The sequence below is a fragment of the Enterobacter oligotrophicus genome (assembly GCF_009176645.1).
GTDB lineage: Bacteria > Pseudomonadota > Gammaproteobacteria > Enterobacterales > Enterobacteriaceae > Enterobacter > Enterobacter oligotrophicus.
In genome coordinates, this window is sequence record NZ_AP019007.1 from 2,109,380 (window position 1) to 2,224,722 (window position 115,343).

Annotated in this window: 93 protein-coding genes, 2 rRNA genes and 1 pseudogene (2 of these 96 running past the window's edge); 33 read left to right on the forward strand and 63 right to left on the reverse strand. The window is 55.8% G+C overall.

The window, feature by feature from the left end; translation table 11 throughout:
- Positions 1-980, forward strand: partial view of a gluconate transporter gene (gene gntT / locus EoCCA6_RS10230; RefSeq protein WP_152082557.1) — the 3' portion only. Its footprint begins 337 nt before the window's first position; only the last 980 of its 1,317 coding nucleotides appear in the window; its start codon lies beyond the left edge, outside the window; the stop codon is at positions 978-980.
- A gap of 111 nt (positions 981-1,091) precedes the next feature.
- Here the strand turns inward: gntT and malQ are convergent, their stop codons facing one another.
- On the reverse strand, positions 1,092-3,170 hold the full coding sequence (malQ, locus tag EoCCA6_RS10235; RefSeq protein WP_152082558.1) for a 4-alpha-glucanotransferase: 2,079 nt from the start codon (positions 3,168-3,170) through the stop codon (positions 1,092-1,094).
- Between the two features lie 9 nt (positions 3,171-3,179).
- The gene (gene malP / locus EoCCA6_RS10240; protein ID WP_152082559.1) at positions 3,180-5,573 is read right to left on the reverse strand and encodes a maltodextrin phosphorylase; all 2,394 of its coding nucleotides are present in this window, start codon (positions 5,571-5,573) and stop codon (positions 3,180-3,182) included.
- A 574-nt stretch (positions 5,574-6,147) separates the two neighbouring features.
- Between malP and malT the strand changes: the two genes are divergently transcribed.
- Positions 6,148-8,853: an HTH-type transcriptional regulator MalT gene (gene malT / locus EoCCA6_RS10245; RefSeq protein ID WP_152082560.1), complete on the forward strand. Its 2,706-nt coding sequence runs from the start codon at positions 6,148-6,150 to the stop codon at positions 8,851-8,853.
- A gap of 97 nt (positions 8,854-8,950) precedes the next feature.
- Here the strand turns inward: malT and EoCCA6_RS10250 are convergent, their stop codons facing one another.
- From EoCCA6_RS10250 to glpE, 3 genes are read right to left on the reverse strand one after another with little or no spacing between them, the layout of a single operon-like run.
- Positions 8,951-9,709, reverse strand: a complete 759-nt coding sequence (locus EoCCA6_RS10250; protein ID WP_008503060.1) for a DeoR/GlpR family transcriptional regulator — start codon at positions 9,707-9,709, stop codon at positions 8,951-8,953.
- A 16-nt stretch (positions 9,710-9,725) separates the two neighbouring features.
- A complete protein-coding gene (glpG, locus tag EoCCA6_RS10255) occupies positions 9,726-10,556 on the reverse strand; it encodes a rhomboid family intramembrane serine protease GlpG (RefSeq protein ID WP_152082561.1) in 831 nt (276 codons plus the stop codon).
- Between the two features lie 47 nt (positions 10,557-10,603).
- Positions 10,604-10,936, reverse strand: coding sequence for a thiosulfate sulfurtransferase GlpE (glpE, locus tag EoCCA6_RS10260; RefSeq protein WP_014885552.1), 333 nt, complete (start codon positions 10,934-10,936; stop codon positions 10,604-10,606).
- A gap of 250 nt (positions 10,937-11,186) precedes the next feature.
- Here glpE and glpD point away from each other — a divergent pair, with 250 nt between their 5' ends.
- Positions 11,187-12,695 carry a glycerol-3-phosphate dehydrogenase gene (gene glpD, locus EoCCA6_RS10270; RefSeq protein ID WP_152082563.1) on the forward strand — a complete coding sequence of 503 codons (1,509 nt, stop codon included), beginning with the start codon at positions 11,187-11,189 and terminating at the stop codon, positions 12,693-12,695.
- 87 nt (positions 12,696-12,782) lie between these two features.
- Here the strand turns inward: glpD and glgP are convergent, their stop codons facing one another.
- The 6 genes from glgP to asd all read right to left on the reverse strand — a co-directional run bounded on the left by glgP (position 12,783) and on the right by asd (position 23,486).
- Positions 12,783-15,230 (reverse strand): glycogen phosphorylase, encoded by a 2,448-nt coding sequence (glgP, locus tag EoCCA6_RS10275; protein WP_152082564.1) that lies wholly within the window; start codon positions 15,228-15,230, stop codon positions 12,783-12,785.
- 18 nt (positions 15,231-15,248) lie between these two features.
- The gene (glgA, locus tag EoCCA6_RS10280) at positions 15,249-16,682 is read right to left on the reverse strand and encodes a glycogen synthase GlgA (RefSeq protein WP_152082565.1); all 1,434 of its coding nucleotides are present in this window, start codon (positions 16,680-16,682) and stop codon (positions 15,249-15,251) included.
- Positions 16,682-17,977 (reverse strand): glucose-1-phosphate adenylyltransferase, encoded by a 1,296-nt coding sequence (glgC, locus tag EoCCA6_RS10285; protein ID WP_152082566.1) that lies wholly within the window; start codon positions 17,975-17,977, stop codon positions 16,682-16,684. The genes glgA and glgC overlap by 1 nt, the downstream gene beginning before the upstream one ends.
- Before the next feature lie 17 nt (positions 17,978-17,994).
- On the reverse strand, positions 17,995-19,968 hold the full coding sequence (glgX, locus tag EoCCA6_RS10290) for a glycogen debranching protein GlgX (RefSeq protein WP_152082567.1): 1,974 nt from the start codon (positions 19,966-19,968) through the stop codon (positions 17,995-17,997).
- Positions 19,965-22,151, reverse strand: a complete 2,187-nt coding sequence (gene glgB, locus EoCCA6_RS10295; RefSeq protein WP_152082568.1) for a 1,4-alpha-glucan branching enzyme — start codon at positions 22,149-22,151, stop codon at positions 19,965-19,967. The genes glgX and glgB overlap by 4 nt, the downstream gene beginning before the upstream one ends.
- A 231-nt stretch (positions 22,152-22,382) precedes the next feature.
- Entirely contained in the window at positions 22,383-23,486 is a 1,104-nt protein-coding gene (asd, locus tag EoCCA6_RS10300) for an aspartate-semialdehyde dehydrogenase (RefSeq protein WP_152082569.1), read from the reverse strand.
- Positions 23,487-23,663: 177 nt separating this feature from the next.
- Here asd and yhgN point away from each other — a divergent pair, with 177 nt between their 5' ends.
- Positions 23,664-24,257 carry an NAAT family transporter YhgN gene (gene yhgN / locus EoCCA6_RS10305; protein WP_003861574.1) on the forward strand — a complete coding sequence of 198 codons (594 nt, stop codon included), beginning with the start codon at positions 23,664-23,666 and terminating at the stop codon, positions 24,255-24,257.
- A 321-nt stretch (positions 24,258-24,578) separates the two neighbouring features.
- Here yhgN and gntU read toward each other — a convergent pair whose 3' ends face one another.
- The 5 genes from gntU to EoCCA6_RS10330 form a co-directional block, all read right to left on the reverse strand.
- Entirely contained in the window at positions 24,579-25,919 is a 1,341-nt protein-coding gene (gntU, locus tag EoCCA6_RS10310) for a gluconate transporter (RefSeq protein WP_152082570.1), read from the reverse strand.
- 3 nt (positions 25,920-25,922) lie between these two features.
- Positions 25,923-26,450, reverse strand: a complete 528-nt coding sequence (gene gntK / locus EoCCA6_RS10315) for a gluconokinase (RefSeq protein ID WP_152082571.1) — start codon at positions 26,448-26,450, stop codon at positions 25,923-25,925.
- 126 nt (positions 26,451-26,576) lie between these two features.
- Positions 26,577-27,572, reverse strand: a complete 996-nt coding sequence (gntR, locus tag EoCCA6_RS10320) for a gluconate operon transcriptional repressor GntR (RefSeq protein ID WP_152082572.1) — start codon at positions 27,570-27,572, stop codon at positions 26,577-26,579.
- Between the two features lie 91 nt (positions 27,573-27,663).
- Positions 27,664-28,359 carry a pirin family protein gene (locus EoCCA6_RS10325; RefSeq protein WP_152082573.1) on the reverse strand — a complete coding sequence of 232 codons (696 nt, stop codon included), beginning with the start codon at positions 28,357-28,359 and terminating at the stop codon, positions 27,664-27,666.
- A 123-nt stretch (positions 28,360-28,482) separates the two neighbouring features.
- The gene (locus EoCCA6_RS10330; RefSeq protein WP_152082574.1) at positions 28,483-29,520 is read right to left on the reverse strand and encodes an oxidoreductase; all 1,038 of its coding nucleotides are present in this window, start codon (positions 29,518-29,520) and stop codon (positions 28,483-28,485) included.
- A gap of 308 nt (positions 29,521-29,828) precedes the next feature.
- Here EoCCA6_RS10330 and yhhY point away from each other — a divergent pair, with 308 nt between their 5' ends.
- Positions 29,829-30,317, forward strand: a complete 489-nt coding sequence (gene yhhY, locus EoCCA6_RS10335) for an N-acetyltransferase (RefSeq protein WP_152082575.1) — start codon at positions 29,829-29,831, stop codon at positions 30,315-30,317.
- An 87-nt stretch (positions 30,318-30,404) separates the two neighbouring features.
- Here yhhY and ggt read toward each other — a convergent pair whose 3' ends face one another.
- Positions 30,405-32,150: a gamma-glutamyltransferase gene (ggt, locus tag EoCCA6_RS10340; RefSeq protein ID WP_174779596.1), complete on the reverse strand. Its 1,746-nt coding sequence runs from the start codon at positions 32,148-32,150 to the stop codon at positions 30,405-30,407.
- A 123-nt stretch (positions 32,151-32,273) separates the two neighbouring features.
- Here ggt and EoCCA6_RS10345 point away from each other — a divergent pair, with 123 nt between their 5' ends.
- Entirely contained in the window at positions 32,274-32,654 is a 381-nt protein-coding gene (locus tag EoCCA6_RS10345; protein WP_152082576.1) for a DUF2756 family protein, read from the forward strand.
- Here the strand turns inward: EoCCA6_RS10345 and ugpQ are convergent.
- The 10 genes from ugpQ to livK form a co-directional block, all read right to left on the reverse strand.
- Positions 32,635-33,384: a glycerophosphodiester phosphodiesterase gene (gene ugpQ / locus EoCCA6_RS10350; protein WP_152082577.1), complete on the reverse strand. Its 750-nt coding sequence runs from the start codon at positions 33,382-33,384 to the stop codon at positions 32,635-32,637. The genes EoCCA6_RS10345 and ugpQ overlap by 20 nt on opposite strands.
- Entirely contained in the window at positions 33,381-34,451 is a 1,071-nt protein-coding gene (locus tag EoCCA6_RS10355; RefSeq protein ID WP_152082578.1) for a sn-glycerol-3-phosphate import ATP-binding protein UgpC, read from the reverse strand. Before EoCCA6_RS10355 ends, ugpQ begins: the two co-directional genes overlap by 4 nt.
- A gap of 1 nt (position 34,452) precedes the next feature.
- Positions 34,453-35,298 (reverse strand): sn-glycerol-3-phosphate ABC transporter permease UgpE, encoded by an 846-nt coding sequence (gene ugpE / locus EoCCA6_RS10360; protein ID WP_152082579.1) that lies wholly within the window; start codon positions 35,296-35,298, stop codon positions 34,453-34,455.
- Positions 35,295-36,182 (reverse strand): sn-glycerol-3-phosphate ABC transporter permease UgpA, encoded by an 888-nt coding sequence (gene ugpA / locus EoCCA6_RS10365; RefSeq protein WP_023618241.1) that lies wholly within the window; start codon positions 36,180-36,182, stop codon positions 35,295-35,297. The genes ugpE and ugpA overlap by 4 nt, the downstream gene beginning before the upstream one ends.
- Positions 36,183-36,288: 106 nt before the next feature.
- Complete coding sequence (gene ugpB / locus EoCCA6_RS10370; protein WP_152082580.1) at positions 36,289-37,605, reverse strand: sn-glycerol-3-phosphate ABC transporter substrate-binding protein UgpB; 1,317 nt, start codon at positions 37,603-37,605, stop codon at positions 36,289-36,291.
- Positions 37,606-37,852: 247 nt separating this feature from the next.
- Entirely contained in the window at positions 37,853-38,566 is a 714-nt protein-coding gene (gene livF / locus EoCCA6_RS10375) for a high-affinity branched-chain amino acid ABC transporter ATP-binding protein LivF (protein ID WP_152082581.1), read from the reverse strand.
- Position 38,567: 1 nt separating this feature from the next.
- Positions 38,568-39,332, reverse strand: coding sequence for a high-affinity branched-chain amino acid ABC transporter ATP-binding protein LivG (livG, locus tag EoCCA6_RS10380; RefSeq protein ID WP_152082582.1), 765 nt, complete (start codon positions 39,330-39,332; stop codon positions 38,568-38,570).
- A complete protein-coding gene (livM, locus tag EoCCA6_RS10385; protein ID WP_152082583.1) occupies positions 39,329-40,606 on the reverse strand; it encodes a branched chain amino acid ABC transporter permease LivM in 1,278 nt (425 codons plus the stop codon). The genes livG and livM overlap by 4 nt, the downstream gene beginning before the upstream one ends.
- Entirely contained in the window at positions 40,603-41,529 is a 927-nt protein-coding gene (livH, locus tag EoCCA6_RS10390; RefSeq protein WP_040078237.1) for a high-affinity branched-chain amino acid ABC transporter permease LivH, read from the reverse strand. The genes livM and livH overlap by 4 nt, the downstream gene beginning before the upstream one ends.
- Before the next feature lie 46 nt (positions 41,530-41,575).
- Entirely contained in the window at positions 41,576-42,685 is a 1,110-nt protein-coding gene (gene livK, locus EoCCA6_RS10395; RefSeq protein ID WP_152082584.1) for a high-affinity branched-chain amino acid ABC transporter substrate-binding protein LivK, read from the reverse strand.
- Between the two features lie 424 nt (positions 42,686-43,109).
- Here livK and panM point away from each other — a divergent pair, with 424 nt between their 5' ends.
- A complete protein-coding gene (gene panM, locus EoCCA6_RS10405) occupies positions 43,110-43,499 on the forward strand; it encodes an aspartate 1-decarboxylase autocleavage activator PanM (protein WP_152082585.1) in 390 nt (129 codons plus the stop codon).
- 90 nt (positions 43,500-43,589) lie between these two features.
- On the opposite strand, the gene livJ is transcribed toward panM, so the two are convergent.
- From livJ to ftsY, 6 genes are all read right to left on the reverse strand, one after another.
- Positions 43,590-44,690: a branched chain amino acid ABC transporter substrate-binding protein LivJ gene (gene livJ / locus EoCCA6_RS10410; RefSeq protein WP_152082586.1), complete on the reverse strand. Its 1,101-nt coding sequence runs from the start codon at positions 44,688-44,690 to the stop codon at positions 43,590-43,592.
- A 197-nt stretch (positions 44,691-44,887) separates the two neighbouring features.
- Positions 44,888-46,153, reverse strand: a complete 1,266-nt coding sequence (locus tag EoCCA6_RS10415; protein ID WP_152082587.1) for a 4-aminobutyrate--2-oxoglutarate transaminase — start codon at positions 46,151-46,153, stop codon at positions 44,888-44,890.
- A gap of 136 nt (positions 46,154-46,289) precedes the next feature.
- Positions 46,290-47,147: an RNA polymerase sigma factor RpoH gene (gene rpoH, locus EoCCA6_RS10420; RefSeq protein ID WP_028015143.1), complete on the reverse strand. Its 858-nt coding sequence runs from the start codon at positions 47,145-47,147 to the stop codon at positions 46,290-46,292.
- 252 nt (positions 47,148-47,399) lie between these two features.
- Positions 47,400-48,455 carry a permease-like cell division protein FtsX gene (gene ftsX / locus EoCCA6_RS10425; protein WP_152082588.1) on the reverse strand — a complete coding sequence of 352 codons (1,056 nt, stop codon included), beginning with the start codon at positions 48,453-48,455 and terminating at the stop codon, positions 47,400-47,402.
- Complete coding sequence (gene ftsE / locus EoCCA6_RS10430) at positions 48,448-49,113, reverse strand: cell division ATP-binding protein FtsE (protein ID WP_006177946.1); 666 nt, start codon at positions 49,111-49,113, stop codon at positions 48,448-48,450. Before ftsE ends, ftsX begins: the two co-directional genes overlap by 8 nt.
- Positions 49,114-49,115: 2 nt before the next feature.
- Positions 49,116-50,576 (reverse strand): signal recognition particle-docking protein FtsY, encoded by a 1,461-nt coding sequence (ftsY, locus tag EoCCA6_RS10435; protein ID WP_152082589.1) that lies wholly within the window; start codon positions 50,574-50,576, stop codon positions 49,116-49,118.
- Positions 50,577-50,703: 127 nt separating this feature from the next.
- Here ftsY and rsmD point away from each other — a divergent pair, with 127 nt between their 5' ends.
- Entirely contained in the window at positions 50,704-51,306 is a 603-nt protein-coding gene (rsmD, locus tag EoCCA6_RS10440) for a 16S rRNA (guanine(966)-N(2))-methyltransferase (RefSeq protein WP_152082590.1), read from the forward strand.
- Positions 51,290-51,571, forward strand: a complete 282-nt coding sequence (locus EoCCA6_RS10445) for a DUF1145 family protein (protein WP_010436509.1) — start codon at positions 51,290-51,292, stop codon at positions 51,569-51,571. Before rsmD ends, EoCCA6_RS10445 begins: the two co-directional genes overlap by 17 nt.
- A gap of 82 nt (positions 51,572-51,653) precedes the next feature.
- Here the strand turns inward: EoCCA6_RS10445 and EoCCA6_RS10450 are convergent, their stop codons facing one another.
- A complete protein-coding gene (locus EoCCA6_RS10450; RefSeq protein WP_152082591.1) occupies positions 51,654-52,013 on the reverse strand; it encodes a DUF2500 domain-containing protein in 360 nt (119 codons plus the stop codon).
- Positions 52,014-52,141: 128 nt separating this feature from the next.
- Between EoCCA6_RS10450 and EoCCA6_RS10455 the strand changes: the two genes are divergently transcribed.
- Positions 52,142-52,768: a lysoplasmalogenase gene (locus EoCCA6_RS10455; protein WP_152082592.1), complete on the forward strand. Its 627-nt coding sequence runs from the start codon at positions 52,142-52,144 to the stop codon at positions 52,766-52,768.
- Between the two features lie 76 nt (positions 52,769-52,844).
- Positions 52,845-55,016, forward strand: coding sequence for a Zn(II)/Cd(II)/Pb(II) translocating P-type ATPase ZntA (zntA, locus tag EoCCA6_RS10460; protein WP_152082593.1), 2,172 nt, complete (start codon positions 52,845-52,847; stop codon positions 55,014-55,016).
- 116 nt (positions 55,017-55,132) lie between these two features.
- Here the strand turns inward: zntA and EoCCA6_RS10465 are convergent, their stop codons facing one another.
- The 4 genes from EoCCA6_RS10465 to tusA form a co-directional block, all read right to left on the reverse strand.
- Positions 55,133-56,419, reverse strand: coding sequence for a TRAP transporter large permease (locus tag EoCCA6_RS10465; protein ID WP_152082594.1), 1,287 nt, complete (start codon positions 56,417-56,419; stop codon positions 55,133-55,135).
- 10 nt (positions 56,420-56,429) lie between these two features.
- Positions 56,430-56,939 carry a TRAP transporter small permease gene (locus EoCCA6_RS10470; RefSeq protein ID WP_152082595.1) on the reverse strand — a complete coding sequence of 170 codons (510 nt, stop codon included), beginning with the start codon at positions 56,937-56,939 and terminating at the stop codon, positions 56,430-56,432.
- A 12-nt stretch (positions 56,940-56,951) separates the two neighbouring features.
- Positions 56,952-57,923 carry a TRAP transporter substrate-binding protein gene (locus EoCCA6_RS10475; RefSeq protein ID WP_152082596.1) on the reverse strand — a complete coding sequence of 324 codons (972 nt, stop codon included), beginning with the start codon at positions 57,921-57,923 and terminating at the stop codon, positions 56,952-56,954.
- Positions 57,924-58,102: 179 nt separating this feature from the next.
- The gene (gene tusA / locus EoCCA6_RS10480; protein ID WP_126545892.1) at positions 58,103-58,345 is read right to left on the reverse strand and encodes a sulfurtransferase TusA; all 243 of its coding nucleotides are present in this window, start codon (positions 58,343-58,345) and stop codon (positions 58,103-58,105) included.
- A 167-nt stretch (positions 58,346-58,512) separates the two neighbouring features.
- On the opposite strand from tusA, the gene EoCCA6_RS10485 reads away from it, so the two are divergent.
- Both EoCCA6_RS10485 and EoCCA6_RS10490 read left to right on the forward strand, forming a co-directional pair.
- Complete coding sequence (locus EoCCA6_RS10485; RefSeq protein ID WP_152082597.1) at positions 58,513-59,178, forward strand: 7-cyano-7-deazaguanine/7-aminomethyl-7-deazaguanine transporter; 666 nt, start codon at positions 58,513-58,515, stop codon at positions 59,176-59,178.
- A gap of 72 nt (positions 59,179-59,250) precedes the next feature.
- Positions 59,251-59,808 carry a DcrB family lipoprotein gene (locus EoCCA6_RS10490; RefSeq protein WP_152082598.1) on the forward strand — a complete coding sequence of 186 codons (558 nt, stop codon included), beginning with the start codon at positions 59,251-59,253 and terminating at the stop codon, positions 59,806-59,808.
- A 4-nt stretch (positions 59,809-59,812) separates the two neighbouring features.
- Here EoCCA6_RS10490 and EoCCA6_RS10495 read toward each other — a convergent pair.
- A pseudogene (locus tag EoCCA6_RS10495) lies at positions 59,813-61,074 on the reverse strand (MFS transporter).
- Positions 61,075-61,174: 100 nt separating this feature from the next.
- On the opposite strand from EoCCA6_RS10495, the gene EoCCA6_RS10500 reads away from it, so the two are divergent.
- From EoCCA6_RS10500 to EoCCA6_RS10515, 3 genes are all read left to right on the forward strand, one after another.
- Entirely contained in the window at positions 61,175-62,224 is a 1,050-nt protein-coding gene (locus tag EoCCA6_RS10500) for an AI-2E family transporter (RefSeq protein WP_152082600.1), read from the forward strand.
- Between the two features lie 192 nt (positions 62,225-62,416).
- Positions 62,417-63,010, forward strand: a complete 594-nt coding sequence (gene acpT, locus EoCCA6_RS10510; protein ID WP_152082602.1) for a 4'-phosphopantetheinyl transferase AcpT — start codon at positions 62,417-62,419, stop codon at positions 63,008-63,010.
- A gap of 93 nt (positions 63,011-63,103) precedes the next feature.
- Entirely contained in the window at positions 63,104-63,898 is a 795-nt protein-coding gene (locus EoCCA6_RS10515; protein ID WP_152082603.1) for an SDR family NAD(P)-dependent oxidoreductase, read from the forward strand.
- Positions 63,899-63,903: 5 nt separating this feature from the next.
- Here the strand turns inward: EoCCA6_RS10515 and EoCCA6_RS10520 are convergent, their stop codons facing one another.
- Entirely contained in the window at positions 63,904-64,431 is a 528-nt protein-coding gene (locus EoCCA6_RS10520; protein WP_152082604.1) for an NlpC/P60 family protein, read from the reverse strand.
- 239 nt (positions 64,432-64,670) lie between these two features.
- Between EoCCA6_RS10520 and EoCCA6_RS10525 the strand changes: the two genes are divergently transcribed.
- Positions 64,671-65,330, forward strand: a complete 660-nt coding sequence (locus EoCCA6_RS10525; RefSeq protein ID WP_152082605.1) for an HAD family hydrolase — start codon at positions 64,671-64,673, stop codon at positions 65,328-65,330.
- An 83-nt stretch (positions 65,331-65,413) separates the two neighbouring features.
- Here the strand turns inward: EoCCA6_RS10525 and EoCCA6_RS10530 are convergent, their stop codons facing one another.
- Together EoCCA6_RS10530 and EoCCA6_RS10535 are read right to left on the reverse strand one after the other, a co-directional pair.
- Complete coding sequence (locus EoCCA6_RS10530; protein WP_152082606.1) at positions 65,414-66,439, reverse strand: TerC/Alx family metal homeostasis membrane protein; 1,026 nt, start codon at positions 66,437-66,439, stop codon at positions 65,414-65,416.
- 108 nt (positions 66,440-66,547) lie between these two features.
- Entirely contained in the window at positions 66,548-67,747 is a 1,200-nt protein-coding gene (locus EoCCA6_RS10535; protein WP_152082607.1) for a BaiN/RdsA family NAD(P)/FAD-dependent oxidoreductase, read from the reverse strand.
- A 229-nt stretch (positions 67,748-67,976) separates the two neighbouring features.
- On the opposite strand from EoCCA6_RS10535, the gene pitA reads away from it, so the two are divergent.
- The 3 genes from pitA (at position 67,977) to EoCCA6_RS10550 (ending at position 70,426) form a co-directional block, all read left to right on the forward strand.
- Positions 67,977-69,476 carry an inorganic phosphate transporter PitA gene (gene pitA, locus EoCCA6_RS10540; RefSeq protein WP_152082608.1) on the forward strand — a complete coding sequence of 500 codons (1,500 nt, stop codon included), beginning with the start codon at positions 67,977-67,979 and terminating at the stop codon, positions 69,474-69,476.
- Positions 69,477-69,651: 175 nt separating this feature from the next.
- On the forward strand, positions 69,652-70,041 hold the full coding sequence (locus tag EoCCA6_RS10545) for a polymorphic toxin type 44 domain-containing protein (protein ID WP_029740249.1): 390 nt from the start codon (positions 69,652-69,654) through the stop codon (positions 70,039-70,041).
- Positions 70,019-70,426: a hypothetical protein gene (locus EoCCA6_RS10550; protein WP_152082609.1), complete on the forward strand. Its 408-nt coding sequence runs from the start codon at positions 70,019-70,021 to the stop codon at positions 70,424-70,426. Before EoCCA6_RS10545 ends, EoCCA6_RS10550 begins: the two co-directional genes overlap by 23 nt.
- A gap of 45 nt (positions 70,427-70,471) precedes the next feature.
- On the opposite strand, the gene uspB is transcribed toward EoCCA6_RS10550, so the two are convergent.
- Complete coding sequence (gene uspB / locus EoCCA6_RS10555) at positions 70,472-70,807, reverse strand: universal stress protein UspB (protein ID WP_003861224.1); 336 nt, start codon at positions 70,805-70,807, stop codon at positions 70,472-70,474.
- A 283-nt stretch (positions 70,808-71,090) separates the two neighbouring features.
- Between uspB and uspA the strand changes: the two genes are divergently transcribed.
- Positions 71,091-71,528: a universal stress protein UspA gene (gene uspA, locus EoCCA6_RS10560; protein ID WP_003861223.1), complete on the forward strand. Its 438-nt coding sequence runs from the start codon at positions 71,091-71,093 to the stop codon at positions 71,526-71,528.
- Positions 71,529-71,661: 133 nt separating this feature from the next.
- On the opposite strand, the gene rsmJ is transcribed toward uspA, so the two are convergent.
- Positions 71,662-72,414 carry a 16S rRNA (guanine(1516)-N(2))-methyltransferase RsmJ gene (rsmJ, locus tag EoCCA6_RS10565; protein ID WP_058679110.1) on the reverse strand — a complete coding sequence of 251 codons (753 nt, stop codon included), beginning with the start codon at positions 72,412-72,414 and terminating at the stop codon, positions 71,662-71,664.
- A 7-nt stretch (positions 72,415-72,421) separates the two neighbouring features.
- Positions 72,422-74,464 (reverse strand): oligopeptidase A, encoded by a 2,043-nt coding sequence (gene prlC, locus EoCCA6_RS10570; protein ID WP_152082611.1) that lies wholly within the window; start codon positions 74,462-74,464, stop codon positions 72,422-72,424.
- 214 nt (positions 74,465-74,678) lie between these two features.
- On the opposite strand from prlC, the gene EoCCA6_RS10575 reads away from it, so the two are divergent.
- The 4 genes from EoCCA6_RS10575 to EoCCA6_RS10590 all read left to right on the forward strand — a co-directional run bounded on the left by EoCCA6_RS10575 (position 74,679) and on the right by EoCCA6_RS10590 (position 80,012).
- Positions 74,679-75,521: a 23S rRNA (adenine(2030)-N(6))-methyltransferase RlmJ gene (locus tag EoCCA6_RS10575; RefSeq protein WP_152082612.1), complete on the forward strand. Its 843-nt coding sequence runs from the start codon at positions 74,679-74,681 to the stop codon at positions 75,519-75,521.
- Positions 75,522-75,592: 71 nt separating this feature from the next.
- A complete protein-coding gene (gene gorA, locus EoCCA6_RS10580) occupies positions 75,593-76,945 on the forward strand; it encodes a glutathione-disulfide reductase (RefSeq protein WP_152082613.1) in 1,353 nt (450 codons plus the stop codon).
- Positions 76,946-77,065: 120 nt separating this feature from the next.
- Positions 77,066-77,704 carry a hypothetical protein gene (locus EoCCA6_RS10585; protein WP_152082614.1) on the forward strand — a complete coding sequence of 213 codons (639 nt, stop codon included), beginning with the start codon at positions 77,066-77,068 and terminating at the stop codon, positions 77,702-77,704.
- Between the two features lie 658 nt (positions 77,705-78,362).
- Positions 78,363-80,012 (forward strand): alpha,alpha-trehalase, encoded by a 1,650-nt coding sequence (locus EoCCA6_RS10590; RefSeq protein WP_152082615.1) that lies wholly within the window; start codon positions 78,363-78,365, stop codon positions 80,010-80,012.
- A gap of 7 nt (positions 80,013-80,019) precedes the next feature.
- Here the strand turns inward: EoCCA6_RS10590 and EoCCA6_RS10595 are convergent, their stop codons facing one another.
- Entirely contained in the window at positions 80,020-81,609 is a 1,590-nt protein-coding gene (locus EoCCA6_RS10595; RefSeq protein WP_152082616.1) for an STY4199 family HEPN domain-containing protein, read from the reverse strand.
- Between the two features lie 283 nt (positions 81,610-81,892).
- On the opposite strand from EoCCA6_RS10595, the gene EoCCA6_RS10600 reads away from it, so the two are divergent.
- Positions 81,893-82,231, forward strand: a complete 339-nt coding sequence (locus tag EoCCA6_RS10600; protein ID WP_152082617.1) for a lysozyme — start codon at positions 81,893-81,895, stop codon at positions 82,229-82,231.
- Here the strand turns inward: EoCCA6_RS10600 and EoCCA6_RS10605 are convergent.
- Together EoCCA6_RS10605 and EoCCA6_RS10610 are read right to left on the reverse strand one after the other, a co-directional pair.
- Positions 82,210-82,815: a response regulator transcription factor gene (locus EoCCA6_RS10605; RefSeq protein ID WP_152082618.1), complete on the reverse strand. Its 606-nt coding sequence runs from the start codon at positions 82,813-82,815 to the stop codon at positions 82,210-82,212. The genes EoCCA6_RS10600 and EoCCA6_RS10605 overlap by 22 nt on opposite strands.
- A gap of 172 nt (positions 82,816-82,987) precedes the next feature.
- Positions 82,988-83,746, reverse strand: a complete 759-nt coding sequence (locus tag EoCCA6_RS10610) for an SDR family NAD(P)-dependent oxidoreductase (RefSeq protein ID WP_152082619.1) — start codon at positions 83,744-83,746, stop codon at positions 82,988-82,990.
- 119 nt (positions 83,747-83,865) lie between these two features.
- Here EoCCA6_RS10610 and EoCCA6_RS10615 point away from each other — a divergent pair, with 119 nt between their 5' ends.
- From EoCCA6_RS10615 to EoCCA6_RS10625, 3 genes are all read left to right on the forward strand, one after another.
- Positions 83,866-84,765: a LysR family transcriptional regulator gene (locus tag EoCCA6_RS10615; protein WP_152082620.1), complete on the forward strand. Its 900-nt coding sequence runs from the start codon at positions 83,866-83,868 to the stop codon at positions 84,763-84,765.
- A gap of 52 nt (positions 84,766-84,817) precedes the next feature.
- Entirely contained in the window at positions 84,818-85,843 is a 1,026-nt protein-coding gene (gene yhjD / locus EoCCA6_RS10620; protein WP_152082621.1) for an inner membrane protein YhjD, read from the forward strand.
- 262 nt (positions 85,844-86,105) lie between these two features.
- Positions 86,106-87,428 carry an MFS transporter gene (locus EoCCA6_RS10625; RefSeq protein WP_152082622.1) on the forward strand — a complete coding sequence of 441 codons (1,323 nt, stop codon included), beginning with the start codon at positions 86,106-86,108 and terminating at the stop codon, positions 87,426-87,428.
- Between the two features lie 89 nt (positions 87,429-87,517).
- On the opposite strand, the gene EoCCA6_RS10630 is transcribed toward EoCCA6_RS10625, so the two are convergent.
- The gene (locus EoCCA6_RS10630) at positions 87,518-89,560 is read right to left on the reverse strand and encodes an AsmA family protein (RefSeq protein WP_152082623.1); all 2,043 of its coding nucleotides are present in this window, start codon (positions 89,558-89,560) and stop codon (positions 87,518-87,520) included.
- Between the two features lie 65 nt (positions 89,561-89,625).
- Positions 89,626-90,399: a cyclic-guanylate-specific phosphodiesterase gene (gene pdeH / locus EoCCA6_RS10635; RefSeq protein WP_152082624.1), complete on the reverse strand. Its 774-nt coding sequence runs from the start codon at positions 90,397-90,399 to the stop codon at positions 89,626-89,628.
- A gap of 231 nt (positions 90,400-90,630) precedes the next feature.
- On the opposite strand from pdeH, the gene kdgK reads away from it, so the two are divergent.
- Positions 90,631-91,560 (forward strand): 2-dehydro-3-deoxygluconokinase, encoded by a 930-nt coding sequence (kdgK, locus tag EoCCA6_RS10640; protein WP_152082625.1) that lies wholly within the window; start codon positions 90,631-90,633, stop codon positions 91,558-91,560.
- A 41-nt stretch (positions 91,561-91,601) separates the two neighbouring features.
- On the opposite strand, the gene EoCCA6_RS10645 is transcribed toward kdgK, so the two are convergent.
- The 9 genes from EoCCA6_RS10645 to bcsR all read right to left on the reverse strand — a co-directional run bounded on the left by EoCCA6_RS10645 (position 91,602) and on the right by bcsR (position 107,471).
- Positions 91,602-93,095, reverse strand: a complete 1,494-nt coding sequence (locus EoCCA6_RS10645; RefSeq protein WP_152082626.1) for a M16 family metallopeptidase — start codon at positions 93,093-93,095, stop codon at positions 91,602-91,604.
- Positions 93,096-93,320: 225 nt separating this feature from the next.
- A complete protein-coding gene (locus EoCCA6_RS10650; RefSeq protein WP_152082627.1) occupies positions 93,321-94,607 on the reverse strand; it encodes a dicarboxylate/amino acid:cation symporter in 1,287 nt (428 codons plus the stop codon).
- A 159-nt stretch (positions 94,608-94,766) separates the two neighbouring features.
- Positions 94,767-96,773, reverse strand: a complete 2,007-nt coding sequence (hmsP, locus tag EoCCA6_RS10655; RefSeq protein WP_152082628.1) for a biofilm formation regulator HmsP — start codon at positions 96,771-96,773, stop codon at positions 94,767-94,769.
- A 119-nt stretch (positions 96,774-96,892) separates the two neighbouring features.
- Complete coding sequence (gene bcsC / locus EoCCA6_RS10660) at positions 96,893-100,378, reverse strand: cellulose synthase complex outer membrane protein BcsC (protein WP_152082629.1); 3,486 nt, start codon at positions 100,376-100,378, stop codon at positions 96,893-96,895.
- The gene (gene bcsZ / locus EoCCA6_RS10665; RefSeq protein WP_152084438.1) at positions 100,360-101,466 is read right to left on the reverse strand and encodes a cellulose synthase complex periplasmic endoglucanase BcsZ; all 1,107 of its coding nucleotides are present in this window, start codon (positions 101,464-101,466) and stop codon (positions 100,360-100,362) included. The genes bcsC and bcsZ overlap by 19 nt, the downstream gene beginning before the upstream one ends.
- A gap of 6 nt (positions 101,467-101,472) precedes the next feature.
- Complete coding sequence (gene bcsB / locus EoCCA6_RS10670; RefSeq protein ID WP_152082630.1) at positions 101,473-103,896, reverse strand: cellulose biosynthesis cyclic di-GMP-binding regulatory protein BcsB; 2,424 nt, start codon at positions 103,894-103,896, stop codon at positions 101,473-101,475.
- A 10-nt stretch (positions 103,897-103,906) separates the two neighbouring features.
- Positions 103,907-106,522 (reverse strand): UDP-forming cellulose synthase catalytic subunit, encoded by a 2,616-nt coding sequence (bcsA, locus tag EoCCA6_RS10675; protein WP_152082631.1) that lies wholly within the window; start codon positions 106,520-106,522, stop codon positions 103,907-103,909.
- Positions 106,519-107,271 carry a cellulose biosynthesis protein BcsQ gene (gene bcsQ, locus EoCCA6_RS10680; RefSeq protein ID WP_152082632.1) on the reverse strand — a complete coding sequence of 251 codons (753 nt, stop codon included), beginning with the start codon at positions 107,269-107,271 and terminating at the stop codon, positions 106,519-106,521. Before bcsQ ends, bcsA begins: the two co-directional genes overlap by 4 nt.
- 11 nt (positions 107,272-107,282) lie before the next feature.
- Positions 107,283-107,471, reverse strand: coding sequence for a cellulose biosynthesis protein BcsR (gene bcsR / locus EoCCA6_RS10685; protein ID WP_152082633.1), 189 nt, complete (start codon positions 107,469-107,471; stop codon positions 107,283-107,285).
- 173 nt (positions 107,472-107,644) lie between these two features.
- On the opposite strand from bcsR, the gene bcsE reads away from it, so the two are divergent.
- The 3 genes from bcsE to bcsG are packed head-to-tail and all read left to right on the forward strand — an operon-like array spanning position 107,645 to position 111,070.
- Positions 107,645-109,207, forward strand: a complete 1,563-nt coding sequence (bcsE, locus tag EoCCA6_RS10690) for a cellulose biosynthesis c-di-GMP-binding protein BcsE (RefSeq protein ID WP_152082634.1) — start codon at positions 107,645-107,647, stop codon at positions 109,205-109,207.
- Positions 109,204-109,398, forward strand: coding sequence for a cellulose biosynthesis protein BcsF (gene bcsF, locus EoCCA6_RS10695; RefSeq protein ID WP_152082635.1), 195 nt, complete (start codon positions 109,204-109,206; stop codon positions 109,396-109,398). The genes bcsE and bcsF overlap by 4 nt, the downstream gene beginning before the upstream one ends.
- Positions 109,391-111,070 (forward strand): cellulose biosynthesis protein BcsG, encoded by a 1,680-nt coding sequence (gene bcsG, locus EoCCA6_RS10700; protein ID WP_152082636.1) that lies wholly within the window; start codon positions 109,391-109,393, stop codon positions 111,068-111,070. Before bcsF ends, bcsG begins: the two co-directional genes overlap by 8 nt.
- Before the next feature lie 36 nt (positions 111,071-111,106).
- Here the strand turns inward: bcsG and birA are convergent, their stop codons facing one another.
- The 4 genes from birA to EoCCA6_RS10720 all read right to left on the reverse strand — a co-directional run.
- Positions 111,107-112,069: a bifunctional biotin--[acetyl-CoA-carboxylase] ligase/biotin operon repressor BirA gene (gene birA, locus EoCCA6_RS10705; protein ID WP_152082637.1), complete on the reverse strand. Its 963-nt coding sequence runs from the start codon at positions 112,067-112,069 to the stop codon at positions 111,107-111,109.
- A complete protein-coding gene (murB, locus tag EoCCA6_RS10710; protein WP_152082638.1) occupies positions 112,066-113,094 on the reverse strand; it encodes a UDP-N-acetylmuramate dehydrogenase in 1,029 nt (342 codons plus the stop codon). Before murB ends, birA begins: the two co-directional genes overlap by 4 nt.
- A 134-nt stretch (positions 113,095-113,228) precedes the next feature.
- Positions 113,229-113,344, reverse strand: a 5S ribosomal RNA gene (gene rrf, locus EoCCA6_RS10715).
- 70 nt (positions 113,345-113,414) lie between these two features.
- Positions 113,415-115,343: ribosomal RNA gene (locus tag EoCCA6_RS10720) — 23S ribosomal RNA — on the reverse strand; it runs 975 nt beyond the window's last position.

The window sequence follows — 115,343 nt, forward strand, 5'->3', positions numbered from 1 at the left end:
TCTACGAAGTGGGCTTTGTGCTGATGCTGCCGCTGGTATTCACCATTGCAGCTGCAGCAAATATTCCGCTGCTGTACGTCGGTGTGCCAATGGCGGCGGCGCTGTCCGTGACGCACGGCTTCCTGCCTCCGCATCCAGGCCCTACCGCAATCGCGACCATTTTCCACGCCGATATGGGTAAAACCCTGCTGTTCGGTACGATTCTGGCGATCCCAACCGTGATTCTGGCAGGCCCTGTTTATGCGCGTTTCCTGAAAGGCATTGATAAGCCAATCCCGGAAGGTCTGTACAGCGCGAAAACGTTCACTGAAGAAGAGATGCCGGGCTTTGGCGTCAGCGTCTGGACGTCACTGGTGCCGGTCATTCTGATGGCCATGCGTGCCGTAGCAGAGATGATCCTGCCGAAAGGCCATGCATTCCTGGCCGTTGCCGAGTTCCTGGGTGATCCGGTGATGGCAACGCTGATTGCCGTGCTGATTGCGATGTTCACTTTCGGCCTGAACCGTGGCCGTTCGATGGATCAGATCAACGATACGTTGACCTCTTCCATCAAAATCATTGCCATGATGCTTCTGATCATCGGCGGTGGCGGTGCGTTCAAACAGGTACTGGTCGACAGCGGCGTGGACAAATACATCGCTGCCATGATGCATGAAACCAGCGTTTCTCCGCTCCTGATGGCCTGGTCCATCGCTGCGGTTCTGCGTATTGCACTGGGTTCTGCGACCGTTGCGGCCATCACCGCAGGTGGTATTGTTGCGCCGCTGATTGCAACGACGGGCGTAAGCCCAGAGCTGATGGTTATCGCGGTTGGTTCCGGTAGCGTAATTTTCTCTCACGTAAACGACCCAGGCTTCTGGCTGTTCAAGGAGTATTTCAACCTGACGATCGGTGAAACCATCAAGTCATGGTCCGCGCTGGAAACCATTATTTCGGTGTGCGGCCTGGTCGGGGTTCTGCTGTTGAATATGGTTGTCTGATGTAAAAAAGCCGGGTGGCGGCGACGCCTTACCCGGCTTACTTAAGCAATGTAGGCCCGGTAAGCGCAGCGCCACCGGGCAATAAAAAACCCGCCGATGGCGGGTTTTTTATCACGTCTTCCCGGCTGCTTTTCGCCGCTTATCCAAATCCTTAATCAGCCTGTTCACCCCGTCATCGGCAAACATCTTCTCAAGCGTTGTGGACAATTTACGACGCCAGTTCTTGTACTGATAGCTGGTGCCCGGAATGTTCACCGGCTCTGCCATATCAATCCAGTCTTCCGGCTGTAGCCCCAGCAGGGCGCTGTTGCTGTCGGCAATGTAGCGCTGCAAGCCGCGGTTGAGCGTAGACGTCATCGACATCAGCGACGCCTTATGTCCGGCGCGTTTCGGCAGGCAACCATGTTTATGCAGCGCATCAAGCAGACCCTGTTTCGCCAGTTCGCGATCCTGATACAGTCCACGCAGGACCTCTTCATCAGGATACAGCCCCAGCGTTTTACCGAGCGTCAGGTCGCCGCTTTCCCAGTAGCCTCTGAGCGTAGGAAGATCATGCGTCGTCGCGACTGCCATTGATTGTTCCGGATACGCTTTCGGCGCGCGGAAGGTTTTCTCATGGTCGTTCTCAAAATAGAGCACTTTGTAAGAGTACACCCCGCTGTCGCGGAGTTTACTGACAATCTCAACCGGTACAGTACCGAGATCTTCGCCGATCACCATGCACTGATGACGTTTACTTTCCAGCGCCAGGATCGAGAGCAGATCGTCAACCGGGTATTGTACATACGCCCCGTGATCGGCCGTTTCACCGTACGGTATCCACCACAGACGCAGCACAGACATCACGTGGTCGATGCGCAGCGCTCCACAGTTCTGCATATTGGCGCGCAGCAGGTCGATAAACGGCTCGTACGCGCGGGCGGCCATCACGTGCGGGTCCATTGGCGGCAGGCCCCAGTTCTGACCAAGCGGGCCAAGAATATCTGGCGGCGCACCGACGGAGGCTTTCAGGCAGTAGAGTTCACGGTCACACCAGGTTTCTGCACCACCTTCTGCGACACCCACAGCCAGATCGCGGTACAGGCCAATCGGCATTTTATACCCCTGGCTCACCTGCCAGCAGGCAGCAAACTGGCTGTAGGCCAGCCACTGCAGCCACAGGTAGAAGTCCACCTCATCAGCATATTTCTTACAGAAGGCTTTCACTTCAGGCGTATCAACGGATTGATACGCTTCCGGCCACACCGGCCAGCCCCAGCGCATTTCATCCTCTTTGACCTGATACGCATGCAGCGCGTCGAACGCCGCCTGCCAGTAAAGGCTCTCGCCCTCCTGCATGACAAACTGGCGGAAGGCCGACATCTGTTCGTCATCGCGTTTCGCGAAGCCTTTCCATGCCAGACGCAGCGCCGCCATCTTCAGCGCGGTGACGGTGGCATAGTCCACCCAGTCCGCATCGCGCGCCTGCTTCAGCGCCTGCTGCGTGGTACTGAGTTTCCACCACGCCTGCGCCTCTTTGCTGTTTTTGAAATCGTCTAACGCGTTAACGTCAATGTAAATCACGTTCAGCCAGCGGCGGGACGACGGGCTGTACGGGCTGGCGCTCTCCGGGTTCGCCGGATAGAGTGCGTGGATAGGGTTGAGTCCAATAAAGGCACCGCCACGCTCGCCGATGTCTGCCAGCATCTTTTTCAGATCGCCAAAATCACCGATGCCCCAGTTACTGTCCGAACGCAGCGTGTAGAGCTGCACGCAGGCACCCCACAGCTTTTTGCCTTCGAGCAACGCCTGTGGTTCATAGCAGCGTTTTGGCGCAACAATCACCCGGCAGTGATAACGCGCATCACCCTGGGTGAGCGTCAATGAGTGGTAGCCCTCCGGCAGCTTCGCCGGAAGATGCATTGTTTTTCCGCCAGTGGCGTGTCCCTTGTGCTGCTGCCCCTCTTCGGTAGTGAGCAGCCAGCTAAACTCGCCGCGCCCTGCCACCGCCAGCGGCATTTTTTTGCCCCCAGTAAAGACCTTCACATTGGGGACAGGAGCAACCGACGCTTTCGCGTCGGGTTTGTGCATGGCATCCAGCAAACGCCTTTTGGTGTCCGCACCAATAGACTGCGGTTTGCCGTGAGCATTAATGTAACTGAGGCTGATCCCCGCCGCCTGCGCGGCACTGTCCAGACGTTTACTCTCCATCGCGCTTCCTTAGCGTTTTGCCTGCCAGATACGGGCCTGATAATCACGGATTGAGCGGTCCGAGCTGAACATGCCACAGCGGGCGGTGTTCAGGATACACGCACGGGTCCAGGCGTCCTGGTCGCGATACAGGACATCGACCTGTTTTTGCGCGTCCACATAGGCTCTGAAATCCGCCATGACCAGATACGGATCGCCGCCCTGTTTGCCCATGCTGTGCAGCATCTGGTCAAACGCGTGCTTGTCGCCGTCGCTGTATTTGCCGCTCTCCAGCTCTTTCAGCACCGCATCAAGCACTTTGTCTTTCTTACGCCATTTCACCGGGTCGTAACCTTTGGCTTTGATGGCTTTCACTTCTTCCACAGTATGGCCGAAGATAAAGATGTTCTCTTCGCCGACCTTCTCCGCGATTTCGACGTTCGCGCCGTCGAGCGTACCGACGGTCAGCGCGCCATTCAGCGCCAGCTTCATGTTGCCCGTGCCGGAAGCCTCTTTACCTGCCGTGGAAATTTGCTCAGAGATATCCGCCGCCGGGATCAGCATCTCAGCGGCAGAGACGCAGTAATCCGGCAGGAACACGACCTTCAGCTTGTCACCTACTTTCGGATCGTTGTTGATCGCAGCAGCCACTTTGTTGATGGCAAGGATAATGTTTTTCGCCAGATAGTAGCCCGGTGCCGCTTTCGCGCCGAACAGGAACACGCGTGGAACGCGGTCAGCCTGAGGGTTCTCGCGGATCTCTTTGTACAGCGCCAGAATGTGCAGCAGGTTCAGGTGCTGGCGTTTGTACTCATGCAGACGTTTAATCTGGATGTCGAAAATGGCATTCGGGTTGATCTCAATTCCGGTACGCACTTTCACAAACTCCGCCAGACGAACTTTGTTCTCCTGCTTGATGGCGCGGTACTGCTCGCGGAATTTCGCGTTGTCGGCCTGTTTTTCCAGGTTGATGAGCTGGTCCAGATCGTTGGCCCACTCTTTTTTCAGGGTTTTATCCAGCAGGCCGGCCAGCAGCGGGTTGCACTGCTTAATCCAGCGACGCGGCGTGATGCCGTTGGTCACGTTGTGGAATTTGGTCGGCCACAGCTGGTGGTATTCCGGGAAGAGATCTTTCACCACCAGATCCGAGTGCAGTGCCGCCACGCCGTTCACCGCAAAACCGCTCACCACGCACATGTTCGCCATGCGCACTTGTTTATCGTGAACCACCGCCAGCTTCGCCCAGACGGCTTTATCGCCCGGCCAGGTTTTCTCCACCAATTTTTTAAACTGGTCGTTAATCGTGTTGATGATCTGCATATGGCGCGGCAGCAGGGCTTTCACCAGTTTCTCATCCCAGCACTCCAGCGCTTCCGGCATCAGAGTGTGGTTGGTGTAGGCGAAGGTGCGGCTGGTGATCGCCCACGCGTCATCCCAGCTCAACTGATGCTCGTCGATCAGCACGCGCAGCAGTTCAGGAATCGCAATGGTCGGATGCGTGTCGTTAAGCTGGATCACTTCGAAGTCCGGCAGTTGTGCCAGCTTGCGGCCCGCCAGGTGATGACGACGCAGGATATCCGCTACAGAGCATGCGCACTGGAAATACTGCTGCATCAGACGCAGTTTTTTGCCCGCCAGATGGTTGTCGTTCGGGTAGAGAACTTTGGTCAGCTTCTCGGCGTCGATACCCTGCTGCTCGGCGCGCAGGAAATCGCCGTCGTTGAATTTGGTCAGGTTGAACGGATGGGCGTGCTTCGCCTGCCACAGGCGCAGCGGCTGTGCCACGCCGTTACGGTAGCCGAGCACCGGCAGATCCCAGGCTTCGCCGGTAAAGGTGAACGCCGGCTCCCAAAGCCCCTGCTTCGTCACTTTCCCGCCAATGTTCACCTGCACATCCAGCTGCGCGTTGTGGCGGAACCACGGGTAGGTGTTGCGGTGCCAGTCGTCCGGCGCTTCCATCTGGTGCCCATCGGCAAACGACTGACGGAACAGGCCGTACTGGTAGTTCAGGCCATAGCCAATGGCCGACTGGCCGACGGTTGCCATAGAGTCCAGGAAACAGGCCGCCAGACGCCCCAGACCACCGTTACCCAGCGCCGGGTCAATCTCTTCTTCCAGCAGATCGGTAAGGTTAATGTCGTGCTCTTTCAGCACATCGCCTACCTCCTGATACCAGCCGAGGTTTAGCAGGTTGTTGCCGGTCAGACGGCCAATCAGGAATTCCATCGAGATGTAGTTTACGTGGCGCTGGCCTTTCACCGGCTTCGCCAGAGGTTGAGCATCCAGTTGCTCTGCGAGCGCCCCGCTCACCGCCTGCCACCACTGGTGAGGCGTCATTTCGTTTGCAGCACGAAGACCAAAACGCTGCCACTGACGCGTCAGGGCAGCCTGAAATTGAGCTTTGTTGAAGGTAGGCTGTGACATAGGGAATCGGCATCCTGTAGAGAGAAAAAACACATTAGCGCTAGTGTGCCTGGCTCATTCCGCCTCTTCCTCCTCCCGTGGGGGATTAGACAGGGAGGAGTAGCGGGGATGAGCATAAAAGTGTGATCGAGGCCACTCTGCGAGTGTGCTCTGAAGGAGAAAAGATATCCCGGAAGAGTGTCAAAAAAATGAAATGCAGTTTCGTAAGAAATTAATCGGCGCAGAAATGATTACTTACGTAGAATAATATTTCTGCAAATAAGGATTTCCCTGCGTCACTATTCAGTTTGCTGAACGTTACCGAAACTTTATTAACTTTGTCGTGATTATTCCTTGCTGAAACCCGTTTCAGTGATACCGCACTAAAAGCATACAATCCAGCATCCACGCGGGATGTGAGCCATTTTTAGAAAGTTCCGCATTTATGCGGAATGTTTTGTGACAGAGTGCAAATTCACAGCCACAAAACCCAGACATAACTTGCAATAGTCGTCTTATTGGCCGACCTTATATCTATTAATTACGAAGCGCAAAAAAAATAAATTCTCTCGTTCCCCACAGTGAAGTGAAAACTATGTTGATTCCGTCTAAATTAAGTCGCCCGGTTCGTCTTGACCATACTGTGGTCCGCGAACGCCTGTTGGCTAAACTTTCCGGCGCACATAATTTCCGACTGGCGCTGGTTACGAGCCCTGCAGGTTATGGAAAAACAACGCTCATTTCACAATGGGCCGCAGGTAAAAGCGATCTTGGCTGGTACTCTCTTGATGAGGGTGATAACCAGCAAGAACGTTTTGCCAGCTATTTGATTGCTGCTATTCAGCAGGCAACCAACGGGCACTGCGTCACCAGTGAGGTGATGGTGCAAAAGCGCCAGTACGCCAGCCTGTCTTCCCTTTTCTCACAGCTATTTGTTGAACTGGCCGAATGGCATCGTCCGCTGTATGTGGTGATTGACGATTATCATCTGATCACCAATCCGGTGATCCATGAGTCGATGCGTTTCTTCCTGCGCCATCAGCCGGAAAATCTGACCCTGGTGGTCTTGTCGCGTAATCTGCCGCAGTTAGGCATTGCCAACCTGCGCGTGCGCGATCAGCTACTGGAAATCGGCAGCCAGCAGTTGGCCTTTACCCACCAGGAAGCGAAACAGTTCTTTGACTGCCGCCTGACCTCGCCGATTGAGGCGTCCGAAAGCAGCCGCCTGTGCGATGACGTTGCAGGCTGGGCAACGGCGCTGCAGTTGATTGCGTTATCCGCCCGGCAAAATAATAGCCCGACACACCAGTCGGCGCGGCGTCTGGCAGGGATCAACGCCAGCCACCTTTCGGATTATCTGGTCGATGAAGTGCTCGACAGCGTCGATCTCTCCACCCGCCATTTCCTGCTGAAAAGCTCCCTGCTGCGTTCCATGAACGATGCGCTGATTGTGCGCGTGACGGGCATTGAAAACGGTCAGCTCCAGCTTGAAGAGATTGAACGTCAGGGTCTGTTCCTGACGCGCATGGACGATCCCGGTGAATGGTTTAGCTATCACCCGCTGTTTGGCAGCTTCCTGCGCCAGCGCTGTCAGTGGGAACTTGCGACCGAGTTGCCGGATATCCACCGCGCTGCGGCCGAAAGCTGGATGGCACAAGGTTTCCCGAGTGAGGCTATCCACCATGCACTGGCCGCAGGTGATGCCAGTATGCTGCGCGATATTTTGCTCAACCACGCGTGGGGGCTGTTCAACCACAGCGAACTAACGCTGCTCGAGGAGTCGTTAAAAGCGCTACCGTGGGAAAGCCTGCTGGAGAACCCGCGTCTGGTGCTGCTGCAGGCCTGGCTGATGCAGAGCCAGCACCGCTACAGCGAAGTGAACACCCTGCTGGCGCGTGCCGAGCAGGAGATGGAGAGCGAAATGGATGCCACTCTCCACGGCGAATTCAATGCCCTGCGTGCTCAGGTCGCGATCAACGACGGCGACCCGGAAGAGGCAGAACGCCTGGCGATGGTTGCACTGGATGAATTGCCGCTGGCGAACTTCTACAGCCGCATCGTGGCGACGTCAGTACACGGCGAAGTGCTGCACTGCAAAGGTGACCTGACGCGTTCGCTCTCGCTCATGCAGCAAACCGAGCAGATGGCGCGCCGTCACGACGTCTGGCACTACGCTTTATGGAGCCTGATCCAGCAAAGCGAGATTTTATTTGCGCAGGGGTTCCTGCAAGCGGCATGGGAAAACCAGGAAAAAGCGTTCCAGCTTATTCGTGAACAACATCTGGAACAGCTGCCGATGCACGAGTTCCTGTTACGTATTCGCGCTCAGCTGCTGTGGGCGTGGTCGCGTCTGGATGAAGCAGAAAGCTGCGCCCGTCAGGGCGTGGACGTGCTCTCCGGGTTCCAGCCGCAGCAACAGCTGCAGTGTCTGGCGCTGCTGGTACAGTGCTCGCTGGCGCGTGGAGATCTGGATAACGCGCGCAATCACCTTAACCGCCTGGAAAACCTGCTCGGTAATGGTCAGTATCATAGCGACTGGGTGTCAAACGCCGATAAAGTCCGGGTGATTTACTGGCAGATGACCGGCGATAAAAAATCCGCCGCCAACTGGCTGCGCCAGACGCCAAAACCTGAATTTGCCAACAACCACTTCCTGCAAAGCCAGTGGCGGAATATTGCCCGCGTGCAGATCCTGCTGGGCGAGTTTGAGCCTGCCGAGATCGTGCTGGAAGAGTTAAACGAAAACGCCCGCAGCCTGCGCCTGATGAGCGACCTGAACCGTAACCTGCTGCTGCTGAACCAGCTCTACTGGCAGGCTGGTCGTAAAAACGATGCCCAGCGCGTGCTGCTGGAGGCGCTGCAACTGGCTAACCGCACCGGGTTTATCAGCCACTTTGTGATTGAAGGTGAAGTAATGGCGCAGCAATTGCGTCAGCTTATTCAGCTCAATACGCTACCGGAACTGGACCAGCATCGCGCCCAGCGTATTCTGCGCGAGATTAACCAGCACCATCGCCACAAATTTGCGCATTTTGATGAGAACTTTGTTGAACGTCTGCTGAATCATCCAGAAGTGCCGGAACTTATCCGCACCAGCCCGCTCACTCAGCGTGAATGGCAGGTTCTGGGGCTGATCTATTCCGGATACAGTAACGATCAGATTGCCGGGGAACTGGCGGTTGCGGCGACCACCATCAAAACGCACATTCGCAATCTGTATCAGAAGCTGGGCGTGGCGCATCGTCAGGATGCGGTGCAGCATGCGCAGCAGTTGTTGAAGATGATGGGTTATGGCGTGTAAACCCTCTCGGTCTGATGCCCTCACCCCGGCCCTCTCCCACAGGGAGAGGGAGAAAATTTTGTAGGTCGGGTAAGCGCAGCGCCACCCGACACAACCGCTAGCAGAGTTCTAACTGTAGATTGTTATCCTTAATCACCTGCATCACCCCAGCCGGCGGCATCACGTCGGTGTAGACCGCATCCACCATGCTGATGCTGCCCATGTTTACCATCGCGTTACGGCCAAACTTCGAGTGATCCACCACCAGCATCACGTGGCGTGAGTTCTCAATAATCGCCCGCTTGGTTCGCACCTCGTGGTAATCAAACTCCAGCAGCGAGCCGTCACTGTCGATGCCGCTGATCCCCAGAATGCCGAAATCGAGGCGGAACTGAGAGATAAAATCGAGCGTCGCTTCACCGATAATCCCGCCGTCGCGACTGCGTAGTTCGCCACCCGCGAGGATGATGCGGAAATCGTCTTTCTGCATCAGGGTATTGGCAACGTTCAGGTTGTTGGTGACCACACGCAGGTTCTCGTGATCCAGCAACGCATGAGCGACCGCTTCCGGCGTGGTGCCGATATCAATAAACAGCGTCGCGCCGTTCGGGATCTGGCTTGCCACTTTACGGGCGATGCGCTCTTTCTCTGCCGTCTGCGTGGCTTTACGGTCATGCCACGAGGTGTTGACCGAGCTGGACGGCAGCGCGGCACCGCCGTGGTGGCGCAGAATACGGTTTTGATCGGCGAGGTCGTTCAGATCACGACGGATGGTTTGCGGGCTGACGGCAAACTGCTCCACCAGCTCCTCGGTGCTGACGTATCCCTGTTTTTTAACCAGTTCGATAATGGCGTCATGACGTTGTGTTTGTTTCATGAAATATCCCTGGGTATTATGTTCGTTTCCGCGCATGGAGCGTGTCGGCAAAGGCCATCACCAGCCCAACAACCAGCCCGGTGACGTGCGCACCGTTGGCGATAGACATACCAAACAGATCAAACCATCCGGCAATTAGCCATATTAATGCAAAGGTTATTAATCCGCGTTGCAGATAGATGCCGCTTTCAGGGTCGCGCTCGCCTCTGAGCCAGACGTACCCCATCAGGGCGTATACCACACCAGAAAGCCCACCAAACCACGGACCGCTGAATTTATGCTGCACATAGCCGCTTAACAGGGCACTGATAATCGTAATCACGACCAGCTTACCGGTGCCCAGGCGCTTCTCCACGATACCACCGAGATACCACCACCACAGCAGGTTAAAGAGGATATGCATCACCGAGAAGTGCATCAGCGTGTGGGTGAAGTAGCGCCAGACGTCAAAATCCAGAGACGGATCGTAGGGCCACGCCAGGGCAATCATCACGCTCTGGTCGCCCACCACGTTCATCAGGATGAAGACGATAATGCAAGCGGCCATCAGCAGTAGCGTAAAAGGCCCCGCACGCTCACGCAGGGTGGCGAGGAAAGGGAAACGCTGATAATGCAAGCCACTACCGGTCTGACCGGATTGCCAGCTTGCTGCCAGATAGCGCGGATCGGCTGGATTTTCCAGAAACCGCGCCAGCTCGGCATTGACGCGATCGGCCTGGCTTTCATCTGCCAGCCAGATATCGGTTTGCGTATGTTGCTGAACGGTCAGAATGACGCCCTGCGTTGCCATATAGTCGACAAACGCCTGGGCGACGCGCGGGTTGGTAAAGGAGGTGATCATCAACATGGGCGGCGGTCGCTTATTTCCACACAAAAGGGGACAGTATAGCGGGATTAGCGCTCAAACGCGTATTCAACTTCCGCCGGAAAATGCCGGTGCCAGGCATCGAAGCCGCCATCGACGCTGTATACCGCATCGTAACCCTGCTGGAGCAGATACTGCGCCGCGCCTTTACTGCTGTTGCCGTGGTAGCACATCACCATCACCGGCGTGTCGAAATCGTTATCGCGCATAAACGCGCCCAGCGTGTCGTTGGTCAGATGGAACGCGCCCGGCGTGTGGCCCATCGCGAAACTTTGCGGATCGCGGATGTCCACCAGCACCGCCGTTCCCTGGTGCATCTTCTGATGGGCTTCTTCTACGTTAATACATTCAAACTGATCCATGGAGTTCTCTTTCTGTTGTTCTGGTTGGGTGCGCTCTGGTGCCCTCACCCCAGCCCTCTCCCACAGGGAGAGGGAGAAAAGTTAGTCGCACTATTTTACCCCGTAGTGTACGTCCTGGCGGCGGGTAAACGCCATTATGTTATCCATATCACTCTAAATTGTTTTTTTGATGTTACCAAAGGCGCGTTCCTTTGCTATTATGAGCGATATCGAACATTTCTGAGCTTTAACGAAAGTGCGTGAGGGTGTTATGGAAACCAAAGATCTGATTGTGATAGGCGGTGGCATCAACGGTGCCGGTATTGCGGTCGATGCCGCAGGACGCGGTTTATCCGTACTGATGCTGGAAGCTAACGATCTCGCCTGCGCGACATCGTCCGCCAGCTCCAAACTGATTCATGGCGGCCTGCGCTACCTGGAACACTACGAATTCCGCCTGGTCAGCGAAGCGCTGGCCGAACGTGAAGTGCTGCTGAAAATGGCCCCGCATCTGGCGATCCCGATGCGCTTCCGCCTGCCCCATCGCCCGCACCTGCGTCCGGCGTGGATGATCCGCATTGGTCTGTTTATGTACGATCATCTGGGGAAACGCACCAGCCTGCCGGGTTCGAACGGTTTGCGTTTTGGCTCAGAATCGGTCCTTAAACCTGAAATCGTGCGCGGATTCGAATATTCCGACTGCTGGGTGGACGATGCACGTCTGGTGCTGGCGAATGCGCAGATGGTCGAGAAGAAAGGCGGCGAGGTGAAAACCCGTACCCGCGCGACCGCAGCCCGTCGTGAAAACGGCCTGTGGATTGTGGAAGCGGAAGACGTGGATACCGGCGAGAAATTCACCTGGAAAGCACGTGGTCTGGTGAACGCCACCGGCCCGTGGGTGAAGCAGTTCTTCGACGACGGCATGCATTTGCCATCCCCTTACGGCATCCGCCTGATCAAAGGCAGCCACATTGTTGTGCCGCGTGTACATACCCAGAAGCAGGCCTACATTCTGCAAAACGAAGATAAGCGCATCGTGTTTGTGATCCCGTGGATGGACGAGTTTTCTATCATCGGCACCACCGACGTGGAGTACAAAGGCGATCCGAAAAACGTCGAGATCGACGAGAGCGAAGTGAATTACCTGCTGAAAGTGTATAACGCGCACTTTAAGAAACAGCTCGCACGTGATGATGTGGTCTGGACTTACTCCGGCGTGCGTCCGCTGTGCGACGACGAATCTGACTCACCGCAGGCCATCACCCGCGACTATACGCTTGATATTCATGACGTGGACGGCCAGGCACCGCTGCTGTCGGTGTTTGGTGGCAAGCTCACCACCTACCGTAAGCTGGCCGAACACGCGCTGGAGAAACTGGCACCGTATTACAAAGGCATTGGCCCGGCATGGACGAAAGGCGCGGTACTGCCTGGTGGTGACATCGGTGACAATCGCGATGATTTTGCCGCGAAACTGCGCCGCCGCTATCCGTTCATCACCGAAGGCATGGCACGCCACTACGCCCGCACTTACGGGAGTAATACCGAACTGATTCTGGGCGAGGCAAAAGGGCTTGCCGACCTGGGCGAACATTTCGGCCACGAATTATATGAAGCCGAGCTGCGTTATCTGGTTGAGCATGAGTGGGTTCGCCGCTTGGAGGATGCTATCTGGCGTCGTACCAAAGAAGGAATGTGGCTAAACGCCGAGCAGCAGTCTCGCGTGGCGCAGTGGTTGCAGCAACATGCGGGAAAGCGTGAATTGTCGTTAGCGTCGTAATTGAAAAAAAGCCGGGTGGCGGCTCCGCCTTACCGGGCCCACTCGATCCCGTAGGCCCGGTAAGCGCAGCGCCACCGGGCAATGTTTTTACAACCGCACCGGATCAATATGCCAGATGGTATCGGCATACTCTTTGATGGTTCTGTCCGACGAGAAATAGCCCATATTGGCGATGTTACGCATCGCGACACTGGTCCACTTCTCCTGCTGACGATACAGCTCGTCCACCTTGTCCTGACAATCCACATAGCTGCGATAATCCGCCAGCACCTGATAGTGATCGCCAAAGTTAATCAGCGAATCCACCAGATCGCGGTAGCGGCCCGGCTCGTCAGAATTAAACACGCCGGTGGCAATCTGCGTCAGAACCTGGCGTAACTCTTCATCGTCCTCGTAATACTCGCGTGGCGAGTAGCCCTTCTTGCGAAGCGCCTCCACCTCTTCCGTCGTATTACCGAAGATAAAGATATTATCTGCCCCAACATGCTCCAGCATCTCGACGTTCGCGCCGTCCAGCGTGCCGATGGTCAGCGCGCCGTTCAGGGCAAACTTCATGTTACTGGTGCCGGACGCTTCCGTCCCCGCCGTGGAAATCTGCTCTGAGAGATCCGCCGCCGGAATGATCAGCTGCGCCAGGCTCACGCTGTAGTTCGGGATAAACACCACCTTCAGCTTGTCGCCGATGTCCGGGTCATTGTTCACCACTTTCGCGACATCGTTGATCAGATGAATAATGTGCTTCGCCATGTAGTACGCGGACGCCGCCTTACCGGCAAAGATTTTCACTCGCGGCACCCACTCGGCCGTCGGGTCGGCTTTGATACGGTTGTAGTGAGTGATCACATGCAGCACGTTCATCAGCTGACGCTTGTACTCATGGATGCGTTTGATCTGCACATCGAACAGCGCTTTCGGGTTCGCCACCACGTTCAGGTGCAGCGCAAGATACACCGACAGCCGCTTTTTGTTCAGCAGTTTGGCTTCACGCACGGCCTTGTTCACCGTCGGGAAATCAATGTGCTGTTCAAGCTCGCTCAGCTGGCTCAAATCGGTACGCCAGGTACGACCAATGTGTTCATCCAGCACGTCAGATAACGGCTGGTTCGCCAGCGCCAGCCAGCGCCGCGGCGTGACGCCGTTGGTCACGTTGCAGAAACGCGTCGGGAAGATCTTCGCAAAATCAGCGAACAAAGACTGCACCATCAGGTTCGAGTGCAGCTCAGACACGCCGTTTACCTTGTGGCTGATCACCACCGCCAGCCAGGCCATGCGCACGCGACGACCATTTGACTCATCGATGATCGACGCGCGGCTCAGCAGGCCGGTGTCGTTCGGGTACTGCTCCTGCAGCGTCTTGAGGAAGTAATCGTTAATCTCAAAGATGATTTGCAGATGGCGCGGCAGAATTTTGCCCAGCATATCGACCGGCCAGGTCTCCAGCGCTTCACTCATCAGCGTGTGGTTGGTGTACGAGAACACCTGGCAGGTCACCTCAAAGGCGTCGTCCCAGCTGAACTTATGCTCGTCGATCAGCAGGCGCATCAGTTCCGGGATCGAGAGCACCGGATGGGTGTCGTTAAGGTGGATCGCGGTTTTTTCCGCCAGATTGGCGTAGGTTTTGTGCAGCTGGTAGTGACGGCTGAGGATATCCTGAATCGTCGCGGAGACGAGGAAATACTCCTGACGCAGGCGCAGCTCGCGGCCAGAATAGGTCGAGTCATCCGGGTACAGCACGCGGGACACGTTTTCAGAGTGGTTTTTATCTTCCACCGCCGCAAAGTAGTCGCCCTGGTTGAATTTACCGAGGTTGATCTCGCTACTGGCCTGCGCACTCCACAGGCGCAGCGTGTTGGTGGCATCGGTGTCGTAACCGGGGATGATCTGGTCATAGGCCACGGCCAGGATCTCTTCGGTTTCCACCCAACGGGATTTTTTCCCTTCCTGCTGAATACGTCCGCCAAAGCGCACTTTGTAGCGCGTGTTGTGGCGTTTGAACTCCCACGGATTGCCGTATTCCAGCCAGTAATCCGGCGACTCTTTCTGCCGCCCGTCGACGATGTTCTGTTTGAACATCCCGTAGTCGTAGCGAATACCGTAGCCACGCCCCGGCAGCGCCAGCGTCGCCAGCGAATCCAGGAAGCAGGCGGCAAGACGCCCCAGGCCGCCGTTACCGAGGCCAGGGTCGTTTTCTTCGTCAATCAGCTCTTCTAAATCCAGCCCCATCTCTTCCAGTGCGCTTTTGACGTCGTCATAAATACCGAGCGACAACAGCGCGTTGGACAAGGTGCGGCCAATCAAAAATTCCATCGACAGGTAGTACACCTGACGCGTTTCCTGCGAAAGCTGGGCGCGGTTGGAGCGTAGCCAGCGTTCAACTAAGCGGTCACGCACCGCAAACAGGGTGGCGTTCAGCCATTCGTGTTTGTTGGCGATAACCGGATCTTTCCCGATGGTGAACATCAGCTTGTAGGCGATGGAGTGCTTTAACGCCTCAACGCTGAGTGTCGGTGAAGAGTAGCTAAAAGGAGCATTCATATCAGTAACTTCGCCTCGTTACATCAAGCGTTGATAGAGATCGCGGTATGACTGCGCCGCAACGTGCCAGCTAAAGTCCATGGACATCGCCTGGCGTTGAACGTAACGCCAAAGCGACGGACGGGACCACAAGACGAAAGCACGCCGAATCGCCCGAAGCAGCGACCAGGCATTACTGTCCTCAAAGACAAACCCGCTGGCGATGCCGTCCGCCAGATTTTCCAGCGAGCTGTCAGACACCGTATCCGCCAGCCCGCCCGTGCGACGCACCAGCGGCAGGGTGCCGTATTTCAGGCCGTAGAGCTGCGTAAGCCCGCAAGGTTCGAAACGGCTCGGCACCAGAATGACGTCCGCGCCGCCCATAATGCGGTGTGAAAACGCTTCGTGATAACCAATCTGTACGCCGACCTGCCCAGGGTGCTCCGCGGCGGCCGCCAGGAAACCTTCCTGCAACACCGGGTCGCCCGCACCGAGCAGCGCCAGTTGCCCTCCCTGCTCCAGTAACCCCGGCAGGGCCTCAAGCACCAGATCCAGCCCTTTCTGGCTGGTCAGGCGGCTGACTACGGCGAACAACGGCACTTTGTCATTCACCTTCAGCCCCATCGCAATCTGCAGCTGGCGTTTATTTTCAGCTTTGTCTTCCACCGAGTCGCGGCCATAGCGTGAGGGCAGCAGAAGATCGGTTTCCGGGCTCCAGATTTTTTCATCAACGCCGTTTAAAATCCCCGACAGACGACCTTCACGGTGACGCTGTTGCAGTAACCCTTCCATGCCGTAGCCAAACTCCGGCTGGGTAATTTCACGCGCATAGGTTGGGCTGACGGCCGTAATGTGATCGGCGTAGTACAGCCCCGCTTTCAGGAACGAGATCTGCCCGTTAAACTCCAGCCCGTGCATGTTATAGAACGACCATGGCAGATCGATGTCATTCATGTGATGGGCGTAGTACATACCCTGATACGCCAGGTTGTGTACGGTAAAGACCGATTTCGCCGGGTGGCCGCGCGCCGCCAGGTAAGCCGGGGCAAGCCCGGCGTGCCAGTCATGCGCGTGCACAATATTCGGACGCCAGAATGGGTCCAGCCCGACCGCCATCTCCGCCCCCACCCAGCCCAGCAGCGCAAAGCGCAGCACGTTGTCGGTATACGCGAACAGGTTCGTATCGTGATACGGGCTTCCCGGTCGGTCGTATAAGTGCGGCGCGTCAATCAGGTAAATTCCAACGCCATTGTAATGTCCAAACAGCAGGGTGATGCGTCCGGCGAAGGTCTCACGGCGGGTCACAACCTGAGCATCAGGAATGCCGCGCCGGATATCCGGAAAGGCGGGCAACAGGACTCGGGTATCCACACCTCCGGCGATTTGCGCCGCGGGTAATGCGCCAAGAACATCCGCCAGACCGCCCGTTTTTAATAACGGGAACATCTCTGAACATACATGTAAAACCTGCATTATCGCTCCTGTTTGACCTGCAGTTTCCGCAGCATTTCCCGTGTGACCAACACGATCCCTTCTTCTGAACGGTAGAAGCGACGTGCGTCCTCCTCCGCGTTTTCTCCTATCACCATGCCCTCAGGAATGACGCAGGCACGGTCGATTACGCAACGGCGGAGACGACATGAGCGCCCCACCCAGACATCCGGCAGCAGAACCGCCGAGTCGATGTTACAGAATGAATTCACGCGCACGCGTGGGAACAGCACCGACTGCACCACGACCGAACCGGAGATAATGCACCCGCCAGAGACCAGCGAATTCAGGGTCATGCCGTGGCTGCCGGAGCGATCCTGCACAAACTTCGCGGGCGGCAGGGACTCCATATGCGTGCGAATCGGCCAGTTCTGGTCATACATATCCAGCTCCGGCGTGACGGACGCCAGGTCCAGGTTCGCCTTCCAGTACGCTTCCAGGGTGCCGACATCGCGCCAGTACGGTTCAGAATTCGGGTCAGACTGTACGCAGGACAACGGGAAGGGATGTGCATACGCCATGCCAGCTTTGGTGATTTTCGGGATAATGTCTTTACCGAAGTCGTGGCTGGAGTTTTCGTCTTTGTCGTCCTCTTCCAGCAGCGCGTAAAGGTAATCGGCATCAAAGACATAGATCCCCATGCTGGCAAGCGATTTGGTGTCATCCCCTGGCATGGTCGGTGGGTTCGCCGGTTTTTCAACGAAGTCGATAATCTTGTCATCTGCATCCACGTGCATCACGCCAAACGCTGTCGCCTCCGCAACGGGCACCGGCAGACACGCCACGGTGCAACGCGCCCCTTTTTCGACGTGGTCGATCAGCATGTGGGAGTAGTCTTGCTTGTAGATATGGTCCCCGGCGAGGATCACGATGTATTCCGCGTTATAGCGGCGAATGATGTCGAGGTTTTGCGTCACCGCATCCGCCGTGCCGCGATACCAGTTTTCACCGTGAACGCGCTGCTGCGCAGGCAGCAGGTCGACAAACTCGTTCATCTCTTCGCTGAAAAAAGACCAGCCGCGCTGAATGTGCTGCACCAGCGTGTGCGACTGATACTGAGTAATAACGCCAATGCGGCGAATGCCGGAATTCAGGCAGTTGGACAGCGCGAAGTCGATAATGCGGAACTTACCACCAAAGTGAACGGCCGGTTTGGCGCGCTTGATGGTCAAATCTTTAAGACGGGTGCCACGCCCGCCTGCGAGTATCAGGGCAACAGTTTTTAATGGTAGCTGGCGTGCCAACATTAAGGGATCGTTCTTCTCTAATCTAACCATGACTAACTCCTTTTTTATCATCTTTGGAATACGCACACTCCGTGCGCAGGCCCGTGCCAGACAGCCATAACAACCGGATTATCCGCTCCGGCAAAGGGGGGAATGGCGCGCCACTCCCCGTCAGGTAAAACAATCTCAGCGACGTCATCCGTCGCATTCAGCGTCACCAGCCACCTGTCCGAAAGCAGGATTTGCAGGCAGGGTACGCCGTGTTGCCACTCTTGCGCGCTCAACGGTTGCGCGTCTTTGTTGAGCCAGCAGACGTTGCCGTCGCCCTCTTCCCACCAGCTGTCGGCGGTGAGGGCGGGGATCTGCTGGCGAAGGTGGATCAGCGCCGCGGTAAAATGGGTTAACCCGCTGTTCGCTTCCCCCCAGTCGAGCCAGGTTAAGGTGTTGTCCTGGCAATAGGCGTTGTTGTTACCGTGCTGGCTGTGGCCGTGTTCATCGCCCGCCAGTAGCATCGGTGTCCCCTGAGACAACAAAAGCGTCGTCAGCAGCGCATGAACGCTGGCGCGTCGCCGCTCAATGATGTCCAGACTTCCGCCTAACCCTTCTATACCATGGTTAAAGCTATGGTTATTGTTAGTCCCATCGCGATTCTCTTCGCCGTTTGCTTCATTGTGTTTCTGATTGAAACAAACGCAGTCGCGCAGCGTAAAACCGTCGTGCGCCGTCACCAGATTGATGGTGGCCGACGGGCGTTTGCCGTCGCGCTTAAAGAGATCGCTCGAACCGGCAAAACGTCCGGCAAATTCCCCCAGCGACAGGCTCCTCTCAAGCCAGAAGCGGCGCATGGCATCGCGATAATGATCGTTCCACTCGGCAAACAGCGGCGGGAAATTTCCCACCTGATAACCGCCTTCGCCAATGTCCCACGGCTCGGCAATCAGCTTCACCTGTGAAAGCACCGGGCAGTTTTTGATCGCCTCAAACAGCGGTGCCTGCTGGCTGAATGCCGGTGTCCGCCCCATCACCGGTGCTAAATCGAAACGAAAACCGTCCACGTGGAAGGTTTCCACCCAGTATTTCAGGCATTCGTATGCGTAATGCGTCACCGCAGGATGGCTGAGATTGAGCGTGTTACCGCAACCGGTCCAGTTGTCGTAATCACCATCCTCCCTGATCCAATAATAGCTACGGTTATCAATTCCGCGCTGCGAGAGCGTCGGGCCGTCGAGATCGCTTTCGGCGCTGTGGTTCAACACCACGTCCAGAATGACCTCAATGCCCGCCGCATGAAGCGCTTTCACCGCATCGCGAAACTCGTCCCGCGCCTTCTCCGGGTGCACCGCATAGCGCGGGTCGAGGGCGAACATCGCCAGCGGGTTGTAGCCCCAGTAGTTACTTAGCCCCAGGCGCTGCAGGCGCGGCTCGCTGGCGAAATGCGCCACCGGCAGCAGTTCCAGCGCAGTGATCCCTAAATGCTTCAGATAGGCCACCATCGTCGGATGCCCAAGCGCCATATAGGTGCCGCGCATCTCTTTCGGGATCGACGGGTGCAGGTACGTCAGCCCTTTCACATGCGCTTCGTAGATAACCGTGTTACCCCACGGCGTGCGCGGCGGGGCATCGTCTTCCCAGTCGTAGAGATCGTTCACCACCACGCTTTTCGGTGCGACGGATGCGCTGTCACGATGATCGGGTTCACCGTAGCCAACGTGGAAAATCGGATCGTCTTTAAACTCGCCGTCCACGCGGTGCGCGCACGGGTCGATCAGCAGCTTCGCCGGGTTAAACCAGTGCCCCTGCGAAGGCTCCCACGGGCCGTGAACGCGAAAACCGTAGTGCATGCCCGGACGCCCTCCGGCCAGGTAACCGTGCCAGATATCCCCTGTACGCGCAGGCAGATCGTAGCGGTGCTCGTTGCCTTCCCCGTCAAACACACAGAGTTCTACCCGCTCCGCGTGCGCGGAAAAGAGCGTGAAATTCACCCCCTTTCCGTCAACACTCGCCCCGAGCGGTTCGGGTTTCCCTGCCGTGAGTTGCGTCATTCTCCCTCCCGCACCAGCCAGATGGTGCCGAGCGGCGGCAGCGTCAGGCTCAGGGAATTCGGACGACCGTGACTTTCGATGGCATCGCTTTGCACCAGCCCACCGTTTCCGGCGTTGCTGCCGTGGTAATGCATGGAGTCGGTATTCAGAATTTCGCGCCATTTACCGGCCTGATTAATGCCGAAACGGTAATGTTCGCGCGGAACAGGCGTGAAATTGCTGGCGACGATAATCTCATTACCGGCCTTATCACGACGCACAAAGACAAACACCGAGCGTTCATGGTCATCCACCACCAGCCACTCAAAGCCGTAAGGGTCGAAATCCAGCTCGTGCAGCGCTTTGTGGTGGCGATAGGTCAGGTTCAGGTCGCGCACCAGACGCTGTACGCCGTGGTGCCAGTTGTCGCCACCCTCCAGCAGATGCCAGTCGAGGCTGGTGTCGTGGTTCCACTCGCGCCCCTGGGCGAACTCATTGCCCATAAACAGCAGCTTCTTACCAGGGAAAGCGAACATCCAGCCGTAGTAGGCGCGCAGGTTGGCGAACTTCTGCCACGCATCACCCGGCATACGATCGAGAATAGATTTCTTGCCGTGAACCACTTCATCGTGGGACAGCGGCAGCATGAAGTTTTCGGTGTAGTTGTAGAGCAGCCCGAAGGTGAGCTTATCGTGGTGGTACTTGCGATGAACCGGATCGAGCTTCATGTAGTCGAGCGTGTCGTGCATCCAGCCGAGGTTCCACTTGTACCAGAACCCCAGGCCACCCGTTGACGGCGGACGGGAGACGCCGGGGAAATCCGTCGACTCTTCCGCCATGGTGACTGCGCCTTCCACCTGCTCACCGAGAATGCGGTTGGTGTTGCGCAGAAACTCTATCGCTTCGAGGTTTTCACGACCGCCAAATTCGTTCGGTATCCACTCCCCTTCTTTACGGCTGTAGTCGCGATAAATCATTGACGCCACCGCGTCGACACGCAGGGCATCAATGCCGAAACGTTCAATCCAGTAGAGGGCGTTCCCCACCAGGTAGTTCGTCACTTCACGGCGACCGTAGTTGTAGATCAGCGTGTTCCAGTCCTGGTGATAGCCTTCGCGCGGGTCGCTGTGCTCGTACAGCTTCGTGCCATCGAAATCGGATAAGCCGAAATCATCGGACGGGAAATGGCCCGGCACCCAGTCGAGGATCACGTTCAGCCCGGCGGCGTGCGCGGCGTTGATGAAATAGCGGAAATCATCGCGCGTGCCAAAGCGCCGCGTCGGGGCATACAGCCCGGTTGGCTGGTAGCCCCAGCTGCCGTCGAACGGATGTTCGTTAACCGGCAGCAACTCAAGATGGGTAAAGCCCATCCATTTGGCATACGGCACCAGTTGATCGGCCAGCTCGCGGTAGCTCAGCCAGAAATTGTTATCGGTGTGGCGACGCCAGGAGCCGAGATGCACCTCATAGACCGAAATCGGGGCATCGAAACGGTTGGCCTGCTTGCGCTCCTCGCTCTGGACAACTTTTTCCGGCAGGCCGCAAATCAGCGAGGCGGTATCCGGGCGCATCTGCGCTTCGAAGGCATACGGATCAGCCTTAATGCGCAGCTTGCCGTTGGCGTCGATCATTTCAAATTTATAGAGCTGACCGTTGTGCGCGCCGGGGATAAACAGCTCCCAGATGCCGGTTTCACGGCGCAGGCGCATGGGATGACGGCGACCATCCCAGTAGTTGAACTGCCCGACCACGGAGACGCGCCGGGCGTTCGGTGCCCATACGGAAAAGCGCGTGCCGGTAATGCCGTCCATCGTATCCGCATGCGCACCCAGCGTTTCATAAGGCCGCAGATGGGTTCCTTCAGACAGCAGCCAGGCATCCATCTCTTTAAGCAGAGGGCCAAAGCTGTAGGGATCGTCAATCAGATTCTGCTGGCCGTGCCAGATAACGGCGAGCTGATAGCGAAAAGGGTTTTTACGACGAGGCATTACGCCCGAGAAGAAGCCACGGGAATCGAGGCATTCCAGATTACCCACCTTGCGGCCGGTTTTAGGTTCAATCACCCAGACTTCTGTGGCATCCGGCAACAGCGCCCGGACTTCCAGTCCAGCCTCTGTACGGTGCATGCCGAGCACCGAAAAGGGGTCAGCAAAATGACCCGCAATAAGCGCATTAATCACGTCTCTATCCACACGATCGGACATGGTATTCATCCTGTTTTTTATGTCGTCCTTTTTTAGCGCCTGGGACGACTTTAATGTGACCTGAACGGGCATCCTCTCAGCCCCGTCCTAACCTCAGGTAAGAAACAAATCTTCCTTAAAGCATAGCCAACGCTCTAAATGACTCCTGATAAAAAATAAGACATACGCGTTTTACTCCATGTAGTACGCAAAAAAAGGGGGTGAAAATCACCCCCGGTATTTAACAAAATATTACGCCAGCTGGCGTAGCATGCGGCGCAGCGGCTCGGCTGCGCCCCACAAGAGCTGGTCGCCGACGGTGAAGGCGGAGAGGTACTCCGGCCCCATATTGAGCTTACGCAGACGGCCAACCGGCGTGGTCAGCGTGCCGGTAACGGCTGCCGGAGTCAGTTCACGCATGGTGATATCGCGATCGTTTGGCACCACTTTCGCCCACGGGTTGTGCGCGGCCAGCAGCTCTTCCACGGTCGGAATAGACACATCTTTTTTCAGTTTAATGGTGAAGGCCTGGCTGTGGCAGCGCAGCGCGCCGATACGCACGCACAGGCCGTCAACCGGAATGGTGTTCGCGGTCGCGAGGATTTTGTTAGTCTCGGCCTGGCCTTTCCACTCTTCGCGGGTCTGGCCGTTATCCAGCTGTTTGTCGATCCACGGGATCAGGCCACCAGCCAGCGGTACACCAAAGTTATCCACCGGCAGCTCGCCGCTGCGGGTCAACTGAGTGACTTTACGTTCGATATCGAGAATGGCGGACGCCGGGTCTGCCAGTTCGGTCGCAACGCTGTGGTGCAACTGGCCCATCTGGGTCAGCAGCTCGCGCATGTGACGCGCGCCGCCGCCGGAAGCCGCCTGATACGTCGCCACGGAAACCCACTCCACCAGATCCTGCGCGAACAGGCCGCCCAGGGACATCAGCATCAGGCTGACGGTGCAGTTGCCGCCGACAAAGGTTTTCACGCCGTTGTTCAGGCCGTCGGTTATCACGTTCTGGTTAACCGGGTCGAGAATGATGATGGCATCGTCTTTCATACGCAGCGAAGAGGCTGCGTCAATCCAGTAGCCCTGCCAGCCGCTTTCACGCAGCTTTGGATAGATTTCGTTGGTATAATCGCCGCCCTGGCACGTAACAATAATGTCGAGTGCCTTCAGCGCTTCCAGATCGTAAGCATCCTGCAACGTGCCGGTGGTGCCGCCGAATGAAGGCGCAGCCTGGCCGAGCTGGGAAGTGGAGAAGAAGACCGGGCGGATGGCGTCGAAATCGCGCTCTTCAACCATGCGTTGCATGAGTACAGAGCCGACCATACCGCGCCAGCCGATAAAACCAACGTTTTTCATAGCATTTTTTCCTGCAGAGGGTGTGTGCTGATTGTGCAAGCCAGTATTGAACTGGGATATGCTTCACATTACAAAATGCTGCCAAAGTCGCAAGCGAAATTAATCGATGATTGCCCGGCAATCAGAAAAAGCGCTAATCATCGAAATAACCACAGTAAGTATCAGGGATAATTTAAGATGAGTGAAATCATTTCCGCAGCGGTTTTATTGATCCTGATTATGGATCCACTCGGAAACCTGCCTATCTTCATGTCGGTGCTGAAGCACACCGAGCCAAAGCGCCGTCGGGCGATCATGATCCGCGAGCTGCTCATCGCCCTGCTGGTGATGTTTATCTTCCTGTTTGCCGGTGAAAAAATCCTCGCCTTCCTGAATCTGCGCGCTGAAACGGTCTCCATTTCCGGCGGGATTATCCTGTTCCTGATTGCCATCAAGATGATTTTCCCAAGCGCCGAAGGCAGCAGCAGCGGCCTGCCCGCGGGTGAGGAGCCGTTTATCGTGCCGCTGGCGATCCCACTGGTCGCCGGGCCGACGATTCTGGCAACGCTGATGCTGCTGTCGCACCAGTATCCGAATCAGATGAGCCATCTGGTGATTGCCCTGCTGATTGCCTGGGGCGGGACGTTTATCATCCTGCTGCAGTCGTCGCTGTTCCTGCGCCTGCTGGGTGAGAAAGGGGTGAACGCCCTGGAGCGTCTGATGGGGTTGATTCTGGTGATGATGGCAACGCAGATGTTCCTGGACGGGATTAGGGCGTGGATGAAAGGCTGAGGATGTAAAAAAGCCGGGTGGCGCTTGCGCTTACCCGGCCTACGGAACCTGAGGTTTTTGTAGGTCGGGTAAGGCGAAGCCGTCACCCGACAAAATACGGTCTCTGCGGCCTGATGCCCTCACCCCAGCCCTCTCCCACAGGGAGAGGGAGAAAACCGGAGTGAGTTGCAGGTCGGGTAAGGCGAAGCCGCCACCCGACAAAATACGGTCTCTGCGGCCTGATGCCCTCACCCAGCCCTCTCCCACAGGGAGAGGGAGAAAACCGGAGTGAGTTGTAGGTCGGGTAAGGCGAAGCCGCCACCCGACACACATACGGCCTCGTTAGCTCAGCAGCGTAAACGCAATCATCCCGACAATCGCACCCGTCGTGCCGAGGATGGTTTCCATCAGCGTCCAGGTTTTCAGGGTTTGCGCTTCGGTCGCGCCGGTAAATTTGCCGAACAGCCAGAAACCCGCGTCGTTAACATGCGATACCACGATCGAACCGCCCGCGATGCAGATAGAGAGCGCCGCCATCTGCGCGCCGGAGTAGTTCAGCTGTTCAATCACCGGCATTACCAGACCCACGGCGGTTAAGCACGCGACGGTCGCGGAGCCCTGAATGATACGCACCGCCGCGGCCAGCACGAAACAGGTGACTGCAATCGGCAGGCCCATTCCGGTCAGTGCTTCGCCCAGCGCCGGACCCACGCCGGAATCGACCAGCACCTGTTTGAACACGCCGCCTGCACCAATCACCAGCAGAATGATGCCCGCAGGCTGCAACGCGTGACCGCAGATCTCCATCACTTTGTCTTTCGGCATGCCCTGACGCATCGCCAGGCCGTAGATCGCCACCAGACATGCGACCAGAATCGCAGTGAACGGGTGGCCGATAAACTCAAACCATTCGTAGGCAGTAGAGCCAACCGGCACAAAACGCGCAGCGATGGTTTTCAGCCCAACGAGCACCAGCGGCAGCAGGATCAATGACAGACTAAAACCGAAGGACGGCATTTTACCTTCGCCCAGATGTGGCTCGGTGATGTCGTCCGGAATGTGCAGCTCAACGTAACGGCTGATGAAATTACCCCACAGCGGACCGGCAATGATCATCCCCGGAACGGCGGCGCACAGGCCAATCAGGATCATCCAGCCAAAGTCAGCGTGCATCTGGGAGGCCAGCAGCATCGGCGCAGGCCCCGGCAGCAGAAACGCCGCAGCCGCCGCCACACCCGCAAACAGCGGAATAACCAGCTTCACCAGGTTGGTGCCGGTATGGCGCGCCATCGAGAACGCCACGCTAATCAGCAGCACAACCGCCACTTCAAAGAACAGCGGCAGCGCACAGATCAGGCCAGCCAGACCAATCGCGTAGTGCGCACGGCTGTGCCCGAAGGATTTCAGCATCTTGACGGCAATCTGATCGACCGCGCCCGTCTCATGCAAAATCTTGCCAAACATCGCGCCCAGCGCGACCACAATCGCCAGGAAACCCAGCGTGCCTCCCATCCCTTTTTCCATGGTCGCTGCGATCTTGTCGAGCGGCATACCGGAAAAGAGACCTGCACCAATAGACACCACCATCAAAGCAACGAAGGCATGCATACGCGCCTTCATCACTAAAAACAGCAGCAGCAAAACAGAGCCAACTGCTGTTAAAACAAGCGTTAATGTACTCAAAACTTACTGCCTTTTATTAATAACCTCGATGGTGCTGGCCACAACACCTTCCAGCGGCTGATCGATATCAACCACTAATACGTCCTGCTCGTCCGCGCCCGGCTCCTGCAACGCCTCGAACTGCGTTACCAGCATCTGAGTTTTAAAGAAGTGGCCTTTACGCGCCTTCAGACGGCTTTCAATGACCTCGAAATCGCCTTTCAGGTAGATGAAAGAGAGATTCGGGTTGCCGTCACGCAGCAGGTCGCGGTAGGTTTTTTTCAGCGCGGAGCAGACGATCAGGGACACTTTGTTGGTGCGCTGCATCGCAAACGCGGCGTCATTCAGCGCCTGCAACCACGGTTTGCGGTCGTCATCGTTCAGCGGCTCGCCGGAGGCCATTTTCATGATGTTGCTGCGCGGATGGAGGAAGTCGCCATCAAGAAACGCCGCATGGAGTTGATGCGCCACTTCGCTGGCGACGGCTGATTTACCGCTACCGGAAACGCCCATCAGGACGTAAACGTGGTGATCATGATTAGTCGTGCTCAAAAGGTGTCCCTCAGTCAATTGTTACGGGTAACAGTTATCGGTAACATTGTCCTGCCGGGGCATAAGAGAAGCAATATCCAAACGTGCGCGAAGTGAATAAGTGTGAGCTACTTCAAATTTGTCGGATTAAATAGATCCACCCGGTGACAAGGTGAAACCTAAATCTAACATTTTAGGGGTAACCACCTCGCCACGAATGCGCGCCAGCAGGCGTTCTGCACCAATGCGGCCCATGCGCTCACGCGGGGTCAGGACGCTCGCCAGACGCGGCTCCATCACCTGGCCAATGTCGTGGCCGTGGAAACCGGCAATCGCCATGTCATCAGGGATCTTCAGCCCCAGACGCTGGCATTCGAACGCGGCACCGACCGCAAGGTCATCGTTGGTACAGAAAATACCGTCCAGTTGCGGATACTCGCGTCGTGCCTGACGCATCAGCTCAATCCCCGACGTGTAGGATGATGACTGCTCAACCATCACGCTGTACGGCGTTAAGTTTGCGTCGAGCATCGCCTGCTCGTATCCCTTCTGTTTGATGATAGTACGTTCATCCAGACGCGCACCCAGGTAGGCTACGTGGCGATGACCACGGGCGATGATTGCCGCCGTCATCTGACGCGCCGCTTCAAAGTTATCAAAGCCCACGGCGATATCGAGGCACGGCGACTGGCTGTCCATCAGCTCCACTACCGGAATACCGGCGACTTCAATCATTTTCAGCGTGCGCGGCGTGTGAGTACGTTCCGTTAAAATCAGGCCGTCGATGTTCCAGGAAAGCATCGATTCAAGACGTTCTTCTTCCAGTTCCGGTTTGTAACCGTAGTGGGCGAGCATGGTCTGATAACCGAACGCATCAGTGACGCTTTCAATACCGCGCAGCACTTCGGCGAAAACCTGGTTGGTCAGGGAAGGAAGCAGGACGCCCACCGCACGGCTGGTCGCATTGGAGAGAATATCGGGTGCGCGGTTGGGGATATAACCCAGTTCATCAAGGGCGGCGGCAATCTTGCCACGCAACGCCACGGAAACCTGTTCCGGGTTACGTAAAAAACGGCTGACCGTCATTTTGGTCACACCGACGCGATCGGCAACATCCTGAAGTACGGGGCGTTTCTTTTTCATCGTCCTGAGAAATCTTGAAGTGAGAGATTTGCTCAGTTTATCACGGACAAAGCTCAACCTTCCCCGTTTAAGGGGAAGGTTGAGAAATTATTTATACTGGTGGCAAATCAAACAGCAGGATTTCGCTTTCGCTGTCGGCATGAACGGACAGCGCCTGCTCATCCCAGACGGCCAGGCCATCGGCGGTGGTGGCTTTGGTGCCGTTGATGGACACCTCACCTTTCACCACCTGAACCCACACGCGGCGGTTAGCGGCAATCTGGTGTACAGACTGTTCGTCTTTCGCCAGCGCCCAGCGGTACAGTTCCATATCCTGATGCACTTTCAGGGAACCTTCACGCGCATCCGGTGAGAGCACCAGCTGTTTGCCCTGTTTCGCGTCGAAGCGGCGCTGCTCGTAGCGTGGCGTGATGCCGGTCTCTTCTGGAATGATCCAGATTTGATACAGGTGCAGTTTTTCCGTTTTGCTCGGGTTGTATTCCGAGTGACGCACACCGGTTCCCGCGCTCATGATCTGGAACTCACCCGCCGGAACCTGCTCTTTGTTGCCCATGCTGTCCTGGTGCTCAACCGCCCCTTCCAGCACATAGGTCAGGATTTCCATGTCTTTGTGCGGGTGAGTGCCGAAGCCCTGGCCTGCATCAATCACATCGTCGTTAATCACGCGCAGTGCGGAGAAGCCCATAAAGTTCGGGTCGTAGTAGTCGGCAAACGAGAATGAATGCCATGAGTCCAGCCAGCCATGATTCGCGTGACCACGTTCGTTTGCTTTGCGTAAGTAGATCATTGTTTTCACCCTCAGTTCGTTTCGATGGAGTAAGTGTGGACGCAAACGCCCAGGGATCATAGAGGGTGAAAATTGACTCCTCTGTTCAAAAATTTAGAACAAGCCCAGAGGAGCCATTTTTACTTATTTCGCGAGGGTTACCGTGGCAGGAGAAGCCTGCTCAAAGGCCCGTTCGAGGATTTCCAGGTTAGTCAGTACGTCAGATTCCTTGACGTAATTCGGCGTGCCGTTGGTGAGGGTTTCAAACAGCGCATCGTAGACGCGGCCATAGTCGCCGGTTTCCGGTTTCAGTTCTTCTCTGACCGTCACACCTTCATCGTTCACATACTCCAGCACGCCCACGGAATCATCCGCCGCAAAGCCCGGCTCGCCCGGCATGATGTTGGCCTTCAGGCTGGTCTCCTGCTGGTCGATGCCGTACTTGATAAACGAGCCTCTGGTACCATGAACGATAAATTTCGGGTAATCGATTTTTACCAGATGGCTGGTTTTGACGATGGCTTTCAGGTCACCGTAAAACAGCTGTGCTTCAAAGGTATCGTCCGGGTTGGCTTTATTGCGCAGGCTGCGGATGTCATACGCCACATGGTCCGGGCGACCAAACAGGGAGATGATCTGGTCCATAGTGTGTACGCCCAAACCATAGAATGAGCCGTCCTGCGGCAGGCCAGGTTGGGTTTCCGCTACCGGGCGGTAGTAGTCGAAATGGCTCTCCATTTCGACGATCTCACCGAGCTTGCCGCTCTCAATCGCCTTTTTCGCCGTCAGGAAGCAGCTGTCAAAGCGACGGTTCTGATACGGCGTGACGGTTAACCCTTTGCTTTTCGCCAGCGCGAACAGCTCTTTCGCTTCGGCGATGGTCGGGGTGAACGGTTTTTCAACCAGCACGTTTTTGCCCGCTTCGAGCGCGCGTTTCGCGTAGTCGAAATGGCTGTCGGCATGAGTACAGACGACGACCAGCTTCACCTGCGGGTCATTTAACACTTCATCAAGATCGCTGGTGAAATGAATGTGCGAATACTGCGGGGACTGCTCTTGGGGCTTCGCGCTGCGGCGGTAGATATGGGCCACATGCCAGGTATCTTTACGGTTGAGAACATACGGAAGGTGATAACGCGTGGTGCTTTTGCCAAATCCAATAAATGCACAATGTAGTGTCATGGCTCAGTCCTTTTGGAAGGTTACTGGGTTTTACCATAGCGCATGTTTTGCCCTCACCCCAGCCCTCTCCCACGGGGAGAGAGAAAAAGGACAAAAAAAAAGCCAGCTAAAAGCTGGCTAAAATAATACTGGAAGCAATGTGAGCAATGTCGTGCTTTCAGGTTCCCGTAACGGTCTTCCTGAACGCAGAGCAATAATAATCATTCTCATTCGCACTTGTCCAACACTTTTTGCAAAAAATAGCAGTTGACGCAAATTTTAAAGTCAATGATGTTGGAAGGGATTTTTAACTGACAGAGGATGAAGGAATGAGTGAAATAGTGATACGCCACGCGGAACCGAAAGATTACGACGCCATTCGTCAGATCCACGCCCAGCCGGAGGTGTATCACAACACGCTACAGGTTCCCCATCCTTCAATGGAAATGTGGCAAATGCGGCTAGGCGAGCAGCCGGGCATTAAGCAGCTGGTTGCCTGCATTGATGATATCGTGGTCGGCCACCTCACCATTGACGTCGCCCAGCGACCGCGCCGCAGCCACGTTGCCGATTTCGGTATCTGCGTAGGCGCACAATGGCATAACCGCGGCGTGGCCAGCGCGTTGATTCGCACCATGATCGACATGTGCGACAACTGGCTGCGCGTCGACCGTATTGAGCTGACAGTGTTTGTCGATAACGCACCAGCGATTGCGGTGTATAAAAAGCACGGGTTTGAGATTGAAGGCACCGGCAAGCGCTACGCACTGCGTAACGGCGAGTATGTGGATGCGTATTATATGGCGCGTATGAAATAGTTTGTTGCCGGGTGGCGGCTTCGCCTTACCCGGCCTACGTTCATGCCGTTGCAGGCCCGGTAAGCGCAGCACCACCGGGCAACAAAATCAATATCCCGCCGTTAAATCATCCACCGAACGCGGATCGGACGCCCCGAACAGCGCACCGTCCGGCCCGACCATAATGCTCTGGGTGCTGCCCATCGCCTCTTTCACCGCCACCTTCTGCCCGCGCTGCTCCAGCAGTTTGATCGTGTCCGGGCTAAAGCCTTTCTCGACGCGCAATTCATCCGGCAGCCACTGGTGGTGGAAACGCGGTGCATTGGTCGCTTCGGCGACGTTCATTCCAAAATCGATGCTGTTCACCACCATTTGCAGCACAGTAGTGATAATTCGGCTCCCGCCAGGGCTCCCGGTCACCAGCCAGGTTTTGCCGTCTTTCACCACGATGGTAGGGGACATGGACGACAGCGGACGCTTCTTCGGCCCGACGGCATTCGCATCGCCGCCGACCAGCCCGTAGACGTTTGGTACACCTGGTTTGGCCGAAAAGTCATCCATTTCGTTGTTCAGCAAAATGCCGCTGTTGCCCGCGACAATCCCGGTGCCGAAGGTAGTATTCAGCGTGTAGGTCACCGCCACCGCATTCCCGTCTTTATCCACCACAGAGAAATGCGTGGTCTGGTTACTTTCATACGGGGCCAGCTTGCCGGGGCGGATCTCGCTGGACGGTTTGGCCTTGTTGATGTCGATCTCATCGGCAATCGATTTGGCATAGGCCTTGTTGGTCAACGCCTGCCACGGCACCTTCACGAAATCCGGGTCGCCAAGGTATTCCGAGCGGTCGGCATAGGCGCGTTTTTCCGCTTCTGCCATCACCTGCATCGCATCCGCGCTGCCGAAGCCGAACTTGTGCATATCGAAGTTTTCAAGAATGTTGAGGATCTGCACGATGTGAATGCCGCCGGAAGACGGTGGCGGCATGGAGAAGACCTCGTAGCCGCGGTAGGTGCCGCTAATCGGCTCGCGCTCCACCGCCTTGTACTCGGCCAGATCCGCTTTGGTGATAAGCCCGCCGTTCTTTTGCATCTCGTCGGCAATCTGATCGGCAATCGCCCCCTTATAGAAGGCATCCGGGCCGTTTTCGGCAATCAACTCCAGGCTTTTCGCAAGGTTCTTCTGCACCAGCTTGTCGCCCTTCTTCAACGGTTCGCCCTCTTTCCAGAAGATCGCCTTGCTGTTTTCATGATTGGGAATGACTTCACTGCCGTAGGTTTTGAGATCGTCGGCCAGCGCGTCGTTCACCACAAAGCCATCCCGCGCAAGTTTGATGGCAGGCTGCACCACTTTGTTCAACGGCATCGTGCCGTATTTCTCCAGCGCCAGCGAGAAGCCCGCAACGGTGCCCGGCGTACCGGACGCCAGATGCGAGGTCAGGGATTTTTTGCTGTCCGGGTTCCCCTGCTCGTCGAGGAACATATCGCGGGAAGCCTGACCAGGAGCCATTTCGCGGAAATCGATGGCTGTGGTTTTACCGTCTTTGGTACGCAGCATCATAAAGCCGCCGCCGCCGAGGTTACCCGCCTGCGGGTGCGTCACCGCCAGCGCGTATCCCACTGCGACCGCCGCATCCACCGCGTTACCACCCTGCTTGAGAATATCGACGCCCACCTGCGTCGCAAGCGCATCCACTGACGCCACCATGCCATGCGTCGCCCGCACGGGATGAAAAACATCTTCCTCCACGCCGTAGGACACTGGTGGAGCCGCGGGCGGGTTGGCCGCCACGCTAAATGTGCCGCCTGCCATCAACGCGGCGATCGCTACCCAGCGCAAAAACGTTGGTTTCATCATTATTGTTCTCCAGGTGAAGGGGCCCATATTCCCCGCTTAAGCCTGGTTCACAACTCCTAAAAAATCATCGTTATGGTTGAATCAGGGTAAACTTAAGAGAAGCCTCAAAAGGAGGAGATGACAATGAAACGCTTACTGATTCTTACGGCGCTGATCCCGTTTGCCGCGCTCGCACAGCCACTCAACACCATGAACAACCCTAACCAGCAGGGTTACGTCATTCCGAGCCAGCAGCGCATGCAGACGGAGATGATGAGCCAGCAGCAACAGCAGAAAGGGATGCTGAACCAGCAACTGAGAACACAGACGCAGGTACAGCAACAAAGCCTGCAAAACCAGATGAACGCCAATACGCAGCGCATCCAGCAGGGTCAGGTGCGTGAACAGCCGCTGCAGAATAAAAACGGCGGGATGCTGAGCGGTGGTAGCACGTTAAACAGCGGTCAGCAGCATATGCTGCCGTCGCAGTCTAACGGCAGTATGCTTAATAATCCGCAGAACTAAAGTTTGGGCCGATCCGGTCAATCGCATCGGTACAAATGCTGTCCACGCCCCAGCGCAGCAGCTCGGCCGCACGCTGGGGTTTGTTAACGGTATAGACCAGAATGTGCAGCCCCGCGTCTTTAAGCATTTTCACTCGTGCTTCATCCAGCAGCTTGTGATTCAGGTGGATCGACACGCAGGCTAAGCGGGTCGTCAGCGCGCGCCAGTCTTCACGCCACTCGTCCAGCAGCAGCCCACGCGGTAGCTCCGGCACAGCAGCCTGCGCGGCCTCCAGCGCGTCGATGTCAAATGACGACAGCAGCGGCGCGGTCATGCCTTCCCACAGTTCACGCGCGGCCAGCGCAATCACCTTACCCGTTAACGGCCCGGTGCCGGTGGTCGGTTTGATTTCAATGTTGGCCATCATCCCGTGATGACGACAACGGTCCGCCACGTCCGCCAGCAGCGGCAGCGGTTCGCCTTTGAATTCGCCGCTGTACCAGCTTCCGGCATCCACCTTCAGCAGGTCGCGCCAAGGTAGCTCACCCGCCACGCCCCAGCCGTTGCTGGTGCGCTCGAGATTATCGTCGTGGAGCAGAAAAATTTCGCCGTCTTTCGACAGCTTGGCGTCGAACTCGATCATCGTGTGGCCGTAACGCGCGCCAACATCAATCGCCGCCAGGGTGTTTTCCGGTGCCAGTTTACCGCCGCCACGGTGGGCGACGATGTGGGGATAAGGCCAGTTGCTCATACTCGTTGTCCTGTTTCACCGTCAAATAAGTGCAGGTGATTTTCCGGCAGATGCAGCCACAGCGTGCTGCCCGCTTTAGGGCGCTCCTGATGCGCCAGTCGCACCACCATTTTTTGCTCGCCCCAGCGTCCATGCGCCAGATTATCAGCGCCCAGCATCTCCAGCGTGTCCATCACCAGCGGCACGCCGCCGTCCGCCTGAGAGGTTAAAGCAATATGTTCCGGGCGGATACCGAGCGTCATCTTACGCCCGGCGTAGCCACGATAGTACCAGTTGATCGGTAATGCCATCCCGCTTTCCAGCTCAAAGTGGGTGCCCGCGCTGCTGATGCGCCCTTCCAGCAGGTTCATTGCCGGGCTGCCGATAAAGCTCGCCACAAAGCGGCTGGCCGGTTTTTCGTACACTTCCACCGGGGTGCCAATCTGCTCGGCGATGCCTTTGTTCATTACCATCACGCGCTGGGCGAGAGTCATGGCCTCGACCTGATCGTGCGTGACGTACAGCGAGGTGGTTTTCAGACGACGATGCAGCTGCTGCAGCTCAAGGCGCATCTGCACGCGCAGCTTGGCGTCGAGGTTAGAGAGCGGCTCATCGAACAGGAATACGGCCGGGTCGCGCACGATGGCGCGCCCCATCGCCACGCGCTGGCGCTGACCGCCGGAAAGCTCTCGCGGGCGGCGCTTGAGCAGGCCGTCCAGCTCCAGTATGCGCGCGGCCTCTTTCACGCGCTCGTCGATATGACCTTTGCCCATGCCGCGGATTTTCAGCCCCCAGGCCATGTTCTCTTCCACGCTCATGTGCGGATAGAGGGCATAGTTCTGGAACACCATCGCGATGCCTCTGTCTTTCGGCTCCATCTCGGTGACGCGCTGGCGGTCAATCCAGATATCCCCGGAGGTGACGCGCTCAAGCCCCGCCACCATGCGCAGCAGCGTTGACTTGCCGCAGCCGGACGGACCGACCATCACGATAAACTCTCCGTCCGCCACGTCGAGCGTTAATGGCTGAATGACCTGGGTTTTGCCATCCCAGCTTTTGGTGACTGCCTGTAATTTTAAGCCTGCCATCTTATTTCTCACTGTCCACTAAACCACGCACAAACGCACGCTGCATGGCTAAAACGATAACGACCGGGGGGATAAGGGTCAGCAGCATCGCCGCCATCACCTGGTTCCAGAGGGTGGTGCCTTCGCCAGTGGCGATCATGCCTTTGATGCCCGCCACGGCGGTGCCGAGGTTGACGTCCTGAATAATCAGCAGCGGCCACAGATACTGGTTCCAGCCGTAGATAAAGGTGATCACAAACAGCGCCGCGAGGTTGGTTTTCGACAGCGGCAGTACAATGTCGCGGAAGAAACGCATCGGCGACGCGCCGTCGATACGCGCGGCTTCAATCAGTTCGTCCGGCAGGGTCATAAAGAACTGGCGGAACAGAAAGGTGGCGGTCGCCGAGGCCATCAGCGGCAGGGTTAAGCCCGCGTAGCTGTCGAGCATCCTGAGGTTGGCGATCACTTCTACCGTCGGGAAAATACGCACCTCCACCGGCAGCATCAGGGTGATGAAGATCATCCAGAAGAAGAGGTTACGCAGCGGAAAGCGGAACCAGACGATGGCAAACGCCGAGAGCATCGACACCGTGATTTTGCCCACGGTGATGCCAAACGCCATGATGAAGCTGTTGAGCATCATCAGCCAGAACGGTGCGCTGTTGGCCCCCACGCCCTGGGTCCAGATGGTCTTCATGTTCTCGAAAAGGTGCCCGCCGGGGATCAGCGTCATCGGCGTGTCGAATACCGCTTTGGTGTCCAGCGTGGCGGCCACAAAGGCCACGTACAGCGGGAACAGGATGACGATGATGCCCAGAATCAGCATGGTATGGCTGAAAATCGTCAGCCCGCGACGGTTCTCAATCATTGGTAGCGCACCTTACTTTCAACATAGCGGAACTGCACCACCGTGAGGATGATGACGAGGAACATCAGCACGACCGACTGCGCGGCCGAAGCCGAGAGGTCCAGCCCCGCAAAACCTTCGCGGTAGATCTTATAAATCAGCGTTGTCGTTGCCTGTACCGGGCCGCCTGCGGTGGCCGCGTCGATCACCGGGAAGGTGTCGAAGAAGGCGTACACCAGGTTGACCACCAGCAGGAAGAAACTCACCGGAGCGATCAGCGGCAGCGATAATCGGAAGAAACGACGAATGGGACCTGCGCCGTCAATCGCGGCGGCTTCCACCAGCGAGCGCGGGATGGACTGCAACGCGGCAAAGAAGAACAGGAAGTTGTAGCTGATCTGCTTCCACACCGAGGCGAACACCACCAGGAACATCGCCTGGCCGCTGTTCTGGGCGTGGTTCCAGTCATAACCAAATTCTGCCAGGAAATGGGTGATCAGCCCGCGACCAGGGTTAAACAGGAAGATCCACAGTACGGCGGCCACGGCGGGGGCCACGGCGTAGGGCAGCAGCATCAGCGTCTGATACAGACGGCTGCCGCGCACCACGTAATCCACCAGCGCGGCGAAAAACAACGACGCGACAAGGCCGCTGACGGTGACGAGCGCGCTGAACTTCATCGTCGTCCAGAAGGAGTCCAGATAGTAGCTGTCATGGAACAACGCGGTGAAATTGTCCAGCCCGACAAACTGGCTGGAAAGCCCGAACGGATCGACGCTTTGCACCGAGTACCACAGCGCTTCGCCCGCAGGCCAGATAAAGAAGATAACGGTGATGACCAGTTGCGGCGCGACCAGCAGGTACGGCAGCCAGCGGGAACGGAACACCGGACGGGATGATGACATTGAGATTTGGTTCCTGAACAATGCCGGGTGGCGGCTACGCCTTACCCGGCCTGGATGTGGCACGTCGTAGGCCCGGATCGCTACGCGCCACCGGGCAAATCACAGATTACGATTTGGTCGACTGCTCAAAGCGGCGCAGCAGCTGATTCCCGCGCTCTACCGCAGAGTCCAGCGCCTGCTGAGGCGTCTTCTTACCGGTCCACACGCTCTCTAACTCTTCATCCACGATGGTGCGGATCTGCGGCATGTTGCCGAGACGCAGGCCTTTGGTGAACGGCAACGGCGGCTTGTTCAGCATCTGGCGCGTGGCGATATCGGCTCCTGGGTTTTTGCTGTAGAAGCCCTGCTCACGGGTCAGGTCATACGCAGCTTTGGTGATCGGCAGATAGCCGGTCTTCTGGTGCCATTCGGCGGCATTTTCCGGCTTCGCCAGGAAGTCGAGGAACTCGGCCACGCCTTTGTAGGTGCCGTTGTCTTTGCCCTGCATCACCCACAGGCTCGCCCCGCCGATGATGGCGTTCTGCGGCGCGCCTTTCACGTCAGCGTCGTATGGCATCATGCCCACGCCGTAGTTGAATTTAGCGTAGTGGCGGATGTCTGCCAGCGAGCCGGAAGAGGCGGTGGTAATGGCGCAGTCGCCGTTGTAGAACTTCTCGGTGGATTCGTCTTTACGGCCAAAGTAGCTGAAGTCGCCCTTCTTGTTCAGATCGGCAAGCAGCGCGATGTGCTTCACCTGCTCTGGCTTGTTGAACTCCAGCACGGCATCCGTACCGTCGAAGCCGTTGTTTTTGGTGGCGACCGGCAGACCGTGCCAGGCGCTGAAGTTTTCAATCTGAATCCAGCCCTGCCAGCCGCTGGCGTAGCCGCACTTCATCCCCGCCGCTTTCAGCTTCGCGGTGTACTCCGCCAGATCCTGCCAGGTTTTTGGCGGCTGCTCCGGGTCTAAACCGGCTTTTTTGAAGGCGTCTTTGTTGTAGTACAGCACCGGCGTGGAGCTGTTAAACGGCTGCGACAGCATATGGCCGGTTTTAGAGTCGGTGTAGTAACCGGAGACGGTCGGCACGAACTGGGATTCGTCGAAGTTAATGCCTGCGTCTTTGAACACTTCGTAGACCGGTTTGATGGCTTTAGAGGCCATCATGGTGGCGGTGCCCACTTCATAAACCTGCAGAATGGCAGGTGCGTTACCGGTACGGAAGGCGGCGATACCCGCGCTCAGGCTCTGTTCGTAGTTGCCTTTGTACACCGGCACAATTTTGTAATCCGGGTGGGCGTCGTTGAAACGTTGCGCCAGGGAGTCAACCTCTTTACCCAACTCCCCTTCCATGGAATGCCAGAACGGAATGGTGGTGACAGCCATTGCGTTCGTCGCAAAAGCCAGACCGATTGCCAGACCCAAAGCTGTATGTCGTAACGATGTCATTGTCATCTCTCTTATTGTGCCGGATGCGCGATATCACGCGTTTTGTGCTCGCGAGGTAACATGACATGCTCGAATGACAGAAAAATAACTGTTTGTTTACAGATAAGTGACAACAAAGCGTCAGGGGGATGATGGTTGTGTGAAGGGGGTGGGGGGTAAAAAAAGCCGGGTGGCGGCTACGCCTTACCCGGCCTACTCGATCCCGTAGGCCCGGTAAGCGTAAGCGCCACCGGGCGATACAGACGGCTTAGCCACCCAAGTACGCACTCCGCACCGCTTCGTTCGCCAGCAGCGCGTCGCCGGTATCGGAGAGCACCACGCGACCATTCTCCAGCACGTAGCCGCGATCGGCGAGCTTCAGCGCCTGGTTGGCGTTCTGCTCGACGAGGAAGATGGTCATCCCCTCTTTGCGCAACTGTTCGATGGTGTCGAAAATCTGCTGGATGATGATCGGTGCAAGACCGAGCGACGGTTCGTCCAGCAGCAGCAGGCGCGGCTGGCTCATCAGCGCGCGGCCAATCGCCAGCATCTGCTGTTCACCGCCGGACATGGTGCCCGCACGCTGAATACGCCGCTCCCACAGGCGCGGGAAGAGTTCATATACCCACTTGATGCGGGTCTGGAACTGATCGCGATCGGCAAAGAAACCGCCCATCGCCAGGTTCTCTTCCACCGTCATACGCGAGAACACGCGACGCCCTTCCGGGACAATCGCTACCGCCTCACGCATGATCCTGGCAGTCTGCCAGTCGGTGATGTCTTTGCCATCAAACACTATTCGCCCGCTGGTGGCGCGCGGGTCGCCGCACAGCGTGCCGAGCAGCGTGGTTTTCCCCGCGCCGTTGGCCCCAATCAGGGTGACGATTTCACCCTGATTGATATGCAGGCTGACGTCGTGCAGCGCCTGGATCTTGCCGTAATGGGCATTCACCTTGTCGAACGTTAACATCGCTTTTTCCATCTTATGCCTCACCAAGGTATGCGCGGATCACGTCCGGGTTGTTACGGATCTCTTCCGGTGTGCCGTTCGCCAGCGGCGTGCCCTGGTTTACCACGTAGATACGGTCAGAAATGCCCATCACCAGCTTCATGTCATGCTCAATCAGCAGGATGGTGGTGTCGTGATGATCGCGCAGCTCGGCAATCAGCTCGTCCAGCTCTTTGGTCTCTTTCGGGTTGAGGCCCGCCGCCGGTTCGTCGAGCATCAGGATTTCCGGCTGCGTCACCATGCAGCGCACAATCTCCAGACGACGCTGGTCGCCATAGGCCAGGTTGCTCGCCTGACGGTTGGCATGTTGCAGCAGGCCAATACGGTCGAGCCAGGTCGCCGCGCGGTCAAGCGCTTCCTCCTGCGCGCGGCGGAAGGCCGGGGTTTTGAGCAGGCCAGAAAAGACGCCGGTTTTAAGCTGCTGGTGTTGCGCCACCAGCAGGTTCTCAATCACCGTCATCTCGCGGAACAGACGCACGTGCTGGAAGGTACGCACCACGCCCATGCGGGCAATCTGCTGGCCCGGCAGCCCTTCCAGATGCTGGTCGCGCAGCATGATGGTGCCGCCCGTCGGCTTGTAAAAACCGGTCAGGCAGTTAAACACCGTGGTTTTCCCCGCACCGTTCGGGCCAATCAGGGAGACGATCTCTTTTTTGTGCAGATCCAGATTGACGTTATTGACCGCCAGCAGGCCACCAAAACGCATCATCAGGCCGTTAACAGATAATAAAGGCTTCATGCCTGCTCTCCTTTTGCTTGCCCGTTCTTCAGCTTCAGCTGTGGACGGGTCATCGGCAGCAGGCCCTGCGGACGCCAGATCATCATCAGCACCATCAAACCACCCAGCATCAGCATGCTGTACTCGTTAAAGTCGCGCATCAGCTCACGCGAGACCACCAGCAGGATAGCCGCGAGGATCACGGCGAACTGCGAGCCCATCCCGCCGAGCACCACAATCGCCAGCACAAAGGCCGATTCGGCAAAAGTGAACGATTCCGGGCTGACAAAGCCCTGACGCGCGGCGAACAGTGTCCCGGCGAAACCGGCAAACGCGGCGCTGATGGTGAACGCGGTCAGCTTGATGCGGGTCGGGTTCAGGCCCAGCGAGCGACAGGCGATCTCATCTTCACGCAGCGCTTCCCACGCGCGGCCCAGCGGCATGCGCAGCAGACGGTTAATCACAAACAGGGTAATGACCACCAGCAGCAGCACCACCAGGTAGAGCCAGATCACGCGGTCGGACGGGTCATACTTGATGCCAAAGAAGTTGCTGAAGGTGTCCCAGCCACCTTCACGGGCGGAACGGCTGAACTCCAGGCCGAAGAAGGTCGGTTTCGGGATCTGACTGATGCCGTTCGGGCCGCCGGTCACTTCAGTGTTGTTAAGCAGCAGGATACGGACAATTTCGCCGAAGCCTAAGGTCACAATCGCCAGGTAGTCACCGCGCAGGCGCAGCACCGGGAAGCCGAGCAGGAAGCCCGCGGCGGCAGAAACCAGCCCCGCCAGCGGCAGGCAGGTCCAGAAGCCGAGGCCGTAATAGTGGTTCAACAGCGCAAAGGTGTACGCGCCGATGGCGTAGAAACCGCCGTAGCCCAGTACCAGCAGGCCAGACAAGCCCACCACCACGTTCAGACCGAGACCGAGAATGACGTAAATCATGGTCAGGGTGGCGATATCTACCGTGCCGCGCGACACCATGAACGGCCACGCTACAGCCGCCACCAGCAGCGCCACGAGGAACAGCTTCTGCTTCACGGTAGAGCCGTCGATAGCAGGCAGCACGAATTTCGGCCCGGAGACGCCTTTCAGCGTCTTCTGGAACACCGGACGCAGAAGCTGGAACAGGAATACCACGGCGGTGCCGATAAACACCCACTGCCAGCGGATGTCGGCGGCGGTATCCACCACCAGCTTAGTGCCATCCAGTTCTAACTGGACGCCCATAAAGACGCCCGCCAGAACGAAGAACATGGCGGCAGAGAGCAGCGCCATTGCAAAATGCATCGGTTTCATACTTTCTCTACCTCCGGACGGCCCAGAATACCGGTAGGCATCACCAGCAGAACCAGAATCAGCAGGGCAAACGACACCACATCTTTATATTCCGTACTCAGGTACGCCGAGGAGAGCGCTTCGGCCACGCCCAGGATCAGGCCGCCGATCATCGCGCCCGGAATACTGCCGATACCGCCCAGTACCGCCGCGGTGAAGGCTTTCATCCCGGCCATAAAGCCGATGTACGGGTTGATCACGCCGTAGAACTGACCAAGCAGCACGCCCGCCACTGCCGCCATCGCTGCGCCGATCACGAAGGTGAGCGCAATCACGCGGTCGGTGTTGATACCGAGCAGGCTCGCCATTTTCAGGTCTTCCGCGCAGGCGCGGCAGGCGCGTCCCATGCGGGAGTAGCGAATGAAAATAGTCAGCGCCAGCATTGCCAGGAAGGTCACGATCCAGATAACCAGCTGCATGGTGGTGATAGAGGCAGAGAAGTTTTCGCTGGCCCCCACAATCCACTGGCCGTTAAACAGGCTTGGCAACGCCACGTCGCGCGAACCTTCGGTCAGGCTGACATAGTTTTGCAGGAAGATAGACATACCAATCGCGGAGATCAGCGCAATCAGGCGCTTGGAGCTGCGCACCGGCCGGTAGGCCACGCGCTCGATACTCCAGCCGTAGGCGCTGGCAATCACAATCGCGCCGACAAACCCGGCGGCGACCAGCAACCAGCTACTGTCGATGCCCATCATCATCAGGGCGGCAATGATCATAAAGGAGACGTAGCTACCGATCATGTACACCTCGCCGTGGGCGAAGTTGATCATGCCGATAATGCCGTAAACCATCGTGTAGCCGATGGCGATCAGCGCGTAGGTGCTTCCCAGCGTGACGCCGTTAAACATCTGCTGCAAGAAATAGAGAAACTGCTCGGACATAAGGAAACCTTTTTATACCCGCCCGGTAATCCGGGCGGCGGGATAATTATCTGGCGACCGAGGAAGACCCGTCGGCGTGCCACTTAAAGACACCAAATTCAAATCCCTTCAGATCGCCTTTCTCATCCCAGTTCAGCGGCCCAATCACGGTGTTCGCCCCGTGTGCTTTTAAATCTTTCACCAGATCCAGCGGCTCTTTGCTGCCGGTACGTTCCAGCGCGGTGGCCAGAGACTGTACCGCGGCGTAGGTGATCCAGACGTAAGGACCACTTGGATCTTTCTTCTGCGCCTTGAGCGCCTCTACGATAGCCTTGTTTGCCGGCTCCTGGTCATAGCGTTTTGGCATTGTTACCAGCATGCCTTCGGCAGAACCGCCCGCGATATTAGACAGGGAAGCATTGCCCACGCCCTCTGGCCCCATGAACTGGGTTTTAAGACCAGTCGCGCGCGCCTGACGCAGCATCTGGCCCATTTCCGGGTAGTAGCCACCGTAGTAAACGAAGTCGATATTCTCTTTTTGCAGACGGGCAATCAGCGCGGAGAAATCTTTCTCGCCTGCGGTAATGCCATCAAAGAAGACGATATTCGCGCCGCCTTTTTTCAGGCCGTCCTGAACCGAGCGCGCCAGACCTTCGCCGTACTGCTGCTTGTCATGAATAATGGCGATGCGCTGCGGCTTGACGGCCTCAAGGATGTATTTTGCGGCCGTTGGCCCCTGAGAGGAGTCCAGACCAGCGGTACGCATGATGTGCTGATAGCCGCGCTGGGTCAGTTCCGGGTTGGTTGCGCCAGGGGTGATCATCAGAATGCCTTCGTCTTCGTAGATATCAGACGCGGGCTGCGTGGAGGATGAACACAAATGGCCGATGACGTACTGGATGCCATCGTTCACGATTTTGTTGGCAACCGCGACGGCCTGTTTAGGATCGCAGGCGTCGTCATACTCTACGCCGACCAGTTTGTCGCCCTTAATACCGCCTTTGGCATTGATATCTTTGATGGCCTGACGCGCGCCGTTGAACTCCATGTCGCCCCACTGGGCAACCGGACCGGACATGGCACCGACAACGGCAACTTTAATATCGTCCGCCATGGCTGCCTGCGAAATCGACAGTGCAACCATTCCCGCGATTAATGCTTTCGCGTTCCTTTTCATCTCTGAATCCCCATTCGTGACGTGATGTTTATATTTTGTTTTATTATGGTTAAAAAGCATTCTGTACTTTTATTGAACAACGCTATTTTTACCAGTGCCTTTAATGGTTTAGCGCAGTTTTTTGTCAAAAACCAGACTAAAATCTCTATTTTTCAGGCGATTAAGCAAAGATAATATTCTGAAATCAGGCAGAGATAAACAAATAAAAGCACAGTTGGCAGCATAAAATAACGGTACAATGCGCCGAATAAATCACTACCATTTAGGTTAAAATTCTGCTTATTTTTCGATCCATGTATTTTCGAACTACACATGGCGTTACCAAAAAACTAATCACCTGGTATATGGATATAAAAAGAGGAAGCCGCTGGCGGAATAAATTGAGTACACTGCCCTTACTCTTTTTGATTTGGACAAGCAGCTAATGAAACTGACTATCGTTCGTCTGGTGACCTTTAGCGACCAGGATCATATCGACCTGGGCAAAATCTGGCCGGAATACTCCCCTTCATCACTGAGCGTTGACGAGAATCACCGCATTTATGCCGCACGCTTTAACGAGCGTTTACTGGCCGCCGTTCGCGTGACGCTGAGCGGCACGCAGGGCGCGCTGGATTCACTGCGCGTGCGTGACGTTACCCGTCGCCGTGGCGTGGGGCAGTATTTGATTGAAGAAGTGATCCGCGAAAACCCGAGCGTCACCTCCTGGTGGATGGCCGACGTGGGCGTGGAAGACCGCGGCGTGATGGCAGCATTTATGCAGGCGTTAGGGTTTACGGCGCAGGCGAACGGGTGGGAGAAGCGTCAGAGTTGATGTGTGCGGCCTGTTGCCCTCACCCCAGCCCTCTCCCACGGGGAGAGGGAGAAAACATTAAAAAAGGCAACTTACGTTGCCTTTTTGCTTTTATTTGGCGTCTGTAGCAGTCCCGTTCGCATGCCAGTCAAACACACCAAACTCGAAGCCTTTCAGATCGCCCTTCTCATCCCAGGACAGCGGCCCCATAGCGGTGTCGACGGAGTTCGCTTTCAGCCAGGTGGCAATCTCAGCCGGATCGGCTGACTGGTTCAGGCCCGCCTGCAGAGACTGCAGCGCAGCGTAGGTGGTCCACACGAACGCACCGCTTGGGTCCTGCTTCTTCGCCTTGATGGCATCTACGATCGGTTTGTTCGCAGGCACCTGGTCGTAATTCTTCGGCTTGGTCACCAGCAGGCCTTCAGCAGATTCACCTGCGATGTTAGACAGGGAGACGTTCGCCACACCTTCTGGCCCCATGAACTGGGTTTTCAGGCCGGCCGCACGTGCCTGACGCAGGATCTGGCCCATTTCCGGGTGATAGCCACCGTAGTAAACGAAATCGATATTCTCTTTCTTCAGACGCGCCACCAGGGTGGAGAAGTCTTTCTCACCGGCGGTGATACCATCGAAGAACACCACGTTAGCGTTGCCTTTCTTCAGGTTATCCTGCACCGCACGCGCCAGACCTTCACCGTACTGCTGTTTGTCATGAACGATCGCAATACGCTGCGGTTTCACTTTATCCAGAATGTATTTCGCGGCAGTCGGGCCCTGATCGGAGTCCAGACCCGTGGTACGCAGGATCAGCTTATAACCGCGCGCGGTCAGTTCCGGTGCAGTCGCAGCAGGCGTGATCATCAGAATGCCTTCGTCTTCATAGATGTCAGACGCAGGCTGCGTGGAGGAGGAGCACAGGTGACCGATAACGTATTTGATCCCGTCGTTCACCACTTTGTTCGCCACCGCGACCGCTTGTTTCGGGTCACAGGCATCATCATATTTTACGATCTGCAGTTTTTCGCCTTTGATACCGCCCTTAGCATTAATGTCTGCAACCGCCTGTTCCGCGCCCGTAAACTCCTGATCGCCGTACTGCGCTACCGGACCGGACATCGCCCCAACAACAGCCACTTTGATATCTGCCTGAGCCATGGTGCTGAATGCCAGCGCGATACATCCTGCCAGTAACGCTTTACCCTTCATGTTCATCCTGAGATTCCCCATTATTATGGTTATTACGATTGTTGTGATGTTGTTGTGTAGCGCTTTATTTCGTTTATAGGTGTGCCACTCGCGCTTTTTCAGCACACTCTGCTAAAACATACCCCATTTTTATGATTTTGGAATAGCTAATTTGAAATGTATATATGCTAAGCCCGACAGAGATTTCCGTCGGGCTTCTGGCTTTAACGAGTCAGCGCCGCAGAGATAATATCCAGTGCCTTGCGGAACTGAACCTCAGGGATGGTGAGCGGATACAGGAAGCGGATGACGTTGCCATAGACGCCGCAGCTCAGCAGCAACAGCCCTTCCTGCAATGCACGCGCTTGTACTTCACGGGTGAACTCCGGTGACGGCTGGCCGGTTTGCGGATCGTTAAACTCCACCGCGACCATTGAGCCTTGCGCACGAATATCCGCGATATACGGGCAACCGTCTTTCGCTTTGTTGAGGACTTCCACCAGGTGGTGACCGAGATGCGCCGCACGCGTGCAGAGGTCCTCTTCGTCAATCACGTCCAGCACCGCATGAGCTGCCGCAATCGCCAGCGGATTGCCCGCATAGGTTCCACCCAGCCCGCCGGGCGCGGGCGCATCCATCACCTCTGCGCGGCCAGAGACCGCAGAGAGCGGCATCCCACCTGCCAGGCTTTTCGCCATGGTGATCAGGTCCGGCTTCACGCAGTGGTTTTCCATCGAGAAGAGTTTGCCGGTACGCGCGAAGCCAGTTTGTACTTCGTCGGCGATCAGCAAAATTCCGTGGGTATCGCACAGGGCCCGTAACGCCTGCATAAAATCAGCGGGGGCGACGTTGAACCCACCCTCACCCTGCACCGGCTCAAGAATGATGGCCGCTACCTGATCCGGCGCGATATCCGCCTTGAAGATACGCTCCAGGCTTTTTAACGCCTCTGCTGTGCTGACGCCGTGCAGTTCATTCGGATAGTGCGCGTGATACACCGAGCCGGGGAACGGCCCGAAGCCGAGCTTGTACGGCGCGACTTTGCCCGTCAGCGCCATGGTCATAAAAGTGCGCCCGTGGAAGGCACCGCCGAAGGTGATAAGACCGGGGCGTTTGGTATATGCGCGGGCAATTTTAACCGCGTTCTCAACCGCCTCTGCGCCGGTGGAGAAGAACGCCGTTTTCGCCGGGCCGTCAATCGGGACGCGGGCGTTAATGCGCTCAGCGAGCGACACATAGCCTTCGTACGGCACAATCTGGTACGCCGTATGGGTAAACGCATGGAGCTGTTTTTCGATGGCAGAGATAACTTTTGGATGGCGATGGCCGGTATTCAGCACGGCGATCCCGGCGGCGAAGTCGATGTACTCGTTGCCTTCCACGTCCCACACCGTGGCGTTTTCGGCTTTATCGGCATAGAAGTTACACATCACGCCGATGCCACGCGGCGTCGCCTGTAAACGCCGGTCGTTCAGTTCGTTATTTTTCACCCTGTCCCCCTGAGAAAGTCGCCTGCTTAGCGCATCAGTAAGTGTTTGCCAGGGGGGAGAAATTCGCCAGAGCGGGCGCTAAAAAAACAAAACCCCCGAATTTGCATTCGAGGGTTCTCGGTGTACTTCGCGGAAATTACGCTTCGATAGCGGCGCGAAGTTTTTTCATGGCGTTCTTTTCAAGCTGACGCACACGTTCAGCGGAGACGCCGTAGCGGTCGGCCAGCTCCTGCAGCGTGGACTTGTTGTCTTCGTCCAGCCAGCGGGCGCGGATGATGTCCTGACTACGCTCGTCGAGGCCTTCCATCGCATGGGTCAGCTTGTTCGCCGCCTGGTCTTCCCAGTTGTCCTCTTCGATGCCGTCAGCAAAGTTAGAGGTTTTATCCTGCAGATACAGAACCGGTGCCATCGGCTGGCTGTCGGACGCGTCGTCGTCGGAGGACATATCAAATGTCATGTCCTGCGCGGCCATACGGGATTCCATCTCGCGGACGTCTTTGCTGGATACACCCAGCTCGCGCGCCACCATTTCCACTTCATCCTGATTGAACCAGCCCAGACGCTGCTTGGTTTTACGCAGGTTGAAGAACAGTTTGCGTTGCGCTTTTGTCGTGGCGACCTTCACGATACGCCAGTTACGCAGCACGTATTCGTGAATTTCAGCTTTGATCCAGTGCACGGCGAAGGAGACCAGTCGCACACCCACTTCCGGGTTAAAGCGACGTACAGCCTTCATCAGACCAATGTTACCTTCCTGAATCAAGTCCGCCTGCGGCAGGCCATAGCCCGCATAATTACGAGCAATGTGAACAACAAAGCGCAGGTGAGACAGGATCAGCTTCTTCGCTGCTTCCAGATCGCCCTGGTAATGCAGCTTTTCAGCAAGCTCCTTTTCTTCCTCGGCCGTTAACATCGGCCAGGTGTTCGCAGCCCGGATGTAAGATTCCAGGTTACCAACAGGGGCTAAAGCTAAAGTTTGCATTTCTTTGGTCATTCATTCCTCTCAATGTTTCTTCTGGTCCAGGTTGTCCCCGTCAGGCAACAACCATGCCAAAGCGTTTGAGCAACGAGATTAGCACTCACTCTTTTATCAGACAGTGATTTTATCCACAAGTTCCAGGTGCAACGGTGAATAAATTACGCACAAAATGTGACATGGAAATGATAATGCGGGGAAGAGGCAACAGGGACTCTTTCCCTGCAGAGCGAACATCTCGGTGCAGGGAAAGATTATACCACGCTTTTATTAGTCGGGAGTAAAGTGACGTAAATGTTGCACAGTTGCCAGCCATGCGGCTATCCAGCCAATCATGGAGCAGACCAGCAGCAACAACAGGCACTCATCGAACCCTAAGCCACTGATATCAAACTTCGTTCCGAAAACCTGCGCCACTTCGGTGACGGCAGACGAAAGCCGCATCACCAAAATTTCTGACAAAATCAATGAAAGAAATGCACCCGAAAAACCTAATAACGCACCACCGTAGAGGAACGGGCGGAGGATGAAACCATCCGTCGCACCAATCAGTTTCTGCACGTTGATGGTGTCGCGACGGGCGAAGATGCTCAGGCGCACGCTGTTACCGATGACGAGGAACACCGCCGCTACCATCAGTACGCCAATCATTGCCGCCACACGGCCCACCAGCCCGGTCAGGGCAGAGAGGCGCGCAAACCAGCTGTCGTCCATGCGCACTTCATCAATCCCGTTGATGCGGGTGATACGGTCGCGCAGGGTATTAAGCGAGTCGGTGCCCTGGAAATCGAGCTTCGGGATCACTACCGCCACGGCAGGCAACGGGTTCTCTTCGAGCATATCCAGCGCACCGCCAAAGCCGGACCAGTTGCGGAACTCACCCAGCGCTTCATCGCGCGAAAGATAGTTAACCTTCTCCACACCCTGTTCGGCCTGGATTTGCCCGACCACCTGCGCCGCCGCGTTATCGTCGAGCGCCTTGTCCAGATAAACGGTGATCTGCGGCGACGGGTAATACTGCGATGCCGCCTGATTCACGTTCTTGTAAACCATGTAGCAGACACTCGGCAGCGTCAGGGAGATGGCGATAACCATCACCGTCAGGAACGTCGCCAGCGGTTTGCTTTTCAAATCCTGCAGCGCGCCGTGGAAAGCGTAGCGCACCTGCTCGTTGAAGACGTTGGTCTTGCGGGAATTTGGCTTCGGCGCGGCTTTCGCACGCTTCGGCGCATTGCGATTGCTGTCACCGCCGCCCTGCGGCTTGCGGAAACGGTCAAACCGGTTGCTGAACTGCCGAATCTGGTTTATTGCATCACGCTTATTCACCGTGGCCTCCGTGCAAATGACCGTCGCTCAGGGTCAGCATGCGGTACGAACGACGGGAGATCAGCCCGATGTCGTGCGTCGCCATTAATACCGTGACCCCCACGCGGTTAAATTCCTCAAACAGACGCAAAATCCCTTCGGACAAGGCGTCGTCCAGGTTACCGGTCGGTTCATCCGCCAGCAACACGGCAGGCTTGTTCACCACCGCACGGGCAATGCCCACACGCTGCTGTTCACCGCCGGAAAGCTGGATTGGGAAGTTCTTCGCTTTGTCCAGCAGCCCGACCTTATCCAGCGCCGCAGAGACGCGACGGCGGATGTCATCATAGCTGGCACCGGCAATAATCAGCGGGATAGCGACGTTATCAAAAACGGTGCGATCCATCAGCAGGTGGTGATCCTGGAAAATCATGCCAATCTGACGACGCAGGAACGGCACTTCACGGTTTTTCAGGCGGCTGATGTCGTGGCCGCTGAAAAAGATTTTCCCGGCGCTGGGCCGTTCGATCCCACAGATCAGCTTGAGCAGGGTACTTTTCCCCGCGCCGGAATGGCCGGTCAGGAATGCCATCTCGCCTGGCTGCAGGTGGAATGTCACCCCCTGCAGCGCTTGTCTCCCACCGAGATAGGCCTTGCTGACGTGTTCAAAGCGAATCATTGTTAGTCCTCTCGGGCAAATAATGCCTCAATAAAGTCGTCCGCCTTAAACGGACGCAAATCCTCAATACGCTCGCCCACACCGATGTAACGGATAGGAATGCCGAACTGATCGGCCACGGAGAAGATCACCCCACCTTTGGCGGTGCCGTCCAGCTTGGTCAGCGTGATCCCCGTCAATCCTACCGCTTCATGGAACAGCTTCGCCTGGCTAACAGCGTTCTGTCCGGTGCTGGCATCAATAGTCAGCATAATTTCATGCGGTGCGTCTTCGTCCAGCTTCTTCATGACGCGGACGATTTTCTTCAACTCTTCCATCAGGTGCGCTTTGTTCTGCAAACGCCCTGCGGTATCGGCAATCAGCACGTCCACATTGCGCGACTTCGCCGCCTGGATGGCATCGAAGATCACAGATGCGGAATCCGCACCGGTATGCTGGGCAATCACCGGGATGTTGTTGCGCTGGCCCCAGACCTGCAGTTGCTCAACCGCCGCCGCACGGAAGGTATCGCCCGCCGCCAGCATCACCGATTTACCCTGCTGCTCGAACTGACGCGCCAGCTTGCCGATGGTGGTGGTTTTCCCCACACCGTTGACGCCAACCATCAGAATAACAAAAGGCGTTTTGCCTTCAATATTAAGTGGTTCGTCAACTTTTGCGAGAATTTCACCCATCTCGTCTTTCAGCAGGCCGTACAGCGCTTCGGCATCGCGCAGCTGTTTGCGGCTCGCCCCTTCGGTCAGGTTGGCGATAATCTTACGGGTGGTTTCGACACCCACGTCCGCAATCAGCAGTTGCTCTTCCAGCTCTTCAAACAGATCGTCGTCGATCTTTTTGCCGCGGAAAAGACTGATAAATCCGGAACCTAAGTTTTCTTTGGTTTTCAGCAGGCTACGTTTCAGGCGAGCGAAGAAACCTTCTTTGGTCGGTTTTTCCTGTTCCTGAACGATTTCCGCTTCGGCCTGTTCTTCCACCGGCACGACGATAACCGCTTCTTCCGCGGCTTCTGCCGCCAGCGCCTGGGCTTCCAGCTCTTCGTCGGTCAGCTCTGGCTCCAGGGCCGCTTCTTCTTCTACCGCCTCAACGATTTCAACGGTTTCCGCTTCGGCCTGCCACTCTTCGGCAGAAATTGCTTCGGCTTTCACCTCTTCCGGCAGCGGCAGCTCTTCGTGTTCGATAACGGCCTGCGGCGCTTCGGTAACGGCTTCGATGACGACCGGTTCTGGCTTCTCACTCTCCTGAACCTGTTCAGTGACCTCAACCACCTCTTGTGCAAAGGATTCAATCTCTTCTTTGCTGTGGGCAGGCTCTTCCGCTTCGACAACCGCAGCGGTCTCTACAGGCGTTTCAGGCTGTGACTGCTCTTCTACAACCTGTTGTTCTTCGGTTTTCTGTTCTGTTTCTTGCTCTTTTTCACCGAAACCCAGCCAGGAAAAGAAGCCACGTTTTTTTTGTTTTGCCATCTGCGACTACACTCCTCGCGGCGCTATATACATGGAAGCTAAAAAAATGATGAAATAGTCTAACACTTTACTTAATTGACATCACCGCCCGCAATCGCAGGCCAATTGTTAACAGAGCTTTCCTGAGATGAAGAAACCCACCCGCGCCCCGGCCGGTCAAATTCGAATTATTGGCGGTCAGTGGCGAGGCCGGAAATTACCGGTGCCGGACAGCCCCGGTTTACGCCCCACCACCGACCGCGTGCGCGAGACGCTGTTTAACTGGCTGGCCCCGTCAATGGTAGACGCCCATTGCCTGGACTGCTTCGCCGGAAGCGGCGCATTAGGGCTGGAAGCGCTGTCGCGCTATGCCGCCAGCGCCACACTTCTGGAGATGGAGCGCGGCGTTGCGCAGACGCTGCAGCAAAATCTGGCGACGCTGAAAGCCACCAACGCAAAAGTGGTGAACACCAATACGCTGAGTTTTCTCGCGCAAAAGGGCACGCCGCACAACGTGGTCTTTGTCGACCCGCCGTTCCGCAAGGGGCTGCTGGAAGAGACGTTATCCCTGCTGGAGCAAAATGGCTGGCTGGCGGATGACGCGCTTATTTATGTAGAGAGTGAAGTGGAAAACGGTTTACCGCCGGTGCCCGTGCACTGGGATTTGCACCGCGAAAAAGTGGCAGGCCAGGTCGCTTATCGTCTGTATCACCGTCAGGCACAAGGAGGCTCCGATGCCGGTACTGATTAACCTGGGACGTTTACTGATGCTGGGCGTCTGGGCGTTTTTGATTTTGAATCTGGTGCACCCGTTCCCGCGCCCGATGAACATTTTCGTTAACGTCGCGCTGATTTTCACCTCATTCATGCATGCCCTGCAGATGGTGATGCTGAAAAACGGCCTGCCGAAAGATGGCCCACAGATGACCGGCTGGCAGCAGCTACGGGTGTTTATTTTCGGCGTGTTTGAACTGCTGGTGTGGATGAAAAAGTTTAAGGCGCAGGTGAAGAAGTAACACCCTCACCCTAACCCTCTCCCAGAGGGAGAGGGGACGATTACACCCTCTCCCTCTGGGAGAGGGCCGGGGTGAGGGAAAATTACTGCTCCGATTCAAACCCTTCAAACCGCGATCCTTTATAGCTCAGCGTCCCTTTCTCTCCCACCGTCAGTTGATGGTACTGCTGCGCGTCCAGACGAAAAGTCATCTCCAGCCCGCCGGTTTCCGGCTTAAAGCTCGCGTCATAGCGCATCGTGGTTCCCGCAGGCGTCACCTGCTGCTGGCGGGAACGGCGGTCATTGAGCGCTTTCTCGCGTTTGTTCGTCACCACCACGCGCTTTTGCAGCAGCGGCGCGGCGTCATTGTCCGCTTTCTCGCGGCGCTGTTGCACGAAACGGAACGAGGCGGCAATGACGATGATCGCCACCACGATAATGAAAAACAGCGGCATCTTGCTCATTTAAAAATCCCATCAGATTATGCGGAAATCAGGATACCTTGCCTGCCCCGGCATTGCCAAACGCCCGCCCGCGTCACTACACTGGATCAGAAACTGATTTTCAGCCTTAACAGATACAGGGAGTTAATATGCTTTGGTCATTTATCGCCGTCTGTTTGTCCGCATGGCTTTTTGTCGATGCGTCGTACCGCGGCCCTGCCTGGCAGCGCTGGTTGTTTAAACCCGTCACGTTGCTGCTCCTGCTGTTGCTGGCCTGGCAGGCACCGATGTTTAACGCCATCAGCTATCTGGTGCTTGCAGGGCTGTGCGCGTCGTTGATTGGTGATGCCTTAACTCTGCTGCCGCGCCAGCGTCTGCTGTATGCCGTGGGCGCGTTCTTCCTGTCGCATCTGCTTTATACCATCTACTTTGCCAGCCAGATGACGCTCTCTTTCTTCTGGCCACTGCCGCTGGTGTTGCTGGTGATTGGCGCGCTGCTGATCGCGGTGATCTGGACGCGTCTGGAAGAGATGCGTCTGCCGGTCTGTACGTTTATCGCCATGACGCTGGTGATGGTGTGGCTGGCGGGCGAGCTGTGGTTCTTCCGTCCAACGTCGCAGGCGATGTCCGCCTTCTTCGGTGCAGCGCTGTTGTTACTCGGTAATATCGTCTGGCTGGGCAGCCATTATCGCCGCCGCTTCCGCGCGGATAACGCGATTTCCGCCGCCTGTTACTTTGCCGGACACTTCCTGATTGTGCGTTCGCTGTATATCTAAATAACGCTTGACTCTGGAGTCGACTCCAGAGTGTATGCTGCGGTTAATGAGAAAATTATCATTACCGGAGACTGCCATGTCGACTCCAGAAATACCTAAAAAAATCCCGCAATTCTCGGCACTTAAGCTCAACCCGGTTCCACCGAAAGAGGAATGCTGCTGCGACGGAGCGTGCGACACAAATAGTGCGCCGCTGCCTGAAAGCGGCAACCGCTACAGTTGGCTGGTCAACGGTATGGACTGCGCGGCCTGCGCCCGTAAAGTGGAAAACGCAGTCAAACAGGTGCCAGGCGTCAGCCACGTTCAGGTACTGTTCGCTACTGAAAAACTGCTGGTAAGCGCCGATACTGACGTCAGCCAACAGGTTGAAGCCGCCGTCAGCAAGGCGGGTTACGCCCTGCGTAGCGAAACCGCCCCCGCAGAGAAAACGTCATCTTTAAAAGAAAATCTGCCACTGATCACCCTCATCATCATGATGGCCCTCAGTTGGGGGCTGGAGCAGATTAACCATCCGTTCGGCAACCTGGCGTTTATCGCCACCACGCTGGTCGGGCTGTTCCCGATTGTCCGTCAGGCGCTGCGTCTGATGAAAAGCGGCAGCTGGTTTGCCATCGAAACGCTGATGAGCGTGGCGGCCATTGGTGCGCTGTTTATCGGCGCGACGGCGGAAGCGGCGATGGTTCTGCTGCTGTTCTTAATCGGCGAACGTCTTGAGGGCTGGGCGGCAAGCCGCGCACGTAAAGGCGTCAGTGCGTTAATGGCCCTGAAGCCCGAAACCGCCACGCGGGTCGTGAACGGCAATCGCGAAACAACCGCTATTTCTACCCTGCGCCCTGGCGATGTCATTGAAGTCGCCGCCGGCGGGCGTTTGCCTGCGGATGGCGCGCTGCTCACCGCCAACGCCAGCTTTGACGAAAGTGCTCTCACCGGAGAGTCCATTCCGGTAGAACGCGCGGCGGGTGAAAAAGTGCCTGCCGGAGCCACCAGCGTCGATCGCCTGGTGCAGTTGAAGGTACTTTCTGAGCCAGGCGACAGCGCCATTGACCGTATCCTGAAGCTGATTGAAGAGGCCGAAGAGCGCCGCGCGCCGGTCGAACGTTTTATCGACCGCTTTAGCCGGGTTTACACGCCTGCCATCATGCTGGTTGCCCTGCTGGTGGCGCTCGTCCCACCGCTGTTCTTCGGCGCGCCGTGGGAAGGCTGGATTTATAAAGGGCTGACGCTGCTGCTGATTGGCTGCCCGTGTGCGCTGGTGATTTCCACGCCAGCAGCGATTACGTCCGGCCTGGCGGCAGCGGCACGTCGCGGTGCGTTGATTAAGGGTGGCGCGGCGCTGGAACAGTTGAGCCAGGTTCAACATATTGCGTTCGACAAAACCGGCACGCTGACCGTCGGCAAGCCGCAGGTCACCGGTGTGTATCCGCAGGATATCAGTGAAAACGAACTGCTTACGCTGGCCGCCGCCGTGGAGCAGGGGTCAACCCACCCGCTGGCGCAGGCGGTTGTGCGTGAAGCGCAGGCGCGCGGGCTGAACATTCCGATGGCAACCGCACAACGAGCGCTGGTCGGGTCAGGGATTGAGGCCGAAGTCGCGGGTAAAAAAATAGTGATTGTCGCGGCGGGTCACTCCCCTGACCCACAGGTTGAGGCGTTAGAACAAGCTGGCCAGACGGTCGTTGCCGTCATACAGGACGATGTGGTGAAAGGGATACTGGCGCTGCGTGATACCCTGCGCGATGACGCAAAAGACGCCGTGGCGGCGCTGCATCAGCTGGGTGTGCAGGGTGTGATTTTGACAGGCGATAACCCGCGCGCGGCGGCGGCGATTGCCGGTGAACTGGGGCTGGAATTCAAAGCCGGATTATTGCCTGCGGATAAGGTTCGTGCCGTGACAGAACTGAACGCGCACGCGCCGCTGGCGATGGTCGGAGACGGCATTAACGATGCCCCGGCGATGAAAGCCTCCACCATCGGCATTGCGATGGGCAGCGGCACCGACGTGGCGCTGGAGACGGCGGACGCGGCGCTCACGCACAACCGACTGACCGGGCTGGCGCAGATGATTGGGCTGGCACGGGCAACCCGCACCAATATTCGCCAGAACATTGGCATTGCGCTGGGTCTGAAGGGCATTTTCCTTGTAACCACGCTGCTCGGCATGACCGGGCTATGGCTGGCAGTGCTGGCGGATACGGGGGCGACGGTGCTGGTCACGGCGAACGCGTTGCGGTTATTACGTCGGAAATAAAATCGTTATCGAACCGTAGTCCGGGTAAGGCGTAGCCGCCACCCGGCAATGGGTTGGGGTGCGGCTTGATGCCCTCACCCCAACCCTCACCCACAGGGAGAGGGAGAAGAGCGGCGTTACTGCATCCCTAACACCCTCGGCAACCATAAAGAAATTGCCGGGATATACGTCACCATCCCCAAGACCACCAGCAGCATGCCGTAGAACGGCAGCATGGCGCGGACTACCGTTTCGATCCGCTGTTTGCTCACCGCGCTCGCCACAAACAGCACTGACCCGACAGGCGGAGTAATCAGCCCAATCCCCAGGTTGACCATCATGATCATCCCGAAATGCACCGGGTCGATCCCCAGCGAATTAGTCACCGGCAGCAGCACCGGCGTCAGGATCAAAATGATCGGAGCCATGTCCATCAGCGTGCCAATCAGCAGCAGCATGATATTGAGATACATCAGGATCACGTATTTGTTATCCGACAGCGAGGTGAAGAACTCTGTAATGCGCGTCGGCAACTGCATATAGGTCATCACCGCGCCAAACGCCGCGGCAAAGCCGATCAAAATCATCACGATGGTGACGGTTTTGACCGTCCGGCACATTAGCTTTGGCAGTTCGTTCCACTTATAGTCGCGATAGATAAACATCGTGACAAAGAACGCCCACAGGCAGGCCACGGCTGCGGATTCGGTTGCGGTGAATATCCCGGACAAAATCCCGCCGAGGATAATTACTACCGTCATCAGCCCCCACAGTGCATCGAGCATGATTTTTAGCGCTTGCTTAAACGGAGTTTTTTCTCCTTTCGGATAGCCGCGTTTGCGGGCAAACCCCAGACACAGCACCATCAGGCTTACGCCGAGCAGCAGCCCCGGCAGCACGCCCGCGATAAACAGCGTGGCGATAGAAACCGTGCCGCCCGCCGCCAGCGAGTAAATCACCGAGTTGTGGCTGGGCGGGATTAAAATCGCCTGCACCGACCCGCTGGCCGTCACCGCCGCTGCGTATTCGCGCGGGTAGCCCTTCTTCTCCATCTCCGGGATCATCACGCTGCCAATGGAGGCCGTGTCCGCCACCGATGAACCGGAAATCGCCCCAAAAAACGTCGAGGCAACAATATTCACCAGCGACAGCCCGCCGCGTATAAAGCCGACAAATACGTAGGCGAAATTCACCAGCCGTCGTGCAATGCCCCCTTCTGCCATGATCGCCCCGGCAAGGATGAAGAACGGGATCGCCAGCAGGGTAAATTTGTTCACCCCGCTGGTGATCTGGATCATCAGCGCCTCCAGCGGCAGATCAATCCACAGCGCCCCTGCCACGGCGCTTAGCCCGACGGCAAAGGCCACCGGCATCCCCAGCGCCAGCAAAATGGCGAGGGTGAATAACAAAACAAATGCATCCATTGTTCACCCCTTAACTGTGGTTGCCGATCAGCACGACGGGACGGTTTTCCTGCGAGCCAAACAGCAGGCGTTCAACAACAAACAGGATCAGAATGGCGGACCCAACCGGCAGCGGCAGATAGCTTTCACCGGAGGTCAGGATCGGGAATTCCGCGACAGGCTGCTCCCAGAGATCGACGCACAGCCAGAGGCTGTACCAGAACATCAGAGCGGAGATCAGCAACATCAGCAGGTCGACCACGCGGGCGCAGAGGTTTTTCAGCCCTTCTGGCAGCCGGTCCGTGAGCATGTTTACCGCAATATGCGACCCGGCGCGGTAGCCTACCGCCGCGCCAATGAAGGTAAACGTCACCATGCAGATAATGGCAATCGGCTCCGGCCAGGACTCGCCGCGGTTAAGCACGTAGCGCGAGAAGATGCCAATCGGAATCACAACCGTCATCACCAGCAGGGAAATGCCCGCCACGGTCATGGCGAGCAGGTACAGACGGTCCATCCACTTCAGGTAGAGTTCGGACATACATGCTCCGGTTTACTGGACGTCAGCGATGGCTTTCATCAGATCCTGATGCTTTTCGCCATACTGGGCGCGCACCGGCTCTGTGGCTTTGATGAACACCGTTTTGTCGATGTCGTGGAACTGCACCCCGCCCGCCTTCATTTTCTCCAGCGCCTGGGCGTTATAAGCATCCCACAGCTTGCGTTGCTCAAACTGCGCTTCACGCGCCAGGGTCAGCACTTTTTGCTGCTCGTCGGCGCTGAGTTTGTCCCATTTCACTTTTGAGTAGAGCAGCATTTCCGGGGTGATAAAGTGGCCGCTCAGGGTGTAGTTTTTGGCGACTGGCATGTAGTTATGGGCGATAAAGGTCGGCGGGTTGTTCTCTGCGCCGTCAATCACGCCGGTTTGCATGCCGCTGTAAACCTCGCTGACGCCCATCGCCACCGAGTTCGCCCCCATGTCTTTCAGCGTGGCGAGCGCAACCGGGCTACCCTGCACGCGGATCTTCTTCCCTTTCAGATCCTCCGGTTTGACGATCGGCTCTTTGGTGATCAGGTTACGCGTACCGGAATCCATCCAGCCGAGGAAGACCAGCCGGGATTTCGGGTTGGCGGTCAGTTTATCGCCGATTTGTTTGCCGATATCCCCGTCGATAACTTTGTGCATATGGTCTTCATCGCGGAACACATAGGGCAGCGTAAAGACTTCAATATCCGGCAGGATGGCGGCAACAGGTGCCATCGAGACACGGATCATGTCGATAGCCCCCATCTGCGCCTGTTCAATCATCTGTTTTTCATCACCCAATACACCGCCAGGAAAAACCTTGATCTCCAGTTTGCCATCGGTTTGTTGTTTGAGTTTTTCACCCATATGCTGCACCGCCACCACGTTCGGGTAGCCTTCAGGGTGAACATCAGCAGCTTTAATGGTTTGAGCAGAAACGGAGCAGGCAAAAGCAGACAGACACAGAGCGGCCAGTAACGGCTTGAGGGTCGTTTTCATCGAGTCAACTCCAGGGTAGTGAGGTAAGCGTTAAAACGGTGTTTTAGTTTTATACGCTTAAAAATTAGACTACGGCTGGAAAAGCGGAGGTGAAGCGCCTCACAAAAGCGCGAAATTTTGAAACGATGGTTTAGAAAGGTTTTCTCCCTCTCCCTTTGGGAGAGGGCCGGGGTGAGGGTTTACCCCTTACGGATCACATACCGGTACGGTAATGCTTCTGTTTCCTGCGCTACCAGCTCATGTTCCATAAAGGTACAAAAACCGGGGATATCGCGCGTGGTCGCCGGATCGTCAGCAATAATTAACAGCGTTTCGCCGGTCTGCATAGTGCGCACGGTTTTGCGCACCATCATGACAGGTTCCGGACAGCGGAGGCCCTGGGCATCAAGGGTGTGGTCTGGGCTGGAGAACAGGTCGGTCATTTTCTTCTCGATCATAATAAAACGGCTGTAGTTTACGCCCCGTTGCCATCAATGCAAACCAGGTTAACGATTGCGTGAAAATTAGCCATTGCAAAGTCCAGTCAAAGCAGTATTATGCGGCGGTTTTTATTGGGTTCCCTCACCCCAACGTTCAAAAAGGTCACAATATGACGCAGTTTTCTCAATCGCAGCGCGTAAAGGCGTTGTTCTGGCTTTCGCTATTTCATCTGCTGGTGATCACCTCCAGCAACTATCTGGTGCAGCTCCCGATATCCATTTTTGGTTTCCACACCACCTGGGGCGCGTTCAGTTTTCCGTTTATTTTCCTCGCCACCGATTTGACCGTGCGGATCTTTGGCGCACCGCTGGCGCGGCGCATTATTTTCGCGGTGATGCTCCCGGCGCTGTTCATTTCGTATGTGATTTCCTCCCTGTTTTACATGGGAAGCTGGCAGGGCTTTGAGGCGCTGACGCACTTCAACCTGTTTGTCGCCCGTATCGCCGCCGCCAGCTTTATGGCCTACGCGCTGGGACAGATCCTCGACGTTCATGTGTTCAACCGCCTGCGTCAAAACCATCGCTGGTGGATGGCACCAACCGCCTCCACGCTGTTCGGTAACGTGAGCGATACGCTGGCCTTCTTCTTTATCGCCTTCTGGCGCAGCCCGGATGCCTTTATGGCCGAACACTGGATGGAAATCGCCCTCGTGGACTACTGCTTCAAGGTGCTCATCAGCATCGTGTTCTTCCTGCCGATGTATGGCGTATTGCTCAATATGCTGCTGAAAAGGCTGGCAGATAAATCTGAAATCTCCGCATTGCAGGCAGGTTAAGGGTTCGCTTTATCAGTTGTGATAAGATGAACGAATGAGCCGTTATGGCCGTTTATCGAAAGGAAGAAGTCAATGCGCAATCTGGTTAAATATGTCGGGATTGGCCTGCTGGTTGTTGGCCTTGCAGCCTGTGATAACAGCGACACCAAAACGCCTGCTCAGGGCGCGTCCGCAGAAAGCAACGCGACCGGTCAGCCGGTGAACCTGATGGATGGCAAACTCAGTTTCTCTCTGCCAGCAGACATGACCGATCAGAGCGGCAAGCTCGGCACTCAGGCGAACAACATGCACGTCTATTCCGACGCAACCGGACAAAAAGCGGTGATTGTGATTGTTGGCGACGATACCAGCGAGGAGCTGGGCGTGCTGTCCAAACGTCTGGAAGATCAGCAGCGTAGCCGCGACCCGCAGTTGCAGGTGGTGACCAATAAGTCCATCGAACTGAAAGGCCACACGCTCCAGCAACTGGACAGCATCATCTCTGCAAAAGGCCAGACGGCTTATTCGTCTGTGGTGCTGGGCAAGGTGGATAACAAACTGCTGACTATCCAGATTACGCTGCCAGCAGACGATCAGCAGAAAGCGCAGACCGCCGCGGAAAACATCATTAACACCATCGTGATTCAGTAATTTTTCACGATGATGACGTGGCCTCCGGTGCTTGCGCCGGGGGCCATTTTTTTAGCCGCCACGTCAGCAAGAGCGCCATCACCACCAGCCCCGCCGCCGCAAGATAGATAACCGGCACGCCCGCCCACGCCATCACCAGCCCTGCCAGCGGCCCGGTAATGCCCAGCGACATATCCATAAATACCGTATAGGTTGCCAGCGCCGCCCCCTGGTTTTGCTGCGGCACGGCTTTTACTGCCACCACGCCCAGCGCCGGGAAGACCAGCGAAAAGCCTGCGCCCGCGAGGAATACGCCGATTTTCGCCATCCACGGCGCGCTGGCGAACCCGGTGAGCAGCAGCCCGACAAACTCCACAGCAAAGCAGATCATCGCCACGTTCAGCCCGCCCAGACGGTTAATACCGTTCGGGAAGAGCAAACGTGCACCGACAAACGCACAGCTAAACAGGGTTAAGGCAAAGGCCGCGCCGTCCCAGCCTTTGGCGTCGTAGAACAACGTAATGAAGGTGGCTATCACGCCAAAACCGGTGGTTGCCAGCGCCAGCGCCATACCGTAGGGCCAGACGCGCCCCAGCACCGCGCGAAACGGCAACGGCTTGCCCTTGCTGGCTTTCACTTTCGGGCGCGGCAGTGCCAACAGGATCGCCAGCAGCGCGACCGCCATAATGGTGATGGACAGCCCGTACAGCCCGCCATACGCGTAGCACACCACCCCAAGCGGCGCGCCAATCGCCATCGCGCCGTAGGTAACAATGCCGTTCCAGGAGATAACCCGGCCAATATGTGGCGCACCAACGACGCCTACGCCCCACAGCGTCGAGCCGGTTCCCGCCAGGCTTTGCCCGATGCCGAGGATCACACGCCCCAGGCAGAGCAGCACCAGGCTGACCAGCGGCCAGTGGCTGGCCGTCGCTGCCAGAAAGTAGCTCAGACCACTCAGGAAGCAGCCGCACAGCCCCACGACGACAATGCTTTTCGGCCCGAACAAATCCGCATAGCGCCCTGCGTGCGGGCGACTCATTAGCGTGGCAAAATACTGCAGGCTGATCACCAGCCCCGCCCAGAACGCGCTGAAGCCCATCACGTCGTGAACGTAACCCGGCAAGATCGCCAGCGGCAGGCCAATCGTCAGGTAACTGGCGAAGTTAAAAATGACAACAGAAACAATCCGCAGATTGAGGCGCAATCCGCTCAGCGCCGGTTCGACGGCAGGTTCGGGCATGGAGATCTACCTGGGTTTTTGCAACAGTGTTTCACTATTACCATGAAGAGAGGCGAAAATCAGCAGCGACTTTAAGATTAACAGTGCCAGACGAAGCGCATCCCGCACACTACACTTAACGGGCTACCGGTAAAAGGAATCCGTATGACACCCACCCAGCCCGATAAAGCGGGACTCCATATTTTGCTAAAACTGGCCTGTCTCGTGGTTATCCTTGCGGGTATCCATGCTGCTGCCGATATTCTTGTCCAGCTCCTGCTGGCGCTTTTCTTTGCTATCGTACTCAACCCGCTTGTGACCTGGTTTTTGCGCCGTGGCGTTAGCCGCCCGGTCGCCATCACTATCGTCGTCGCGGTGATGCTGATTGTGCTTACGGCGCTGTTTGGCGTGCTGGCGGCATCACTCAGCGAATTCTCCACCATGCTGCCGAAATACAACAGAGAGCTGACGCGGAAGATCGTAGACCTGCAGGAGATGATGCCCTTCCTTAACCTGCATATTTCGCCGGAGCGGATGCTGCGCAGAATGGACTCCGAGAAGCTAATGACCTACGCCACCACGCTGATGACCGGGCTTTCCGGAGCCATGGCCAGCATTCTTCTGCTGGTGATGACGGTGGTGTTTATGCTCTTTGAAGTGCGCCACGTACCGTACAAACTGCGCTTCGCCCTGACCAATCCGCAAATTCATATTGCGGGTCTGCACCGGGCCCTGAAAGGCGTGACCAAATATCTGGCGCTTAAAACGTTACTGAGTCTTTGGACCGGGGTCATCGTCTGGCTTGGCCTCACGCTGCTGGACGTCCAGTTTGCCCTGATGTGGGGCGTACTGGCGTTTTTGCTGAACTATGTTCCCAATATCGGCGCGGTGCTGTCTGCCGTGCCGCCGATGATTCAGGCTTTTCTGTTTAACGGATTTTACGAATGCATGCTGGTAGGCGCGCTTTTCCTTGTTGTGCATATGGTGCTGGGGAATATCGTTGAACCGCGCATGATGGGCCATCGACTGGGAATGTCGACGCTGGTCGTCTTTTTATCCTTACTGGTCTGGGGATGGCTGCTGGGACCGGTCGGGATGCTGTTATCAGTGCCGCTGACCAGCGTATGCAAAATCTGGATGGAGACCACCAAAGGTGGCAGCAAACTCGCCATTCTGCTGGGTCCAGGTCGGCCAAAAAGCCGATTACCGGGATAGTCGGCCTGACAGGATGAGGCATAAAGACAGGTTCGCTCCGACGCTCAATTTAAGACAACCAGATGAGCAATGTGGCGCTTTAGATTATATTATGGGGAAAGCCCGTCAGATTAATAGCGAGTGTTTGCAACGCAATCACGCTGTCTCTGGCGGCCTTCATACCTCGATAATCATCAAACGCCGGGCGTAACTATGTACCAGTTTCTACTGGGAAAAATCTCTACCCTTAGCGCGGACCCGCTGGCGTCAACGCTTGCAGATATGGCACCTCAGGGTGCGAGAAGCGCATCCTGGATTGCAGGACGGACGCTGCTCGCCAGCGCGTTATCGCCCTCTCCTCTGCCTGAAATCATCGTTGGTGAACAGGGGAAGCCCGCCTTCGTGGATGCGTATCCTTTCTGGTTTAACCTGAGCCACAGCGGTGATGATATTGCGCTTCTGCTGAGCGATGAAGGCGAAGTGGGCTGTGATATTGAAGTGATACGCCCGCACGAAAACTGGCAGGCGCTGGCTAACGCCGTTTTCAGCGTGGCGGAACATGCCGAGCTTGAGCGCGAAGATCCAGAGGCAAAGCTCGCCGCCTTCTGGCGCATCTGGACGCGAAAAGAGGCCATTGTGAAGCAGCGCGGCGGCAGCGCCTGGCAGATTGTCAGCATCGACAGCACCTCCCGATCCCACTCGGTGAGCCAGTTACGGCTTGGTTCGTTGAGCCTTGCCGTCTGTACACCGACACCCTTTACCCTGACCACCGGGTCGATTACACATCACGGAATGTCCAGGGTATAAGCCACTCTCTTCGTTAATGCCCTGTAGATGAAAGGCCTCCATCATCAACTGCTACGCTTTATGTCTGAACAGTGAAAAAGACAGGAGCGGATCATGAAAATCGATTTTACGGGGAAAGTCGCGCTGGTAACCGCCTCAACCGGCGGCATTGGGTTTGCCATCGCCAGAGGGCTGGCGGAAAGCGGTGCAGAGGTGATTATCAATGGCCGAAGCACCGACTCGGTGAATAAAGGTATTCAGGCGCTACAGCAGGTGGTGCCTGGCGTTCAGGTACGCGCGGCCATTGCCGATCTCAGCACGCAGGAGGGGGTAGACTCACTCCTGAAAGTGGCTTCCGACGTCGATATTCTGGTGAATAATGCCGGGATTTATGGACCACAGGATTTTTATTCTACCGACGATGACACCTGGGAGCGTTACTGGCAGACCAACGTGATGTCCGGCGTGCGCCTCTCCCGCGCGTTATTGCCAGGCATGGTGCAAAAAGGCTGGGGTCGCGTGGTGTTTATCTCATCCGAGTCGGCCTGCAATATTCCGGCTGACATGATCCACTACGGCGTGACCAAAACGGCGCAGCTCTCGCTGGCGCGCGGGCTGGCGAAATTCGTGGCGGGAAGCGGTGTCACGGTGAACAGCGTGCTGCCTGGCCCGACAATGTCGGACGGATTCGCTGAAATGATGAAGGATGAAATCGAAAAAACCGGCAAGTCGCTGGAACAGCTGGCGAAAGAGTTTGTCATGACCAACCGCCCAAGCTCGGTTATCCAGCGTGCCGCAACGGTAGAAGAGGTCGCCAATATGGTGGTGTATGTCTGTTCAGCTCAGGCCTCCGCCACCTCCGGCGCGGCGTTACGCGTCGACGGTGGCGTGGTAGATGACATTATTTAATGTCATCAGGCCGTACTGCCTGCAACCCGGCGGGCAGTGATAAAGCGCGCCTGCCAGTAGTTGTCAGTCAGGGTTGATACCGTCACGCCCTGGCTGCTTGAGGCGTGAATAAACTGGCTGTCACCGATATAAACCCCCACGTGTCGGCGGTGCGGACCGGTCTGGAAGAACACCAGATCGCCCGCTTTCAGGCGATACTGCGCGACCCGGACACCTCGCCGGATCTGCTCGCCCGTGGTGCGTGGCAGGCTGAGATGAGCGGCATCACTGAACAGATGCTGCATCAGCGCAGAACAATCCACACCCCGGTGCGTCGTACCGCCCCACTGATACTGGGTGCCTTTCCACTTCTGGTATTGATCCAGAATACGCGAGCGAAGCGGACCGGTTTCCGGCTGCTCAAGCGCGGTTTTCGCCGGAGAGGCAAAAAACGCATTATGTGGCGCAAGCATTGAGGCAGGCAGTTGAAAGCTCAATGCAGAAAATGAGGCAAAACTTAACGAGAGTATTGAAATAAGCGATCTAAAAGTCATATCAAGAAAAAAGCAGTGAGTGAGTTTTTCCGTACCAGTGGAGGCCAATGTTCCTCCGAAATATCTTTCGATGTGGCGATAATATAGACAGTTCATTTTTTACCCAACGTTTATCGAGACCAAAAATGGACTCACTTTCAGGTCGCAAGATTGATAAAAAAATGCACGTGACAGAAGGACTCCAGAGGTAAAGCAGGTAAACTAATGAGCAGAATGTGTATTTCAGCTAAGACGTATTTATGACCAATATGATCGCCGACGAGGCAGTAGCCCGGTCCAACGTGCTCTCTGTCTTTGACTTTGATGGAACGTTGACCCATCACGACAGCTTTATCCCTTTCCTGCGTTTTGCCTTTGGTAAACGCTACTTCGCGGGCCGCCTGGTACGCATGGCGCTGCCAACGCTGCACTGTGTACGCCGCAAGCTAACGCGTGATGAGCTGAAAGAGGTGTTGATCAGAACCTTCCTGACGGGCGTGGACGAACACTGGTTACGTCAACAGGCGGAAGCATTTTGTGAAAAATACTGGGATAAATTGATGCGTCCGGCAGGCGTGCTGGCGGTAGCGGCTGAAGTGAATTCGGGTGCGGAAGTGACCATCTGCTCCGCGTCTCCGGCGCTGGTCCTGCAACCGTGGGCCGATAAGCTCGGCATTAAGCTGATTGGCACCCAACTGGAAGTAAAAAACGGCAAGCTGACCGGGCGTATCACCGGCCACAACTGCCGTTGTGCTCAGAAGGTGGCAAGGCTGGAAAAAGTCTATGGCAATCTGAACGATTACCACCTGCGCGCATGGGGCGATACCCGTGGCGATCATGAACTGCTGGCGGCAGCGCAGGACCCGCACTGGCGGCACTTCCACCACCCGCGCAAGCGCCGAAATTCACCCATCAAGTAGCCTTTTTGCCGGGTGGCGGCTGCGCCTTACCCGGCCTACATTCGAACCGTAGGCCCGGTAGCGAAGCGCCACCGGGCGATGAATCAGGCCTCTTTCCTGCCAGGGAACATCACGCTCGCAATAATCCCCAGCGCCAGCACGCCCAGCACCACAAACAGGCTCGCCGTCGCGCCGATATTGTAGCCGTGATGCCAGAAATGATCCGTCGCATTCAGACCGAGCTTGAACGCCACAAAGAACAGCAGTAACACTACCGCTTTCTCCAGATGCACCAGATACTGTTTCAGCGCTTCCAGTACGAAGTAGAGGGTACGCAGGCCGAGGATGGCGAACATCATCGCGCTGTAGATAATCAGCGGCTCGCGGCTCACCGCAATAATGGCTGGCACAGAGTCAAACGCGAACATCACGTCAGAGAGTTCCACCACCGCCACACAGAGCAGCAGCGGCGTGGCGTAGCGCTTTGCTTTCTTCACACGCCCCACCATCACGTCCTGGTTTTCGGGTTTCTCAAGCTCCGCATCCACCTCTTTCTGCGTCAGAATAAACGCGTGGCTGCTGATTTTCGGCCAGACCGGATAAAAACGCTTTACCAGACGATACGCCAGATGACCGGAGTAATCCTCGACTTCGTCGCTCTCTTCATTACGCCTGAGCATCATCACTGCCGTCCAGCCAACGACCAGCGCAAAAATCACCTCAACGTATGGCCCCAGGCTAAGCAGGCTGGTGCCGATAGCCACGAAAATGCCGCGGAAAACAATCGCCCCCAGCACACCCCAGTAGAGTACACGGTGACGATACTTATCCGGCACGCCGAACCAGGCGAAGATCGCCATCATCACGAACAGGTTATCAACGGAGAGCACCTCTTCAAGCGCATACCCTGTCAGGAACAGGCTCGCCATTTCGGCACCGTGGTGAACGTACAGGAACCCGGCGAAGGCCATCGCCATCATGACCCAAAAAATGGACCACATCGCGGCGCTTTTCAGCGAGATCGGTTTATCGTGGCGGTGCATAAAGAGGTCGATAAACATCGCCCCAACGGCCATCACAACAAAGACAACAACGGTTTCCGTGGGGAAACCGAGATGAGCAGCAGACATACACAACCCTTTTCTGGAGGCAAAACACAAAAACCATGCAGACTGGCCTGAGCCAGTAAATAAAAAGAGTGGGCCTTGTTAGGGGCACAGCACTCTAAAAAGTCAATATTAACCGTTCTTTTCGGCAAGCGCCTGCGCACACGCCCAGGCACTCGCCCATGCCCACTGGAAGTTATACCCACCCAGCCAGCCGGTAACATCCATCACTTCGCCGATAAAATAGAGCCCCGGCACGTTACGCGCTTCCATGGTGCGTGATGAAAGCTCATGAGTATCCACACCGCCGAGCGTAACTTCCGCCGTCCGGTAGCCTTCTGTCCCGTTTGGCTGGACGCGCCAGTTCGTCAGCGTCTCGACCAGCGTTTCCTGTTCGCGGCTGTTCAACTGCTTAAGCGCGACGTCCGGGATCTGCCCTAACACCTGCAGGCACTCCACCAGACGTTTCGGTAGCTGCATCGCCAGAGTGTTCTTCAGGCTCTGATTCGGGTGCGCGGTGCGTTGCTCATTGAGGAATGCGCCGAGATCGCAGTCCGGCACCAGATTCACCGTCACAAACTCGCCCGGCTGCCAGTAGCTGGAAATTTGCAGCACCGCCGGGCCGGAGAGCCCGCGATGGGTGAACAGCAGATTTTCGCGGAACACCGTACCGTCTTCGGCGGTAATGACTGATGGAACAGAAACGCCAGAAAGCGTCTGTAATTGTTCCAGCAGAGGTTTATGCAGCGTGAACGGCACCAGCCCTGCGCGCGTCGGCAGCACCTTCAGGCCGAACTGCTCAGCAATCTTATAGCCGAACGGGGAAGCGCCCAGCCCTGGCATCGACAGGCCGCCGCTGGCGATCACCAGGTTTCCGGCGCTGACGCTTTCACCGTTGAGCTGCAGCGTGTAGCCCTGTTCGTCGCGCGCCACGTCCAGCACTTCCGTGCGCAGGCGCATCACCACGCCGCCCTTCTCGCACTCAGCCACCAGCATATCGACAATCTGCTGCGCGGAGTCGTCGCAGAACAGCTGTCCCAGCGTCTTTTCATGCCACGCGATGCCGTGCTTGCCCACCAGCTCAATAAAATCCCACTGGGTATAGCGTGCCAGCGCCGATTTGCAAAAATGACGATTTTGGCTCAAATAGGCCGCAGGTTCGACATAGAGATTAGTGAAGTTACAGCGCCCGCCACCGGACATCAGGATCTTGCGGCCAGGCTTTTTACCGTTATCCAGCAGCAGCACACGGCGACCCGCTTGTCCGGCCATTGCCGCACAAAACATACCCGCCGCACCGGCACCAATTACCACGGCATCAAACCTTTCCACGTCAAAATCCTCTTCGTTAACTGCCGCGGATTGTAAAGTTTCCTCTGTGGTCACACCAGCGCAAATAACCCAGATATCAGTCATATATCTGAAATATAAAATATATTTCTTTACCTGCGCTAAACAAAGCCGAAGGAATATCAAAAAAAAGCTATATTTCACTTTGCCCGTTGCGCATTTGTCCTGGATAATGCGCCGCGTTCATGTCCTCAAAATGGCGTAACGTCCTATGCTACATTTGTTTGCTGGCCTGGATTTACATACCGGGCTTTTATTATTGCTTGCTCTGGTTTTTGTACTGTTTTACGAAGCAATCAACGGCTTCCACGACACTGCAAACGCAGTAGCAACGGTTATCTACACGCGCGCAATGCGGTCGCAGCTTGCGGTTGTTATGGCGGCGGTATTTAACTTTTTTGGTGTCCTCCTGGGCGGACTGAGCGTTGCGTATGCCATCGTGCATATGCTGCCAACGGATCTGCTGCTTAACGTTAGTTCTGGCCATGGCCTTGCTATGGTGTTCTCAATGCTGCTTGCTGCAATTATCTGGAACCTCGGAACCTGGTATTTCGGCCTGCCTGCATCCAGTTCTCACACCCTCATCGGCGCGATTATCGGTATCGGGTTAACCAATGCCCTGATGACCGGGACCTCCGTCGTTGATGCGCTGAACATCCCGAAAGTGCTGGGGATTTTCGGCTCACTGATCATCTCTCCTATCGTCGGTCTGGTGGTTGCAGGTGGATTAATTTTCATTCTGCGTCGCTACTGGAGCAACACGAAAAAACGTGCGCGTATCCACCTGACGCCAGCAGAGCGTGAAAAGAAAGACGGCAAGAAAAAGCCGCCATTCTGGACACGTATCGCGCTGATCATTTCCGCTATCGGCGTGGCTTTCTCTCACGGTGCAAACGATGGTCAGAAAGGCATTGGTCTGGTGATGCTGGTTCTGATTGGCGTGGCTCCGGCAGGTTTCGTGGTTAACATGAACGCCTCCGGTTACGAAATCACCCGTACCCGTGACGCCATTAACAACGTTGAAGTTTACTTCCAGCAACACCCTGAGTTGTTGAAGAAAGCGACCGGCGTTGACCAGCTGATTCCGTCTCCGGAAGCGGGTGCAACTACCGCACCAGGTGAGTTCCACTGCCATCCGGCAAACGCGATTAACGCGCTGGAACGTGCCAAAGGTATGCTGGGCGATATCGAAAGCTACGACAAACTGGCGGTTGAACAACGTGGTCAGCTGCGTCGTATTATGCTCTGCATCTCTGATATTACCGATAAAGTCGCGAAGCTGCCGGAAGTGAATGCTGACGACCAGCGTCTACTGAAGAAACTGAAAAGCGATATGCTCAATACCATTGAGTACGCGCCAATCTGGATCATCATGGCAGTCGCGCTGGCGCTCGGTATCGGTACGATGATTGGCTGGCGTCGTGTGGCGACCACCATCGGCGAGAAGATTGGTAAGAAAGGCATGACCTATGCGCAGGGTATGTCCGCGCAGATGACGGCGGCCGTTTCTATCGGTCTGGCGAGCTACACCGGTATGCCAGTATCAACTACCCACGTACTTTCCTCGTCCGTGGCAGGGACTATGATTGTTGACGGTGGCGGTCTGCAACGCAAAACCGTCACCAACATTCTGATGGCCTGGGTGTTCACCCTCCCGGCGTCTATCCTGCTGTCTGGCGGTCTGTACTGGATTTCGCTGAAGCTGATTTAATCGGTTGAAGGCGACAAAAAAGCGGGTCAGGAAACTGGCCCGCTTTTTTTATGGCTGCTATTTTCCCTGAAGTGTTTGATAACATGAGGATTTCCTGAACATTTTTTGTTCAATTTTAAAACACAGAAAAAACTATCATGGCGGCCAGAAGAAAAATCCAGACAAAGGAGAATGTATGGCTTCTGTCCCTATCTCAGGACCGGGTTCAATCGTTATAGCGAACAATATGCGTGAGGCACGCCTTAACGGAATGTCACGCAATATGGCTACGCCCTCAACGTATTATTGGTTCTACCAAAAAGTCCGAAATGGCGGTCCCTGGGATTATAAAAAATTCGACCCTTATTTTGCTGCATTTGGTAACTTCAATTTCGGCGCAGCTGGAACCGCCGCGGGCATCCCTGCAAACATCCTTCTTATGGGCGCAGGCTGGGCTCAAGGCCGGGCAGGCACCTCAAAACCAGAATGGGGAAAATGGTACGAAAAGCCGCCTTACGGAGACGACCCAACGGACCAACGCAACATCAGAGAAGGGATAGAATATGCCATTCAAAACGGCTATTAAATGGATTCATCGCCTTGTTACACTTTCGCTTCTGGCTCTGGTCATTGGATTTCTCTGGTTAAAGCAGCAGCCCAATCAGCGAAATAGCGATGAACTTCAACGCGTTTATAAATTATCTGACAGCGTCTGGCTCTATATGACCGTGAACAATCAGGGTGGCGCAACCGTGCCAACAGTCTACCGTTACTATCTCTCTGCAAAAATAGCGGGAAAAGACTCTGACATTATCCATCAGCTTGCTATGAAGCATCCGGTCATCGAAGGTACAGGCACGATTACCGCAGCCAGTATTGATACAAGCGGGGAAGTGAAAATTACCTATAGCGGGAAGGTTATCTCGATTGAGGACAATATTTCAGATCTTCAATTCACAGTTAATCCCTGAGCCTGATGAAACAAGGCGGGGCTTACCCCCCGCCTGCTGTGATGCTCAGTGCCAAATCATCAATGCAATCATACTGACCACGACCAGCCCGCACAGGGCGCTGGTCAAAATGAACTGACGACGCAGGCGCTCGCAACGACGGATAAACTCTTCATCATGATGATCGCGGTAGCGCTGGTAGTATATGTACCCCACCAGACGCATCTGTTTGCTGGGCTGTCCATGCGAGGTGAAGAACCCTCCACCGTCCACATACTGATAAAGCAACGGATCGCAACCACGAAGTACCACTAACAACGCGCGTAACGATGAGAAGTAGCGCGCCATATTCACTATGCAAACCACGCATAGCGCCCAAAACAATGCGACGGTGCTAATCATACATCCTCCCCGGCGTCCACCCACGAAGCAAGGCTTCTGAGCTACCGCACCCCAATGCCCTGACAGACAGTTCAGTGAAAGAATGACTAAAATTCGATCCGGTTCGCGTTTTAATATCCGAACGGCTCATTAAATAGTGTAGGAGATCCGTTAATTTTTTTGCCACAAGGTTAATCGTTATCAACACCAATGCTTGAAAAATATGTTTAACTGGGCCGTAATGAAAGTATCAGACGACGGCATTCTCTTTTAGTCATCGATAACTTAAGGAAGGAGTAACACTATGGCTTACAAACACATTCTCATCGCGGTAGACCTCTCTCCGGAGAGCAAAGTGCTGGTTGATAAAGCGGTATCCATGGCACGTCCATACAACGCGAAAGTTTCCCTGATCCACGTTGATGTGAATTACTCCGACCTCTACACCGGTCTGATCGACGTGAATCTGGGCGATATGCAGAAACGCATCTCCGAAGAGACTCACCATGCGCTGAGCGAACTGTCCACCAACGCGGGCTATCCGATCACCGAAACCTTAAGCGGCAGCGGCGATCTGGGCCAGGTACTGGTTGATGCGATTAAGAAATACGACATGGACCTGGTGGTATGCGGTCATCATCAGGACTTCTGGAGCAAGCTGATGTCTTCCGCGCGCCAGCTGATTAACACCGTTCACGTGGATATGCTGATTGTTCCACTGCGTGACGAAGAAGACGAGTAAGTGCAAAAAAGCCCGGTGGCGCTCACGCTTACCGGGCCTACAAGGTAAAAGCAAAACGGCAACAGGGTTGCCGTTTTTAATGTTTGTTCCCTCTCCCCGTGGGAGAGGGTTAGGGTGAGGGCACCAGACCGTACTATTCCGGCGTCCCCGAATATATATCAAACCGATGCCCTTTCGTGGTCACCGCGTTGGTGGTGGCAACGTCCGCCAGTGGTGGCGCATAGTCAGGCCGCTTCACCACAACCCGCTTCGTCGCGAGCTGGCGAGCGGGCTCCAGCAAACCATCCGCGTCCAAATCCGGCCCCACCAGCGACTGAAACACTCGCATCTCTTTCTTCACCAGCGCGCTTTTCTGCTTATGCGGGAACATCGGGTCGAGATAAACCACCTGCGGGCGCGGCGTGATATCCGTTAACGCCGTCAGGCTTGAGGCATGGATCAGCTGCAAACGCTCCTGCAACCACGGGCCGATTTCCGGGTCCGCATAACCGCGCGTCAGACCGTCGTCGAGCAGTGCCGCCACCACCGGATTACGTTCCAGCATCCGCACGCGGCAGCCCACCGAGGCCAGCACAAAGGCATCGCGCCCCAGCCCCGCCGTGGCATCCACCACATCCGGAAGATAACTTCCTTTAATGCCGACCGCTTTAGCGACTGCTTCACCGCGACCGCCGCCAAACTTGCGCCGGTGCGCCATCGCTCCGCCGACAAAATCGACAAAAATCCCGCCGAGCTTCGGCTCGTCGCGCTTACGCAACTCCAGATGCTCCGGTGTCATCACCAGCGCCATCAGGTTCTCTTCATCATGCTCCAGCCCCCAGCGGGCGGCCAGAACAGATAAGGCACCGTCTCCGGTGCCTGTTTCATCCACTAAGCAGATCTTCACGTAACAATCAGCCTTTGATCCCGTAATGCTCAAGCATGGCATCCAGCTGCGGTTCGCGGCCACGGAAGCGTTTGAACAGCTCCATTGGCTCTTCGGAGCCGCCGCGGGTCAGGATGTTATCAAGGAACGACTGGCCGGTTTCGCGGTTGAAAATCCCCTCTTCTTCAAAACGAGAGAAGGCATCCGCCGCCAGCACGTCGGCCCACAGGTAGCTGTAGTAGCCCGCCGCGTAGCCGCCTGCAAAGATGTGGCTGAACGCGTGCGGGAAACGGCCCCAGGTTGGACCTGGGATCACGGCAACCTGCTTTTTAATCTCAGCCAGGGTTTCGAGGATTTTCGCCCCCTGCTCCGGGCTGAACTCGGCGTGCAGACGGAAATCGAACAGGCCGAACTCCAGCTGGCGCAGGATAAACATCGCCGCCTGGTAGTTTTTCGCTGCCAGCATTTTATCCAGCAGTTCTTTTGGCAGCGGTTCGCCGGTCTCATAGTGGCCAGAGATAAACGCCAGCGCGTCCGGCTCCCAGCACCAGTTTTCCATAAACTGGCTCGGCAGCTCGACCGCATCCCACGGCACACCGCTGATACCGGCCACGCCTGCGGTTTCGATGCGGGTCAGCATGTGGTGCAAGCCGTGACCGAACTCGTGGAACAGAGTGATCACTTCGTCGTGCGTGAACAGCGCAGGTTTGCCATTCACCGGACGGTTGAAGTTACAGGTCAGGTAGGCGACCGGCTTTTGCAGAGAACCGTCGGCTTTACGCATCTGGCCCACGCAGTCGTCCATCCACGCCCCGCCGCGTTTGTTCTCACGGGCGTAGAGATCCAGATAGAAGCTGCCGCGCAGCTCGTTTTTCTCGTCATACAGCTCGAAGAAACGCACATCCGGGTGCCAGACGTCGATGTCGGTACGCTCTTTGGCGGTGATACCGTAGATGCGTTTCACCACTTCGAACAGGCCGTTAACGGCTTTGTTTTCCGGGAAGTACGGACGCAGCTGCTCGTCGCTGATGCTGTAGAGATGCTGCTTCTGCTTTTCGCTGTAGTAAGCAATGTCCCACGGCTGAAGCTCGTCAACGCCAAACTCCGCTTTGGCGAAGGCGCGCAGCTGGGCCAGCTCTTTTTCACCCTGCGGACGGGCGCGTTTCGCCAGATCGGTCAGGAAGTCGAGCACCTGCTGTGGGTTTTCCGCCATTTTGGTGGCGAGGGATTTATCAGCATAGCTGTCGAAGCCCAGCAGCTGTGCCAGCTCGTGGCGCAGGGCGAGGATTTCGGCCATCACCGGGCTGTTGTCCCATTTACCCGCATTCGGCCCCTGATCCGAGGCGCGGGTGCTGTAGGCACGGTACATCTCTTCACGCAGCGCCTGGTTGTCGCAGTAGGTCATCACCGGCAGGTAGCTCGGAATGTCCAGCGTTAACAGGAAACCGTCCTGCTCTTTCGCTTCGGCCTGAGCTTTCGCCGCCGCCAGGGCGCTTTCCGGCATACCGGCCAGCTCCGCTTCGTCGGTAATCAGCTTCGTCCAGCCCATGGTGGCGTCAAGTACGTTGTTGCTGTACTGGTTACCCAGCTCGGACAGACGCGCGGCGATTTCACCATAGCGGGTCTGCTTCTCTTTTGGCAGACCAATCCCGGACAGCTCGAAATCACGCAGCGCGTTATCAACCGATTTTTTCTGCGCCGTGTTCAGTTCGGCATAGTGGTCGCCGTCGCGCAGGTCGCGGTAGGCTTTGTACAGCCCTTCGTGCTGACCCACCCAGGTGCTGTACTCAGAGAGCAGCGGCAGGGTTTGCTCATAGGCTTCACGCAGTTCCGGACTGTTTTTCACCGAGTTCAGGTGGCTCACCGGAGAGAAGATACGCCCCAGCACGTCGTCCACTTCGGCCAGCGGCTGACACAGATTTTCCCAGGTGTACGGCGCGCCCTGCGCTACTACGCTTTCTACCGCCGCACGGCAATTTTCCAGCGACTGGGTAACGGCTGGAACGACATGCTCAGGGAGGATTTTAGAAAACGGTGGCAACGAAAAAGGCGTCAGTAATGGATTGGTCATAAACGCTGTCCTGTTGAAATAGTGAATGAAGCGCGCATCCGGCGCTGTGCATATTGTTTTCAGTAATGGGGTTAAGTGTAGAGGATTTCAATGCCGGACGTTGCGCTTTCGCGGCCGTGGAAACTTTTCTGTATACTGTGGCGATACGCTCTATTTTTGCCCGATGGCGCTACGCTTATCGGGCCTACGTTTACTACCTGGAACACATTCATCCATGCTTAGTTATCGCCACAGCTTCCACGCTGGCAACCACGCCGACGTCCTTAAACACACCGTTCAGAGCCTGATCATTGAAGCGCTTAAAGAGAAAGAGAAGCCGTTTCTCTACCTGGACACCCACGCGGGCGCGGGCCGTTATCAACTGAGCGGCGAGCATGCTGAGCGTACCGGTGAATACCTCGAAGGCATCGCCCGCATCTGGCAACAGGACGACCTGCCTGCCGAGCTGGAGCCGTACATCGGCGTGGTGAAGCATTTCAACCGCAGCGGCCAGCTGCGCTACTACCCTGGCTCACCATTAATTGCGCGCCAGCTGCTGCGTGAGCAGGACAGCCTGCAGCTGACAGAACTGCACCCGAGCGACTTCCCGCTGCTGCGTTCTGAGTTTCAGAAAGATAACCGCGCCCGTGTGGAAAAAGCCGATGGTTACCAGCAGCTAAAAGCCAAACTGCCACCGGTGTCCCGCCGTGGTCTGGTGCTGATCGACCCGCCTTACGAAATCAAAACCGACTATCAGGCGGTGGTGACCGGTATTAACGACGGCTATAAACGCTTTGCAACCGGCACCTATGCGCTGTGGTATCCGGTGGTGCTGCGCGCGCAAATCAAACGCATGATCAAAGATCTGGAAGCCACCGGTATCCGCAAAATTTTGCAGATTGAGCTGGCGGTACGCCCGGACAGCGACCAGCGCGGCATGACGGCCTCCGGCATGATTGTGATCAACCCGCCGTGGAAGCTCGAAGCGCAGATGAACAACGTGCTGCCGTGGCTGCACAAAACGCTTGTACCCGCCGGGACAGGCCATGCAACCGTTAGCTGGATCGTGCCTGAGTAATCGCAGCCATTGATGGAACCTATTGATTTCAGGTATACAATCGCGGCAATCAGACATTAAGGATAAGACCCATGAGCAAGCATTATGACTACATCGCCATTGGTGGCGGCAGCGGCGGCATCGCCTCTATTAACCGTGCAGCCATGTACGGCCAGAAGTGTGCGCTGATTGAAGCCAAAGCGCTGGGCGGCACCTGCGTGAACGTGGGTTGTGTACCGAAGAAAGTGATGTGGCATGCGGCGCAAATCCGCGAAGCGATTCATATGTATGGCCCGGATTACGGCTTTGATACCACGATCAATAACTTCGACTGGGACAAGCTGATTGCCAGCCGTACCGCCTACATTGACCGTATTCATACCTCGTACGACAACGTGCTGGGTAAAAATAACGTCGACGTCATTCATGGTTTCGCCCGCTTCGTGGATGCGAAAACGATCGAAGTGAACGGCGAGACAATCACCGCCGATCATATCCTGATCGCCACCGGTGGTCGCCCAAGCCATCCGGACATTCCGGGTGTGGAATACGGTATCGACTCCGACGGTTTCTTCGAGCTGCCAGCCCTGCCAAAACGCGTTGCCGTAGTGGGCGCAGGTTACATTGCAGTTGAACTGGCCGGCGTGATTAACGGCCTGGGCGCTGAAGCGCACCTGTTCGTGCGTAAACACGCGCCGCTGCGTAGCTTTGACCCGCTGATTGTCGACACTCTTGTCGAAGTCATGAACACCGAAGGCCCGACCCTGCACACTAACGCCGTGCCAAAAGCGGTGGTGAAAAATGCAGACGGCAGCCTGACACTGGAGCTGGAAGATGGCCGTAGCCAGACCGTCGATTGCCTGATCTGGGCGATCGGTCGTGAACCTGCAACCGACAACTTCAACCTGGCCGCGACGGGCGTGAAAACCAACGACAAAGGCTATATCGTTGTCGATAAGTTCCAGAACACCAGCGTACCGGGCATTTACGCCGTCGGTGATAACACCGGTGCCGTTGAGCTGACCCCGGTTGCCGTTGCGGCGGGCCGTCGTCTTTCCGAACGCCTGTTTAACAACAAGCCGGACGAGCATCTGGATTACAGCAATATCCCGACCGTCGTTTTCAGCCACCCGCCAATCGGCACCGTTGGCTTAACCGAGCCGCAGGCGCGCGAGCAGTATGGCAACGACCAGGTGAAAGTGTATAAATCGGCGTTTACCGCGATGTATACCGCCGTCACCTCCCACCGTCAGCCGTGCCGCATGAAGCTGGTATGCGTAGGGCCGGACGAGAAGATTGTCGGTATCCACGGCATTGGCTTCGGCATGGACGAAATCCTGCAGGGCTTCGCGGTGGCGCTGAAGATGGGCGCGACGAAGAAAGACTTCGATAACACCGTAGCAATCCACCCGACGGCAGCGGAAGAGTTTGTGACGATGCGCTGATCGTGTTACGGCCGAAATGACGAGCAGTTCGGCCGTAACAAATTTATTGACTTTTTAAAATCATGCTGAAATGATTTGTCCATAAATTGCAATTTGTGGACAGCGAGCCGTAAAGTCGATATGAAAGGGCAAGACCTACTCCTGCTTTCGAAAATTATCTGTCTGGGGCGGCTGACGGCTCGTGACCTGTTGGTTGCTTCAGATAACGATAGCATTGCCTGTAACACCCCCCTTCCTGATGCTCATTATTTTGACTCGCTGAACGCCGCGCAGAAGCATCTGGACTTTCTTTTTACAGTCAGAGGGCTTTCCGATTCGTTAGGCTTCAGTAAAAGCGAAGTCAATAATAGTTTTTATCGTTGCCTTGATGTGAACCTGATAAAAATCGATCGGAGCAGCAACAAACCGGCTGTGAATAAGAAAGTCTTATTCAATTTTATAAAATACGGTTTACGGCTGGTGTTCCCTGTTAAACCAGGGCGCATTGAAAGAGGGCTTCCGACAACCTTTGCCGCGCCGATTTTATCCGGAAGGCTGCTTTCGGGCGGCGAACTTATTATGGTCTGGCCCGATCCACTGGGTAAGGAGATGGGCCAGGCGATTACTCCTCTCTACAAATCAGTACCATATGCAGTAAAGCAAGATCCTGAACTCTATGCATATCTCGCGTTAATGGATGCGGTACGTTTGGGCAATCCCAGAGAAATGAAAGTAGCCCTGGAGCTGCTGGAGGAGAAACTATTCCATGCCGACATCTAATTTCGAAGAACTTAAGCAAATCTGGTTATCGACCGCCACAATGTAACACAGCATTGTTTTTATTCCGGAGATTGCCGGATTGGCACCCTGGCGAATGGAAGCATTGAATGGCTCAATCTGCCGCATAATCTGGTTGTGGCTAACGGGATACGTGAAGAGCAACCTGTATGTTCTTTGCCAGAACGAAATACCTTGTTTCAACGTCTTATTGGGAAGCGATATACACAGCCAGATTATCAACGATTGCAGTTAGATCTGGCGCTGCCTGTTATGCTGGCGACCGATGGCTTTTGGTGTAATTTTCCGTTATTACTTCCTGACACCCTTTCTGAGGATTCGCTTCGTGAACATCTCGGGAACCTGGCGTTACGCAATGATGACATGACGATCGTTGTTCGCCTTTTCATGCAATAAACCGGATATTCATAAATGGTTGCAAAACGAATGCTCTGAATTTCGTTTTGCGCCCCAACCCGCTGCCAGGCATTTTTAATAAATAATATCAGTCAGATAGTTAATTTTGATCGCTTAGACGTCGTCATGAAAACCGTGATCAACCGCACATTTCCCTCCACATCCACCGAAGCGAATGTCTACGCTTATAAGACGCCCGGAAAAACCTGTCTTTTAGAACACACAACCGGAGGTCCTTATTACCATGTTCAACCAGAAACTACAGGCAGCCGAGAACATCGAATTCGAGATTGCAGAAGAACTGCGCTACGAGACCGATCCCTGCGAGTTAAAACTGGATGAAATGATCGAGGCAGAGCCGGAACCGGAAATGATCGAGGGTCTACCCGCTTCCGACGCCCTGACCCCTGCCGATCGCTACCTTGAACTGTTTGAGCACGTGCAGTCCTCGCGGTTGTTTGCCGACAGCAAAACGTTTCCTGACTGCGCGCCGAAAATGGACCCACTGGATATCCTGATCCGCTACCGCAAAGTGCGCCGTCATCGGGATTTCGACCTGGCGCGCTTTGTGGAAAACCACTTCTGGTTACCGGAGGTGCTTTCCACCGAGTATGTTTCCGATCCCGGTCTGTCGCTTAAAGAGCATATCGATAGCCTGTGGCCGGTGCTGACGCGCGAGCCTCAGGACCATATCCCCTGGTCGTCCCTGCTGGCATTGCCGCAGGCTTATATCGTCCCTGGCGGACGATTCAGCGAGACCTATTACTGGGACTCCTACTTCTCGATGCTGGGGCTGGCCGAGAGTGGCCGGGACGATCTGCTGAAGTGTATGGCGGATAATTTTGCGTGGCTGATTGAGCGCTACGGCCATATCCCGAACGGTAACCGAACCTATTATCTCAGCCGTTCCCAGCCGCCGGTCTTTGCGCTCATGGTGGAGCTGTTCGAAGAGGATGGCGTGCGCGGTGCGAAGCGCTACCTCGATCACCTGAAAATGGAGTACGCCTTCTGGATGGACGGTGCGGAGTCGCTGCTGCTTAACCAGGCGTACCGTAGCGCAGTCCGTATGCCGGATGGTTCGTTGCTCAACCGCTACTGGGATGATCGTGATACCCCGCGCGATGAATCCTGGATTGAGGATGTGGAAACAGCGCGACACTCTGGCCGTCCACCGAATGAGGTCTATCGCGATCTGCGCGCCGGTGCGGCGTCCGGCTGGGATTACTCGTCCCGCTGGCTACGCGATCCGTCGCGGCTCGCCAGTATTCGCACGACCCAGTTTATTCCCATTGATTTGAACGCCTTCCTGTTCAAGCTGGAGAGCGCGATTGCCAATATCTCGGCTTCAAAGGGGGATAAAGAGACCGCCGACCAGTTCCGCCAGAAAGCCGCCGATCGACGTGCGGCAGTAAACCGTTATCTGTGGGATGAGGAGAACGGCTGTTACCGCGATTACGACTGGCGTCGCGAAGAACTGGCACTCTTCTCTGCCGCCAGCATTGTACCGCTGTATGTTGGCATGGCCACGCATGAGCAGGCGGAGAAGCTGTCTGACGCCGTCAAAGCACGCCTGCTGACGCCGGGCGGTATTCTGGCTACCGAGTATGAGACCGGTGAACAGTGGGATAAACCCAACGGCTGGGCACCGCTACAGTGGATGGCGATTCAGGGTTTCAAGCAGTACGGCAACGACTCTCTGGGCGATGAGATCGCCTGGAGCTGGCTGCATACGGTGAATCATTTCTATAAAACCCACCACAAACTTATTGAGAAGTATCACATCGCCAGCAGTACGCCGCGGGAAGGTGGCGGCGGGGAGTATCCCCTGCAGGACGGGTTCGGCTGGACCAACGGCGTGGTACGGCGATTGATTGGGCTGTACGGGGAGCCGTAGTCGCCCCCTAACGAATAACCTCATAAATGGCGGTCTGGATGGACTGCCATTTTTTTGTGCTGGCATCGGGCTGCGCCTGCGCGCGGCGCTTCGCCATCTCCACATCATGCTGCTGGCGTTTCACCACCGCCGGTACAGTACAAAATTCCCTGAGATACGCTTTACGCATTGAATTAAGGGACTCTCCGTTAGACATAGCGTGGCTGAGCGTGTTGATAAAGCGACGGCACGGTTTCTGCTCCACCATCTGCTGGCGGTAGCGCAGCATTAACTCCAGCACACCCTCAAAGCCCGCCGACATCGCCTCTTCTGTCCATGACAGTTTCCAGTCCATTCCCCCCTGCAGGAACAACAGCGCCACGCGCGTATCATTCCGGTTAATGGCCGAACGGAAGTTATTCTCGTCCCAGGTGATGCCCATGCGCGTCAGCGTTTCTCGCGAGGAGGGCGTTTCACGCATCTCCTGCGGCTGTGCGGGTTGCGCCGTACTCGCGACGGCCTGTTGCGGTTTACTGCTGGTCACCAGCCAGAATCCCCCCACCACAATGGCGATAACCATCACGCCAACGGCACCCCACAGCACGCCGGAGATCAGCTGTTCACGTTGTTCTGGGGTACGGGCCGCGCGCTGGGTCGGCTTCTCTATGGTGTCACGCACCTCAAAGAGATCGCCACCGGTCACACGGTCCATTTTCTGCGCCTTTTCCCAGAACGCATGCAGCTCGCTGGCATCTACCGCCATCAGCCCCGCCGGGTTAATACGCGTGCGTCCCTCTTCAAACGCACGCTGCACAGGGCGGGTAATTTGCGAATAGTAGCTATCCAGCAGCAGGATTTGAGCCGGGCTTAAAGATTGCTGCACGGTCAGGCAGTTGCGGATTTGCCGGATGTCATCAAGGAAAGTTTGCAGGGTTTTACGCGGCTCCACCAGCAGCGTCAGCATGCTCGGGTCACTGAACAACGAGGCGTAGTAACGGCTAAACTCCTTTTTATCTACGACCATCTGCGCCAGCTCGCTGAACATCATGCCACTCAGGACATCATTGATTTCACCCAGTTTCAGCCAGCGGCGAACGCGATCGGCATTAAACAATGTTTTCAGGTGGTTATTCAGCCGCGTCGGGTCAGGCCATGCCTGTTGAATCAGCCCTTTAAGCATCAGCTCAATCGCACGAACCTGCTTGTGTGCCTGCTGCTGTTGGATGTCGTTTCCCGACGCCAGTTCGGTGCTGTACATCAGAAGCGGCTGTTGCTGACGCAGATGCTCCAGCGCGGTGACAAAACGCATAGCCGCAATGAGCTGGTTTTCACTGACATCCTGCCCACTCTCATATTGCGGAACGCGCTGCTGCAGCAAGCGCAGCTGGAGCGTAAACTCCGACATTTCAGCATCGTTCAGGTTGAGCTGTCTGGCAACGGCTGTCCAGCCGCCCAGCCCCAGGCGGGCGCTATCCAGTTGTTCCAGGAACCAGCGTGGATCTTTTCCTTCCGAAACGTGGACATTCAGAAGAAGTAAAATTTCCACCGATGCCTGACGAATAACCGCCAGGCAGTGTTCAAACTGCTCGCGGATATGATGTGATGTGCTGAGCGTCATTGTTTTCCTTGAGAGACAACGAATACAACCAAATGGCCACCGACAGCCGTTTTTCTTTTTATTTATACGAGGTTAAACATACCTGACTTTCTGTTGAAATAAAGTGACAACTCTATAATGATTTAAAATGATTCAGGAGAATCTGAACACCTCGCTTTACAGCCACACCAGGGCAGCAGTCGTAACGGGCGCACCTCGCGAAAAAACGGCGAGCTACGGCCATTTGGCGGATATTTCTCGCACAACTTTTCCTCTACAGTAATGCAATTAAGAGGAAACGATTATGACCTTTCATACGCTCAAGACATCATCTGCTGCCATTGAGTTAATTAAAAAACAGCAAGGACTTTCGCTGGAAAAATATCGGGACGAAAGCGGTTTATGGGTAATCGGTTATGGCCACGTTATCCGTCAGTGGGAAACTTTTCGCGGCGTGATTACCCCCGTTCAGGCGGAATATTTGTTATATGACGATATTGAATTTTGCGAGGCACTGCTGCGGGAAAATATTACACGACCATTAACCCAACAGCAGCACGACACGCTGGTCGCATTAATATTCAATTTCGATGTGACAACCCCACTGCCGAAAGCGCTCCTTCAGGCTGTGGCCCGCGTGTAGAACATTGCCGCCTGGGTTCGGTTCTTGACGTCCAGCCGACGGAAAAGCGCTTCAAGGTGCGCTTTTACCGTTGCGGCACTGATGTTCAGATTGCGGCCAATCTCTTTATTCGATTCCCCGGCCGCCAGTAATTTCAACACCTCTCGCTGGCGTTCGCTCAGGGAGGAAAGCTCCTGCTGAGACGACGAAGCCATGCTTAACCACTCACATGGAAAACAGACCATCCCTTTTGATACGGAATCCAGAACCGAAGAGAACATCTCCGGGCTCGCATTACGCGGCACAATCGCCATCACATTACGCTGCATTAACTGCTCAACCCACCTGGCCTCTTTTTTTGCCAGGATCATCACCACGCGTAATGCCGGGAAGCGAGACATCATCTCTTCCAGCATCACCATGCCGTTGTCTTCCAGTAATGTCCCGTCAATCATCACGATAGCGGAAGGTGATGCTGAGAGCAGCGCCCATAATTCATCAGTCTGACTTGTCCCTGCCATATTTATTTCCGGAATTAACTTCTGCAGACTGTGTTTCGCTCCATGAATAAATATCGACTGCCTGTCAAACATGATTACTCGCATGGTTTTTCTCCCTCTGAGAATAGCGAGGGGGGATTCTACATAGGCCTTTTTTGAGAAAAAACTCAATGAACGGATACGTTACAAATCACCGAGCGATCTTTAATCTGCCAGGATTTCGACATATCTATCTTAAGGATTATCTGAAGAGGCTCCTTCCCCTTCAGATTTGACGTTACAGGAACATTCCGCCTGAAACCTCAATACGTTGTGCGTTCATCCAGCCCAGCTTGTCGCTGAGCAACGCCGCAATGGCATCGCCGATATCGTCAGGCAGGCCCACACGACCCAGCGCCGTTTGCGAGGCCAGCAACTGGTTAAGCTCCGCGTTGTCACGTACCCGTCCGCCACCAAAATCGGTTTCAATTGCGCCTGGCGCAATGATATTGACCGAAATCCCGCGCGCGCCCAGCTCTTTCGCCTGATAGCGGGTGAGCACTTCCATCGCACCTTTCATTGCCGCATAAGTGCCGGAGCCAGGTTGAGTAAAGCGGGCCAGGCCGCTGGAGACGTTCAGGATACGCCCACCGTCATTCATCATCGGCAACAGGCGCTGCGTCAGGAAAAACGGTCCTTTAAAATGAATGTTCATCGCTTCATCAAACTGGGCTTCCGTGGTCTCGGTATACGGGGCGTATAAACCGGTTCCGGCATTGTTCAATAAATAATCGAACGTCTCACGTTGCCAGACGCGCATAAGGGTTTCCTGCACATTTTTAGCAAACGCATCAAAGCTGGCAATATTCCCGACGTTAAGCTGTAATGCTGCCGCTTTCACGCCTTTTTGCTGAATTTCACGCACAACGTCGAGCGCTTCCTGCTCGCTGCTGTTATACGTCAGAATAATGCCTGTCCCTTCCGCTGCCAGCTTTAAAACCGCGTTTTTACCCAGGCCACGGCTACCACCTGTCACTAATGCAATACGTTCAGTCATAAGAAACCTCGTTTCGGCTGCTGTGGAGATTGAGAAAGAGCTTATTAGATGATAGAAAATCAATAAATAGCGTGAAAAACGCTTCACTGTTTCAGTTAAAGCAACAATGAGCTTTGCCTATGGATAAAATTCACGCAATGCAACTCTTCATTCGTGTCGCGGAACTGGAGAGTTTTTCCCGCGCGGCGGAAACATTAAGCCTGCCAAAAGGAAGTGTTTCGCGTCAGATCCAGGCGCTGGAAAACCAGCTGGGAACGCAGCTTTTGCACCGCACCACGCGCCGCGTCAGCCTCACGCAGGACGGAATGGTCTATTACGAGCGCGCAAAAGATCTGCTGACGAACCTCGACGAACTGGATGGTATGTTCCAGCACGACCCCTCCAGCATCAGCGGGCGGTTACGCGTGGATATGCCCGTTGGTGTTGCGCGAAATTTAGTCATCCCTAAACTGCCGGCGTTTTTACAACAGTATCCCGGTATTGAGCTGGAACTGAGCAGCAGCGACTGGCTGGTCGATGTGGTTCGCGAAGGGTTTGACTGTGTTGTGCGTGTGGGCACGTTGAAGGACTCAGGGCTGATTGCCCGTCCGCTCGGCAAATTGTCGGTAATAAACTGCGCCAGCCCTGATTATCTGGCGCGTTTTGGTTACCCGGAAACACTGGATGATTTGGGATCACACGCCGTCATTCACTACTCCGCCAGCCTCGGAACGCGTCCCCAGGGCTTTGAGTATTACACTGGCAGCACCACACGGTGGGTTAAAACCGGTGGCGTTTTAACCGTCAATAGCACCGAGACTTACCAGGCGGCCTGTATCGCCGGGCTGGGGATTATCCAGGTGCCACGCGTCGGGGTACGTGATTCTCTTCGCACGAAGAAGCTGGTTGAAGTCTTGCCCCAATATCGCGCGGAACCTATGCCCGTGTCGTTGATTTACCCGCATCGCCGTAACCTCTCTCGCCGGGTTCATCTGTTTATGGAATGGCTTACCGAACTCACAAAAGATTACGTGGACTAGCCGCGAGCTATAATTCAAAAACATATCCAGCTCAACGAAAAGGAAAATGCGCGTGACGCCGGAAAATAACCCGCAACGACCAACTCAACATTTAGATTACGATCCCATCAAAAAGATGGAAACCGGGCCTGAAGAGGTGAAATCGCCAGGAACCGCCAGCAAAGCGCTGAACACAGCCACCACCCTGGCTGAAAAAATTCAGCAATTGCCCATGATTGCGCACCTGATACGCGCCACTGAGCGCTTCAATGACCGTATGGGTAACCAGTTCGGCGCGGCGATCACCTACTTCTCATTTTTATCGATGATCCCGATCCTGATGGTGTCGTTCGCGGCGGCCGGTTTTGTCCTCGCGTCGCACCCGACGTTGCTGCAGGATATCTTCAATAAGATCCTGACTAATGTCAGCGATCCGACGCTCGCCACAACGCTCAAAAGCACCATCAATACTGCCGTGCAGCAGCGTACCACCGTCGGTATCGTCGGTTTGCTGATCGCGCTCTACTCCGGCGTTAACTGGATGGGTAACCTGCGTGAAGCCATTCGCGCCCAGTCACGCGATGTGTGGGAGCGTACCCCGCAGGACCAGGAGAAAATTTGGGTTAAGTATTTCCGCGACTTTATTTCGCTGATTGGTCTGCTCGTGGCTCTGATCATCACCCTTTCCATTACCTCTGTTGCCGGTTCCGCGCAGCAGATGATTATCTCCGCGCTTTATCTTGATTACATCGAGTGGCTCAAACCCGCCTGGCGCGGCATTGGGCTGGCAATATCCATCTTTGCGAACTACCTGCTGTTCTTCTGGATCTTCTGGCGTTTACCGCGTCATCGCCCGCGCAAGAAGGCGCTGATCCGCGGAACGCTGATTGCGGCAATTGGCTTTGAAGTGATCAAGATCGTGATGACCTACACCCTGCCGTCGCTGGTGAAATCTCCGTCCGGAGCGGCGTTTGGCTCGGTGCTGGGGCTGATGGCCTTCTTCTACTTCTTTGCCCGCCTGACGCTGTTCTGCGCCGCGTGGATCGCCACTGCCGAGTACAAAGATGACCCGCGCATGCCGGGGAAAACGCACCGCTAAACCTTATGTCGGGCTGAAAACGTCAGCCCGATCCAACTTTTCAGCATTAAAATCCAGTCCGTAACTTTTATTTAACCAAAAACCAGTTTTATTCTCTGATATTTAAAAAGTGTGAAGCATTTCATGGAAGGGTTTTTGCAGGTCTAAATATTATCCGCTTTTTGTTGGTTTTATCGCCAGCGCGTGGGTTTGTTACACATTGAAATGTCGCTTTTGCTATGCCTAATATGGCCGTTCGTTCGTCAAAAAATAAGAAAATATTATGCAAGCAACAGCCACCACACTCGATTCCGGGGCGGAAAACGTTCCGGTCAACTCGCGCAATAAAGTTGTCGTCGCATCGCTGATTGGCACCGCCATTGAGTTCTTCGACTTTTACATTTATGCCACCGCAGCGGTCATCGTCTTCCCGCATATCTTCTTCCCGCAGGGCGACCCGACAGCAGCTACGCTACAGTCGCTGGCAACCTTTGCCATCGCGTTCGTCGCACGTCCGATTGGCTCTGCGCTGTTTGGTCACTTTGGCGATCGCATTGGTCGTAAAGTGACGCTGGTTGCCTCTCTTCTGACCATGGGAATTTCAACCGTGGCGATCGGCCTGCTGCCAACCTACGATACCATCGGGATTTTAGCGCCGGTGCTGCTGGCGCTGGCGCGCTTTGGTCAGGGTCTCGGTCTGGGCGGTGAATGGGGCGGCGCGGCGTTGCTGGCGACCGAGAACGCTCCTGCACGTAAGCGTGCGCTGTACGGCTCCTTCCCGCAACTGGGCGCGCCAATTGGCTTCTTCTTCGCTAACGGGACGTTCCTGTTGCTCTCCTGGTTGCTGACGGATGAACAGTTCATGAGCTGGGGCTGGCGTATTCCGTTTATCTTCTCTGCGGTTCTGGTGCTGATTGGCCTGTATGTGCGTGTCTCCCTGCATGAGACGCCCGTGTTTGCCAAAGTCGCCGCGGCGAAAAAGCAGGTGAAAGTGCCGCTGGGCACACTGCTGACCAAACACGTCCGCGTGACCGTACTGGGCACGTTTATCATGCTGGCGACCTATACGCTGTTCTACATCATGACCGTCTATTCAATGACCTACAGCACCGCCGCCGCACCGGTTGGCCTGGGGCTGCCGCGTAACGAAGTGCTGTGGATGCTGATGATGGCGGTCATTGGGTTTGGCGTGATGGTGCCGATTGCGGGCCTGCTGGCGGATAAGTTTGGCCGTCGCGCAAGCATGATTGTCATCACCTCGCTGATTATTCTCTTTGCCCTGTTCGTCTTCCCGCCGCTGCTGGGTTCAGGCAGCCCTGCGCTGGTGATGGCGTATCTGCTGATTGGCCTGAGCCTGATGGGGCTGACGTTCGGCCCGATGGGTGCGTTGCTGCCGGAGCTGTTCCCGACGGAGGTACGGTATACCGGGGCGTCGTTCTCGTATAACGTTTCTTCTATTCTGGGTGCGTCTGTTGCGCCGTATATCGCCACCTGGCTGCAGGCGAATTATGGTCTGTTCTATGTGGGTGTCTATCTGGCAGCCATGGCAGCGCTGACGTTGATTGCACTGCTGCTGACGCATGAGACGAAGCATCAGTCGCTGTAAGCTAATGCCGGGTGGCGGCTACGCCTTACCCGGCCAACAAAACTCTCCAGCCCTGCAGGCCGGGTAAGCGCAGCGCCACCCGGTAAAAATTACTTCTTCATCTGCGTCAAAATGTTCCGGCACTGATTCGCATCACCTTCAGACGGCGAAATCAGCGCCAGCAGCGCCGCGGCTGGCGTGACCAGCGTGGCAAGAGCTGCCGCAACGGCACCACGCGCAATCAGTGGCCCGGCTTTCACACCCGCCTGCGGATTTTTGAAGGTGCCACGAACATAAAGCGGCGAGCGCAGGGTAATGATACGAATCCCCTTACTCTCCGGATCGATGGTCAGATCAAGCTGCTCAGAGGCCATGCTGGCGGTGCCGGTCACATTGATGACCGCGTTTTCCGTGTCGAAGGCGAAGATTTGCGGACGCGCCACGCCGTTGACCAGATCCAGATTCGCCGCCGCACAGTTCACGCGGACTTCATCGTCTCCGAAAATCTGACCAATGATAAAGTTACCCACGTTAAGCCCCAGGATCTCCATCAAATTCCGGCTGATTAAGCCGTCGTTCATGAGCAACTTCAGGTTCCCGTTACTGCTGCCCAACAGTGCCGCCACAGAGTTACCCACGCCACGAATATCAGCGTCGCCGTTCATTTCACCGAGCGTTTTCTGCATCAATTCAACGTTTGGCATCAGCTCTTTCAGCTTCAGCCTGCGCGCCTGAATATCTGCCCGTCCCTGCATCGGCTTTTTATCACCCTCCAGGTGAATATTTGACGAGATCGTACCGCCCGCCAGACCAAACTTCAGCGGCTGCAGACGCAGGTCAGCATTTTTGAGGATGATATGTGTTGAGAGGTTGCTGATGGGTAATGTATTGCCATGTTCAATTTTGCGCCCTTTAAAGCGTACATCGGCATCCATGACGTCCCATTTGTCGGTTTCAAAGCGATCATACGGCAGGACTTTATCCGCAGGCTGAGTGTCTTTTTTTACCTCTTTAGACTTCGTGCCTTTGCCGGAATCAACGCCAACCAGCGGGCCCAGATCGGCCAGACGAAGCTGGCGGGACTCAACATCCCCTTCCAGTTTCGGCCGCGGTTTTCCGGTGGTGTAGGTCAGCGAGCCGTGAATATCGCTATCACCAATGCGGCCATTGAAGTCGCGGTAATCAAAGACCGAGGACTTTTCCGTGTTGATTTTCGCAACAAGATGCCCGTCCGTTTCAAACGGTGGCGTATCCGGCAGCAGCACGCCAGTCAGCTCATACAGCGCGCCCAGTGAGTCACCGGCAAACTTCAGTTGCAGATCGACACCGCCCATCTTCATCGGGTCATTGACCGTCCCAACGAACGCCACGCGGGTATTCCCGGAACGGAAATCCGCCTGCACCGGGAACGGCGTGCCTTCACTACGCAGCGCCAGCATCCCGCCGATTTTACCGTTACCGGTCAGCGGCTGGCCGTTGTAACGCCCCTTCGCCGTCAGGCCGAAAACATAATCGCCCGCTTTGCTGCTGTCCCCTTTTGCTTTACTGCCCGTCACTTCGCTAAACGGCAGCGGTTTGCCCAGCGGATCGACCAGGATCTCAACGTCGGCTTTGCTGACCTTATCGTCAATGGCGATCCGCCCGCGATCGAACAAAATATTGTCGAGACGGAAAGACCATGACGAAGGCTGTGCATTGGGATCTTTTTCTTCGCTGCTGGCGAGATTAAACGTCCAGTTATTGTTTTTCTCGGACAGACGGATAAGGCGCGCATCAGGCTGCTGGAGCTTGATCCACGGCAGGTAAACCGTTTTGGTCAGCAACGCAAGCGGTGCCAGCGTGGCTTCGACGCGGGGCAAATGAACCATGGTGACTTCAGGAATATCCGGCGGATTACCGAGAATAATGTCGTCGGCATGGACGTGCGGCCAGGGCACCCAGCTTCGCCAGCCGGTCTCCTCTTTCTGGCGTTCCCATACCACACCCAAATCGCCGCGTATCGCGAAGGGTCGGTTCAGCTCGGTTGAGACTTTCTGGTTGATGGTCGGTTTGAGACGGTTCCAGTCAAACGTGGCGATAATGATGATTGCGACCACGATCAACAACAAGAAAATCCCTGCGGTCCAGGAGATGACCCTGGTTGTTTTTGTCATTGTTGTCCCCTTTCCTGTTGAACTTGCCTATAAAACTATAGTTCAGACAAAGGGAAACGGTCAGATCAGAGGGTGGTTATCACGTTTTCCAGCATATCCATCGGAACCGGGCGAGAGAGGAAATAGCCCTGTGCCGCAGCAGCCGGGGAATTTTGCACGTCGCGCCACTCTTCCAGCGTTTCAACGCCTTCCACAATGACGCCCTGGCAATACCGGTTCATTAGCTGCAGCAGCAGCGTGAACAGATTCCGCCCTTCCGGGGTCTGGCGTAGCATAATGAACAGGTCACGCGCGACTTTGATGTAGTCATAACGCACTTCACTGAGGGCGGAGAAGTTCGCCATGCCAGTGCCGAAGTCATCCAGCCACAACGGGCCGAATTCGCACATCGAGGCAAACGATGAGTCCTGCGGCAGACGAACATGCTCTACCAGCTCGAAACGCATCCACGGTAGCGTAGCGATGAGTTCCTGTAGTTTCGTATTCTGACGCAGCGCCATCAGGGTCGGGCCATCCACGTTCACCGACGCCAGAATATCGTGCTGCTCAAAGAATGCCCGCCTGGTTGCCAGCATTTTAAGCTGTTCTTCCAGCACGTCGATGCGCTGGCGAACGGCAACCTCGGCAAAATAGCGGTCCGGCGCAATACGCTGTGACGGGTTCGAGGGGTGTGTGACGACCGTTAAAATCTCAATCGCCATCAACCGGCCATCGGTGCGATAGATCGGTTGATAGGTGTACGCTCGCTCACATTGCAGCCAGTAGCGATGCTCCTGCAAGTTCTCAATACTTGCCTCAGGCGTAGTGTTCAGCCGCTGGATAACCTGCTCTGACTTCATTTCAGATGTCCTGTTGTATGGGGATGGCCTTTCTGGACTCGTCACTGGGTTATCGGCGCGCCAGGTGAGAACTTTATGTTCAGTTCGCCGGGAAAATGAAATTAAGATGACAGAAATTTGCCGGAACACGCGCTGGCTCAAGAAAAATAATGGAACGTCGTTTTAATATAGTTGACCACATAATCCACTCAGCGCACACTACCGTTAATTACTTTGTTCAGGTTCACGACTATGTCTAAAAAAATTGCCGTGATTGGCGAATGCATGATTGAGCTGTCCCAAAAAGGCGCGGAAGTCAGCCGCGGTTTTGGTGGCGATACATTGAATACTTCCGTTTATATAGCCCGCCAGGTGGCTGCCGATGCACTTAGCGTGCATTACGTTACGGCGCTGGGAACGGACAGCTTCAGCCAGCAGATGCTGGAAGCCTGGCAAGGTGAGAACGTCCAGACCTCACTCATTCAGCGCATGGAAAACCGCCTGCCGGGTCTGTACTACATCGAAACCGACAGCACTGGCGAGCGCACGTTCTACTACTGGCGTAACGAAGCAGCGGCCAAATTCTGGCTGGAAAGCGATGCCGCCGCAGCCATCTGTGAAGAACTGGCAACGTTTGATTATCTCTATCTGAGCGGTATCAGCCTGGCAATCCTGAGCCCTGAGAGCCGTGAAAAACTGCTGTCGCTGCTGCGCGAATGCCGTGCCAACGGCGGCAAGGTGATTTTCGATAACAACTACCGTCCACGCCTGTGGGCCAGCCGCGAAGAGACGCAGCAGGTTTACCAGCAGATGCTGCAATGCACTGATATCGCGTTCCTGACGCTGGACGACGAAGACGCCCTGTGGGGAGAGAAACCGGTTGATGAGGTTATCGCGCGGACGCTGGCTGCAGGCGTCAGTGAAGTGGTGATAAAACGCGGGGCTGACTCTTGCCTGGTGGCGATTGCGGGCGAACCGGTGGTCGAGGTTCCGGCGGTGAAATTAGCCAAAGAAAAAGTGATCGATACCACTGCGGCGGGTGATTCATTCAGTGCGGGATATCTGGCGGTGCGCCTGACGGGTGGAACACCTGAAGCAGCAGCACAACGTGGCCATCTGACGGCCAGCACCGTGATTCAGTATCGCGGGGCGATTATTCCACGTGAGGCAATGCCAGCGTAAGCCTCTAACCCTCTCCCGGTGGGAGAGGGTTAAGATGGAGGTTACTGGCCCTGCGGAATATCCGTCGCATCCTGGTGGAGATCATCTGCCGCCGCAGGCTGTGCCGCCTGCGATACCGGAGCCATAATCCCGTCCCAGGTTGCCTGTAACTCCTTCATGTCATACTCCGGTTCACCTTTCGGCTGCAGCAGAACCAGGGACATATCCTGAGACAGCTGCTGACGCAGATCCTGATTCAGCATATCAACGGTCAGACCACTGAGGAAATCCTGGCGCAGTTTCTGATACTGCTCTGGCGCGATGTCCACCACCTGATTTTGCAGCGAGCGAATACGCTGGCTGATCAGAATATCGGTATCGGCGCGGGCATACGTGGCAAACAGCTTCTGTAGCTCAAGTTTTTTCTGTGCCACCAGCGCGTTGAACTCTTCTTCAGAGAGGCCCTCTTCACGCACTTTTGCCAGTTCTTTTGCCACCACACCCAGGTTTGCGTTCAGCTTGTCGCCCGGCGATTCAACGTTAATGGCACACTGCGCACGCTGGAACAGCACGCGGCAGTCAAAGCCCAGACCAATATTCTTCACGTTGTTTTTACTGAGCGTTTGCTGAACGTGCCAGAACAGCGCTTCACGCGCCAGGTCCGCACGCCAGTAGCGCAGCAGCGCGGATGACTCGCGGATCGGCTGCCAGGCGGTATCCCACATCATGGAGAGACGGTCCTGACGCACGCTGTCCGTCATGATGCTGACAGGCTCCGGGCGCAGCGGCGACAGGGTTGGTACAGGGGCGGGGGTCTCACGTTTGCCTTTCAGATCGCCAAACGCTTTGTTGATCTGCTCTACCACGGCGCGGCTATCAACATTACCGACCACAATCAGGGTCATTGCGTCCGGGGTGTACCATTGCTGGTAGAAGGATTTGACCTGCTCAGGATCGACCGGCTGTTTCAGCGGTTCCGCCGGATCATGCCCCAGCAGGGTTGATCCTTTCAGGCGGTAGCGCCACCAGCCCTCTTTGGTGTCCACAGGCCAGGTGGCGACCATGTCGCTGTTGCTCAGCGCATAATTCACAGTTTCAGGCGTAATCGTCAGCTTGCCGGTGGCATCAGACAGGTAGGTCAGTGCTTCTTTCAGCAGATCGTTGCGGTTGTTCGGCAGGCTCAGGTTAAACATGGTGTAGTCGTAAGAGACCACAGCTGGAGGCAGAGGGCGTTTCGGATCAATCGCCTGTTGCCACAACGAACGTACCTGAACCGCCTGCAAACTGCCGCTCTGGGTGAGCGCCAGACGGGGAATAAAGTGGCTTAATCCGGTCTGCTGGGTGCTTTCAGTGAGGGAGCCTGTATTCACAGACAGGCGGATTTCGATACGGTCGCTTGGACGTTGCGGTGTGGCTAAAACCTGCCACTGAAAACCATTTGCCAGAGTCCCTTGTTGCCAGGCCGGGTCTGGCTGGAGCGCATCTGCCTGCACATAACTGGCTGCTGCCATCATCAGCAAACCGCCGGTTAAGAGTCGAATTTTTGTGCCCTGCATGTGAACCCCTGATCAACATTCCTGGTTAAAAAGAGTGTCTCGCGACGTGAGCACTCTAAAAGATGACGATGAAAACACTTCGATTAGACCGCGTGTTCAGCAAAACGTCACGGACGGAAGCGAAAAATACCCGAAAAAAATCTTGTCGAAGTATGACAGGTATGAACAGTTATTATGCGCAGGAGCCCGCATCCCCACAAGGGAATGCGGGCAATTGTGACAAGATTAGGAGGATAATCCCGGTGCTTTGCTGCCAGAATGGCGATTATTCAGCGTATCGTCGAGTTTTTTGTGATCCAGCTCTTTTACCCACTTCGCCACCACAACCGTTGCCACACCGTTACCCACCAGGTTGGTTAAGGCACGGGCTTCAGACATAAAGCGGTCGATGCCGAGAATCAATGCCAGACCCGCCACCGGCAGATGTCCCACCGCAGAGATGGTTGCCGCCAGCACGATAAAGCCACTGCCCGTCACGCCTGCTGCGCCTTTCGAGGAGAGCAGGAGCACCACCAGCAGAGTAACCTGGTGGAAAATATCCATATGGCTGTTGGTCGCCTGAGCGATAAACACGGCCGCCATCGTCAGGTATATCGAAGTACCGTCCAGGTTGAACGAGTAGCCCGTGGGAATAACCAGCCCCACTACCGACTTCCGGCAGCCCAGTTTTTCCATCTTATCAAGCATACGTGGCAGTGCTGATTCAGACGATGAGGTGCCCAGAACAATCAGCAACTCTTCACGGATGTAGCGGATAAACTTAAAGATATTGAAGCCTGCCGCGCGGGCGATTGACCCTAACACCACCACCACGAACAGAATACAGGTGATGTAGAAACAGATAATCAGCTGACCCAACTGCACCAGCGTACCGACGCCGTATTTACCGATGGTAAACGCCATCGCACCGAAGGCACCAATCGGGGCCAGACGCATGATCATATTGATAATGCCGAAGATGACCTGCGAGAAACTTTCGATAACGTTGAAAATCAGCTGGCCTTTGCTACCCAGGCGGTGCAACGCAAAGCCAAACAGCACAGCAAACAGCAGCACCTGCAGAATATTCCCGCTGGCGAATGCGCCAATGACGCTACTCGGGATAACGTCCAGCAGGAAGGCGACAACGCCCTGGTCTTTCGCCTGCTCGGCGTAGACGGCCACCGCTTTGGCATCAAGCGTGGCCGGGTCAACGTTCATGCCCGCACCAGGCTGCACGACGTTAACAATAATCAGGCCGATAATCAGCGCGATGGTACTGACCACTTCGAAATAGAGAAGGGCGACAGCACCGGTGCGCCCTACCGCCTTCATGCTTTCCATGCCAGCGATACCGGTCACCACGGTACAGAAAATTACCGGCGCGATGATCATCTTGATGAGCTTAACGAACGCGTCGCCAAGCGGTTTCATTTGTGCGCCCAGTTCAGGGTAGTAATGACCAAGCAGAATACCGATTGCGATGGCTGTCAGGACCTGAAAGTAAAGGCTCTTGAAGATTGAGGTTTTCATAGGGTGTCCTTGGGAAGAAAAACCACAGGCTTTGTAAGGTTATGGTTAACCTGCGGCTTTAAAATAACACCCACATAACAGGACAGAAATAAACCAGGTTCAAATTTGAAACACAAATGTTAAGAACTTTGAGCTGGCTCGCACAAGCCAGCAACAAAGTTACACTTTTGCGTTATTGCCAGGGTCGGCAAGATAGCGTTGTTCAAAGACATCCGCCGGCACCGCGCGGGCAAACAGGAAACCTTGCCCGCTCTCCACGCCCGCTTGCGCGAGCCAGTCACGCTGAGCTTCGGTTTCAATGCCTTCGGCAATAATGTGCAAATTCAGGCTGCGCGCCATCTGGATAATCGCCTGCACCATGTTGCTGTCATCCGGCAGCCCGTCGACAAAGGTTTTGTCGATCTTCAGCACATCAACCGGCAGCGTTTTCATGTGCTGGAGCTGGCGCAACCCGGCGTACCCCATGCCGAAATCGTCCAGCGCGATACGGATACCGGCATTACGCAGCGGCTTCAGAATGGCAACGGCTTCATTTGGGTCGTCGATTCGTCGACTTTCCGTCACTTCCAGAATCAGCGTGTCGGGCTGGATACGGTAACGATGGATAAGCTCCAGGACCTCCGACACCATCGTCGGATGCATAAGTTGTAGCGCAGACAAATTCACCGAGAGCGGCAGAGTGACGCCCCGCTCCTGCCAGGCCGCAAGCTGGCGGCACGTCTCTTCCAGTACCCAGTAACCGACGCTGACCATCAGGCCACAGGACTCAATCCGTTCAATCAGTCCCTCAGGCAGTTCCCACGAACCATCCGGCTGTTGCATACGCAGCAGCGCTTCCGCGCTTTTGACTTCACCCGTCAGCAAATTGACCTGCGGCTGGAGCCAGATCGCAAACTGACGGTTATCCATCGCGGTCAGGATGTCGCTCTCTTCGGTGAGACGCTGCTGCGCCTTTTCCATCTGCTCCGGGTCAAAGAACTGGATCTGATTTTTCCCTTTACGGCGGGCGGTGAAGGCCGCTGAGAAAGCACGGCGATAAAGCTGTTCCGCCGTCAGGTCGCCGTAGAACATTGCAATACCGATGCTGGCGCTCGGACGAAGCTGAATGCCCTGAATCGGCAGCCGCTCATTAATGACAGTGAGCACTTGCTGACCTAGCGTAATGGCATGCCACGGCTCTTTCACACCGTTCGCGATAATCACCAGGTCGTAGCCGCTGACCTGAGTAAGCACCATGCGCGGTGCCAGGACGGATTTCACCTTTTCCACCAGCGTCAGGAGCAGCATCTCGCGCTGGCTCTCTTTGAGCACGCCCGCCGTATCCTGCAGGGTTTCGCAGGCGATCACCATCAACGCCGTGGTCTGCTGGCGGGCAACGGTCTGTTCCAGCATTGCCATCAGGAACGCTTTGTTTGGCAGCTCGGAGACCGGGAAACGGGTTGCATTGCTGTTGAGTTCATCCTGCTGACGCATGATGCGCTGCTGATTGATATTGTAACTGCGCACCAGCATGCCGATCTCATCGTCATGATGCAGGCGCGGTAACTCAAGCTGGTGTCCCATCTGCTCCTGCGGAGAGAGGTCATTCAGCTCCCTGGCGATGCGGCGCAACGGATGCACAATCAACCGGTTAATACACCAGGTGAGCGCCACACTCAGGATCAGCGTCAAGAGTAAGTAAGTGGTCACTAATGTAGCAGCCCAGCTCATAACGAACTTATACATGCGGTACGAGTCCGCCTGCAGCACCAGATAGGCGAGCGGCTGAGGGTTAGCCGGGCGTTCGAGCGAATAAACAGGCAGAGAGATTTGTACCGGCAGTTCAAACAGACGCATTACCATCAGCGGAACAGGCCGTTCAGGGATAAAGCTCATCCGTAGCGCCTGGAACTGATTAGGGAGCACCACATCCGCACGGCTGACAATTCCTGCTGGCTGAATGCGTTTTAAGATGGTTTCCGCCTCCGGAATATCCCCTTTCAGGATCGCGGCTGACAGCGGTTCACGCACCGAGCGGGCGATGCTTTCTAATTGCGAAGCCGTGTTATAGCGATTCTGCTGTACGGAATGAAACAGCAAAATGACGCAGAAGAGGAATACAAACAGCATCGTGACGGCAGCAACCATCGCCATCTGTTTGATCGTTAAAGAACGGCTGACACGCAAAATGACTCTCCACAAAACTCGAAGCGCAGGGCGCACCAGGGTGTAAACCTGGTGCGCCTGAGTATACCCGATTGCTGTACTTTTAAGAGAGACTTACAAATGGATTAAGTAAAATCCGATCACCAGTCCGCATACGGAATGAGCGGCTGCGGCGGCAAGTCCATATCGCCTTGCCAGCCTGCAGCAGAATAGCGCACATAAAGAAGCGCATGGCTCGGGGTATAGTCTTTCGCTTCCTGGATATCCACCCCCAGACCCACGAACCAGTTGGACGTTACGCGGCGCTCCACAATCGCCCTTGCGGTATAACCCGTCCCTGAGGAGCTGCTACCGGTTTCCATTTCGCCTCTGTCACTATAGCGACCCGGCTCATCAGAAGGGATTAGCCCCTGAAGCGGATAACGCATCACATCGTCTGTTTTCGAATGCGACCAGGAGACAGAGCCGCCCAGTTCCCATGACCAGTTTTCGGTGCGTTTACGCCAGGTCACCGGCAGCGCAAAAGAGACATACTCCTGCGGGCTATAATAGCCACCCTGTCCCAGCGTATAGGCACTTAAATCTTTGTCGTAGTGCCACAGCATGTTGGAGACACCGACCGTCAGACGCTCGTTGTTTTTATTAATGAGCTTATAGTAATAACCGGTCATCCAGCGGACGCGCCAGTTATCTTCCACATTCTTCCCGGTCAGGCTGTCTGCATTCAGACTTGACCAGATGCCGTTTGCTTCACCCTTGTCGTAACTCACGCTGACGCCACCACCGGTTGCGCGCACGCCGCCCCAGGTGGTGTCGGTGTTGGGATCTTTCTGCCCGGCGAACGCCAGCATAGAGCTGGAGACTGGACGGCGGTGGGCGTTCAGAGTGTAGCCAATTGGCCCCAGGTCGCTGCTGTAGCTCACGCCGCCGACCACATCCACCACATCGAAGCCCATTGGCGTCGTACCAATGTCCCACGCCCAGGTTTTATTCTGCCAGCCCACCGCCACGCTCGCACCATTTGCCGTTTGACTGGTGCTGCCGTGACATGGCGTTTCAGCGCAGGTGCCCCACTTCGGATCGTAGGTTCCGTTATTGGTGGAAAACGAACCGGCGTCCATATTCACCAAATCGCTACGGAAGAACATGCGCCCATCGGACAGCGGCGCATCGACCTGTAACATGGTGGTGTGTGCTTTCAGGTCGGAATACCCGCCCGTGCCGCTGGAGCCCCAGTATTCATGCTGCAGCGTGACGTTAAGATCCTGCTGACGGTAAAGTTCGCCCGCATCGCTGCGCACGCCGCGCTTCAGCCAGTCATCTTTTTCATCATTACGCGTCAGGCGGGTAAAGCTGTCGTTATTCGCCGGACGCGTGGTGGTAATGCCGGAAGAGACCATCGCATCTTTCCAGGTTTCCAGCGCCTGTTGAGGCTGGCCGTTTTGCGTCTGGAAACGTGCCGCATCACGTAACACGAGCGCGTTTTCCAGCGACGCGGGCTGCGATTTGGCCGGAGGAATAATTTTGCTGAAGGTCTGTTCTGCGGCAGCGGTATCGCCCAGGCTCGCCTGCGCCATCGCAATCCGGCGCTGCATGTTAAGCGACTGCGGCTGGCCGTTTTGTGCAGCAGGCAATTTAGCCAGCTCTGCGCGCGCCGCATCCTTATGGCCTTGAGCAATATAGACTTCCGTCAGACCGAGGATCGCATCTTCATTTTGCGGTTCACGCTGCAACACGGTGGTGTAAGCCGTTTTCGCAGCGTCATGATCGCCACGCTGCTCTGCCCAATCCGCAAGTGTTAAATCGATACGCGTGGAAGCAGGCTGCTGGCGAAGTAAATTTTCGGCCTCCTGCTCTTTGCCGCTGTCACGCAGGCGGTTGGCGGTTTCCAGCACCTGGTTGCTCTGCAGACGGTCCGCCAGCTCCTGGATATTGCCGTTCCACTGATCGCGTGGCAGGGTGTTCAGATGCGCCAGTGCCGCGCGATCCTGATCGTTACCGGAGAGGTAAAGGCCGCTGGCGTAGACCTGATCCGGGTCAGACGGTTTCTGGCTTGCCAGTTGGCGCATGAGAGTATCCGCCTGGCTGCGGCGCTGCCCGGCGCTATAGAGATCGCGCGAAAGACGGTAGGTGATCCACACATCGCCAGGCGAGAGCGCCAGGCGGCGGCGCTGAATTTCCGCCGCCTGCGCGTAGTTCCCCTGGTTTTCCAGCTGTTCTGCCTGGGTAGCCAGTTGCTCGTTGGTCAGGCTACGTTCAATATCATCAATACTGCGGCGCTGGCTGGCGGAGAGCGACTGAATAAACTGTGCGGCCTTCTCCGGTGACTGCGCACGATAAATATTGGCAAGACCGCGCACGGCATTGCTGTTGCCACGGTCCATGCGCAACGCCTGACGGTAATAACGTTCGGCGGCTTCGTTATCTTTGCGCGCTGCCGCGGCATCCCCCAGCCCCAGCACCGCATAGCTGTCGGTGTTATCGATATTGCGCGCCTGCTGATAATAGCGTTCCGCCTGGGCGGTCTTATTCGCTTTCAGCGCGTTATCGCCCTGCTGGATCAGCAACCAGTAACGGTTCACCTTCAGCAGGCTGTCCCATTTACCGCGATTATCGCTCTGCGGATCGAGGGCGATCGCTTTTTCAAACTGCGCCACCGCACGGGCGCGATCGCCTTTTTGTGAATACGCCTGACCCAGCGCTCCCACGGCTTCACTGTCGGCATGATTGGCGCTGACCGCTTTCTGCAGCTCCGTTACGGCTTTACCGCCCTGCCCGGCATCGACTGCTGCCAGCCCTTCTGCTTTGGCGCGGAACGCCGGATCGGCAAGCTGTTTTTGCTGTGCGTCGAGCTGGGCACGCGCCGCCGTCACGTTATCGCCTTCACTGAATACGCTCAGGTATTTTTGCAGTGCGCTGACGCTGGCGCTGCTGGCAGGCTGGTCTTTAATCTGCTGATACCACATATCAGAGGCCTGATTGCGGCCATTGTTAGATTTGGCCATCTCCTGCAACACCGCAAATCCTTCATCACGACGGCCGCTCTGAAACAGAAGCTGTGCCAGCGTCGCCTGAAGCTGAGTATTGCCGGGGCCGCTGGCGTTAATTTTTTTCAGTTGGTTAATGGCCGAATTGCGACGAGCCGGATCTTTGGCGACGACGTTCCAGTATTCCGTCGCCAGATCGCCGCCCGGCGGGTTACCGTCAAAGAGTTTGTCGTATGCGGTGATCGCTTCCTGAGTGTGGCCTGTCGTGGCGAGTAATCGCGCCTGTTGCAATGCCTGTCGACCCTCCGGCGTGGAGAGCAGCATCGTATTGCGGGAGGACTGGTACACACTGGAGCCTGGCGCGATCCCTTTCAGACGATCCAGCTCTTTTTGCGCACCCGAGGAGTCGCCCTGGCGCAGCAAATAGCGGAAACGCGCGGCAATAACCTCAGGATTGTTCGGATCGATCAGCTCAAGGCGGTAGAGTGACTGCCGCACCAAATCCTCGCGCTGCGTTGATTCGCCAAGCCGTACCTGCTCAAGCAGTTGTCTCTGCTGCGGGGAATTCACGGCCAGAGCCACCGGCATCAGTGCCAGGCCAAGCGATAACGTGAGTAGATTTACTGTGAACTTGCGCATTCCTGGCCCCAATCCGGTATTAATTCACCCTGTGTGGTGAAGCGAAAACGATGCTGATCCCAGCCCTGTCCGAAGAGGGTCAGAACATAGCTGTAATAGGCGTTATTATCGGGAAAGTGATCGGCGACACGCTGGCGTTGTACCGCTTGTGCTTCACGATTTTGTAAAAAAGGGAGCAGTGAGGCAGAAAAACCGACCGGGCCTGTACGGGTGAGTTTTCCGGTTGCGACATCCACTTTCTCCGGCGGGACGCCCTGTTTTGTGGTCACCGTTGCCATCGGCTGGAAACGCGCCAGTAGCCGGGCTTTTTGCGGATCGTTGTCATTCATCATGCCCACCCAGAGATAAACACGGATAGCATCATAGCTCCCGACCAGAGAGGCATCCGGCTTCAACTGCCAGCCGCCGTTTTTCCGGTACTGCACCCAGTTCGGGGAAAAGCCTTTCGGTGCGGTCTCCAGTAACAAGCGCAGGTTGGTTTCGCGAAGCGTTGTCCAGGGCGCGCCAAAGCGGGTAAAATAGCTCGCTAGCTGCGGCGGGAGATAACTCGGGTTAAAACGCCAGACGTTCTCTTCCGCAAAGCCGATTTTACCCGGCAGCAGCATAGACCCCAGCCCCGGCACTTTCACCACTTCCTCGCTGGCAATACGCTTAAGCAACGCCTTACCTGTGCGGGTATAGTCCGGGTTTTTCCACAAGCGCCCTGCCTCCAGCAGCGACCAGGCAATCCAGATATCGGCATCGGACGCGGAGTTAGAATCGATAACCGCCCAGGTCTCCTGGTCTTTTTGTCCCCATAGCCAGGCTGGCAGGCGCTGCGTCAAATCGCCCTGAGCGAGATTATCGCGCGTCCATGCCAGCAGCAGATCAAACGCCTTACGGTCATTAGCGGCGAGGGCAAAGAACAGCGCATAGCTTTGCCCTTCGGAGGTGGTAATTTTACGCGCGTCACTGGGATCAATGACGCGCCCCCCCTCGCTGATATAGCCCTGTTTAAACTGCTCCCAGGCAGGCCAGCTGCAGGCGGCGCGCAGATTCGTCGCCGCCAGCATCAACGCGGCTAATACCCACCAGCGTAAGGCTTTCATCACGGCTTACTCATCATCCGGGTTCAGACGACGACGGCTGATGATACGCAGCAGACGCCACAGCACCCACGCCAGCAACACAACGCTGATAGCGGCCAGAACAGCCAGCAGCACCGGATGGTTCGCCAGTGCATACCACAGACGTTCAAACCACGGCAGATGTCCGACATAGTACACATCGCCTACGCGCAGGCTGTTCACGCCCGATTCACGGATCACCGACACCGAACCAAACATTGCCGCACGCTTACCGCTGTCGTTCATGGCGGTGTTTAACAACGCATAGCCACGCGGGCTGTCCGCCAGCAGCGCGATCACGCTGCGCTGTTCATTGTAAGGTGACTGGAAGCCGACAATCGCGGCCATCGGGCCAGACGAGCTGACGCTGGTTTTAACGTTGGCCTGCCGATCGCCGCTGTCCGGCATGATGCTCGGAAACTCCGTCTGACGCAGCGGCGTGTTGACCCAGGACTGGGCAGCCTGCACCAGCAGATCGATACGCTTGTCATCTTTCAGTTTTTCCGGAATGTTGCCGATGACCATGATATCGGCATCTTTGTTCTGGATCTGGCTGCCATCGTCAGTGAGCGTGACGTTAATGGCTGGCAAACCGGTTTGCGCACCGACAGTCCCCATCGTATCCAGCAGGGTTGTGACCTGACCTTCATTTGGCGCTTTTGGCATCACGACGATGGTGTCAGACAAGTCAGCCATGCGGCTGAACGGGAAGCTGGCATTGGCAAACGCGCGCAGATCCGGCATCGCAATAAAGTGGTAATACTTCGAGAAATCAATCGTGGATTCATCGCCAATCACCACATGATTTTGTACCGGCTGGAAGGTGATGCAGTTATCCACCGATCCGCCGGGCATCGGGTTCATATACTGGAAGTCAAAGCGCAGCTGGTTTATCGCGCCCAGCTTCAGCGCCGGAATAGAGACGTCGGTTTTGCCGTCCAGCAGCCCCTGCAGCACGGGCAGACGGAGCATCAGCCTGTTGGTCTCCTGATTGCTGGTCAGGCTGAAAGATTGCAGGAACTGGTTGTTCAGGCTGATATCCATGCGCGAACTGTCTTTCGTCGCTGGCGCGGTGTAACGGTAATTGAGGTTGATATCGATCCCGTTAGTGCGCAGCAGGTACAAATCAGGCGGCAGGTTCAGCGACAGGCTGATTGGCGACGGCTCAAGCCCCGTTGACTGCAGCTGCTCTTCATAGGTTTTCAGCTCGCCAAAGGTGATGGCTCGATCGGTGCGTACCCAGTTCGGCGCATCGTAAGGTTTGCGCGCCAGCAGCGGTTTCACCTCATCCACAACCACGCTACTGCCACGGAAAAGGATATTCCCCTGGGCAATGCCTTTTGCCGCCTGAATCAGGTCCTTCTCATCACGGCCAAAGACCACCAGCAGCTTGACGTAAGGGTTATCCGGGTGGCTGATCATTTCCACGGTCGGCGCTTTGACGTCCGGATGATCGCGCAGGAAAGAAGGACGTTTCGCATTAGTGGCGAACACGATGGTATTTTTATCCGGCATTTTGTCGTACATGACCGGGAAACGTTGTCCACGCCAGCCGGAGCGGGAACCAAACCACGACGCCACAATGGTGGCCGCCAGCTGTTCAGTCACATCCGGGGCACTTGCAAACACCACAGGCAGCGTTAACGGACGGTTATCGCGCGAATCAAAGAACGGCACCGGGAAGGCCGAGAGATCGTTTTTCAGCGCCAGCGACTGGTAAGTCATCTGCAGCGAGGAGTTACGGCCGACGTCCATCCACAGCGTGCTGCTGGCCGGGTTTTCACACACGTCACGGTAATGACCGACAAACTCCAGACGGACGCGGTTGAAGTCGGTGATGAACAGCGGGTTGATCGGCACCTGAGCCTGCGTTTTCTTACCCAGTTGCTCTTTGGTGACCGGCAGAACGTCCATCAGCTCATCATTGAGGTAAACCTTGAGCTGCGACTGAACGGGCAACAAAGACGGTGATGGCGTGTATTCCAGGTTCAACACCGCATTCGATACCACCTCATCGCTACGCATACCAAACTCAACCCCTCCGTTAGGGTTGATGCCACGCAGCACCATGCTGCCCGGAGGCGGCGCTATCTGGGCGAAGGTGAGCTTCACCTCCCGTGACGGTATATTTTCCGCCACGACAGGCGCACTGGCACCACGTACGCCCGGCATCACCTGCCCGACAACCTGCTGGTCGGGTGGCAAGGTATTCCCCGCCGTCGGCTGATTCGGGACAACGTTTTCCGTTTGCCCCGGCGCTGCAGTCACAACCGGGTCAGTCGCTTGCGCGACGACAGGCACCGTTGGAGCAGGCGTGGCCGCCGCGTTTTCAGGGGCTGCGTTAGCCATCATCGGGGGAAGCGCACTCATCCCCATTGCCACTGCACATAACCAGGAAAGTTTTGTTTTCATCGCGTTATCATCATTGTTGAGCCATAACCGGGTCCGCCTGCTTCGCTTCATCTCGCTCAGGACGACGCGGAATGAACGACACGACCCAGGAAACCAGTGAAGTAAGTGACCGGAAAATTAATTTCACCGACGACGGGGCAAATTCTGCAAGGTGACGATAGCCACGGAACCCCAGCTTCAGAATGTCCAGCAGGCTTTCCAGAGGTTTATCTTCCGGGAAGCTGTCCTGCCAGAGAGCCCACGTATCCGCGCGGGCAAACGTACACTGCACAAAATCAATATGTTGCTTTTTGGTCAGCGGCATCAGTTGCAGACCCACTTCATTACCTGACACACGCACAACCTGCGTCGGGAAGACATACTCCTGCTGGCCGCGCTTGAGCAGCAGGTTAACCTTCTGCCCCTCCAGCACCTTCGCCTGGCCGTTGATCTTGATGCCGACGCCACCATCCGAGAAGTCATGGACGGTACAGGAGAAGAGATGGCCGTCTTCACGGGCAATCGCCGCTGGCATGCTGATTTCAACGCGATGCGCGCGGCGAACCTGCTTACTCTCCACAGAAACCGCCACTGCGCCGCCGAGGATAATCAGGTTGTAGAACACCCATGCCATACTCACGAACACCGTCAGGATTTCGTTTTCAGGGCCATAGAAGTAACGCCAGATACCGGCGATCACGCCAACGATATTGAGCAGCACCAGGAAAATGTACGGACGGGAGATCACCCAGTCGACATACTCCTCTTCCACCAGCCCACCTTTCGCGGTGACGTTGAACTTGCCTTTGTGCGGGTTAATCAGCGCCACCATCGTCGGCGGCGCGATGTACCAGGCCAGCACCGTTTCGTAGATTTCACTCCAGAACGAATGGCGATACTTACCCTGAATCTTCGAGTTCGTCAGGCTCGCGTGGATCATGTGCGGCAGAACAAACAGCGCAATCATCAGCGCGGGCGCGTAGATGATATAGGCGTGAAGCAGCAGGAACGCCAGCGGCGCGGTGAGGAAGATGAGCCGCGGGATACCGGACAAGAAGTGGAACATGGCGTTGACGTAGCACAGACGCTGCGCCAGCTTCAGCCCTTTACCTAACAGCGGGTTATCAAGACGGAAAATCTGTACCATGCCGCGCGCCCAACGAATACGCTGGCCGATATGCGCCGAGAGTGACTCCGTGGCCAGACCCGCCGCCTGCGGAATGCGCATATACGCCGAGGTATAGCCAAGGCGGTGCAAACGCAGTGAAGTATGGGCATCTTCGGTCACCGTTTCGACGGCGATACCGCCAATTTCATCCAGCGGTTTACGGCGGATAACCGCACAGGAGCCGCAGAAGAAGGTGGCATCCCACATGTCGTTCCCGTCCTGCACCAGGCCATAGAACAGGGTGCCTTCGTTAGGCGTTTTACGGAAACGTCCGAGGTTGCGTTCAAACGGGTCCGGCGAGAAGAAGTGATGCGGCGTCTGCATCATTGCCAGCTGTTTCTCTTTCAGGAACCAGCCCATCGTCATCTGCAGGAACGAGCGCGTCGGCACGTGGTCACAGTCAAAGATGGAGACGAACTCTCCCGTGGCATATTTCAGTGCGTTATTGATGTTACCTGCTTTGGCGTGTTCGTGGCTGGTACGGGCGATATACTCCACGCCAACGCTTTGTGCGAACTGACGAAACTCTTCGCGGCCACCGTCATCCAGTATCCAGATTTTGAGTTTATCCTTCGGCCAGTCGATGCCCAGCGCCGCATAGATGGTATTTTTCACCACCGTCAGATCTTCGTTGTAGGTCGGCACAAAGAGATCGACCGAGGGCCACTGGGTGGTGTCTTTTGGCAGCGGAACCGGCTGACGGTTGAGCGGCCAGATAACCTGGAAGTAGCCCAGCACCAGGACGATCCACGCATAGGTTTCTGCGAACAGCAAAATCAAACCGCACACCAGGCTGACCGGGTCATCCCAGTTTAGCGTCGAGGTGTAACGCCACCAGATGTAGCGGCAGGAGACGGTGAGCGACAGCACAATCAGCATCAGGGCAGAAAAACGCCCCGGAATTCGCCGTACTAACAGCGCCACGCCCCACAGCAGGATCAGGAAGATGAACTGTGCCAGCGGGTTAAAGGGCTGCGTAATACACACCAGCGCCAGAATAAGCGAGAAGACGACAATCACCCCGAGAATAAAACGACGTAAGCCCGGATGCAGATGCCCGAGCTCTTTGTGGTTATCCAGATGACCGGTTTTATCGCCTACGCGATCGGGCAACCTGTCCAGCCACTGATGGTAGCGTTCGCGTAAATTCTGGGCACGATCAAAACTGCGCCAGCGGGGCCGGGATTTTTCCATTCGGGGCGATGTCACAACCAGCCAGACGGCCTGAATAGCATAGCGTGCGGGATCGAGAGGCCGGGGACGGTCAGGATTAATGTGCGGGTATAGCTCACCGTGCCGCGCACGAATGCGCTGCCAGCGCGGGTGTTCGAGGGGAATGAACATCCAGGCCAGGATCATCCAGAAGCAACCGAATGCGGCGCTCAACGACGATGCACCGTGCCGCCGGTAATGTCGATAGCGTTCGCTTAAACGCGAACTGACCGGGGGAATGAGCAACCAGGTCGACAGACGACTCATACCGCGCTCCCTGCTGGCTCCGGGTGTCCGGCGTAGTGCAGCAGACACCAGTTTGCCAGCGTCAGGATCTCTTCTGCTGCCAGCGAATCGCTACGATATTCACCCAGCGGTTGTTTGGAGGCGAGACATTCCGCCATCCCCTCATCTCGATGGATCACGATTGGCAGCAGACGGCGCTGGCTCTGTAACCAAATCTGATACAGATCGTCCTGGATCTGGCTGCTGATGCGGAGATCGTTAATCAGAATATGGGCATTTGCGGGCAATGCCTGCTGATGCAAGCGGATATGACAATTCGCATCCACATTCACGATAGAGAGGATATGGTCGCACTGGGCGATCAGCTGGCGAGTGAACGGGTCCACGCCGTGCGGCAGATCCAGCAGTATCCACTGGTAGTGGCCTTTTTCCTTCAGCTGCTGCAGGGCATGAGCGAATTGCGTAAGTACATGTTGATGTGTAAGCGCATTCTCGCGCTCTTCAGTGGTCAATTGACCAAAAGGCAGCAGATCGAGTTGAGATGTGTAACGCAGGCCCGCATCTTGCCAGTCTTTACCATCAAGCAGCGCGCGAGCCCATCCCTCTGAGCGTGAGAAATCAACGTTAAAAGACATGCGCAGCAAATTGTCGGAGCATGCATCAATCACCAGCACCGATTCGCCTAATAGCTGTAATGACCACGCCAGCGCCGCAGTGATGGATGTTGTACCCACTCCACCACGGACGCCCTGTAATCCTAGTATGGCCATCAATGGCTTCCTTATTGTTGTTGGGCAAATTCAGCTAATAGCGGCCAGCGTTTAATAGCCGCAGCCAACTGTTCCCGCTGGGAAATATCGGTATAGTCTATTTCAGGCAATGAGAAAGCCTGCTTAAGCGCCAGAAAATCGTTTTGGAATGTGTAACCCAGGCTAGAGTCGACCGGCGGTCCGGGTTCGTTATTATGCATTCTTATTTCATCCCTTTGAATAAAATCACACGCTCAGATGTAGCGAGGCGTCCTGCCCACGAAATTTCATTTACATGCTAAATCTGATGTTCTTTAATTTCAATGTTAGGTTTATTTCTACGCTTTCGCTAGTAAACTGAGATACAGCTAAATTCGACGAAAAGAGGGACACCGTGGACTCCATATTTTCTATTGGCATCCAGTCATTATGGGACGAATTGCGCCACATGCCAGTCGGAGGAGTCTGGTGGATTAATACGGATCGCAATGAAGATGCCATCAGTCTGGTTAACCAGACGATCGCCGCGCAGGATAAGGATTCCCGCGTGGCCGTCATTACAATGGGCGAAGCGCCGAAGAAAATCATCAGACTTGAAAATGATCGGGGGCCAAAGACGGTACGATTGTTTTCCATGCCAGCGGAAACAGATAGTCTATACTTTTTGCCCCGCGATATTCAGTGCTCAATTGATCCGGATCACTATTTACTGATTTTTAAATGCGCAAATAACGCCTTACAAAATATCCCTGCCGAAAAACTGCTGCACTGGTTAGGAAGGATCAATAAATGGGCAAGGAATCAAAATCTCACGCTTTTGATCGTTAACCCTGGCAGTAATAATGACAAGCATTTCTCACTGTTAATGGGTGAATATCGCTCTCTTTTCGGCCTGGCAAGTATCCATGACCAGACTGACAGTTATCTTTACGATATTGCGTTCTGGTGCAATGAAAAAGGAGTCAGTGCGCGACAGCAACTCACTCTCAAACATATCGAAGGCGAATGGCATGTCGCCCGACAGGAAGAAACGGTAGTTCAGCCACGCAGCGATGAAAAGCGTATTCTCAGCCATATGGCGGTATTAGAAGGTGCGCCTGCGCTTTCTGAAAACTGGTCACTGTATGAAACTAATGAAGCCTTATTTAATGAAGCCCGTACAACACAGGCGGCGACCATTGTTTTCTCTCTAATGCAAAATAACCAAATCGAAACGCTGGCGAGACAAATTCACACGTTACGCCGCCAGCGCGGTAGCGCCTTGAAAATTGTGGTGCGTGAAAACAATACCAGCCTGCGTGCGACAGACGAGCGTCTGCTGCTGGGCTGCGGGGCAAATATGGTTATACCGTGGAACGCGCCGCTGTCGCGCTGCCTGACGCTTATCGAAAGCATCCAGGGGCAGCTGTTTAATCGTCATGTTCCGGAAGAGATCAGCACCCTGCTCTCAATGACGCAGCCGATGAAACTGCGTGGCTATCAAAAATGGGACACCTTTTGCGATGCGGTCAGCAATATGATGAGCAATACACTGCTGCCCGCAGACGGAAAAGGCGTCATGGTCGCCCTGCGTCCGGTGCCGGGTATCCGCGTTGAGCAGGCGCTTACATTATGTCGCCCGAATCGTACCGGAGACATTATGACGATTGGCGATAACCGGCTGGTGCTGTTTTTATCCTTCTGCCGGGTGAACGATCTTGATACCGCCCTCAACCATATCTTCCCCCTCCCTACCGGAGATATCTTCTCTAACCGCATGATTTGGTTCGAAGATAGTCTGATTAGCGCAGAACTGGTTCAGATGCGCACGCTGGCACCAGAGCAGTGGGCGAAACCGTTACCCATGACGAGTGATTTCAACCCCATCCTCAATGCGAAGCACGACGGGCATGTCTGGCGTCGGGTTCCCGAGCCACTGCGCTTATTATCAGAGCAACAGGAGGGCGCATCATTATGAATATCAGCGATATTATTCAACTGGTGGTACTTTGCGCGCTGATTTTTTTCCCGCTCGGCTACTATGCTCGCCATTCACTGCGTCGTATCCGCGATACGGCAAGAGTGCTGTTTGTAAAACCTCGCTACATTAAACCAGCCGGAACACTGACACGCGATCCGAACGTCAAGGCAAACCGAAAACATGACTAATTCTACCTTTACCACTTCGGCACCATCGCCGCTCTGGCAATACTGGCGCGGCCTTTCCGGCTGGAACTTCTACTTTCTGGTGAAGTTTGGTCTGCTGTGGGCGGGCTACCTTAATTTCCACCCGCTCCTCAATCTGGTGTTTATGGCATTCCTGCTGATGCCTGTTCCAAACATCAAACTGCACCGTTTACGCCACTGGATCGCGATTCCGGTTGGCTTTGCCTTATTCTGGCATGACACCTGGCTGCCTGGCCCGGAAAGCATCATGAGCCAGGGTTCGCAGGTCGCGGGCTTCAGTAGCGATTATATTCTTGATTTAGTTGAGCGTTTTATTAACTGGCAGATGATTGGCGCGGTATTTGTGCTGTTGGTAGCCTGGCTCTTCCTGTCTCAGTGGATTCGCATCACGGTGTTTGTCGTCGCTATTATGGTCTGGCTGAATGTGCTGACGCTGGCTGGCCCGAGCTTCTCATTGTGGCCTGCCGGTCAACCGACCACAACGGTCACCACCACGGGAGGATCTGCCGCCGCAACCGTTGCGACTGCGGGTGATACGCCTGTTGTGGGAGATATCCCAACGCAAACCGCACCGCCGACCTCAACGAATCTGAATGCGTGGCTCTCCAGCTTCTACACTGCGGAAGAAAAGCGTCAGACCAAATTCCCGGACGCGTTGCCTGCCGATGCCCAACCGTTTGAGCTGCTGGTCATTAACATCTGCTCCCTCTCCTGGGCGGACGTGGAGGCGGCTGGTTTAATGTCGCACCCACTGTGGGCGCACTTCGATATTCAGTTTAAAGATTTTAACTCGGCCACCTCGTACAGCGGCCCGGCAGCGATTCGCCTGCTGCGTGCGAGCTGTGGTCAGCCTTCGCATAAAAACCTCTACCAGCCAGCGGGAAACCAGTGCTATCTGTTTGATAATCTGTCCCGACTCGGTTTCACGCAGCACCTGATGCTGGGCCATAACGGTCAGTTTGGTAACTTCCTGAAAGAAGTGCGTGAAGAAGGTGGTATGCAGGCACCGCTGATGGACCAGACCGGCCTGCCGGTTACGCTGTTGGGCTTTGACGGCTCTCCTGTCTACGATGATACTGCCGTACTGCAGCGCTGGCTTCAGACCATTGAGAAAGACAGTAACCCGCGCAGCGCGACGTTTTATAACACTCTGCCGCTTCACGACGGTAACCATTATCCTGGTGTGAGCAAAACGGCAGACTACAAAGTGCGCGCGCAGAAGTTCTTTGATGAGCTGGATGCGTTCTTTACCGAGCTGGAAAAATCCGGTCGTAAAGTGATGGTGGTGGTCGTGCCGGAGCACGGCGGTGCGCTGAAAGGCGACAGAATGCAGGTTTCCGGCCTGCGTGATATCCCAAGCCCGTCCATTACCAACGTGCCTGCCGGGATAAAGTTCTTCGGCATGAAGGCTCCGCATCAGGGGGCACCAATTGAGATTGAACAGCCAGGCAGTTATCTGGCGATTTCAGAACTGGTTGCCCGCGCGGTAGACGGCAAGCTGTTTGTGGAAGATAGCGTCAACTGGGACCAGCTCACCAGCGGCCTGCCGCAAACGGCAGAGGTATCGGAGAACGCCAATGCAGTCGTGATCCAGTACCAGAACAAACCTTATGTTCGCCTGAACGGCGGTGATTGGGTGCCGTATCCGCAGTAAGAGATTTAAAAAAGGGAGCCAGACTGGCTCCCTTTTTTATTCCGCGCTTCTTAGTGAGATTTCACCGCCCACCCAGGGCTTAATGGTTCCATCCTGCTCCAGAAGTAATGCACCCTGCGCATCAATGCCGCGGGAAATGCCATAAATTTCTTTATCGCCGATCAGCAGCTTCACCGGACGATTGATAAAGTTATCCAGTTTTTTCCAGCGAGACAGGAACGGAGCAAGCCCCTCCTGCTCAAAGAGCGTCAGTGAACTGCGCAACTCGTTGATCATACGAACTGCAAGGGTGTTGCGATCAATTGTGATCCCCGCTTCCTGCAAATTAGTCCAGGCCTGATTCACGACATCGTTCTGCACATTACGCATCACCATATTCAGTCCCGCGCCAATAACGATCTGAGCTGCATCACCCGTTTTTCCGGTAAGTTCGACGAGAATACCCGCAAGTTTACGATCGTTCAGGTACAGATCGTTTGGCCATTTAACCCGTACTTTTTCGGCTCCCAGATCCTGCAGCACTTCGGCCATGACAATGCCGATCACCAGACTCAGGCCAACAGCTGCGGCTGGCCCCTGATCGAGACGCCAGTACATGGAAAGATAGAGGTTGGCCCCAAACGGCGAGAACCACTTACGACCACGACGGCCGCGACCAGCCTGCTGATACTCGGCTACGCATGCGTCACCAGACTTCAGTTCGCTCAGACGGTCCAAAAGATACTGGTTAGTCGAATCAATGACCGGCAGGACGGCGACATTGCCATACCCAATCTGACTGCGAATCGTCTCTTCGTTCAGTAACTGAATGGGATCTGGCAGGCTGTACCCTTTTCCTGGCACCGTGAACACATCCACGCCCCAGTCGCGAAGAGTCTGAATATGCTTGTTGATAGCGGCACGACTCATACCCAATTGTTCACCCAATTGCTCGCCAGAATGGAATTCACCATCCGAAAGAATGCCGATCAGGGTTAAGGGGATAGTATTGTCCTTCACGCGATTGCCTCCACGGCATTGACTTCACCCGTGCGGCCAATAAAGCGAACTTCAGGCTCCAGCCACACGTTAAATTTTTCACCCACACGCTGGCGAATATGGTGTGCCAGCTGGACGACATCATCGCTGGTCGCATTGTTTTGGTTAATCAGTACCAGTGCCTGCTGGCGATGAACCGCAGCGCCACCCACTGTAGTCCCTTTTAATTCACATTGATCGATAAGCCAACCCGCAGCCAGCTTAACGCTGCCATCCGCCTGTGGATAATGCGGCGCTGTTGGCCAGCCTGCGAGAAGCTCGCTTGCAGTTTCGCTGCTGATAACCGGGTTTTTGAAGAAACTGCCCGCATTTCCGTTCACTTTTGGATCGGGGAGTTTAGTCATGCGCATATGACAAACGGAATCAAACACTTCGCGTGGAGTAACAGTTGCCGGATCGAGACGGACGAGATCACCGTAGGTGAGGATCGGTTTCCATTGCTTCGCCAGACGTAGGCCGACGGCCACAATGACGTAGCGATCCTGATATTCGTGTTTGAATATACTGTCGCGATAGCCGAAGCGGCACTGCTCAGCGGTTAAACGCTGAACGCTTCCCGTCGCTAATTCAATGCAGTCAACGTATTCGCAGACGTGTTTCAGTTCGATGCCGTAGGCACCGATATTTTGAATGGGTGACGATCCGGCGCATCCCGGTATCAACGCAAGGTTTTCCAGACCCGGCATCCCTTTTTCGAGGGTGTATTGCACCAGTTGGTGCCAGTTTTCTCCGGCTCCCACGTGCAGATGCCAGCTGTCTGCGCTCTCTTTAACATCAATTCCCATGATGCGGTTGACGATCACGGTCCCCGCAAAATCATCGAGAAACAGGACATTGCTTCCTTCGCCCAGAATCAGTACGGGTTCACCGTTTTCTGTTGCGTTTTGCCAGGCGTTCAGCAACTGCTGAGCATTATCGGCACGTACAATTTGATTAGCATTCCGTTGAATACCAAAGGTATTCCAGGGCTTAAGGGAGTGGTTCATAGACGCTATCCTGATGCAAAAACCGGGATAGTTTACCGTATATACGGTGGGATAGGTGATTAGTTTATGGAAACGAGGAATGTCCTGAAACGCAAAAAGGCCATCCTTGCGGATGGCCTCTTCACTTAATTGATGCCTGGCAGTTCCCTACTCTCGCATGGGGAGACCCCACACTACCATCGGCGCTACGGCGTTTCACTTCTGAGTTCGGCATGGGGTCAGGTGGGACCACCGCGCTACAGCCGCCAGGCAAATTCTGTTTAATCTGTATCAGGCTGAAAATCGTGTCTGTCTCTTCGCCAAAACACCTTCGGCGTTGTAAGGTTAAGCCTCACGGTTCATTAGTATCGGTTAGCTCAACGCATCGCTGCGCTTACACACCCGACCTATCAACGTCGTCGTCTTCAACGTTCCTTCAGGAGACTTAAAGTCTCAGGGAGAACTCATCTCGGGGCAAGTTTCGTGCTTAGATGCTTTCAGCACTTATCTCTTCCGCATTTAGCTACCGGGCAGTGCCATTGGCATGACAACCCGAACACCAGTGATGCGTCCACTCCGGTCCTCTCGTACTAGGAGCAGCCCCCCTCAGTTCTCCAGCGCCCACGGCAGATAGGGACCGAACTGTCTCACGACGTTCTAAACCCAGCTCGCGTACCACTTTAAATGGCGAACAGCCATACCCTTGGGACCTACTTCAGCCCCAGGATGTGATGAGCCGACATCGAGGTGCCAAACACCGCCGTCGATATGAACTCTTGGGCGGTATCAGCCTGTTATCCCCGGAGTACCTTTTATCCGTTGAGCGATGGCCCTTCCATTCAGAACCACCGGATCACTATGACCTGCTTTCGCACCTGCTCGCGCCGTCACGCTCGCAGTCAAGCCAGCTTATGCCATTGCACTAACCTCCTGATGTCCGACCAGGATTAGCTGACCTTCGTGCTCCTCCGTTACTCTTTGGGAGGAGACCGCCCCAGTCAAACTACCCACCAGACACTGTCCGCAACCCGGATTACGGGTCCACGTTAGAACACCAGCCATTAAAGGGTGGTATTTCAAGGGCGGCTCCACGCAGACTGGCGTCCACGCTTCAAAGCCTCCCACCTATCCTACACATCAAGGACCAGTGTTCAGTGTCAAGCTATAGTAAAGGTTCACGGGGTCTTTCCGTCTTGCCGCGGGTACACTGCATCTTCACAGCGAGTTCAATTTCACTGAGTCTCGGGTGGAGACAGCCTGGCCATCATTACGCCATTCGTGCAGGTCGGAACTTACCCGACAAGGAATTTCGCTACCTTAGGACCGTTATAGTTACGGCCGCCGTTTACCGGGGCTTCGATCAAGAGCTTCGCGTTGCCGCTAACCCCATCAATTAACCTTCCGGCACCGGGCAGGCGTCACACCGTATACGTCCACTTTCGTGTTTGCACAGTGCTGTGTTTTTAATAAACAGTTGCAGCCAGCTGGTATCTTCGACTGATTTCAGCTCCACCCGCAGGGGCTTCACCTACATATCAGCGTGCCTTCTCCCGAAGTTACGGCACCATTTTGCCTAGTTCCTTCACCCGAGTTCTCTCAAGCGCCTTGGTATTCTCTACCTGACCACCTGTGTCGGTTTGGGGTACGATTTCGTGTTACCTGATGCTTAGAGGCTTTTCCTGGAAGCAGGGCATTTGTCACTTCAGCACCGTAGTGCCTCGTCATCACACCTCAGCGTTAAAAGGTACCGGATTTACCTGGAACCTCCGCCTACATGCTTAAACCGGGACAACCGTCGCCCGGCCGACATAGCCTTCTCCGTCCCCCCTTCGCAGTAACACCAAGTACAGGAATATTAACCTGTTTCCCATCGACTACGCCTTTCGGCCTCGCCTTAGGGGTCGACTCACCCTGCCTCGATTAACGTTGGACAGGAACCCTTGGTCTTCCGGCGAGCGGGCTTTTCACCCGCTTTATCGTTACTTATGTCAGCATTCGCACTTCTGATACCTCCAGCAACCCTCACAGGCCACCTTCAACGGCTTACAGAACGCTCCCCTACCCAACAACACATAGTGTCGCTGCCGCAGCTTCGGTGCATGGTTTAGCCCCGTTACATCTTCCGCGCAGGCCGACTCGACCAGTGAGCTATTACGCTTTCTTTAAATGATGGCTGCTTCTAAGCCAACATCCTGGCTGTCTGTGCCTTCCCACATCGTTTCCCACTTAACCATGACTTTGGGACCTTAGCTGGCGGTCTGGGTTGTTTC

What these genes read in the sequence shown, in the direction of transcription:
- livG (WP_152082582.1), bottom strand. Translation starts at nt 39,332, where the DNA reads ATGAAGCCTTTATTATCTGTTAACGGCCTGATGATGCGTTTTGGTGGC.
- EoCCA6_RS10515 (WP_152082603.1), top strand. Translation starts at nt 63,104, where the DNA reads ATGAAAATCGATTTTACGGGGAAAGTCGCGCTGGTAACCGCCTCAACC.
- EoCCA6_RS10615 (WP_152082620.1), top strand. Translation starts at nt 83,866, where the DNA reads ATGGATAAAATTCACGCAATGCAACTCTTCATTCGTGTCGCGGAACTG.
- uspA (WP_003861223.1), top strand. Translation starts at nt 71,091, where the DNA reads ATGGCTTACAAACACATTCTCATCGCGGTAGACCTCTCTCCGGAGAGC.
- ftsY (WP_152082589.1), bottom strand. Translation starts at nt 50,576, where the DNA reads ATGGCAAAACAAAAAAAACGTGGCTTCTTTTCCTGGCTGGGTTTCGGT.
- glgB (WP_152082568.1), bottom strand. Translation starts at nt 22,151, where the DNA reads ATGTCCGATCGTGTGGATAGAGACGTGATTAATGCGCTTATTGCGGGT.
- bcsA (WP_152082631.1), bottom strand. Translation starts at nt 106,522, where the DNA reads ATGAGTCGTCTGTCGACCTGGTTGCTCATTCCCCCGGTCAGTTCGCGT.
- bcsB (WP_152082630.1), bottom strand. Translation starts at nt 103,896, where the DNA reads ATGAAAACAAAACTTTCCTGGTTATGTGCAGTGGCAATGGGGATGAGT.
- EoCCA6_RS10575 (WP_152082612.1), top strand. Translation starts at nt 74,679, where the DNA reads ATGCTTAGTTATCGCCACAGCTTCCACGCTGGCAACCACGCCGACGTC.
- glpD (WP_152082563.1), top strand. Translation starts at nt 11,187, where the DNA reads ATGGAAACCAAAGATCTGATTGTGATAGGCGGTGGCATCAACGGTGCC.
- gntR (WP_152082572.1), bottom strand. Translation starts at nt 27,572, where the DNA reads ATGAAAAAGAAACGCCCCGTACTTCAGGATGTTGCCGATCGCGTCGGT.
- EoCCA6_RS10600 (WP_152082617.1), top strand. Translation starts at nt 81,893, where the DNA reads ATGACCTTTCATACGCTCAAGACATCATCTGCTGCCATTGAGTTAATT.
- malQ (WP_152082558.1), bottom strand. Translation starts at nt 3,170, where the DNA reads ATGGAGAGTAAACGTCTGGACAGTGCCGCGCAGGCGGCGGGGATCAGC.
- EoCCA6_RS10550 (WP_152082609.1), top strand. Translation starts at nt 70,019, where the DNA reads ATGCCATTCAAAACGGCTATTAAATGGATTCATCGCCTTGTTACACTT.
- murB (WP_152082638.1), bottom strand. Translation starts at nt 113,094, where the DNA reads ATGAACCACTCCCTTAAGCCCTGGAATACCTTTGGTATTCAACGGAAT.
- livJ (WP_152082586.1), bottom strand. Translation starts at nt 44,690, where the DNA reads ATGAACATGAAGGGTAAAGCGTTACTGGCAGGATGTATCGCGCTGGCA.
- EoCCA6_RS10610 (WP_152082619.1), bottom strand. Translation starts at nt 83,746, where the DNA reads ATGACTGAACGTATTGCATTAGTGACAGGTGGTAGCCGTGGCCTGGGT.
- ugpE (WP_152082579.1), bottom strand. Translation starts at nt 35,298, where the DNA reads ATGATTGAGAACCGTCGCGGGCTGACGATTTTCAGCCATACCATGCTG.
- bcsR (WP_152082633.1), bottom strand. Translation starts at nt 107,471, where the DNA reads ATGCATAATAACGAACCCGGACCGCCGGTCGACTCTAGCCTGGGTTAC.
- ggt (WP_174779596.1), bottom strand. Translation starts at nt 32,150, where the DNA reads ATGATGAAACCAACGTTTTTGCGCTGGGTAGCGATCGCCGCGTTGATG.
- EoCCA6_RS10650 (WP_152082627.1), bottom strand. Translation starts at nt 94,607, where the DNA reads ATGAAAACCTCAATCTTCAAGAGCCTTTACTTTCAGGTCCTGACAGCC.
- EoCCA6_RS10325 (WP_152082573.1), bottom strand. Translation starts at nt 28,359, where the DNA reads ATGATCTACTTACGCAAAGCAAACGAACGTGGTCACGCGAATCATGGC.
- livF (WP_152082581.1), bottom strand. Translation starts at nt 38,566, where the DNA reads ATGGAAAAAGCGATGTTAACGTTCGACAAGGTGAATGCCCATTACGGC.
- glpG (WP_152082561.1), bottom strand. Translation starts at nt 10,556, where the DNA reads ATGTTGATGATCACCTCCTTTACCAACCCGCGCGTCGCCCAGGCGTTT.
- EoCCA6_RS10465 (WP_152082594.1), bottom strand. Translation starts at nt 56,419, where the DNA reads ATGGATGCATTTGTTTTGTTATTCACCCTCGCCATTTTGCTGGCGCTG.
- glgC (WP_152082566.1), bottom strand. Translation starts at nt 17,977, where the DNA reads ATGGTTAGATTAGAGAAGAACGATCCCTTAATGTTGGCACGCCAGCTA.
- EoCCA6_RS10345 (WP_152082576.1), top strand. Translation starts at nt 32,274, where the DNA reads ATGAAACGCTTACTGATTCTTACGGCGCTGATCCCGTTTGCCGCGCTC.
- bcsQ (WP_152082632.1), bottom strand. Translation starts at nt 107,271, where the DNA reads ATGGCCATACTAGGATTACAGGGCGTCCGTGGTGGAGTGGGTACAACA.
- EoCCA6_RS10250 (WP_008503060.1), bottom strand. Translation starts at nt 9,709, where the DNA reads ATGAAACAAACACAACGTCATGACGCCATTATCGAACTGGTTAAAAAA.
- zntA (WP_152082593.1), top strand. Translation starts at nt 52,845, where the DNA reads ATGTCGACTCCAGAAATACCTAAAAAAATCCCGCAATTCTCGGCACTT.
- EoCCA6_RS10450 (WP_152082591.1), bottom strand. Translation starts at nt 52,013, where the DNA reads ATGAGCAAGATGCCGCTGTTTTTCATTATCGTGGTGGCGATCATCGTC.
- EoCCA6_RS10630 (WP_152082623.1), bottom strand. Translation starts at nt 89,560, where the DNA reads ATGACAAAAACAACCAGGGTCATCTCCTGGACCGCAGGGATTTTCTTG.
- EoCCA6_RS10470 (WP_152082595.1), bottom strand. Translation starts at nt 56,939, where the DNA reads ATGTCCGAACTCTACCTGAAGTGGATGGACCGTCTGTACCTGCTCGCC.
- ugpQ (WP_152082577.1), bottom strand. Translation starts at nt 33,384, where the DNA reads ATGAGCAACTGGCCTTATCCCCACATCGTCGCCCACCGTGGCGGCGGT.
- bcsZ (WP_152084438.1), bottom strand. Translation starts at nt 101,466, where the DNA reads ATGAAAGCCTTACGCTGGTGGGTATTAGCCGCGTTGATGCTGGCGGCG.
- EoCCA6_RS10475 (WP_152082596.1), bottom strand. Translation starts at nt 57,923, where the DNA reads ATGAAAACGACCCTCAAGCCGTTACTGGCCGCTCTGTGTCTGTCTGCT.
- glgP (WP_152082564.1), bottom strand. Translation starts at nt 15,230, where the DNA reads ATGAATGCTCCTTTTAGCTACTCTTCACCGACACTCAGCGTTGAGGCG.
- asd (WP_152082569.1), bottom strand. Translation starts at nt 23,486, where the DNA reads ATGAAAAACGTTGGTTTTATCGGCTGGCGCGGTATGGTCGGCTCTGTA.
- EoCCA6_RS10520 (WP_152082604.1), bottom strand. Translation starts at nt 64,431, where the DNA reads ATGACTTTTAGATCGCTTATTTCAATACTCTCGTTAAGTTTTGCCTCA.
- acpT (WP_152082602.1), top strand. Translation starts at nt 62,417, where the DNA reads ATGTACCAGTTTCTACTGGGAAAAATCTCTACCCTTAGCGCGGACCCG.
- EoCCA6_RS10455 (WP_152082592.1), top strand. Translation starts at nt 52,142, where the DNA reads ATGCTTTGGTCATTTATCGCCGTCTGTTTGTCCGCATGGCTTTTTGTC.
- rpoH (WP_028015143.1), bottom strand. Translation starts at nt 47,147, where the DNA reads ATGACCAAAGAAATGCAAACTTTAGCTTTAGCCCCTGTTGGTAACCTG.
- EoCCA6_RS10530 (WP_152082606.1), bottom strand. Translation starts at nt 66,439, where the DNA reads ATGTCTGCTGCTCATCTCGGTTTCCCCACGGAAACCGTTGTTGTCTTT.
- livH (WP_040078237.1), bottom strand. Translation starts at nt 41,529, where the DNA reads ATGTCCGAGCAGTTTCTCTATTTCTTGCAGCAGATGTTTAACGGCGTC.
- EoCCA6_RS10485 (WP_152082597.1), top strand. Translation starts at nt 58,513, where the DNA reads ATGACGCAGTTTTCTCAATCGCAGCGCGTAAAGGCGTTGTTCTGGCTT.
- pitA (WP_152082608.1), top strand. Translation starts at nt 67,977, where the DNA reads ATGCTACATTTGTTTGCTGGCCTGGATTTACATACCGGGCTTTTATTA.
- EoCCA6_RS10525 (WP_152082605.1), top strand. Translation starts at nt 64,671, where the DNA reads ATGACCAATATGATCGCCGACGAGGCAGTAGCCCGGTCCAACGTGCTC.
- EoCCA6_RS10490 (WP_152082598.1), top strand. Translation starts at nt 59,251, where the DNA reads ATGCGCAATCTGGTTAAATATGTCGGGATTGGCCTGCTGGTTGTTGGC.
- ftsE (WP_006177946.1), bottom strand. Translation starts at nt 49,113, where the DNA reads ATGATTCGCTTTGAACACGTCAGCAAGGCCTATCTCGGTGGGAGACAA.
- bcsC (WP_152082629.1), bottom strand. Translation starts at nt 100,378, where the DNA reads ATGCGCAAGTTCACAGTAAATCTACTCACGTTATCGCTTGGCCTGGCA.
- panM (WP_152082585.1), top strand. Translation starts at nt 43,110, where the DNA reads ATGAAACTGACTATCGTTCGTCTGGTGACCTTTAGCGACCAGGATCAT.
- EoCCA6_RS10645 (WP_152082626.1), bottom strand. Translation starts at nt 93,095, where the DNA reads ATGCAGGGCACAAAAATTCGACTCTTAACCGGCGGTTTGCTGATGATG.
- EoCCA6_RS10445 (WP_010436509.1), top strand. Translation starts at nt 51,290, where the DNA reads ATGCCGGTACTGATTAACCTGGGACGTTTACTGATGCTGGGCGTCTGG.
- glgX (WP_152082567.1), bottom strand. Translation starts at nt 19,968, where the DNA reads ATGACGCAACTCACGGCAGGGAAACCCGAACCGCTCGGGGCGAGTGTT.
- uspB (WP_003861224.1), bottom strand. Translation starts at nt 70,807, where the DNA reads ATGATTAGCACCGTCGCATTGTTTTGGGCGCTATGCGTGGTTTGCATA.
- gorA (WP_152082613.1), top strand. Translation starts at nt 75,593, where the DNA reads ATGAGCAAGCATTATGACTACATCGCCATTGGTGGCGGCAGCGGCGGC.
- EoCCA6_RS10595 (WP_152082616.1), bottom strand. Translation starts at nt 81,609, where the DNA reads ATGACGCTCAGCACATCACATCATATCCGCGAGCAGTTTGAACACTGC.
- prlC (WP_152082611.1), bottom strand. Translation starts at nt 74,464, where the DNA reads ATGACCAATCCATTACTGACGCCTTTTTCGTTGCCACCGTTTTCTAAA.
- glpE (WP_014885552.1), bottom strand. Translation starts at nt 10,936, where the DNA reads ATGGATCAGTTTGAATGTATTAACGTAGAAGAAGCCCATCAGAAGATG.
- yhgN (WP_003861574.1), top strand. Translation starts at nt 23,664, where the DNA reads ATGAGTGAAATCATTTCCGCAGCGGTTTTATTGATCCTGATTATGGAT.
- EoCCA6_RS10590 (WP_152082615.1), top strand. Translation starts at nt 78,363, where the DNA reads ATGTTCAACCAGAAACTACAGGCAGCCGAGAACATCGAATTCGAGATT.
- malT (WP_152082560.1), top strand. Translation starts at nt 6,148, where the DNA reads ATGTTGATTCCGTCTAAATTAAGTCGCCCGGTTCGTCTTGACCATACT.
- yhhY (WP_152082575.1), top strand. Translation starts at nt 29,829, where the DNA reads ATGAGTGAAATAGTGATACGCCACGCGGAACCGAAAGATTACGACGCC.
- EoCCA6_RS10585 (WP_152082614.1), top strand. Translation starts at nt 77,066, where the DNA reads ATGAAAGGGCAAGACCTACTCCTGCTTTCGAAAATTATCTGTCTGGGG.
- pdeH (WP_152082624.1), bottom strand. Translation starts at nt 90,399, where the DNA reads ATGAAGTCAGAGCAGGTTATCCAGCGGCTGAACACTACGCCTGAGGCA.
- livK (WP_152082584.1), bottom strand. Translation starts at nt 42,685, where the DNA reads ATGAAAAGGAACGCGAAAGCATTAATCGCGGGAATGGTTGCACTGTCG.
- bcsF (WP_152082635.1), top strand. Translation starts at nt 109,204, where the DNA reads ATGAATATCAGCGATATTATTCAACTGGTGGTACTTTGCGCGCTGATT.
- glgA (WP_152082565.1), bottom strand. Translation starts at nt 16,682, where the DNA reads ATGCAGGTTTTACATGTATGTTCAGAGATGTTCCCGTTATTAAAAACG.
- kdgK (WP_152082625.1), top strand. Translation starts at nt 90,631, where the DNA reads ATGTCTAAAAAAATTGCCGTGATTGGCGAATGCATGATTGAGCTGTCC.
- EoCCA6_RS10355 (WP_152082578.1), bottom strand. Translation starts at nt 34,451, where the DNA reads ATGGCAGGCTTAAAATTACAGGCAGTCACCAAAAGCTGGGATGGCAAA.
- tusA (WP_126545892.1), bottom strand. Translation starts at nt 58,345, where the DNA reads ATGACCGACCTGTTCTCCAGCCCAGACCACACCCTTGATGCCCAGGGC.
- EoCCA6_RS10625 (WP_152082622.1), top strand. Translation starts at nt 86,106, where the DNA reads ATGCAAGCAACAGCCACCACACTCGATTCCGGGGCGGAAAACGTTCCG.
- EoCCA6_RS10605 (WP_152082618.1), bottom strand. Translation starts at nt 82,815, where the DNA reads ATGCGAGTAATCATGTTTGACAGGCAGTCGATATTTATTCATGGAGCG.
- ugpB (WP_152082580.1), bottom strand. Translation starts at nt 37,605, where the DNA reads ATGACATCGTTACGACATACAGCTTTGGGTCTGGCAATCGGTCTGGCT.
- EoCCA6_RS10500 (WP_152082600.1), top strand. Translation starts at nt 61,175, where the DNA reads ATGACACCCACCCAGCCCGATAAAGCGGGACTCCATATTTTGCTAAAA.
- rsmD (WP_152082590.1), top strand. Translation starts at nt 50,704, where the DNA reads ATGAAGAAACCCACCCGCGCCCCGGCCGGTCAAATTCGAATTATTGGC.
- EoCCA6_RS10545 (WP_029740249.1), top strand. Translation starts at nt 69,652, where the DNA reads ATGGCTTCTGTCCCTATCTCAGGACCGGGTTCAATCGTTATAGCGAAC.
- ugpA (WP_023618241.1), bottom strand. Translation starts at nt 36,182, where the DNA reads ATGTCATCATCCCGTCCGGTGTTCCGTTCCCGCTGGCTGCCGTACCTG.
- bcsG (WP_152082636.1), top strand. Translation starts at nt 109,391, where the DNA reads ATGACTAATTCTACCTTTACCACTTCGGCACCATCGCCGCTCTGGCAA.
- EoCCA6_RS10330 (WP_152082574.1), bottom strand. Translation starts at nt 29,520, where the DNA reads ATGACACTACATTGTGCATTTATTGGATTTGGCAAAAGCACCACGCGT.
- livM (WP_152082583.1), bottom strand. Translation starts at nt 40,606, where the DNA reads ATGAAACCGATGCATTTTGCAATGGCGCTGCTCTCTGCCGCCATGTTC.
- malP (WP_152082559.1), bottom strand. Translation starts at nt 5,573, where the DNA reads ATGTCACAGCCTACCTTCAACAAAGCTCAATTTCAGGCTGCCCTGACG.